This window comes from Pseudomonas sp. sp1636 (genome assembly GCF_030376615.1).
GTDB lineage: Bacteria > Pseudomonadota > Gammaproteobacteria > Pseudomonadales > Pseudomonadaceae > Aquipseudomonas.
This window is the reverse complement of the sequence record NZ_JARRAB010000003.1, coordinates 111,192-222,901: the sequence shown is the minus strand read 5'-3', so window position 1 is coordinate 222,901 and position 111,710 is coordinate 111,192. Positions and strand designations below refer to the sequence as shown.

Sequence of the window (111,710 nt, the reverse complement as noted above, 5' to 3'; positions counted from 1 at the left end):
GGCCCATGGGCTTGCCGTGTTTGAGCAGGCTCTTGGCCAGGCTCAGGCGCCACTCGGTCAGGTAGTCCAGCGGCGTCATGCCGACCGCCTCGCGGAAGTTCACCGCAAAGCGCGCGCGCGACATGCCGGCCCGTTGCGCCAGGCGTTGCAGAGTCCAGCCGGCCTCCGGTTGCTCGTGCATGGCATTGATCGCCTTGGCCAGGCGCGGCTCGGCCAGCCCGGCGAGAATTCCGGCCTGCAGCAGATTGGCATCCATGGCGTGGCGCATCAGCAGGATCAGCACGTACTCGACCAACCGATCGATAGCCGCCTGGCGCCCGCAATGATCGGCGAAGGCCTCGTCGAACAGCAGATTCAACACCGGTTCCAGGCTGGGGATCTGCGCCAGCGGCACCAGCATCTCGGCGGGCAGGGTGCGCAGCAACGGGTTGCCCAGGCCGCCGCCGAAGTCGAAGGTGGCGCACAGCACTTCGGCTCCCGCCGGCTCCTCGGCATGCAGGCGGTGGCTGCAAGGCCGGGGCAACAGCAGCAACGACGGCCGATCGATCTCGTAACTGCGCATCTGCGGCCCGGAGACCCGCAGGGTGCCGCGGCGCAACAGGTGCAGATAGCCGACGCTGCCGCCGTCGAACTGCTCGGAGAAGCCGCACAGCGGCCCGCTATGAAACACCTTGGCGCTCAGGGTGAAACGACTCAGCAAGGGGGAAAGCCGATCCATTCGATACCTCCTGCTAGATTTAAGAGACTATTCATCATCACCAATATCGCCTTCTCGGTCAAAGTGGATAGCACGCCACCACCACTCGAAGGACTCGCAATATGCCTCGCATCGCTCCCATTGACCTCCAGCACAGCGACGCCCATACCGCCGCCGCCCGCGAGGCGGGTCTGGATGACGGCCTGATCCTCGAAGTCGTGGCCCAGGTGGCGCTCAACGTACCGACCGACTTCAGCAACAACCTGGCGCACGCCGGCGTCGACTTCCCGCCGGTCAACCCCGCGCTGTAACGGCTCGGCGGCGCCTGCGAGGGCGCCGCCGTTTCTCGTCCCCACAGAGGAGCATCCTCATGAAGACCCTAGCATCCCTCGCCATCGCCCTCGCCAGCCTCAACGCCAACGCGGCGGATTTGGCCGAGCACACCTTCGGCACCTACGTGAATGACCAAGGCGAAATCAGTCTGCCCGCCGATGCCCGCAAGAGCTGGAGCCACCTCGGCTCCTGGGTGGTGACGGACGAAAAGGCGCCCGGTTATGGCTTCCATGACGTCTACAGCCAAGCCGAGGCAGTCGAGGCCTACCGCCAGACCGGGGAATTTCCGGACGGCGCCGTGTTGATCAAGGAAATCCGTAAGGTCGAGCACGGCATGCAGACCACCGGCCAAGCGCAGTGGGCCGGCGATACTGCGGTCTGGTTCGTGATGGTCAAGGATCGTCAGGGCCGCTTCCAGGGCAACCCGCACTGGGGCGAGGGCTGGGGCTGGGCGCTGTACGAAGCCAAGAACCCGACGCTGAATGTGTCGAAGAGCTTCGAGGAAACCTGCAAGGGCTGCCACGTCCCGGCCCAGCAGAACGACTGGGTGTTCACCCAGGGCTATCCGACGCTGCACAAGCCTTGAGAGGCGACGGAGTGCCGGGCAGCGCGCGGCGCTCCCCCACCACCGTTGATGGGCAAGCCTACCCGCACGCGCTCAGCTGAGTTAGCGTGCGCCCCTCGTGGCCGTCGTCAGATTCGTCGCCAACGGCACGCGCTGCGAGACGCTGGTCATGCGGGTGATTTCCACTTGCAGCTGATCCTTGCCCAGCAGGTAATCGACCAGTTTCTGCGAGAACGGCCAATAGTTCAGGTGCGCGGTCAGGGTCAGCGGCCCGACTGCATCGGCCGGCACCTGGAAGGAGAATTCGCGGACGATGTAGCCCTTGGGCAGGATGCGGTTATCCGAGAGGATTTGCGTGGCGTTCCAGACCTCGATGTCCAGTTCATTACCGTCCTTGTCGCCCAGGTGCACCTTGAAATTACGCGTGTCCTCCTCGGTCTTGCCGTCCTTCACCGCGCCCAGGCGATAGAGCTCGCGACCCGTGGCATCGCGCACCTGGAAGTCGATCCAGATCTCCCGCCCTTCCGGAAAGCCGGTCGGCAGCTTGTGCCCGGCGCCGACATTGGCCACCTTGAGCGCGACCGTGGCGTATTGCCCGGGCAGCATGTCGGCGGGCAGGGCCTGAAAATTAATTTCCGCCGCGCTCGCCAGCATGTCACGCGCACGCTGCGCGGCCTCGTGCTGACCGAGATGGCCGAGCACCGTGGCGTTGGCGCCGCTGAACCAGTGCGAGGCAACCCGCTCGCGCTCTGGCCCCATGCTCGCGGCCTTGCCGGCAAAGCCCGGCATATGGCAGTCCTGGCAGGTTTCATCGTTGAGGCTGTAGGGGCTCTCCAACCACTCGTCATAGGTGCGTTCGACCGCCACGCTGCTGAACGGGTGGGTGACGTTGTGGCAGGTGGCGCAAAAGTCCGAGCGGGTGTGCAGCGCCGAATACACGGTGTCGTGATAAGGCGAAACGGCATCCTTGCGCGGGCCGAACTTGGTCGACTTGCCGTGCGCGCGCGGGCTCATGACATAGGCGCCGTTATCCAGGCCGGTGCGCGCGCTGATGTTATGGCAGCTCTCGCAATCGACCCCCGGCATCGGATGATTCCTGGCGCTGTCTTCGACCGAAGAGCGATTGACCTGCGAGGTGATCTGCCCGGTGGTGAGGCCGATCGGCGAGTGGCAGCCGGTGCAGAAGTTGTCCACCTTGCCGTCGGTGGCCTCGCTGGCCATTTTCAGCAAGGCCCGGTAGATCGGTTCGTCCCAGGCCTGGGACATCATCGAAGTACGCCACTGCCGGTAGATCTCGACGTGGCAAGCACCGCACACCCGGGCATCGTCGAAGTCCTGCACATTCAACACCAGGTTGCCCGTGGTGTTGGCCCGATGCGGGAAGAACGGCAACGCCCCGCTGGCATCCATCAGCTCCGAGCGTGCCGGCTCCAGCCACTTGTCATTGCCTGAGCGGCCATTGCCCGACGGCTCGCCACCCAGGGTGACATCGACCGCGACCAGGGTGGCGAGCAGGGTCGCCGCCAACAACAAGAGCAACGAACAGTAAAACCCGCTGAGCGTGAAGCCGCCCTTGTCGTGCGGCGCTCGCTTGGCTAACGCCGGCCGCGCCTTTCCCGCCCTCTGCGTCAAGTTAGCCATCTCACCGCCTCCCTCATACTGCGCGACGTCACAGGGCCAGTCGCAACGCGCCTTCCAGATGATGCGACAGCACGCAGCCAAGCGCGCCCTCGACTCACTGGAGCAGGCTTTAACAAGGCGCAAATAGAAGCGAGGATGACTCAAGCGGATCACGCGCCATTGCCCTAGCGGCACACCAACCCGCCCCCGTTTCAAGCGCATGGGGCGCTCTTATTGCTTGAGCGTACTTAAGGTATTAGATGTGCCGCACAACAAAGTCAAAATTATGCCGACACAACCAGGAAGAGAAAATAGACTTGCAAGCAACTGATATATTTAATTTTTCTTATATAGCGACTAATCAGGTCAAGTTGATATAGCCAATCGAGCCTGCAACTCGTCGCATCGCCCGGTTCCGACACGCAACAACGCCTGCCGGATCGGCCAGGCAGCGCATCCACGGCCTCGATTGCCTATGCTGCAAGTGGGCCTGCCGCCTGCCGGAAGCCCACGCATGATGTCCACCGCGAGGTGATCGGCCCATGCCCAACCCCCCGATAGACCCGGCATTGACCGCCGCCCGCCTACTGGCCCTGCACCAACACGGCTACATGCTGCTGCCGGGGGTGCTCAGCGCCGCCCAGATCGCCGAGTTGCGCACGGCCATCGACCGACTCAAGCCGCAACACTGGGACTACTCCGGCCTGCTCGACCACTACAAATGCGTGTTCAACCGCGAGCCGCTGTGGCTCCCCTACCTCGACCAGCCGGGGGTGATCGAGCTGGCCGAGGCCGCCCTGGGTGCGGACTGCCATGTGGTCGGCCAGACCGCCTGGCGCTGTCACCCCGGCTTCGTTGGGGCCGGGCTGCACCTCGACTACCTGGTCATGGAACTGCCGCCGGCGCTGCTGGCCGACCCGGCCTTCGAGCTGCCGATGCAGATCTGCACGGCGCACTTCTACCTTGACGACATCGACCTGGATCTCTGCCCGACCCTGCTAATCCCCGGCAGCCACCGCGCCGGGCGCAAACCGCTGACGGGCGAAAGCCAGTGGCGGGGCCTGCCGGCGCAAGCGGTGCTGTGCCGCGCCGGCGATGTGCTGATGTTTCGCAGCGAGCTGTGGCATGCCGGCAGCAGCAACCGGACGGATCGCTCGCGCTACCTGCTGCAGGTGCACTACGGCCGACGCATGGTTGCGCAGAAATTCTCGCCCTATCTGACGTGGCGCTTCGCCCCCGCGGTGCTGGCCGCCTGTACCCCACGGCAACGCCGGCTGCTGGGCGAGCACGAGGAGGCGGAGTACGACTGAGCCGGGTCTGGCGGCCCGCCCCGCGCCAGTTGCCGGCCGCACGCCCGTCCGCCGCGGCGCCAGCGATTCTTGCCCGGCTCAGCCCACCTGGGGTTTACACAAGTTTTACATCGACCCTGGGTGATTTTTCACCGACAGGGCAGTCGAACTCCTTATCGGCACCTGCCGCCGTTTGCAAGGAGACCCGCCCATGATTGGTCGTATTCCTGTACTTGCCGTGCTCGTAGCCAGCCTGGCGCTGGCGGGCGAGGCATCGGCGCGAGGCTCGGAACGCAATGCCGTGATTGCCGGTGCGGTGGTCGGGGCCATGGTTGGCGGCGCCATCGCCGCCCACCGCCGCTATGAGCGCACGCCGCTGTATGTCGAAATCGGCGCCCCGCCTGCGCATGGCTACTACCGGCCCTATCCGCGCCATTACCAGCCGCCTGCGCTCTACTACCGGCCCTATCCGGTTGAGGTCAGGCCGTATTACCAGTACCGCCCGCGCCAGCAATTGCGCCACCACCGGTTTCACTACCGCAAGCACCAGCGGTATCACCGCGGTTATTACGCGCCACGCCGGTAGCGCCGCCGAGCCGCCCCGCCGATTGCGGGGCGGCTGCCGGCCTGCGTAGCGGGCCGCGGAGTAGCGCGCACCTTCGTCGGCTCAAAGCCACGGCAAAACCCTATATAATCTGCGGCCTTCCATACTCCCGCCCAAGGATCCGCCGTGAGCACTCTGCCAGCCTGCCCCAAATGCAATTCCGAATTCACCTACGAAGACGGCCAACTGCTGATCTGCCCGGAGTGCGCCCACGAGTGGTCCGCCGACGCCGCAGCCGAGGCCTCGGCAGACAGCGCTAAAGCGATCAAGGATTCGGTTGGCAACGTGCTGCAGGATGGCGACACCATCACCGTGATCAAGGATCTCAAGGTCAAAGGTTCGTCGCTGGTGGTCAAGGTCGGCACCAAGGTCAAAGGCATCCGCCTGTGCGACGGCGACCACGACATCGACTGCAAGATCGACGGTATCGGCGCCATGAAGCTCAAGTCCGAGTTCGTGCGCAAGGTCTGAGCGAACGAGCGTTCCCCCGGCCACGCGGGAACGCTCGCGCCGGATAGGCAACAGGCCCATCGGCGCAAACCCGCCCCACCCATGCGGCGCCCCCACAAAACCGAAAAAACCTCGTCCTAGCAGGCCCCTGGCCAGTTCGCCCAGCACTATCATGCGCGGCTTTTTGCCTCGAGCCGTCCATGCCGCGCCTGATCGCCCTGCTCTGCCTACTGTTCGCCGTATCCGGCCACGCCGCCGCCCCGCAAAACTTCGCCGCCGCCAAGAAAATCGCCTGGCAACTCTACGCCGAACGGCCGAGCACCTTCTATTGCGGCTGTGCCTACAGCGGCAAACGCATCGACCTGGCCAGTTGCGGCTATAAGGTGCGCAAGCAACCACGCCGTGCGCAGCGCCTGGAATGGGAGCATGTGGTGCCCGCCTGGGTGATCGGCCACCAGCGCCAATGCTGGCAACACGGCGGACGCCAGAACTGCAGCCGCAGCGATCCGCTGTTCAAGGCCGCCGAAGCCGACCTGCACAACCTGGTGCCGAGCATCGGCGAAGTGAATGGCGACCGCTCCAACTACGCCCTCGGCATGCTCAGCGAAAAACCCCGGCAGTACGGCGCCTGCCCCATGGTGGTCAACTTCCAGCAGAAAACCGCCATGCCGCCCGAGCAGGCCCGCGGCGCCGCGGCGCGCATCTACCTGTACATGGCCGACCACTACCAACTGCGCCTGTCCAAACTGGATCGGCGCACCTACGAAGCCTGGCACCGTCGCTACCCGGTCGAGGAATGGGAACGCTGGCGCAACCAGAAAGTCGGCTGCGTCATGGGCCACGGCAACCCCTATGTTGGTGCCGTCGACCAAGGCCGCTGCCCGCCGCTGCGGCGCGCCGGCGACACCCGCCGCACCAGCGGCTGACGCCAGAGGGGGGGAGTTTCTGCGGCAAATGTAATGGCTTTTGTAGGATGTGGCGGGCCGCGGAGATTGAGCGCCGCGATACCCATCGCGGCCGAGCACCGACGCGCCTGAGGTCAGGGCCGCAGTTGCTGCAGATAAACGGCCAGGGAGCTGATTTGTGCGTCGCTGAAGTCGGCAACGATCGACATCATCACCGAACCGGCGCGGCTCGGATCCTTGTCGCGGAAACGCCTCAGCGCCTTGCCCAGGTACTCGGCCGGCTGACCGGCCAGACGCGGCGTGTTGTCGCGGCCTTCGGCATTCACCCCGTGGCAACCGGTGCAAATGGTCTTGAACGTCACCTCGCCCTGCTGCAGCAACGCCGCATCGACCGGCTCGCCATGCGCCAGCAGCTTTTGCTGGCCGTAGTAGATGGCGATGTTGACCCGGTCATCCAGGGTCAGATTCGGCGCCAACTTGGACATGACGAAGTCCTTGCGCTCACCGCTGGCAAACTTCTCGAAGGCGCTGAACAGGTACAGCGGATTCTGCTCGGCCAGGTTGGGAATGTACGGGCGCTTGCTGTTGCCGTTCTCGCCGTGGCAATTGCCACAGAAGAGCATACGTTCCTGGCCGGCGGCATAGGCCTGCTCGCGCAACACCGGGTCGGCGCTGAGCCGGGTAAAGCGCTGCATGGCCTCATCGCTGGCCTGGGCCAGGCTGATCATGCAACTGAAAAACACAAGGGCGAGCACGCGCATGGCGAAAGTCCTTTTCCTGGTTGTCTTGCTAGGACGGGGGGTTCAGGCCGCGACTATAGGCGCAGCGAGCCGAGCGCACCCCGGCGCAGGTCAAGCAAATGGCAAATAGTGAAGCGTGAAGCGCAGCCTGGCGGCGTAGGCCCTATGCATGCAACGCCTGGGAGAGCAGGCCCCCCAGGCTCAGGGGCCGCACTCGAACGCTTTTGGTGCAACCACAGGCCAAAGCGGCGCCGCCCGCCCTTTACGGGTGCGCGAACGGGGTTCAGGCCGAGCGGGACAGCGGCAACGCCATCAGGTCATCCAGCAGCTTCAGGATATGCCGGCGGGTAATCACCCCGACCACCTTGCCGCCGGCATCGACCACCGGGTAACTCTTCGGCTTGTCGCCGAGCATTTGCTGCGCCAGCGTCAGCGCGTCCATATCGGGCGTCACACTGAGCACGTCGGTGCGCATGATGTCGCGCACCGTGGCCACCCGCTGGTTGTAATAGGCCACCTGAATCGCCACCTGCAGGCACTCCTGCTCGGAGATCCAGCCCAGCAGCCGGCCCTGCGCATCGGTGACCGGGCCGCCGAGAATGCGCCGGCGCAGCAACTTTCTGGCCGCCTCCACCACCGGCATATCGGCGCGGATGGTGGCGAAGTCCTGGGTCATGTAATCGGCAATGGCGACAGTGTTCATTGAGCGGATTCCCATAGTGCTAGCGAGTCGTGATCGACCGGGCGGACTCCCGGACACAGGGCTCTTAGCAAGTTCCAGGCCCTGTTCACCTCGCCCCCCTGCCAGCAGACGGCGAGCGCTTGCCTATGGCGCCGTGCCAGCATCCGCAGTATGTTCGGGGCACGCCTATTCAAGGATGTCCGCATGGCCAGCAAAGCCCACCCGCAGCGTCAGCAACAGCTCCTGGCGGTGCTGATCGACGCCGACAACGCCTCCGCCGCCATCGTCGAAGGCCTGTTCGAGGAAATCGCCAAATTCGGCGTCGCCAGCGTCAAGCGCATCTACGGCGACTGGACCCAACCCAACCTCGGCAGCTGGAAGAAGGTGCTGCTGGACTACTCGATCCAGCCGATCCAGCAGTTCGCCTACACCCGCGGCAAAAACGCCACCGACAGTGCGCTGATCATCGACGCCATGGATCTGCTCTACACCCGGCGCTTCGATGGCTTCTGCCTGGTCTCCAGCGACAGCGACTTCACCCGCCTGGCCGCGCGCCTGCGCGAGGAAGGCCTGACCGTGTACGGCTTCGGCGAAGAGAAAACGCCCAAACCCTTCGTCTCGGCCTGCGACAAGTTCATCTACACCGAAATCCTCCGTGCCGATGCCGTGGAAGCCCAGGCCGAACCGCTGAGCAATGGCGAGAAACCGCAGCCAAGCGGGAAAAACGAGCAACCCGACGAGCCGGCCAAGGCGCCTGACAAACCGAAAGTGCAGAAGGTACCGGTGGATTTCATCGCCAAGGTCATCGAAGACATCGACGATGAGGATGGCTGGGTAGGACTCGGAGCGCTCGGCTCGAACATCAGCAAGCTACGCCCGGCCTTCGATGCTCGGCTGTATGGGTTCAAGAAGCTCAGCGATTTGATCAAGGGCCATCCCAAACGCTTCGAGTTACAGGCCCGCGGGAGCAGTGCGACGGGGGGCGAGGCGTTGTATGTGCGGAATCGGAAGGTGGGGAAGTAACACGCGTACCGCATAACCCAACACAAACCACGGACATTAATACAGCAAGGAATTAGACATGGAATTCTTCGAAAAACTTAACAGTCTCTCAGCCAAGATTCGCCAACAGGCTGCAGCGATAAAAACGGAAGAAGCTACAAAAAATGCCTTTGTCATGCCATTCATCAACAGCGTACTCGGCTACGACGTATTTGATCCTCGGGAAGTAACCCCGGAGTTCGTCTGTGACGTAGGGACGAAGAAAGGTGAAAAAATTGACTACGCAATTCTAAAAGATGGCGAAGTTCAAATACTGATCGAATGCAAGAAGATTGGCGAACCACTGAATGTCAACCACGCATCCCAACTGTTTCGCTATTTCCATGTAACCAATGCTCGTATTTCCATCCTCACGAATGGCCAAGTCTACAAATTCTTTACTGACCTCGATGCCCCAAACAAAATGGATGAAAAGCCCTTTCTTGAACTGGACTTACTCGACATCGACGAACACGCCGTACCTGAACTATTAAAGCTCACTAAATCGGCTTTCGATGTTGATTCCATTGTCAACTCCGCGGGCGAGCTTAAGTATGTCAGCCAAATAAAAAAAGAAATCGCATCCCAATTCAGCAAGCCTGATGATGATTTTGTAAAATTCTTCGCGTCACGCGTTTATGAAGGAATGATCACGCAAAAAGTTCGTGAGCAATTTACTGAACTGACGCGAAAAGCTGTTGCTCAATTTTTGAGCGACCAAGTTAATGATCGCTTAAAGTCTGCGATGAGCGGTGCGCTACAGCCTAGCTACTCCGCTGCCGCACCGGTATCAAGCGAGGCCCAGGTAGAACAACTCGATGAGCCCGCAGACGACAAGGTAATGACCACGCTTGAAGAACTCGAGGGCTACCATATTGTAAAAGCGATTGTGCGTTCGGTTGTTGACGCGAAGCGGATTATTCAGCGTGACACTCAGAGTTACTTCGGTATTTTGCTGGATGACAATAACCGCAAACCGATTTGCCGCCTGCACTTCAATCGTATGCAAAAATACATTGGCATCTTTGACCAAGAGAAAAACGAGACACGCCATCCTATCAGCTCATTGGATGAAATCTACGACTTTTCCGATCAGTTGAAAACGACCACCGGATTTTACTCATAACTTTAATGTGACGCGAAACTACTTTCGCAGGATGGGTTGAGCATAGCGAAACCCATCAACTTCTCGACAAGTAGCTAGTGGCCTGATCGATTAATCCGTTTATCCATTGATCGTACCCACGCTCTGCGTGGGCACGCGGCACCGGACGCTCCGCGTCCTTGCTCGGCGAGAGGCAAAGCAAACCGTGACGCGGAGCGTCACAGGCGCTGTGCCCACGCTGGAGCGTGGGCACAATCAGTTCTTCTTTTGGTCACCCTGCGCAGAACGATCAGGCGACGCCAATCGCCCCTTCAGGAGGCCGCACGGAATCGTTGCGCAAGGGGTTGAGCGGCATGGATGCCGCGAGAGCCGCGATGGGCCAGGGATGGCCCTTCGCGGCGGGCCCCTGGAGCAATGATGGAGTGAGGGAACCCGCCGCAGGCGGGCCGGATGCAGGAGCAAGCGTTTTTGGTTACTTTTTGGGCGACTGCAAAAAGTGACTCGCCGTAAGGGCGAAACCATTAATCACACACAACGCAAAAGCGGCGGGTGCGTGCAAACCCCAAATAGGTAATCGATGCATTGATCGTACCCACGCTCTGCGTGGGCACGCAGCACCGGACGCTCCGCGTCCTTGCTCGGCGAGAGGCAACGCAAACCGTGACGCGGAGCGTCACAGGCGCTGTGCCCACGCTGGAGCGTGGGCACAATCAGTTCTTCTTTGGTCACCCTGCGCAGAACGATCAGGCGACGCCAATCGCCCCTTCAGGAGGCCGCACGGAATCGTTGCGCAAGGGGTTGAGCGGCATGGATGCCGCGAGAGCCGCGATGGGCCAGGGATGGCCCTTCGCGGCGGACTCCTGGAGCAATGATGGAGTGAGGGAACCCGCCGCAGGCGGGCCGGATGCAGGGGCAAGCGTTTTTGGTTACTTTTTGGGCGACTGCAAAAAGTGACTCGCCGTAAGGGCGAAACCATTAATCACACACAACGCAAAAGCGGCGGGTGCGTGCAAATCCCAAATAGCCAATCGATGCATGAGCGATTGATCGTACCCACGCTCTGCGTGGGCACGCAGCACCGGACGCTCCGCGTCCTTGCTCGGCGAGAGGCAACGCAAACCGTGACGCGGAGCGTCACAGGCGCTGTGCCCACGCTGGAGCGTGGGCACAATCAGTTCTTCTTTTGGTCACCCTGCGCAGAACGATCAGGCGACGCCAATCGCCCCTTCAGGAGGCCGCACGGAATCGTTGCGCAAGGGGTTGAGCGGCATGGATGCCGCGAGAGCCGCGATGGGCCAGGGATGGCCCTTCGCGGCGGGCCCCTGGAGCAATGATGGAGTGAGGGAACCCGCCGCAGGCGGGCCGGATGCAGGGGCAAGCGTTTTTGGTTACTTTTTGGGCGACTGCAAAAAGTGACTCGCCGTAAGGGCGAAACCATTAATCACACACAACGCAAAAGCGGCGGGTGCGTGCAAACCCCAAATAGGTAATCGATGCATTGATCGTACCCACGCTCTGCGTGGGCACGCAGCACCGGACGCTCCGCGCCCTTGCTCGGCGAGAGGCAAAGCAAACCGTGACGCGGAGCGTCACAGGCGCTGTGCTCACGCTGGAGCGTGGGCACAATCAAGATAGGCGCTTACTGCTAGCGACTCACTCAGCCGTTGCTGGGGAAGGCAAACTGCGCCGCTTCATGCGAGGCGCGTTGCGGCCAGCGCTGGGTGATGGCCTTGCGCTTGGTGTAGAAGCGCACGCCGTCCGGGCCGTAGGCGTGCAGGTCGCCGAACAGCGAGCGCTTCCAGCCGCCGAAGCTGTGGTAGGCCACCGGCACCGGCAGGGGCACGTTGACGCCGACCATGCCGACCTCGATCTCGTCGCAGAACAGCCGCGCCGACTCGCCGTCGCGGGTGAAGATGCAGGTGCCGTTGCCGTATTCGTGGTCGTTGATCAGCTGCATCGCCTGTTCCAGGCTGTCGACGCGGACGATGCACAGCACCGGGCCGAAGATTTCGTCGGTGTAGATGCTCATCTCCGGGCTGACCTTGTCGAACAGGGTGCCACCGAGGAAGAAGCCGGTCTCGTTGCCCGGCACGCTCAGACCGCGACCATCGACCACCAGCTCGGCACCGGCGGCGACGCCGGCATCGATATAGCCGGTGACGCGATCACGCGCGGCGGCGGTGACCAGCGGGCCCATGTCCAGGCCGGTGTTGGTGCCGGCGCCGATCTTCAGGCCTTGGATCTGCGGCACCAGCTTCTGCACCAGGGCATCGGCGATCTGCTCGCCGACGCACACGGCCACCGAGATGGCCATGCAGCGCTCGCCGCAGGAACCGTAGGCCGCCCCCATCAGCGCGTTGACGGTGTTGTCCAGGTCGGCGTCGGGCATCAGCACGGCGTGGTTCTTGGCACCGCCCAGGGCCTGCACGCGCTTGCCGCGTTTGGTGCCTTCGCTGTAGATGTATTCGGCGATCGAGGTCGAGCCGACGAAGCTCAGGGCCTTGACTTGCGGTGCCTCGATCAGCGCGTCGACCGCTTCCTTGTCGCCGTGCACCACGCTCATCACGCCCTTGGGCAGACCGGCTTCGAGCAGCAGCTCGGCGATCAGCAGGGTCGAGCTGGGGTCGCGCTCGGACGGCTTGAGGATGAAGCAGTTGCCGCAGACGATGGCCAGCGGGTACATCCACAGCGGCACCATGGCCGGGAAGTTGAACGGGGTGATGCCGGCGACCACGCCCAGGGGCTGGAAGTCGCTCCAGGCGTCGATGTTCGGGCCGACGTTGCGGCTGTACTCGCCCTTGAGGATTTCCGGGGCGGCACAGGCGAACTCGACGTTCTCGATGCCGCGCTTGAGTTCGCCGGCGGCGTCTTCCAGGGTCTTGCCGTGTTCCAGGCTGATCAGTTGGGCGATGCGCGCTTCGTTGGCTTCCAGCAGCTGCTTGAAGCGGAACATGATCTGCGCGCGCTTGGCCGCCGGGGTCTTGCGCCAGGCCGGATAGGCGGCCTGGGCGGCGTCGATGGCCTGCTGCACGGTGGCGCAGTCGGCCAGGGCGACCCGATGGATCACCTCGCCGGTGGACGGGTTGTAGACGTCGGCGGTGCGCTCGCTGCTGATGTGTTCGCCATTGATCAGGTGGGTGATGGTGGTCATGGGGTGCTCCGTTAATCGAGTTCTGTAGGGTGGATGACGCTGCGTTCATCCACCTGGCGGTCTTGTCTGTGGGTGGAGGAAGCGCCATCCACCCTAGGGCTCAATCGAGCTGGTTGAGGGTCTCGCCGACCGCGTCGAATACCCGGTCGAGGTCTTCCATCTTGGCGTTGAAGGTCGGCCCGAACTGCAGGGTGTCGCCGCCGAAGCGCACGTAGAAACCGGCCTGCCACAGGGCCATGCCGGCCTCGAACGGGCGGATCGTCGGGTCGCCGTCACGCGGCGCGATCTGGATCGCACCGGCCAGGCCGCAGTTGCGGATGTCGACGATGTGCTGGACGCCTTTGAGGCCATGCAGGGCGTCGGCGAACCGGGGGGCCAGCTCGGCGGACTGCTGGATCAGATTCTCGCGCTTGAGCAGCTCCAGCGAGGCCAGGCCGGCGGCGCAGGCCACCGGGTGGGCCGAGTAGGTGTAGCCGTGGGTGAACTCGACCATGTGCTCGGGCGACGGCTGCTGCATAAAGGTGTCGTAAATTTCTTTGGAGGCGATCACCGCGCCCAGGGGGATGGCGCCGTTGGTGATCTGCTTGGCGGCGTTGATGATGTCCGGGGTCACGCCGAAGTACTCGGCGCCGCTCCACTTGCCCATGCGGCCGAAGGCGGTGATCACCTCGTCGAAGATCAGCAGGATGTTGTGCTGGCTGCAGATCTCGCGCAGGCGCTGCAGGTAGCCCACCGGCGGCACTATCACGCCGGCCGAGCCGGACATCGGCTCGACTATCACCGCGGCGATGTTCGAGGCGTCGTGCAGCTCGATCAGCTTGAGCAGCTCGTTGGCCAGTTCGACGCCGCCGGTCGCGGCCATGCCCTGGGTGTAGGCCAGGTGCGGCTGCAGGGTGTGCGGCAGGTGGTCGACGTCCATCAGCTGGCCGTACATCTTGCGGTTGCCGCCGATGCCGCCGAGGCTGGTGCCGGCGATGTTGACGCCGTGATAACCGCGGGCGCGGCCGATGAACTTGGTCTTGGCCGGCTGGCCCTTGAGGCGCCAGTAGGCCTTGGCCATCTTCACCGCGGTGTCGGCGCACTCGGAGCCCGAGCCGGTGAAAAACACGTGGTTGAGCTCACCCGGCATCAGGTCGGCGATCTGCTCGGCCAACTGGAAGGATAGCGGGTGGCCGTATTGGAAGGCCGGCGAGTAGTCGAGGGTGCCCAGCTGCCTGGCCACCGCCTCCTGGATTTCCTTGCGGGTGTGGCCGGCGCCGCAGGTCCACAGGCCCGACAGGCTGTCGTAGACCTTGCGGCCCTGGTCGTCGGTCAGCCAGCTGCCTTCGGCGGCGACTATCAGGCGCGGGTCGCGCTGGAAGTTGCGGTTGGCGGAAAACGGCATCCAGTGGGCGTCCAGCTTGAGCTGGCTGGCCAGGGACGGGGTAGCGGTCTGCGGCATGTTCATCGGCGGCCTCGCACGGAAGGGCGGTGTTCGGATTAAGAGAAGCAGTTGCCAGCAAAGGTGCCACGGGCATACATTTAGTAAAACCACACTCTTCTTATCTTTAGTTAACTGGCTACTAAACAAATGAGCACACGCCGCCCCGAACCCCTGGCCCAGGTCAGCGACTTCGATATCCGCCTGCTCAAGCTGTTTCGCAGCGTGGTGGAGTGCGGCGGCTTTTCCGCCGCCGAGACCGTGCTGGGGATCGGCCGCTCGGCGATCAGCCAGCAGATGAGCGACCTGGAGCAGCGCCTCGGCCTGCGCCTGTGCCAGCGCGGCCGCGCCGGCTTCGCCCTGACCGAGGAAGGCCGCGAGGTGTACCAGTCGACCCAGCAGTTGCTGGCGGCGCTGGAGAGCTTTCGCACCGAGGTCAACGGCCTCCACCAGCACCTGCGCGGCGAGCTCAACATCGGCCTGACCGACAACCTGGTGACGGTGCCGCACATGCGCATCACCCATGCCCTGGCCCGGCTCAAGGAGCGCGGTCCGGAGGTGCGCATCCATATCCGCATGACCCCGCCCAGCGAGGTCGAGCAGGGCGTGCTCGACGGCCGCCTGCACATCGGCGTGGTGCCGCAGGCCGGGGCGCTGTCCGGGCTGGACTACCAGGCGCTGTACGACGAGCGCTCGCTGCTCTACTGCGCGGTCGGCCACCCGCTGTTCTATGTCGACGACCGGCAGCTCGAGGATCAGCGCCTGGATGCCCAGGACGCGGTGGCGCCGACCTTCCGCCTGCCGCCGGAGGTGCAGAGCCACTATCAGACGCTCAATTGCAGCGCCAGCGCCTCGGATCGCGAGGGCATGGCCTTCCTGATTCTCACCGGGCGCTATATCGGCTACCTGCCCGATCACTACGCCGCCGCCTGGGTGCAACAGGGCCGTCTGCGCGCCCTGAAACCCGGCAGCCGCTTCTACGACCTCAGCCTGGCGGCGGTGACCCGCAAGGGGCGGCGCCCGCACCTGGTGCTGGAGAGTTTTCTCGAGGCCCTGGCCAGCACCGCCTGACGGGCCGGCGCCGGGCCAATTGCGCCTCAGCGGGCCAAACGAGCGCCGTACCAGTGCCGCAGCGGCGCCCGCAGAACGTCGTAGGCCCAGTGATAGAGGTAGGTGTAAGGCAGGAAGAACAGCAGCAGACCTATGTCCATCAGCAGCGCGGCGAACCAGCCGATATCCAGCCACCAGGCCGCGAACGGCACGCAGAGCAGGATCAGCCCGCCCTCGAACAGCAGCGCGTGGACGATCCGCAGCGGCACGCTCTGGCGCACGCCCCAGCGCCGCCGCGCGCGGTCGAACGCCCGGTTGAACAGCACGTTCCAAGCCAGGGCGATCAGGCAGTTGGCCAGGGTGACCACCCCCATCAGCTGCCACTCGGCCTGCATCGCCCAGGCCAACAGCGGGGTGCTGAGCAGGATCGCCAGCACTTCGAAGCCCAGGGCCTGGAAGATTCGCTCGTTCAGGGTTTTCTCGGCGCTCATGACTGGCTTCTTTCCTGTTACTGACGGGGGGCGCTTGCCATATTCGCCGCAGCTTCGGATACTTCAAAGCTAGTTACCATCGATAAAAGCGATAGTTCATGCCCTCCTCCGATGCCTTGCAGGCCTTTGTCCAGGCGGCCACCTGCGGCTCCTTTTCCGCGGCGGCGCGGCGCCTGGGCAAGAGCCAGTCGACCATCAGCACGGCCATCGCCAACCTGGAAACCGACCTGGGCCTGCTGCTGTTCGATCGCCGCAGCCGCAAGCCCAGCCTGACCGAACAGGGCCGGGTGCTGCTGCGCCGGGCCGAGGAGGTGCTGGCGGCCAACAGCCTGCTGGCGCGCACCGCACAGGAACTGGCGCAGGGGCTGGAGTCGAAGCTGAGCATAGTGCTGTCCGATACCTACCAGTCCGAGCGCTTCGAGGAGGTGCTCGACGAGTTCCAGCAGCGCTACCCGGATCTGCAGTTCGAGTGCCTGATCGCCGAGTACGACGACCTGCTCGCCATCGTCCAGCAAGGCCGGGCGCAGATGGGCTTCGTCGAGTCGCAAGCGCTCTATCCCGCCGAAATCGGCGCCGCCGCGGTCGCCGAAGCCTCGGAAATGGCGCTGTTCGTCTGCGCCAGCCACCCACTCGCGCGCCTCGCCCACGTCAGCGAGGAGGCCCTGCAAGCGCACCGCCAACTGCGCCTGGGCACCGTCCTCAACAGCGCCGGCGCCACTGTGCGCGGGCGCTCCTGGTCGGCGCCGAGCTACCTGATGCTGCTGGAGATGGCCGAGCGCGGATTCGGCTGGGCGCCTATCCCGCGCAACCTGGTGAACCGCTTCGGCTCCGCCGCGCTGCACGAACTCCAGGTGCACGGCTGGCCCCGGCGGATAGTGGTCGACGCGGTCTGGTCGAGATTCCGCCCGCTGGGCCCGGCCGGCGGTTGGTTCCTGGAGAAGATGCTCGGCTAGCCCGCCGCACAGGCGGGGGCCTATGACCTAAGCTGGAGGCCAGCAGCGGCGGTTTTCTGCAACCCGCACTTGTCACCCCGGCGACAGTGGGTTATCAGTGCAAGCGTCCGAAAACCTGACCACTGCGGAACCGCCCCCATGACCGTCGAAGTCCCCGCGCACAGCGTCCATTCCAGCGACAAACCGGCTGGGCGCATTCGCCAGAAGAACGAAGAAGCGATCATCCAGGCCGCCGAGGAAGAATTCGCCCGGCACGGCTTCAAGGGCACCAGCATGAACACCATCGCCCAGAGCGTCGGCCTGCCCAAGGCCAACCTGCACTACTACTTCAACAACAAGCTGGGCCTGTACCTGGCGGTGCTCGGCAACATCCTCGAGCTGTGGGACAGCACCTTCAACAACCTGAGCGTCGACGACGATCCGGCCGAGGCGCTGAGTCGCTATATCCGCGCCAAACTGGAGTTCTCCCGCCGCTACCCCAAGGCTTCGCGGATCTTCGCCATGGAGGTGATCGGCGGCGGCGAATGCCTGTCGGCCTTCTTCAACCAGGACTACCAGAGCTGGTTCCGCGGCCGCGCCGCGGTGTTCGAAACCTGGATCGCCGCCGGCAAGATGGATCCGGTCGACCCGATGCACCTGATCTTCCTGCTGTGGGGCAGCACCCAGCACTACGCCGACTTCGCCTCGCAAATCTGCCGGCTCACCGGCCGTTCGCGTCTGACCAAGGAGGATTTCGCCACGGCCGGCGACAACCTGGTCGGCATCATCCTCAAGGGCTGCGGCCTGACGCCGCCGCCCCGCTGAACGCGACACAGCCATGCCCTTTAGCCTGCTCGGCCCTTGCACCTACCGCGAGGAAATCCGCAAGAGCCGCTTCCTCGCCCTGGCCGCGCCGGTGACCAGCGCGGCCGAGGCCCAGGCCTTTATCGCGCGCGCCAGCGAGTCCGGCGCCTCGCACAACTGCTGGGCCTGGAAAGTCGGCCAGCACTACCGCTTCAGCGACGACGGCGAACCGGGCGGCAGCGCCGGCCGGCCGATCCTCGCCGCCATCGAAGGCCAGGACTGCGACCAGGTCGCGGTGCTGGTGATCCGCTGGTACGGCGGCATCCAGCTCGGCACCGGCGGCCTGGCCCGCGCCTACGGCGGCAGCGCGAACAAGTGCCTGCAGGCCGCCGAGCGGGTCGAACTGGTGGCGCGCAGCCGCTGCGTCTGCCACTGCGGCTTCGCCGAGCTGGCGCTGCTCAAGGCGCGCCTGGGCGAGCTGGAGGCCTTGCTGGAACAGGAAACCTTCGACGCCGAAGGCGCCGAATTGCAGCTGGCCCTGCCCGAGGCACGCTTCGCCGACTTGCAGCAGTTGCTGGCCGGCATCAGCCGCGGGCGCATCATGTTGCGCCGCCTGTAGCGAGCAATCGCGCTCAAGAGCACTCCTGCCAACATGCGCGGCGCGGCGCGCCAGGTGCTGCACCTGCAACGCCTGCGCTACAGCGCCGAGCTGATCGCCGCCTAAGCACAGACCGCAGGATGCGGTTGAGCGGGCGATACCCATCGGGGGCGACGCTGACATTATGCCAAGGGTTAAACTGCCTACCGACTACGCCCGATTGAGAGAACCAACCATGTACGACTGGCTCAACGCCCTGCCCAAGGCCGAACTGCACCTGCACCTGGAAGGCTCGCTGGAACCCGAACTGCTGTTCGCCCTGGCCGAGCGCAACAAGATCGCCCTGCCCTGGCCGGATGTCGGGGCGCTGCGCGGCGCCTACGCCTTCAACAACCTGCAGGAATTCCTCGACCTGTATTACCGGGGCGCCGATGTGTTGCGCAGCGAGCAGGACTTCTACGATCTGACCTGGGCCTACCTGCTCAAGTGCCAGGCGCAGAACGTCATCCACACCGAGCCCTTCTTCGACCCGCAGACCCACACCGAGCGCGGCATTCCCTTCGAGGTGGTGCTGCGCGGGATCAAGCAGGCGCTGGTCGATGGCGAAAAACAGTTGGGCATCAGCCACGCTCTGATCCTCAGTTTCCTCCGCCATCTGTCCGAGGAGCAGGCCTTCGACACCCTGCAACAGGCCCTGCCGTTTCGCGATGCCTTCGTCGCCGTGGGCCTGGACAGCTCCGAGCTGGGCCACCCGCCGAGCAAGTTCCAGCGGGTGTTCGCCAAGGCGCGCAGCGAGGGTTTGCTGTGCGTCGCCCACGCCGGCGAGGAAGGCCCACCGGAGTACATCTGGCAGGCCCTGGATCTGCTCAAGGTGCAGCGTATCGACCACGGCGTGCGCGCCATCGAGGACGAGCGGCTGATGCAGCGGATCATCGACGAGCAGATCCCGCTGACGGTCTGCCCGCTGTCGAATATCAAGCTGCGGGTGTTCGCCGACATGCGCCAGCACAACATCCTCGAGATGCTCGAGCGCGGGGTCAAGGTCACGGTCAACTCGGACGACCCGGCCTACTTCGGCGGCTACGTCAGCGAGAACTTCGCCGCCCTGCACGAGGGCCTGGGCATGACCCAGGAGCAGGCCGGACGCCTGGCGCAGAACAGCCTGGAGGCGCGGCTGGCGTGAAGCCTTGCCGCAAGGCCGCTAGCTCAAGCAAAACTGCCACTGGGCTGACCAGGAGTCCGGGCGGACTCCTGGTTATGCGCCGGCGAGCGCTCAATACTAATGGGCGGGTGGCTGATTCTGCACCGCCACGTCCACCTCAACCGCACCGGCCTTCTCGAAGATCAGGGTCAGCGGAAAGCGCTCGCCGTCTTTGGCCTGCTGTTTCAGATTGAACAACATGACGTGGTAACCCATGGGCTCGAACCTGACTTCGCCAGCGGCAGGCACCGCAACGCTCTGCACCTGCTGCATCTTCATCAGCCCAGCGGCGTGCACATGCTCATGAATCTCGGCCTTACCGGCGTGCGGCGTACTGACGCTCAGTAGGCGATCTGCCTCGCTGCCCTGGTTATGCACTACAAAATAGGCGGCGGCACTCGGCGCCACCGGCGGCATTTCCCGCGACCAGGGGTGAGCGATGTGCAAATCGCCGGAACTGTATTCATGGGCACTGGCGAACAGGCTGGCGCCGAGCAGCGCGGCCGTCAGCAGGGCTTTCTTCATGCGCATGGTGTTTCTCCTTGGGATGATGAGTGGCGTATCGAAAGAGGCTAGGACGACCATGATTTAGCCCGCCTGCAAGTCGGGCGTCGAGCCTAAGCGGGAGAATAGCAACCAATCCAATGCCCAGATCAGCAGCAACGACGCGCCCACCAACGGAAAGGCAGCACCGAGCAGCAGCATGATGACGATCGCGGCTTTCCACCGCGGCAGGTCATGACGTAATGGCGGCACGCCGAAACGCCCGGCCGGGCGGCGCTTCCACCACAGCACCAGGCCGCTGACCGCACTGAGCAGCACCAGCAGGCAGACCGCCAGCATCACTAACTGGTTGGCCAAGCCGAACAGCTTGCCCTCATGCAGCACTACCCCGGTTTCCACGGTTTTCGCCACCACGCCATAGTCCTGCCAGCGCACATCGGCGAGCACCGCGCCGCTGTATTGGTCGAGGTGCAGGGTGGCGTCGTTACGCGGATCGTCGGCGAACAGCGCAACGCTGTACACCCCCTCTACGCCTTTCGGCAGGGTGATGCTGTAACCCGGCTGCACGCCGCGCGCGCTGGCGGTATCGACCACCCGCTGCAGGCCGATCTGCGCCGCCGGCACGCCGGCAGCGCTGGCAGCGCTGGCGGCCTGGCCGTTATGCGCGGCGTGCGGGTCGGACACCGGCAGCGGCGTGGTTTCCACCGCCCAGGCCACGGTCTGCCGGGTGCTGTTATTGAGGCTGCCGGCGAGTTGCGTCGATTTCGGCACGTCCTCCCACATGGCCGCCGGGAAATGGTTCCAGGCGCCGGCGAACTGCGCGCCCCAGAAGCCGGTCCAGGTCATCCCGGTGAGCAGCATGAACAGCAACAGCAGCGAACCCCAGAAGCCGCTGACCGCGTGCAGGTCGCGCCAGAACAGCCGGCCGCGACTGGCCAGACGCGGCCACACCACCCCGGCGCCGCCACTGCCGCGCGGCCACCAGAGGTACAGCCCGGACACCAGCAGAACGATGCCCCAGCCGGCGGCCAGTTCGACCAGGCGGTCGCCGAGCGTGCCAATCATCAGCTCGCCGTGCAGTGCGCGAGCAATCGCCTGCAGGTTGTTCTGCGCATCCTGACTGCCTAGCACCCGACCTCGGTAGGGGTCGACGAACAGGTTGAGGCCTTGTCCCTCGCTGTCGACGACGAACTGCGCGCTGCGCCCCTCGGCAACCGGCGGCAAATACTGCTGGAGCGTCGCCTGTGGATAGGCCTGCTGGATCACCGCCCATTGCTGGTCGGCGCTCAGGCGCTGCTCGGCCACCGGCACCTGCAGCAAGTCGGCATACATCAGCTGATCCAGCTGCGGCTTGAACAGGTAGATGATGCCGGTTAGCGACAGCAGGATCAGGAAGGGAATGACGAACAGCCCGGCGTAGAAATGCCAGCGCCAGGCCAGGTTGTAGAACGACGGGGGGGTCTGTTTCATGGTTCTACTCCTCTAGTTGCCACGGGATAATCGGGAGTGACGCGGCCTGTTAAAGCCGCCACTCCAGGCCGGCATACAGGGCACGGCCATCGCCGGGCAGGAACTGCGCGCTGTCCTGTCCCCGCGCATCGGCGATCACCCCGGTGGTGGCGATGTAACTCTTGTCCGACAGGTTGCGCCCCTCGACGAAGAAGCCCAGGCCCTCGCTCGGCCGGTAGCCGCCCTTCAGACCCCAGAGCGCGTAGCCCTCGGCGTACAGGCTCGCGGCCTGGTCGACGCTGTAGTGGCTCGGCACCCACTCGAAAGTCGGCCCGGCATACCAGCCGCCCTGCTGCCACAGCGCCTCGCCCTTGACGAACTGGCGCGGGACGCCGGCCAGGCGGTTGTCGCCGTAGACCGCGTCGTTGTCGAAGCGGAAGTCGTTGAGCAGGTACTGGCCGCGCAGCACGATCTGGCCCAGGGTCAGCGCGCCGCCCAGTTCGATGCCCTGATGGAGGGTGCGGTCGGCGTTGACGGTGCCCAGCGGATCGCCGTCGACGTCGTTGAGCGACAGCAGCTCGTCGCGGATTTCGCTGCGGTAAACCGCCAGATCCAGCTCGAGCTCGTCACGCGACCAGCGCATGCCGGCCTCCAGGGTGTTGGCCCGTTGCGCATCGTTCTTGCTCACCACCTGGCCGCCAGTCAGCTCGCTGAAGGTCGGCGGCTCGAAGCTCTGGCTGAGGTTGACGAACAGCTGCACGCCCTCGCTCAGGTCATGGCGCAGGCCGATGCGGCCGGCGCGGCCGACATAAGTCTCATTGAACGATTCGTCCTGGGCCAGACAGAAGCCCGGGACGAAGGAGTTGCAGCGCAGACGATCATCGACATCCCGTTCCTGATGCAGCCAGGCGCCGCCGCCGATCAGCGCCCAGCGTTCGGCCAGCGGTACTTCCAGCTCGGCGAAGGCATTCAGGCTGCGCGCGGTCTGGTGCAGCTCGTTGACCTTCTGCCCTTTATGTCCACTGACATTCCGGTAGCGCGAGTCCCAGTTGCGCCCCTGGTTGGCCTCGACGCCGCCGACCCAGCGCCAGCCCTCGGCGTTCTGCCACTTGTGCGCCAGGCGCAGGCCGTAGTCCTCGCTGTCGATGTTCAGCACCTGGAAGATCGGGTGGGACATCGACTTCTCGCTGTAGAAGCTCGACAGCTCCAGGCTATGCCCGCCGTTCAGTTGCAGGCTGGTGATATTGCCCAGGCGGTTGAGGGTGAAGTCGCGCCTGTTGTCGTTGCTCACACTGCCGGCGTTGGCCTGCCTGGGATCCTTACGCAACTGCGCCTTGCTCAGGTTGCCCGGCAGCTCGGAGTCGGTCTCCACGTGGGTCAGGTAAAAGCGCGTAGACAAGCGTTCGTTGAGGCGCCCGCCGAGGTTGGCGAAATAGCGCTGGTTGTCCTGCCGGGCATGGTCGCGGAAACCGTCCTGGCTGGAGTCGGCGATGCTGAGGAAACCGTCCCAGTCGCCGAAATCCTCGGCGAAGGCGCCGTACAGGCGCTGGTAACCGAAGCTGCCGCCCTCGACACGCAGATCCACCGGCGCCGCCGTCTTGCCGGTGGGGGTGACGAAGTTGATCGCCCCGCCGAGATTGGTCGCGCCATAGCGCCAGGCATTGGCGCCGCGCAGCACCTCGATGTGGTTGGCCGCCAGCGGCTCGATGGTCTGGAAGTCGAAACTGCCGTCGGCCAGGTTGACCGGCGCGCCGTCCTGCAGCAGCAGCAGGCCACGGCCATGAAAGGTGCGCTGCAGGCCCGAGCCGCGGATCGACAAGCGCGCCTCCTCGGCACCGAAACGTGGCTGGATGAAGACGCCAGTGGCCAGCCCCAGGGCATCCTGCAAGGTGCTGCTGCGCCCGGTCTTGTAGGTCTCGGCATCGACCACACTGGCGCCACCGGGAATATGGGCGAATTCGGCGCGCTTCTCTTCGATGCTTGGCGCAGTAGGGTCAGGCTGTTGCTTGCCGATTACGATGCTGTCCGCTAGCTGCACATTCTCGGCATGGGCCAGACCGATGCTCAGCGCCAACAGGCTGAACAGATATAGATGACGCATGGGTGCTTCCCCTTGAAACTCAGGTGCCGCCCGAGCAAACCGCACCACGCATAGCGCGGGGTCGGTCACAGGCAGGCGTTCGCTCGAAATATTGTTATGGCTTGGCCGCTGCACCCAATGGGCGCGCCGGCTCAGGACGGGGTCAAGCGAGCAGCGGGGAGGCGCGGGGATTGGCCGAGGGCCAGAGATAGCGGACAGGGCGGCCGGCGCGCAACGGCGCGGCGAGCGGCTGACGGCTGGCACCGAGCAGCCCGAGCAAGCCGAAGAAGGCCGCCAGGATCAGGGCACTGAAGGTGGAACACAGCGAGCAAGCGGAACCCGCGGCCAAGTTCAACGGGACGCTGGCGGAACCGGGCAAATCTATCCCGGCGCCAAAATTGCCATCGACGGAACAATACTGGCCGTCCAGGCCGCTGAGCTGCATACCGGCCATCTGACCGTGACCGATGCTGCAGGCGAGCGCACTGAACAGGACGCTGAAATACAGCATCCAGGCAAGCAGCGAACGGTCGGCACGGGTCAGTTTCATGGGGCGCGACTCTAACATCGGATTCAGGCGCTATCCGCGCCAGCCGGCTGCGGTCAATTGCCGCAGCATTGTCCGGCGGGAGTCTAGTTCTGCCAGGGTGCATGCGCCAGCAATTCGCCGCAGCGTAGCGGCACGAACTCGCCCAGCCAGTGCGCCAGCAACACCTTGAGCCGCCCGGCCGGCACTTCGAGCAACTGGTCGAAGCCTTGGCGCCGCAAGGCCGTCTGGCATTGATCGATAACCCGCAGCTGGGCCGCTGAGGCCTGGGCGAGCACTCCCGGCGCTTTTCCGGGCGCTGGGCGGGCATCGTTGCGCGGCCGCCCTTTCCCGCAAGCAAGCGGCCGACATCCGGCTAGACTGCCATTACGCTCCGGTATGTCCAGCCGTCCCTGGCTGTGGCGAACCCGTTACTTATCGGTGGTAAGGATGCGCTCCGATCTAATCGCCCCACTGCGCCTGGCCGGCGCCTATATCCTGTTCAGCAGCATTTGGATTCTCTCCAGCGACTACCTGCTGATGGCCATGGTCAACGACAGTGTATTGAGCAACCAACTGCAAACCGTCAAGGGCATGCTCTTCGTCCTGCTCAGCAGCCTACTGATTTTCTCCCTCAGTTACCGTGACCGCTGCGCCCAGGGCGAGCTGCTCAACGCCCTGACGCGCAACACCCGCTTGCTGCAACAGAGCCAGCGCAACGCCGCCCTGGGCAGCTGGGAACATGATGGCCGCTTCCACTGGAGCCCCGAGGCCCTGCAACTGCTCGGCCGCGACCCGGGCAGCGAATACAGCGACGCCGAGCAACTGCTCAGTTGGTTCTACCCGGCCGAGCGGTCGGCCCTACAACGTGCCCTGCAGGCCCTACTGGAACAGCACACACCGCTGGCGGTCAGTGCCCGCCTGCGGCAACCGCAGCGGCAGCCGGTGACCTGGCTGATGCTGCGTGGCGAGGCGGAAGACAGCGGCCAGATCCTCGGCACCGTGCAAGACATCAGCCACCAGAAGCACGACGAAATCGCCCTGCGCGAAAGCGAGCAGCGCTTCCGCCAACTGTTCGAGCAGATCCCGCACATTGCCGTGCAGGGCTACGATCGCACACGCCGGGTGATCTACTGGAACCAGGCCAGTACCCAACTCTATGGCTATAGCCTGCAGGAGGCCATGGGGCAGCGTCTGGAGGAGTTGATCATCCCGCCTGCCGCGCGCAATCAGGTCATCAGCGCAATCAACCGCTGGCTGCTCGGCGGCCCGTCGATTCCCGCAGCGGAACTGCAGTTGCAGCGTAAGGACGGCAGCAAGGTGTGGGTTTATTCCAGCCACTCGATACTGCGCAACAGCCGCGACCAGTTGGAGCTGTACTGCATCGACATCGACCTCAGCGAACAGAAGCAGATCAATCTCGAACTGCAAACCAGCGAGGCGCGTTACCGCGAACTGGTCGAGCAGCTGACTGACGTGATAGTGCTGACGGACGCCAGCGGGCACCTGGAGTTTCTCAATCCGGCCTGGGAGAAGCTCAGCGGCTACGCCTGCCACGAATGCCTCGGCCGCCCGCTGGCGCAGTTTCTCGACAGCGCCGACGCGGCGCGCTTCGACCAGCAGATCGCGGCCATCGACAGCGGCCAGCAGACCGGCCTGCGCGGCGAATTCCGCCTGCTCAGCCGCCAGGGCCAACTGCGCTGGATCGACATTCAGCTGGATCGCAGCCCGTCGGCCAAGCTGCTCAACGGCAGCCTGCATGACATCCATGAGCGCCACCAAGAGCAGCAACTGCAACACGCACGCAATGCGGTACTCGATGAACTGCTCGCCCGCCGGCCCCTGGCGCACATCCTCGACGGCATCTGCCGCCGCTTGCAGGATCTCAATCCGCGCATGCTGGTGTCGATCATGCTGCTGGACGAACAGCAGCGCCTGCATGTGGCCGCCGCCCCCAGCCTGCCCGAACCTTATCGACAGGTCATCGACGGCCGACAGGCGCAACTCGAACTCGGTTCATGCGGACACGCCGCGTGCAGCGGCGAACTGGTCATCGCCGAAAACCTCGAGACCCACCCCTACTGGCCGGCGCTGCGCACCCCGGCCCTGGCCGCCGGCCTACAAGCCTGCTGGTCGCTGCCGTTCAAGGACGCCGCCGCTCGGGTGCTCGGCACCTTCGGCATCTATTACGCCCAGCCGCAGCGGCCGAGCAAGGCCGACATAACCCTGGTCACCGAGTTCGCCCGGCTAGCCGGCCTGGCCGTGCAACAGCGCCAGCGCCAGCGATGATCGCCTGCCGAGCGCCTTGCCGGCAGCCTTCGGCTATTCCTCCGCTTCGCGGCGGGGCGATGCCGCAGAGCCGAGTGCAGCAGTTGTTCAACGGCGATATCCCCGTTAGGTATTGCATGCGGGGACAGTGCTTGTGTAGGAACGGCTTCAGCCGCGAGTAGATCCCCGCCGCGGACAGCGGGCAGCCCCCGCCACAAAACCCAAAAAACCCAACGCCGCCATCCTGGCGCAGGACGGCGGGTTATCGGGCATTACTCGCCGGGATCGGCCTCGGCAACCTGCTTGCCCTTGGCTTTGCCCAACTTGGCGGCCAGCGACTCCACCAGCAGGAAGAACATCGGGATCAGGAACACCGCCAGCACGGTCGCCGCGAGCATGCCGCCGAGCACCCCGGTGCCGATCGAGTGGCGGCTGGCCGAGCCGGCGCCGCTGCTGATGACCAGCGGCATGACGCCGAGGACGAAGGCCAGCGAGGTCATGACGATCGGCCGGAAACGCAGGCGCGAGGCCTCCAGCGCCGACTCGAAGATACTCATGCCCTGCTGCCGGCAGAGCATGGCGAACTCGATGATGAGGATGGCGTTCTTGGTCGCCAGACCGATCAGGGTGATCAGACCGACCTGGAAGTACACATCGTTCTCGATGCCGCGCAGCCACACCGCGAGGATCGCGCCGAACACCGCGAAGGGCACCGCGGTGATCACCGCCAGCGGCAGCGTCCAGCGTTCGTACTGGGCGGCGAGGATCAGGAACACCATGATCAGGCCGAAGATAAATGCCGTGCCGCCCGAGCCCGCAGTCGCCAGCTCCTGGTAGGCCGAGCCGGTCCAGCCGATGCTGTAGTCGCTGCCGAGCACCTCATCGGCGACTTCCTGCACCGCCGCCAGAGCCTGTCCGGAGCTGTAACCGGGCGCCGGGCCACCGAGGATCTTCGCCGCCGGGTAGACGTTGAAACGCGCGTAGCTGTCCGGGCCGAGGATGCGCTCGACCTTGACCAGGCTCGACAGCGACACCAGTTCGCCGCCGGCCGAACGCACGTAGACCTGGGCCAGGTCTTCCGGCTTGCGCCTGAACTCCGCCTCGGACTGCAGGCTGACCTGCCAGGTGCGCCCATACAGGCTGAAGTCGTTGACGTAATAGCTGCCGAAGGTCGCCTGCATGGCGGTGAACACATCGTTGACGGTCACGCCCAGGGCGCGTGCCTTGATGCGGTCGAGGTCGATGTAGTACTGCGGCACGTTGGCGCTGAAGGTGCTCTGCACCCCGGCCAGTTCCGGGCGCTGGTTGACCGCCTGGACAAAGGCCGCGACCTTGGCCGCCAGCTGTTCGGTGCTGCCGCCGCTGCGGTCCTGGATATAGCCCTCGAAACCGCCGGTGGTGCTCATGCCGGTGATCGGCGGCGGGTTGAAACTCAGCACCACGCCGTCCTTCTGCGCCGCGCCGATGGCCATGAATTCGCGGGTCAGGTTGCGCGCATCCAGCTCCGGCGTGGTGCGCTCGCTCCAATCCTTCAGCGGCACGAAGGACACCCCGGCGTTGCTGCGGTTGCCGAAGGTGAGGATGTCGAAGCCGGCGAAGGTGACCACGTCCTCCACCGCCGGGTGCGCCATCAACTGCCGGGTCACGTCGCTGGTGAGCGCCTCGGTGCGGGTCAGCGAGGCGGCCGGCGGCAGGAAGTAGGCGTTGAGAACATAGCCCTGGTCTTCGTCCGGCACCAAGGAACTGGGCACCTGGGCAAACAGCAGCAACATCGCCGCGATCATCGCGCCGAACAGCAGCAGGCCGACCAGCGAACGCTTGAGGAAGAAGCGCACGCCGCTGGTGTAGCCATCGGTCAGACGCTCGAACAGCCGATTGAACAGGCGAAACGGCGCCGCCGGCTGATGCTGTCCCGGCTTCAGCAACAGGGCGCACAGGGCCGGGCTCAGGGTCAGCGCGACCACGCTGGAGATCGCCACCGACACGGCGATGGTGATGGCGAACTGTTTGTACATCTCCCCGGCCAGGCCGCCGAGGAAGCCCACCGGCACGAACACCGCGATCAGCACCAGGCTGGTGGCGATGATCGGCCCGGTGACCTCCTCCATCGCCTTGATGGTGGCCTCGCGCGGGCCGAGCTTATCGACGCTCATCGAGCGTTCGACGTTCTCGATCACCACGATGGCGTCGTCCACCACGATGCCGATGGCCAGTACCAGGCCGAACAGGGTCAGCAGATTGATCGAGAAACCCAGCAGGTGCATGCCGGCGAAGGTGCCGACCAGCGACACCGGGATCGCCAGCAACGGAATCAGCGAGGCACGCCAGTTCTGCAGGAAGATGAACACCACCAGCACCACCAGCGCCAGGGCCTCGAAGAAGGTATGGATCACCTCCTCGATGGAGACCTTGACGAACTTGGTGGTGTCGTAGGGAATCTTGTAGCTGATGCCCTCGGGGAAGCGCTGCGACAGCCGCTCGAGGGTGCTCTGCACCGCGGCGGCGGTGTCCAGGGCGTTGGCGCCCGGCTGTAGGTAGATGCCGAAGGCGGCGTTCTGCTGGCCGTTGAGCGAGGTCATCAGCGAGTAATCCTGGGCGCCCAGTTCGATCCGCGCCACGTCCTTGAGCAGCAGGCTGGCGCCGGTCTGGTCGGTGCGCAGGATCACGCTCTCGAACTCCGCAGGATCGGTGAAGCGGCCCTGGGTGGTCACCGTGTAGGTGAAGTCCTGCGCCTGCTGCAGCGGCGGCTGGCCGAAGCTGCCGGCGGCGAACTGCGAGTTCTGCTCGCGGATCGCGGCGACCACATCGCTGGGCGTCAAGTCGTACTGCGCCAGCTTGTCCGGGCGCAGCCAGATGCGCATGGAGTAGTCCTTGGAGCCGAACTGGCGGGCATCGCCGACGCCGGGCAGGCGCTTGAGTTCGTCGATCACGTTGATCAGCGCGTAGTTGCTGATATACACCGGGTCGCGCGAGTCGTCCGGCGAGTACAGGGTGACCACCTGGAGAATGTCGGAGGACTTCTTCTCGACCTTGACCCCCAGCCGGCGCACCTCTTCCGGCAGCTTGGCCAGGGCCGACTGCACCCGGTTGTTGACGTCGATGGTGGCCTGATCCGGGTCGGTGCCGACCTCGAAATACACCGACAGGCTCATGGCGTTGCCGCCGGAGTTGGACTGCTGGTAGATCATCCCCTCGACGCCGTTGATCGACTGCTCCAGCGGCGCGGCCACGGTTTCGGCGATCACCTGGGCGCTGGCGCCGGAATAGCTGGCGCTGACCGACACCTGCGGCGGCAGGATCTGCGGGTACTGGGCAATCGGCAATGCACTCATGGCCATCAGGCCGGCGAGCATGATGACGATGGAGATGACCGCGGCGAAAATCGGCCGGTCGATAAAGAAGCGTGAGAGCACGGGATACGCTCCTTAGGACTGTTTGGCGGGTTGGACAGCGGCTTCGCTGCTTTTCACCGGCGTATCCGGACGCACCTTGGGCAGGCCCTCGACTATCACCCGGTCGCCTGCACTGACGCCGGACTCGATCACCCAGCGGCCCGCGGCGGTGTGCCCGGTGCTGACCTGGCGCACGCGCGCGATGCCCTGCTCGTCCACCACATAGACGAAGGTGCCGCGTGGCCCCTGGGCCACTGCCCGCTCCGGCAGGGTGATGGCATGCGGCAGGGTGATGCCCTTGACCAGCACCCGCACGAACTGCCCGGGCAACAGCGCTTGATCCGGATTCGGCACCAGGGCGCGCGCGCTGATGGTGCCGGTGCTGCGGTCGACCAGGCTGTCGGTAAAGTTCACCTTGCCCTCCAGCGGATAGCTGGAGCCGTCGCCGAACTTGATGGCGACGCTCATCTGGCCGTCCTCCGGCAAGACCAGGGCACCGCTCTGCAGGCCGCTGCGCATGCTTTCCACGTCGCGGTCGGGAGCGGCGAAGTTGACGTAGATCGGGTCGAGCTGGGTGATGTTGGTCAGCAGGCTGGCGTTCGGGTCGCCCGCCACCATCAGGCTGCCTTCGGAGACGGTTTCCTTGCTGGTGATGCCGGAGATCGGCGCCGTCACGGTGCAATAGTCGAGGTCGATCTGCTTGGCTTGCACCTCGGCTTCGGCCGCCTGGATGTTGGCCTTGCTCTGCTCGAAGTTGGAGATCGCGTTGTCCAGTTCGCTCTCGCTGGCGTAGCCCTTCTTCTGCAATTCGCGGGTACGCTTGAGGTCGCGCTCGGTCTGCCGGTAGCGTGCCTGCTCCTGGGCCAGCGCGCCCTTGGCACGGCCAAGGGCGGCCTGGTAGGTGCGCGGCTCGATACGGAACAGCACCTGGCCCTGCTTGACCTGACTACCCTCCAGGTAGGTGCGCTCCTGCAGGATGCCGCTGACCTGGGCGCGCACCTGCACCTCGCGAAAGCCTGCGGTACGCGCGGCATACTCCAGCTCCAGCGGCAGCGGCGCAGCCTTGACGGTTTCCACCAGCACTTCGGGGGCCGGCGGCGCATCGGCGGCCTGGACAATGGGCGCCAGGGCAGTCAAGGCGAGAAGCCCCAAAACGAGGGTGAAGCGTTGGGCAACGGGCATAGATGTCTCCATGACAATACAGGGCGCACAAGAGGGCGAGGATGCTAGTTAGATACGCGCCTGCATGTAAACAGGCCACAACGCGTAAAATCACTACTCTCTGTTTCCCAGATGAGTCTAGTCAGCTATCCCTCTGCCGCCATGCGCCGCACCACGTAACCCGCCTCTTTCTGGAGCAAGGCGTGCACCACTCCGGCCTGGAGACTCGCGCTCGCGCAGCCAGGCAGGCGTCGTTACGCCAGGCCAGCCCCATAACCGGCCTCGGCAATCGCGATGATCAGCTCATCGCTCGACAGGCTGCTGACCACTCGCGCCTCACCACCTTGCAACTTGACCTTGACCTCGGCAGCCGGGTCTCGCGCCTGCAAGGCCTCGGTAACCGTCTTCACGCAATGCTCGCAGGTCATGCCTTCGATCCTGAACGTGTGAACCTTTGATGCTTGCATCTGCAACCTCCTGATTGAATGTATGGCCCCTTTACGGGAGGCGCTCAGTTTCGGCCCTCCCCCCTGGGTAAGGTCAAGGCATAAAACAACGCTTGACCTTACCCAGGGGTCAAGGTTGATCCTGTACGGGAACCCCGCGGAGGCTCCTGCATGTCCAGCTTGACCACTTTCGACCTGCCCATCAGGGGCATGACCTGCGCCAGCTGCGCCGGGCGAGTCGAGCGCGCCTTGCGCAAAGTGCCCAACGTCGCCAGCGCCAACGTCAACCTGGCCAGCGAACTGGCGCGTATCGAGGCGCCAGCGGACAGCTTCGGGCAGTTGCTCGCCGCCGTTGCAGGCTCCGGCTATGAAGTGCCCAGCGAACGCCTGGAGCTGGCCATCGGCGGCATGACCTGCGCCAGTTGCGTCGGCCGCGTCGAGCGCGCCCTGGCGCAACTGCCAGGGGTGCTGACGGCCAGCGTCAACCTGGCCACCGAGCAAGCGCTGCTGCAAGTGACCGCGGGGCTCGACCCGCAAAGCCTGTTGCAAGCGGTCGCCAAAGCCGGCTACACGGCCAGCCTGGTGGACAGCGACACGCCCGCCAAGCCCCAGGCCGAACGGCATTTGCAGCGCGAGCGCTGGATCCTGGCGCTGGCCTTGCTGCTCACCGCGCCGCTGCTGATCCCGATGCTGGCGGAGCCGTTTGGCGGCCACTGGATGCTGCCGGCCTGGCTGCAATTCGCCCTGGCCACGCCGGTGCAGTTCGTCCTCGGCGCGCGTTTCTACCGCGCCGCCTGGCTGGCCCTGCGTGCCGCTGCCGGCAACATGGATCAACTGGTTGCCCTGGGCACCAGCGCCGCCTACGGCCTGAGCCTGTATCAATGGGCGATCGCCCCGAGCGGCGCGATGCCGCAGCTGTATTTCGAGGCCTCGGCGGTGATCATCAGCCTGATCCTGCTCGGCAAATACCTGGAAAGCCGCGCCAAGCGGCAGACCACCAGCGCCATCCGCGCCTTGCAGGCCCTGCGTCCGGAACAGGCGCTGCGCCTGCGCGATGGCGTCGAGCAGTGGGTGGCCCTGAGCGCCCTGGCCCTGGGCGATCGGGTGGTGGTCAAACCCGGCGAGCGCTTCCCGGTCGACGGCCAGGTACTGCAAGGCCAGAGCCATGCCGACGAGGCGCTGATCAGCGGCGAGAGCCTGCCGCAACCCAAGCAGCCGGGCGACAAGGTCACCGCCGGGGCGATCAACGGCGAAGGCCGTCTGCTGATCGAAGTCGGCGCCCTGGGTGCGGAAACCGTGCTGGCGCAGATCATCCGCCTGGTCGAGGACGCCCAGGCGGCCAAGGCACCGATCCAGAAACTAGTGGACAAGGTCAGCCAGGTGTTCGTGCCGACGGTGCTGCTGCTCGCCCTGGCCACCCTGCTGGTCTGGCTGCTGCTCGGTGCGCCCCTGCAAGTCGCCCTGCTCAACGCCGTGGCGGTGCTGGTGATCGCCTGCCCCTGCGCCCTCGGCCTGGCCACGCCCACGGCGATCATGGCCGGCACCGGGGTGGCCGCGCACCACGGCATCCTGATCAAGGACGCCGAAGCCCTGGAAGTGGCCCACGGGGTGACGGCGGTGGCGTTCGACAAGACCGGTACCCTGACCTCCGGCACGCCACGCATCGCCCACCTGAGCGCGCTCGATGGCGACACCGCCAGCCTGCTGCAACTGGCCGGCGCCCTGCAGCGCGGCAGCGAACACCCGCTGGCCAAGGCGGTGCTGGACGAATGCACTGCCCGCCAGTTGCCGTTGGCCGAGGTGGCCGACAGCCAGGCCCTGGCCGGGCGCGGGATTGCCGGACAGATCGGCGAACGCCAGCTGGCCCTGGGCAACAAACGCCTGCTCGAGGAGCGCTGGCTGCACAGCGAACCCCTGACGGCCGAGGCGCTGGCCTGGGAGGCCGAAGGCCGCACCCTGTCCTGGCTGATCGAACAGGCGCCCACGCCCCGGGTGCTGGGCCTGTTCGCCTTTGGCGACACCCTCAAAACCGGCGCCGCCGAGGCCATCGCCCAGCTCAAGGCGCAAGGCATCGGCAGCCACCTGATCAGCGGCGACAACCGCGGCAGCGTCACGGCCGTGGCCGGCGCCCTGGGCATCGATGCCGTGCACGCCGAAGTGCTGCCGGCGGACAAGGCGGCGATCATCGCCGAACTGCGGCAAACCGGGGTGGTGGCGATGGTCGGCGACGGCATCAACGATGCTCCGGCGCTGGCCGCCGCCGATGTCGGCATCGCCATGGGCAGCGGCACCGACGTGGCCATGCATGCCGCCGGCATCACCCTGATGCGCGGCGACCCGCGCCTGGTGCCGGCGGCGCTGGATATCAGCCGACGCACCTACAACAAGATTCGGCAGAACCTGTTCTGGGCCTTCGTCTACAACCTGGTCGGCATCCCCCTGGCCGCCGCCGGCCTGCTCAACCCGATGCTCGCCGGCGCCGCCATGGCCTTGTCCAGCCTCAGCGTGGTGAGCAATGCGCTGCTGCTGAAGACCTGGAAGCCGAAAGATCGCCAATAACCCTGTAGGAGCGGGCCATGCCCGCGATCACGATTTCACGGACAGATCGTAGGGATGGGTTAGCCGCCCAGGCGATGCCCGGCAAGATCGCGTTTTCTGCGCGGCGTAACCCATCATTGCGGCGTACCTGCTGACGCTCTGTTGGGTTACGCGGCGTCTCGCATCTGCGGCTTGCTCGGGAGTGCAGCCGCCGCTAACCCAACCTACGACCAACATCCTACGAACGACGTTTCGGAGACCGCCCATGAACATCGGCCAAGCCGCGCAGAAGACCGGCCTCAGCGCCAAGATGATCCGCTACTACGAGAGCATCGAGCTGCTGCCGGCCGCCGGACGTAGCGACAGCGGCTATCGCCAGTACGGCGCGCAAGACCTGCATCGCCTGAGCTTTATCAAGCGCGCGCGGGATCTGGGCTTTTCCCTGGCCGGGGTCAGCCAGTTACTGGCGCTGTGGCAGGATCGCCAGCGCGCCAGCGCCGACGTCAAGGCGCTGGCCGCCGGGCATGTCGCCGAGCTCAACCACAAGATCGCCGAGCTCAGTAGCCTGCGCGACACCCTGCAGGAGCTGATGCAACACTGCCAGGGCGACGACCGTCCCGACTGCCCGATCCTCAAGGATCTGGAAACCGGCGGCGGCCATTGAAAGACACCGCGCCCCCGTAGTCCGGATGCAATCCGGGGTGCTCTACAACGCGCGCTGCAGCGCCGCGCAATCCACCGCGAAGTGATCGGCCAGTTCCGGCCAGGGGTTCTCCGCCAGATTGACCAGCACGCTGCAGGCACCGGCGGCGCGGGCGCATTCCAGGTCGAAGCGGTAGTCGCCGACCATCACCAGCTCGCCCGGCGCCACCTGCCAGCGCTCGGCCAGGTGCAGCAAACCGCCGGGATGAGGTTTGGGCGGCGCCTCGTCGCGACCGAGGATGTCGGCGCTGGCGAAACAATCGCCCAGGCCGATCGCCTGCAGGGTCAGCAGCGCCAACTCATGGGCGTTGCGGGTGAGGATGCCGAGCCGGCAACCGCGCCCGTGCAGCGTGCGCACCAGTTCAATGGCCCCCTCGGCCGGCTCGGCGCCCAGCGCCAGCTCGCGCTCGTGCTCCAGCAGCCAGGCGTATTTGGCCGCCGCCACGTCCTCGGGCAAGGCCGCCAGGTGGTGGAGAATGTCGTCCGCCAGGGGGATGTCCAGCGAGCGCTTGATCGCCTCGAAATCATGCACCGCCAGAGTCAGGGTGCCGTCCATGTCGAACACCCAGTGGCGCGCCGTTTGCAGCCTCATTATTTCCAGTCCTCGCGGCTCACTTCCAATCCTCACGGATTCGGGTCAGGCCTTCCTGGGCGACCGAGGCGACCAGTTGGCCCTGACGATTAAAGATGCTGCCGCGGGCGAAGCCCCGGGCATTGCCGGCCCAGGGGCTGTCCATGGCATAGAGCAGCCAGTCGTCCATGCGCAGGTTGCCGTGGAACCACAGCGAATGGTCGAGGCTGGCGACCTGCATGAACTTTTGCCACACCGACACGCCATGGGGCAGCATCGAGGTGGTCAGCAGGTTGAAGTCGCTGGCATAGCCGAGCAGGTACTTGTGCAATTGCGGATCGTCCGGCAGCTCGCCGGCGGCGCGGAACCACACATACTTGACCGGCTCGCTCGGCTCGGGGGCGAAGGGGTTGGCGACCGTCACCGGGCGGATCTCGATCGGCTTGTCGCTCACCGCGCGCTCGCGCATGCGCTCGGGCAGCGAGTCGACGACCAGCCGGGCCAGCTCGGTTTCCGACTTCAAGCCTTCCGGCGCCGGCACATCCGGCATCGGGCTCTGATGCTGAAAGCCGTCCTCGTCGTACTGGAAGGAGGCGCTGCAGGTGAAGATCGGCTTGCCCTTCTGCACCGCCGTCACCCGCCGGGTGCTGAAGCTGCCGCCATCGCGCACCCGCTCGACCTGATAGACCACCGGCAATGCAACATCGCCGGGACGCAGAAAGTAGCCGTGCAGCGAGTGCACATGGCGATCGGCCTCGACCGTCTGGCTGGCCGCCGAGACGCACTGACCGAGCACCTGGCCGCCGAACAGCTGACGAAAGCCCAGATCCTGGCTGACGCCTCGAAAGAGGTTCTCTTCGATGGCCTCCAGACTCAACAGGGCGACCAATTCGTCCAGTACCTGACTCATGTAAATGTTCTCCAGTAGTCGCTAGATAAGCGGCAAGCGCAATTCGGGGTAGGCCGGCAGGGAACTGAGGCGTTCATCCCACACCGCCCGACCCAGGGTGAAATGGTAAAGACTTTGCCAGCGGCTGTCGGCAAGTCCGAGCAATTCATGTACCGAATCGTCGAAAAAACAGCCGATACCGGTAGCGGAAAGACCCGCCGCCTCGGCTTCCAGGTAGAGCAACTGGCCGATTTGCCCGCACTCCCAGTACAAGCGCGGATAGCGCCAGGCGCCGGCTGCCAGGGCCGTGTCGAAGCGGCTGAGCATGGCCAGGGCCACGCAGCCGGCGCTGGCGATGTCCTGCCCGCAGGAGAGAAACTCCGCCAGGCCGCGGGCATCGCCTTCGAGCAGGCGGTACAGCGGCAATTCGGCGTGTGCCCGCTGCCAGAGAAAATCCTCGCGCAGCCCGCGTTGCGCCTGGCCATCGACCCGCGCCAACCAGTACAGACCGGGCTCCAGGCCCTGCACCCGGTGGACGAACAGCAGCAGGTCGACCTGTGCCGCCTCCCCGGTCAGCGCCAAAGGCACCGGCGAATGGCTCGGCATGAGCCGCTGCAACCAGGCGAACAACAGCTCGGCGTGAATCCCGCTCTGGCCGTCCATGGCTTGCGCGCTGCGCCGGCGATGCAGGATCGGCCGCAGCGGCAGGCCGGGATTGTCCGCCGGCGCGCGACCGGCTTCGCTCAGCCAAGGCTGCGCAGGCAAGACCGGCGCGCGACACAACGCCTGCACCCGCGCCAACTCCGGCCAGGCGCGCTGCTGGCGCGACAGACGCTTGGGCGTGCCCTGCAGTTCCAGTGCGGCCAAGCCCTGCAACAGGCTGTCGGGCAGGGCGAACTCGCTGGCCTGGGCCGAACCGATCCACAGCAGGCAGTCGACGTGCTCGGCCTCGGCAAAACCCGCGCGATCCAGGCCGAACAGCGCATCCAGCCGCGCCTCGGCCACCCCGCGCAGCAGGCGCACCTGCCAGCCCAGTCCGCTGGCGGCAATCGCCAGCGCGGCCAGGGCATGGCCGAGGTCGTGCTGGCAGTAACGGTAGGCGCGCTCGCCGTACTTCCACGCCTCGCGCCAGGCAATGCTGGCCAGCGCCAGCAGGCAGCCGCCCGCCGGCAACGCCTGGGACAGTTGCACGGCCAGCGGCGCCGGCAGTTCGCCACGCACTTCCAGGGCATGGGCGTCGGCCGTGTAATGGGCGAGCAAGGCCTCGGCCTGCAGGCTGCCGGCCGGCAACAACAGATAAGCCTCGGTCGGGTGCAGGTTGCCCGACGACGGATTGACCCGCAGCGCCCAGCGGCTGCCGCCGGCCTCCTTCCAGGCCGACAGCGCCAGGCTGTCGTACAGCAGCTGCGACAGGCTGGCCCGATTCAGCGGCGCCGGTGCGCCCAGGGGCGCGGCGAACACCGCGTCGTAGTCGGGCGACTCCTGCAGCGGCCGCTGCCACAGCTCGATCAGGCGCGCGCCGCGGTAACGGCGAAAAGCAGCCGGCTGAGTCGCCCACTCCAACTGTCCCGGCCCGGGGGCGAAGCGTTGCGGCTGGTGCTTGCTCAGCTGGTGATAGGCGCGCACGGCGTCCAGTTCGGTCATCATGGCTCCGCTTGAGTCGGCCCAGGCAGCGTCGCCATACTCGGGCGCTGCATTAAAGAGTGCCATTGTATGCGCCTGCCGCCGGTCTATCACGACGACTACAGCCCACCCTTCCCGGCCGCTCATCGCTTCCCCATGGAGAAGTTCCGCCTGCTGCGCGATCACCTGGTGGCCAGCGGCCTGACCCGCGACGCCGAGTTGCCGCGCCCCGAGCCGTGCCCGCCGCCACGGCATCCTGCATCACAGCGCGGCCAGGGTCTGGGCCGAACGCGGGCTGGCTTGACCGGCCACGGACAGGGCTCCGGCCCATCAATGGCTATGCTTATCCCAGCGCCAAATCGGTGTCCCAGCCAGGGATCAGCCAGGCTGGCGAACCTGCTCGGCCAAGGAGATAGCTGCCATGCAACTGATCACGGTGAACATCGACAAGCCGCAAGAAAGCAACTTCATCTTCGGCCAGAGCCACTTTATCAAATCCGTCGAGGACATCCACGAAGCCCTGGTCGCGGCCGTGCCCGGGATCGAGTTCGGCCTGGCCTTCTGCGAGGCCTCCGGCCCTTGCCTGGTGCGTTGGTCGGGCACCGATGCCGCGATGATCGAACTGGCCCAGCGCAATGCCCAGGCCATTGGCGCCGGCCATTGCTTCATCATCTTCCTCGGCGCGGGCTTCTACCCACTGAACGTGCTGAACAGCGTCAAGCAGGTGGCCGAGGTCTGCCGGATCTTCTGCGCCACCGCCAATCCGACCGAAGTGGTGCTCGCCGAGACGCCGCAGGGCCGTGCCGTGCTCGGCGTAGTCGACGGTTGCTGCGCGCATGACCTGGAAACCGACGACGACATCCTCGCGCGCAAGGAACTGCTGCGCCAGATCGGCTACAAACTCTGAGCACGGATGAAAACGCGTTCAGCCGCTGCGGCAACGCTGCCCACTCAAGCCAAGTGAGGGCATTTTCTGTAGCCCAATGCAATCCGGGAAAGTCTGGCCCTGAAAAACCGCTCCGGGATTGCATCCAGGCTAATGCCGCGCAACTTGTAGGAGGCGCGCCCCCGCGGCGAATGCAGCCCGCAGGGCTGCCCAACTATCGCCTGGCGAGCACAGGTTAAAAACTCGCTCCGGGGTCGGAGCCTTGCACATAAACATAGGCTCTACGCGTTGGGCGCCTGCAATATGTTCGCAACCTCTGCCCCCAGTCAGCCCCCGCCGCCGCGCCGTCCGGCGCGCCCCGCCAGCACCTGGGTCGCGCCCTGGGTCCTCTTGGCAAACCAGAGCACCCGGCTCACGCCCCGGGTGATCGCCACATAGGCCAGGCGCAGGCTTTCATCCGCCATCGCCTGGTCATAGCTGTTGCGGAAGAATCCCGAGTAGGCATAGAGCGCATTGCGCAGCGGGTGCGGTTCGGCCGGAGCACCATCGTCGAGGATGATCGCCACTTCGGCCTGCAAACCCTTGGCGCTGTGGATGGTGCAGGCCTTGACCGGCAGTTTCTTGTCCAGCCGGGCCCGAATCGCCTGCAAGGGCTCGTTGCGCCGGCTCAACAGCAGCACCGCCGTGCGGTCGGCCATCTTGCGGCTGGCGACGTGCGCGCACTGGGCCTCGATGGTCTCCAGCAGCTCCGCCAGGCGCGCCTTGCTATCGAAACCCTGCACCAGCTTGACCCCGTGATCGCCCGGCTGCATGGCCTTGAACGCCTTGCTGGTTTTGGCTTGCTTGCAGGCCACGCCCGCGAGCAGCGCCTCGCCGTCGCGGATTACCGGCTCGATGGAGCGGTAGTTGGTGGCCAGCATCAGCAGCGCGCTGCTCTTCGCCTTACCCTTGCCCGGAAAGTGCCGGTCGAAATCCATGAACAGCTCCGGAGAGCTGCCGCGCCAGCCGTATATCGACTGCCAGTCGTCGCCGATGGCCATCAGACTGACCGCCGTGCCCTGACGCGCCAGAGCGCGATGGACGGCCTGCAGCCACTGCACGATCTGCGGCGAGATGTCCTGGAACTCATCGATCAGCAGGTGATTGAACGGCGCCAGCGCCTCGGTCGGGATTCCCGGCGCTGCTCCCAGACTGTCGCCGAGGGCTTGAAAGGCGCCGTCGAAAGTCATCAGGCCCTGCTCGCGCAGACAGCCCTCGAACGCCGCCCAGAACAGCACCAGGGCCTCGATAAAGCGGCGCTCGCGGGGCGAACAGAGCAACGCCGCAGGGTCGATCCGCGCAGGACGGATGCCGATGCTCTGGATAAAACCGGCCTGCACATAGAAGGCCTCGAACAGCGGCAACGCGGCGAACTCCCCCGCCAGCTTGAAGCCATCCAGCGGCGCCTTGACCACCCGGGGCCGCTTACCCTCGCCAGTGCCCGCCGCCGGCGCCGGCAAGCCCAGCAGGCTGTGCACGTGTTCACGAAAAACCGGCTCCTGGGCGTAGCAACTCTGATACGCCTGCTTGAGCAGGCGCTGCTGGGCCGGACGCAGGCGCGCGCCGGTCAGCGGGTTATCCAACTCGCGGGGCGCGCCGGGCGGGTCATCCAGCTGCTCGAACCAGCGCGGGTTGTTCAACGCCTGTTTGGCCAGCACGCCCATGGCCGAATGGAAAGTGCGCACGCACTGGCGGGCCTGGGCGGCGTCGAAGGGGTACTGCCAGAAGCGCAGCACCTTGAGCATTTGCTCGCGCAGCTCGGCGCAGGAGGCGTTAGTGAAGGAAATCACCGTCAGCCGACCCGGTTCGATGCCCAGATGACAGAGCATGAACACCACCCGCAGCACCAGGGTGGTGGACTTGCCCGACCCCGCCCCGGCGAAGATCCGCGTGAGCGGGTGGCGAGCGAGGATCATCGCCCATTGCTCGTCCGAAGGCGCACTGACCACCCCCGCCGCCACCGCCTGGCCGACGCGCTCGCGCATGGCCTCGACCTGCGCCGTCTCGACCGCCAGCAACGCCGGCCCGTAGATGGCGGCGCTCGCCGGCTGGCCCGGTTTGGCTCGGGGCCTGGCCGGCTTTTTCCCAGTACCCGCCTGGCTTTTACCTGCCGCAACGCTGGCTTTCTTAGCCCGAGCCCGAGTTTTTTGCTGCACCAACCCCGCCTCGCGCTCGGCGCGCAGGTAGGCGGTGGTGCGCGGAAAGTAACGCGCCAAAGCCCCGGAGAGGAGCAACCTATAGCGCTCGACGGCAGACAACATTCGACGATTCCCACCCAGGGCATGAGGTATATGCCTGAATGATAAGTGTTTTTCAGCGGGGACTGGCAAGCGGCCGGTCGCAGAAGCTGGTGAACAAGTAAACCTTGTTCACCCTACGCAGCGCCCAAGTGCACGTAGGCTGGAAAACCGCAGAGCGTTTTCCAGCAGATCTTATCCGGGCTACCTCGCTGGCGGCGATAAAGAGGTCGGCCTTCCGGGCACACTTGAGTGTAGTGATTTATCGGCATATTATCGCTTTTAGATAACTTAACTAATTTGGGTACAATATGGACGCCGTCCGCAATCCCTACTCCCCTGGCGCCGGCACTCGCCCACCCGAGCTTGCAGGCCGCGACGCACTGCGCGAACGGGTGCGCGTCTCGATTGAGCGAATTCGCATTGGCCGGCCCGCCAAGAGCCTAATCATGGTCGGATTGCGCGGCGTCGGTAAAACCGTGCTGCTGAACCAGATGCTGCGAGATGCTGAAGCGACCAACATTCACACCGTTTACGTTGAGGCGCCTGAATCTCGTTCCCTGCCAGCGATACTCGCTCCACAGCTACGCCTCGCCTTGTTACGGTTGAGCCGCATTGAAGCAGCCAAGGACGCAGCCATCACCGGCCTGCGCGCCCTGGCCGGTTTTGCCAACGCCTTGAAGGTGAAGTTTGGAGACATTGAGGTCGGTATTGACTACGAGCCCGAGCCTGGTCTGGCGGACAATGGCGATCTGGAAGGCGATCTTACTGCCCTGCTGACACAGCTCGGTGAAGTGGCAAAAGCTGCTGGCAGCGCCCTGGTAATCTTCGTGGACGAACTGCAATACGTCGCAGAAGAACAGCTTGCCGCGTTGATCACAGCGCTACACCGCGTTTCGCAACTGGCCTTGCCAGTTACCCTCGTCGGCGCTGGCCTACCTCAACTCCGAGGCCGGGCCGGGAATGCGAAGTCCTACGCGGAACGACTCTTCGACTATCCAGAGGTCGGCCCACTGGAGCCACCCCAGGCGCGTCTGGCCTTTGTAAAGCCAGCAGAGGACGAAGGTGTGACTGTAGACCCGGAAGCGGCAGATATGGTCGTTCAAGTTACGCTCGGCTACCCTTACTTCATTCAAGAGTGGGGCAGCAGCGCCTGGGATGCCGCGCAGAATGATCACATCACGCTGGCAGATGTACAGAACGCATCGGCGCACGCTATCGCCGCATTGGACGAGAGCTTTTTCCGGGTACGATTCGACCGAATGACCCTGGCGGAAAAAACCTACCTGCGCGCCATGGCCTCGCTTGGCGAAGGCCCCCATCGCTCGGGTGACATCGCTGCGAGCCTGGGCCGAACAAGCCAGTCTCTTGGGCCAATCCGCAGCGCCTTAATTGGCAAAGGCATGATCTGGAGTCCGACCCACGGCGACACTGCCTTTACAGTGCCGATGTTCGACCTGTACATGTGCAGGATCATGCCCGGTGACGACTGGAGGCCTACGCCGCCCACCGCCTAGTCCGACCGACAAGTGGCCGCCCCAGTCACGGCTTGAATGGCTATTGAAGCGCCCCTAGTTTCGCAGACATATCTGGCAGGCTTTTGGTTGTACGCTGTCTGCCGCTAACGTCCGTATGGATCGACAACTACCGGGCGCAAAATCCGAGCGAGCAACCGAACAGAAGTCGCCTGCCGCCTGCCGCCAGCCGGAAATGGCCAAACAATCCGCCCTCTGTTGCCGAACCCTGCACCGATCAAGAACCAAGCAGGCGGCTCAACGCGTCCACCTGCTGGTCGCCAGCACGCACCTCGCCAGACCTCGCGAACCTGAGCCGCTTTAGCCCGACACAGGGCCGAGGGGCGTCTGGCGCAGCATTTGCCGGTCGATCTGCTCGATGCGGTTAACCCCACAGAGCGCCATGGTCACCGCCAGTTCCTGTTTGAAGCCATGCAGCAGCTGTTCAACCGCGGGCTGGCCGCCGGCCGCCAGCGCCCAGGCCCAAGGCCGGCCGATCAGCACCCCCTGGGCGCCGAGTGCCAGAGCCTTGAACACATCGACGCCACTGCGCACGCCGCCATCGAGGAGAACCGGCAGGCGTCCACCCAGTGCCTGAACCACGCTTGGCAATTGCGCGACACTGGAGCTGACACCATCGAGCTGTCGGCCGCCGTGATTGGACAGCACCATGCCGTCGGCGCCACAGTCCAGCGCGAGCAAGGCATCATCCACTTCGAGAATGCCTTTGAGCAGCAGCTTGCCCGGCCATTGTTGGCGCAACCAGCGAATATCCGCCCAGGTCACACTCGGGTCGAACTGGGCATCGAGCCAGGCCTTGAAGCCATTGATATCCGCAGGGTTGGCCAGGCACTGGCTCAGGTTGGCGAAGTGGTGCGGTCGCCCCAGCAGCCCTACATCCATCAACCACGCGGGGCGCTGAAGCAACTGCCAGGTCTTGTAGCAGCGGCCACGCCAACCCGGGTCATGCATGCCGTTGCGCTGATCGCGTCGACGAATACCGGCCACCGCCAGATCGACCGTAAACAACAGGGTGCGGCAGCCTTGTGCCCAGGCGTTGCGCAGCACGTCCTGCACGATATTGCGATCGCGCAGCATGTACAGCTGGAACCAGCACGGCTGGGCGCTGGCGGCGTGTACTTCGGTCAGGCTGCAAATACCCACACTGGACAAGCTGAACGGCACGCCGCAACGGGCTGCCGCGCTCGCCGCCCGGGCTTCGCCGCGCCGAGCAAAGAGCCCGGCCATGCCCAGCGGGGCAAGGGCCAGCGGTAAGCTGGCCGGCTGGCCGATCAGCTCACCGGCGGTGTCGCACTGGCTGACATCGCGCAAGACGCGCTGGCGCAGCTGCAGCTGGCGGAAGTCGGCGCTATTGGCCGCCAGGGTTTGCTCCGCATTGGCGCCGCCATCGATGTAGTCGAAGAGAAACTGCGGCAGGCGCCGCCGAGCCAGCCGGCGGTAGTCGCAGCAACTGGCGGCAAATGCCCGCGCAAACAGGCTCACCGGCAGCTCAACCGGTCACCCGGCGCCACAGCGCCCTGCTGATCACGCGTAACTTGTCGCGCGGGGTGAAGCGCTGCAGGGTGGCCTTGACCACGCCCTCGGTGAAGCGGGTGCGCTTGCTGTAATCGATACGCACATCGACCAGCACCGGACGCCCCTGGCTGGCCAGGGCCAGGGCCTGGGCAATTCCGCTGGCGCATTGCGCATTGTTTTCGATGGAGACGAACTGTGCCCCGGTGGCCTCGGCCAGGGCGGCGATATTCAGCGCCGGCAACAGGGTGCAGGTCTTGCGGTTGTAGGGGATCTCCTGGGCCTGGGCGATCTGTGACAGCTCGCCGTCGTTGAACACGAACACCGGCACGCCAAGGCCCTGGGCGCTGGCGGTGAGCAGTTCGAGGCCGGTCATGCGCAACGCGCCATCGCCCACCACGCCGACGACCTGGCTATGGGGATTGGCCAGCTTGACACCGATGACCGCCGGAATGCAGTAACCCATGGCATTGAAGTCGCTTGGCGAAATAAAACCGCGCGGCCGCTGGATCGGCAGCAACTCGGCGAGCAGGAAGGTATGGTTGCCGTCATCGGCCACGACGAAAGCGTCATCGGCCAACTGCTCGCGCAACTGCTGGCAGAAATGCGCGGGGTTGACGCGGTTGCCACTGTCATGGCGCAACCACTGCTCGCGGTAGGCCGCCTTGTGGGCGCCGATCCGGGCCGGCAGGTCGCTGCTCGGCGGCAGGCTGCGCAAGGCTCGCACCTCTTCGAGCAGGGCGGGCAGCAGCACGGCGGCATCGCCCTCAATGGCCAGGGTCGCCGGATAGTTGGCATTGAACACCGCCGGATTGATATCCAGATGAATCAAGGTTGCCGGCACCGGCATGCTGTAGCTGCCGGTCGGGATTTCAGAGAAGCGCGTGCCCACGGCCAGCAGGCAGTCGCAGTGGGCAAAGGCGTTGTTTGCCGCCGGCACCGCATAGGCGCCAAAGCCCATGCCGGTGTGCAGCGGATGCTTGGCCGGAAAAGCGCTGAGGCCTTGCAGCGTGGTGCACACCGGCGCCGCCAGCAGCTCAGCGAGGGCCATCAACTCGGCCTGCGCACCCAGCGCGCCCCAGCCGAGGAACAGCCCCGGCTGGCGGGCCTCGACCAGCAGTTGGGCCGCCTGGCATATGGCTTGGCGATCGAGCTTTGCGCTGACCGGGGTTTTGACGAAAAGTGGCAACTCGTCCACCTCGCCGAGAAAGTTGCCGATGTTGTACGGCAACTCGACGAACACCGGGCCGGGTTCGCCACTGGTGGCAATGTGGTAGGCCTGGTACAGCGTGGGAATCACCTCGGCATGGCTCTCGATGCGAAAGCTGGCCTTGGTGATGGGTTTGAGCAGGCTGTGCTGGTCGATATCGTGCAATTGATAGCGCCGGCCATTGGCGCTGTGGATGCCGCCCGAGATCACCAGCATGGGAATCCCGTCCAGCCCGGCTTCACCAATGCCACTGGCGGCATGGGTGACGCCTGCGGCGGGCACTATGACCAGGGTGCCGATGCTGCTGCCGGTACGGCTGAAGGCATCGGCCATGAACGCGGCACCGCACTCGTGGGTGACCAGAACCGGCTGGATACCGGGCGCGGCATTGAGCTCGTCGTACAGCTCGGTGTTGTGCACGCCGGGGATGCCGAAGGTATGGGTGACACCCAGTTGTTCGAGGGCAAAGCGAGCCAGCGCGGCTCCGGATTTTTTCATGACTGGCTTCCTTTAAACAGGTTTCGGCGCATTGCCGCTGATGGCCCAGGCGGCGCGCCGGCCGTTGAAGATGCAGTTGGACAAGAAGGTGCCTTCCAGCGAGCGTATGCCGCTGCTGCCGCCGCCGCCGAAGCCTGCCGCCTCGCCGGCCGCATACAGGCCGGCCACGGGCTGGCCCTGGGCGTCGAGCACACGGCTGTGCAGATCGGTAAGCATGCCGCCCATGCTCTTGCGGCTGATCAGGCGGGTGCGGATCGCAAGCAAAGGGCCAGCCTTGGCCTCAAGGATGGCCTGGAAGCGGCAGGTACGCAGGCGGTCACTGCGCCATTGGCGCAACTGCTGGATGCGCCACAGTTGTTCGTCGTTGTGCAGCGCCGGGCCTCGGCGCACTTGAGCGTCGTATTGCTGCACGGCCTCGGCCAGCAGCGAGGGGTTCAGGCGGCCATCGCCAGCCAAGCCGCTCATCTGCGCCGCCAGGCTGGGCAGATCCTTGGCGGCGAGAACATCCGGGCACTGATCGATCATCCAGCGCACCAGCTGCCGATTGCCGGTGAGGGTCTGCCAGAGCAGGCGCAGCAACTTGCGGTCGCGAAACAGCGGATTGTAGGCCGCACCGGAAATGGCCATTTCCTTGATCGCAATGCGCCAGTTGAGCAGTTGCCAGGCATATTGGCCGGGAAGATGGCCCATGCGTTTGCACAGGTCATGGGTGTCGAACCCCGACACCATGGGCGCCGGGCCTGCGCGGCGGCCGCTGGCCTCCAGCCACAAGGCCGAGCGCGGCGGAATCAGGCTCAGACCATGTTGTGGATACTGGGGCTGCGGATGGGCAATGCCCGCGGCATAGTTCCACATCTGCCCGAGCCGGACGACCTGCCCCCCGACGCTCTGAACCTGTCGATGCAGGGCGCCATCGGCACGCGGATCGGTGCCGTTGAGCAGGTTCTCCGGACAGGGGCCGTAGAGGGGATCCCAGTGCTGGCGAACCTTGTGCAAATCGCCATTGATACCGCCACTGCAGAGCACGACATGCTCGGCTTGTACCTCGAACGCGCCATCGGCACTGCGCCCGTGGCAGCCGACAACCGCGCCATTGCGTTGCTCAAGGCCCAGCACCCGGTGCTCGAACAGCAGTTGCAACTGCGCCTGCCGCGGATGGTTCAACAAGCGCTTGGCCAGCGCCTGCACAATCCCCAGGCCACAGCCCCAGGCGACGTGGTAACGCGGCAGCGAATTGCCGTCGCCATGATTGCCGCGCTCGACCCACTGCACCGCAGAGAAGAAACCAATGCCATGCCGACGCAGCCAGTCATAGATGTCGGCGCGGTTGTGCTCGGCATAGGCTTGCGCCCAGCGCCGCCCCCACTGGTCTTCGCTGGCAAAGCAGGCCGCGCGCAGCCAGTCGTCGAACATCAGCTGTGGCGAATCGCGGACGCCGTTACGGCGCTGCTCGGGGGTGTCGCACAACAGCATGCCGCCGAAGGCATCGTTGGCCTGGCCACCGAGCTGCTCGCGCGGCGCGGCATCCAGGAGCAAGACGCTGGCGCCACGGTCGAGCAACTCCAGCGCCGTCGCGATGCCGGCAAGACCCGCACCGATAACCAAGGTTTCGCAGCAATGACGGCGCGCGTGCATGAAGGGCTCCCACAGACTTAAACGCATGGGGACAGACTATGAAAACCGAGACCATAATTCCTGACATTTAACGAACCGAAACTTGACATATTGCGAGTGGCGGGCTGCAGTGTTCTCAGCTCAAAGTACCTGGTGGCCCCCATGACCCAGATCGCCCGCAGCGCCGTTTTCATCGGTTTCGACAGCCTGTGCCGGCAACACGGCCTCAACCCCCACGACCTGCTGCGCCGTTGCGGGCTCGATCCGCTGGTGCTGCGCCGTCACGATCTGTATGTGCCCTATGGGCGCTTCGCTCAAGCGCTCAACCTGGCCGCCAGCGAAGGCTCCGCGCCGAACTTTGGCCTGCAGTTAAGCGCCTATCACGAATACCTGGTGCTCGGCCCCTTTGGCTTATTGCTGGCGCAGGCCGACAGCTTTGCCGAAGTGCTCAAGCTGACCCAGCAGTACGTGCACCTGCATGCCCAGGGCATCACCTTGCGGGTAACCGAGCACAGCGAGCAATTGCGCGTGGAGTATCAGCTGCAACTGGATGACCCCGTCGACCGCCGCCAGCTGATCGAGTTGGGCCTGGGCGTCGTGCAGCACTCCATGCAGCGCCTGTTCAAGGCCGACTGGCAACCGCAACAGTTGCTGGTTGGCCATGCCTGCCTCAGCGAGCCGGCGGTGTACCAACGGGTGTTTGCCTGCCCATTACTGTTCGAGCAGGCCAGCAGCACTTTTGTCCTGGCCGCCGATGCCCTGGAGCTAAAACCCCGGGAGCAGCGCGCCCAACTGAAGTCGCACTTGATTAACCAGTACGCCCATGATCGACCAGCGCCGGCGGACAGGGTCAGTCAGATTCGTGTGGTGCTGCAGTCCATCTTGTCCACCGGGGAAGTCACCCTGCCCGTGGTGGCCCGCCTGCTAGGCCTGCATCCACGCAGCCTGCAGCAGCATTTGCAGCTCAGCGGGGAAACGTTTCGCAGCATCCTGGAACAGGCACGCTATGCCGAGGCACAACAGCAGCTGCGCCTGTCCAACCAATCGATTACCGATTTGGCGCTAGGCCTGGGCTATGCCGATGAAACCGCCTTTTCCCGCGCATTCAAGCGCTGGAGCGGCATGCCGCCGAGAAAATGGCGGCAACAACACTCGCCCTTGCCTGCCCCGGACTGCAGTTAGCCGGCGGCTTGGGCTTGCCAGCCTTGGTTCTTGGCCGCAATGCAATCGCACGGTGTCATGGCCTGACTCGCAAAAGAACCAGGCTGCGCAACAACTTGCGCAACCTGGTCGGGGGTTGGCGTACTGCCTGCGGCGAGTCGCGCCCTGGGTTCAAAGGCTCAAGCAGGTTTTCCTGGCCTGATGACTACCACCGAACGGCGAGCACAAACGCTGATGCACCCGACTGAGGAAACCGACCTCGAAGACCCGTCGCTGCAGTCCGCCGGGCAGCACGTCGCGCTCGATGATCAGGTTGGCCCACAGCCAGCCGGTGTCGTCGTTGCTCAACCAGGCCTGGGCGCAGATCACACCCTTGTCGAAGGCCTGCTGGCAATCCCACGGCCACTCGATCGCCGCGCCGCTCTGGCCGTCATGGCTGGGCAGGTAGCTGATACAGGGCTTAGTCATCGCCAGCCCTCCCCTGTGCCAACGAACTGCGGTACAGCACCACCACATCGTTGAGCAGCTCGCGGGCGTTCTGGCAGAGCTCGTGCAACTCAGTTGCGGCGGGTGCAGCCACTCCCGAGCGAGCGAGAATGTTGAACAGCTTGTGCAGCATCGCCACCCGCAACTCGGCCGCCGCCTGAAAATGACAGGCAGTGGCAGTGCCGCAATCGAGCGGCTTGACGCGCTTCGGGAAGGGAATAACTGCAGGGTTGGATTTAGTCATGACGCACCTCCAGAACGGAGGCGGATGACAAACAGCAAAGCCCAAGGTGGAGCCCTTGGGTAAAAGGTGGGTAGCGCATTTTCCTTATGCTCCTCGAACTGATTAAGGAGCCGTCACCGCCGTTGCTACACGGTTTGGGTGGCGGACCGTACGGGGGTAGCAAACCGGCGTCCGAGGGAACCGGCCAGGCCGAAGCCTGCCCCGCACGGCCCACCATAGAAATGCGATAGCCAGACACAAAAAAAGCGCCGGCTATTCAGCTATGGCGCTACCGCGCCCCAGACAGTCAGGTTGCTACACCCGGCCACGGGATTGACCGTGACCGGCGCACTCTAGCCCGGCACAGAGCGATGGGCAAGCCCCATGGGGAATGGCAATCCGCGACAAAAGCACTTGTGGCGGCGCAGAACCTTCGGGTAGGTTCTGGCCATGCAATGAAGCACCCCGCAGGCTGGACGCCAGTTATCTTCCTTCCTGTTTGGCACTTACAAAATTTCAGTGGGCTTTCCGCCGATGGCTGGAAATGGCCTAGCGGTTACAGGGATCGAACCCATGATTTACGCCAACACATCGCCGAGAAATCGCGGCCTGCCCCTGAATATTCTATCGGCGGCAATGGTTCGGATCAGGCTGAGAGCGAAATGCCGCGACGCCATTTCGGATGTTATAAGTCAGAATCAGGCAGTTACCATCTGAATTTTCAAGGAAGACTCAACAATGGGAAATAACCAAGGGCCGGGGCCAATGCCTCAGGTATGCCGGCCTGGCATACCGAACGGGCAATCTAAAGCAGCCCCAATCATGCAACCCTACAACGGGGACTTCGACAAGCAGCCTCCCCGGCCGCTTGTCTTTGATGAACCAAAACCCAAGCCATCCGAAAAACCCTCCCCGGTCATGGGCTGCGTGTTCGCCAAGCCCTGCACATTGCCTGATGGTCAAATCGATTATCCGCGCACAGCTCCTGCCGAACTCATTAGCACTTACGGCAAAACCGCAGTCCTCGCCGCCAGCAGCGCCAATGCTGCTGGCGACTTTCCACTTAGCCGCCTGTCCGGCGAATCCGTCGCTGGGCTTACCACGCTATCCCTTCGTGGGCTGGCCGTCGCGGGGAGTACCGGAGGTGCAGTAAGCGGCACCGGCGCGGTAGGCGGTGCAACTGGAGCAGCTGTTACGGGCGGAGTAATTGCGGGAACGCTGGTGGGGCTTGTTGCGCTCTTCTGGCCAAGCCCTTTGGCCAATTCAGACCTTTACACCGCAGAACAGCTACGCAACATGAACAGCGCCCGCACAAGAGTGCGCTTTCGCATAGAGCAAGCCGCAGACGGCACCATCAAAGCGTATGGCTTTCATACCGCCGCCAAGACCGGCTGGGAAATGATTAACGTCGTTCAATTCAAAGCGCAAGGCAGCGAGCAAGTAGCCGACTTCGGCGACGGCATCACCCTAATTTGGACGCCTACAGTTGACCCGGCAGCGGCAAAAGGCATCCCGCCCTTGAAAGCGGGGCCACAAGTCCCGCCTATCTGGATTTACCCAGCAACGGATACGGCCGCGAAAGCGCTAGAAAACCCAATCTACCCGCCCGAATACAAAGACTTCATTTTGGTCTTCCCGGCTGACTCGGGGATACAGCCGCTGTATGTGGTCATGAGCCTAGCATTTGAACCGGCGGCTTATCATGGGAAAACAGACAACGCAGTTAAAAGCAAGGGGCCAGCAAATGGACAAGAAACTCTTGATAATTCTGTTCAAGTAAAACCAACCTCACCCAGGCGCGTCGGTATCGATCCTAAAACAAACGAAATCGTAGTCTTTGACCGGACAGGCGGAGATGTTTACCACGGCCATGTACGGCCTTGGGAAAAACTTCATCAGGACATGAAAAATGTGCTTATCAAAGCCGGAAAAACAGACAGCAAAGGGAATATTTTAGGAGTATCCAAATGAGCCTGTCATATCAAGATCCAACAATTAGTCACGATCACGCCATTCACCTTCTCTCGACAAATGATCCTGAATTAATAATATCCGCAATAATCTCCATCGGCCTTAACGAGACAGATTGGCAGTGGGCGCAAGACATATGCCTTCAACACTTAAAAAACAGCAATGAAAGCATTGTTTCCGCTTCAATTACTGCCCTAAGTCACATCGCTAGGCTGCACGAAAAATTAGATTTAGAAAAAGCCATCAATGCTCTTAAAGAAACCCAGGAAAAACATCCATCATTAGCAGGAAATGTCACTGACACCTTGGAAGATTTTGAAATATTTATTACCAACAGATAATTAAAGACTCATCGCTGGGCACCTCAGGCTGGCATGCACTGCCTTATAACAAGCGGTTCAAATCGTTCGCTTCGCTCACTGGGACAGGCCAAAGCCCGCAACTTAACCAAACGTTATATATTTATCAATTAAGGTGTCATCGAAATGTCTCACTCAGAAGCAAACTGCCTTTGTGGTGCTGTAAAAATTACAGCAGAGGAAATCAACCCTAAATTCACAGTGTGCCATTGCCAATCATGTAGAACTTGGGGCGGCGCACCATTCTTTGCGGTTAAGTGCGGCACGAAAGTTAAAATCGAAGGAAATGATAAAGTTAAAATGTATGAGTCATCATCTTGGGCATCTCGTGGGTTTTGTACAGAGTGCGGGACTCATTTGTTTTATAAATTCAAAGAAAGCGGCGAATATAATATGCCAGTAGGCATGTTTCCAAACGTGGAAGGACTGGAGATGGACATGCAGTACTTTAGCGACATGCGCCCTAGTTATTACTGCTTTTCAAATGAAACAAAAGAAATGACAACCGCCGAGATAATGGCTTATTTCGCAAATAAAATGTAAGCGTACATATAACGATCAACGGGGCCAGAGTCATTGATTTTTGCGCGCCAAGAGGGCTAGCCTTCTCCCTGTGACCCGAGGAGAACCCTCCATGGCCCGCTTGCCCCGTCTCTCTTTTCCCGGCTGCGCCCAGCACGTGATTCAGCGTGGCAATAATTGTCCTTTCTCAAGGAGTCGGGGCGATGATCGGTTAAAAGCCAAAATCGCAGCCAAGAAGGAGCGGCGGGCTGTTCCCTTGGGGCGGGGTGGGGACAGGGAATTTGCGGAGTAGCGGGAAGCTAATCATCAATGACACTGCCCCATTGATCAAGCCAGCCCCTTAGCTTAATCGTTAGACACAAGCGGAGTTCATAGCAATGAAAGTTGGAAATCCAATACCAATAATTCGTTCATTTGACGAAGTTAAAGCCAAGGAGTTCTATATAGAATTTCTTGAGTTCAAGGTGGACTGGGAGCATCGATTCGAAGATGGAGCACCCTTATACATGCAAATATCTAAAGACGATTGTGTTATCCATGTATCCGAGCATCATGGCGACAGCAGCCCAGGCTCTTCCCTTAGAATAGAGATCGACGAACTTGATTTTTTTCACAAGCACTTGAATGATAAGAAATACAAAAACGCTCGGCCTGGCATTACGGATCAACCTTGGGGTAGAGATATGCCAATTGCAGATCCGTTTGGCAATAAAATCATTTTCAGCGAGTTGAATAACGTTTAACAAACGTGTTGCACACGGTGCTAGACACTGTCCAAAACCGCACATGGATCGTAGGAATTGCAAATGACGCCAAAGATATTTATCACAATAGGAATAATTTTTTACGCAGTGGTTGTCCCGTTTTTTGAAATAAACAACACCCATGTTTTTAACCCGGCCTGGGAACCTCACGCACGCCTTCATGAGGCCTGGCAATTATCTACCAACACTGCAATTGGCATCTTTAGCCTCTGGTTAACATGGTCAAAAAATAACATTCGTCTTGCGGCATTAATGACAACGTTCGTTACAGGCGGGTTTCTTGTTTCTTACTGTCTTCGCGATTACTACGGCGGCTCCATGATTCTTTCCGACGGCAGTGAGAAAACCATACTCGGCCTAAACCTAGGCCTATTTGCCTATTCACTAGCAATATTCCTAGCAATAGCAGCAGTCACTATTCAAAAGCGTTCACTCTTGAAATACAGTCAAGCCTAACAACTGCACACTTGCATACGAACACTCAACCGTGTCTATGTGGTAGATCGTATCTTCCTATATGGCCCCTCCCCACAAGCAGTGAGTAACGCTTCCCAGCCCTGTCGTCAGTGCGGTTGCATTCGTATTTCCGACCTGTGCTGGGCGTTACCGCCCTGTAATTCGCGCAACGGGGGCCAAGCGTTCAATCGACCACGAAGATCACCCACATGGATGGGGGAGGTAGAGAAAATGCAGGGAGCACTTTCGAGAGCGGGCGCGGCCTCCTACTAAGGTTGCGGACAGACTTGAATCCATGGATAAACGGGTTAATCGATCAGGCCACTAACCCCTGTATTTTCAGATCGGCTCGACCACTGCAAACGCCCGTAAACGCTCAGCGCGGCTCAACGGCAATGATCCGTATGCCTAACCAACTGTAGATCAGTCCGCATTAAAACCTCTCCGATTCATAGCCAATAAATCTAGATATCGAAAGGCGAGAATAGCACGGGGGGCTAATCTCCCTTCCACGTGAAGCGGAGGTAGATACCTCGCTGCGCGGATCGTACTTAATCAGGAAAAGAAGGGACTTCTAAAATGGAAAGCTTCGCTATCGCAACATCTCAAACTAACTGGAACGGTGGGCAACGCATTACTCTCGAAGCAGGGGATACAGCGACCTGTACCACACTTCGTCCAGGCCAGCTCTATGGGATATTTATCTACAACTCTGCGGGAAGTGACAATAACGCTGCCGTGAATGTGGTTTGGAGCAATAGCCAGCCACCCGCCACGATCACTGTTCCCGGCACCACGGCCAATGCAGGCCTGGCATCGCTGGGCTTTGTCTCGGGTACTGATACTCAAACCATCTCGGTTTCACTGCCTAGCAACAGCGGCATCGCTCAAGTGGAAGTCTGGTTAGGCAGTGTCAGTATGCCGACCAACACCAAGGGCCTGTCCAACTCCAAGTTGAACGACAACGGCGAACAGTATCCGTTCAACAAGTACAGCCGTTACTACGCGGTACCTCCGTCGAAGTGGATGAACCTGACGATCACCAGTGCAATCACCCAATTCATCTCGTGCCAGTTCCGCGAGGACAAGGCCGTCGTGATCGTGGTGAATGAAACCTCGAACGGCCTGCTCTCCGGCCAAGTCACCGCCATGGGACCTACCGCCAAGGAAGCCGGGGCCGTCACCATCACCGCTACGCAGATCCAGAGTATCTCCAGCAATCTGCAAGGTGACGGTACCCAGTGGGTATGGATGGATGCCGATAGCCAGCAAAACTCTCAAAGCGCGAGCATTTCTTTGCAGTCGCTTTGATTTAATGGCTCGGCAATGAAAGAAGGCCCCACGATGTGGGGTCTTCTTTTATCGATGATTCGAATCCGGCGATTCATTATTGACAGCGTATGACCAAGCGCATGGCTGATGGCGAGCAATAACGCAATCGCGCAATTTAGCGGCAAGCTCATTTCAACCCAGAACGTGACCTGCTGGGTCGCTTGCAGCCCTTCCCTGCCACGGCCAGCGCCGCTCCATGCCTGACTCGGCACAGCGACCGTGCCGCGCCATCAGCCCGGCAACCAATCGGTCGCGATAATCCGGTCGCGGCCTGGCTGCCTGTTGGCCCTTTCTGCTTTTTTGCGCGCGCTGATGCTGGCCACGCACTGGTCGTCGTCGTTGAGGATCACGATGCATTCCAGGCACTGGATGCACTCGTCGTAGTCGATGCGGCCATCGCGTTCGATGGCGCCGATCTCGCAGTGGTTCTTGCAGTGCTGGCAGGGCTTGCCGCAGGCGTCGATGCGCTTGAGCCAGGCGAACAGGTGGAACTTGCCGAGCATGGCCAGGCCGGCGCCAAGCGGGCAGAGGTAACGGCAATAGAACTTGTGCACGAACAGGCCCAGGCCGAGCAGGATCACGGCGTAGAGCACGAACGGCCAGCTGCGCACGAAGAACAGGGTGATCGAGGTCTTGAAGGGTTCCACTTCGGCCAGGCGCTCGGCCAGGCTCAGGGAGTAGAAAGCCGTGAGCAGCAGGCCGAGCAGAATTGCATATTTGAGCTTTTGCAGGCGCAGGTGGCTGCGCTCGGAGACTTTCCATTGTTTGATCCGCAGGCCCTTGGCCACCCAGCCGAGCATTTCCTGCAGGGCGCCAAAGGGGCAGAGCCAGCCGCAGAACAGGCCACGGCCCCAGATGAACAGGCTGACGAAGGTGAAGCTCCAGAGGATGAAGATCAGCGGATCCATCAGGAAGATGCGGATATCGAAGTCGTCCCGCAGGGTCAGCAGCAGGGTGAAGACATTCACCACCGATAGCTGGGCCTGGGCGTAGAGCCCGATAAAGCCCAGGGTGAACAGCAGAAAACCGCCGCGCAACAGGTGAAAGCCGCGGCTGTGCGCGCTGATGCGCTGCTGGAAGATGAACACGCCGCTCAGCAGGATCAGCGCCCCGACCAGCAGGGCAATCTGCCACATGCGTTCCTGCCACATGCGCAGCCAGATCGGCACCGGTTTGACGGCGGCGACAGCCTCCTGGATATCGAACAGTTGCTCGTCGAGTTGAAACTCCCGGGTGAAGTGCGTGCTGCTTTCCACCAGATGATTGCGCCGCAGGCTGACGTTCAGTTGCAGGGCGGCGGGTTGCGCCGGGTTGAAGGCGGCGTGGGTCTTGATCCGAAAGATATGCGCGTCGACATTCGCCAGCGGCGTGGCGAGCATCTCCAGCACCTCGCCGTTATTGAAGTCCATGTCGTACAGTTCGATGGCCTGGCCGTGTTGCATCAGCACCAGGCGGCTGGGCGCCGTCGCCGGGGTGAAATCGGCCGGGACATGCCGATACAGGCCGCTGGACATCACCAGCAGCGCCTGCTCGCCGGGTTGCAATTCTTCATTGAGCTTGTGTAAACCGGCCTCGCCGAGCAGGTTGCGGCCCATGCTCGGGGCGTTGAGGTAGGCGAAATACAGTTCGCTGAAGGGCGCGCGTTCATCCGCCAGGTCGAGTTCGCCGTAGTCGCTCAGCGGATACCCCAGTTGCGCCTCGACTTCCTCGCGATCCAGCGTCCAGTGCTGGACATAGCCGTTGTCCAGCAGGCGCTGCCAGTCCATGGGCTGGTAGAGATCGCTTTTCGGCGTGGCCAGCGGGTCGCTGGCGAAGCCTTCGAGCAGTTGCCGGGCGACGCTCAGCGCCGCTTGCAGCACGGTTTCATTGAGAATCACCACCGACACCGTGGCCTTGCTGACGCCGTCGAACTGGGTGACCGATTCGCCATCGGCGCTGTCCGCGCGCCGGCCGCCGACGATGATCGGCCGGCTGATGGGCTGCTGCCGGTATTGCTCGACGAAGTCCAGCAGCGGCTGCACCCCCAGGCCATAGAGAAACACCGGCTCGTGGTGTTCGAGCACCCGCACCCCGGCCAGCACGCCCTGCAGATCCATGCCGATGAGCAGCCGTATGGGTTTGCCGGAGAAGCCCTGCAGGCTGGAGTAGTCGCTGGACTCGAAGGCGTAGCCGAGCAGTTCGTCGAGCTGGTAGACGCTGTAGACCGGCGGCGCCTCCTGCTTGGGCTCGATGCGCGTGGCTTTCGGGAACAGCTGCTGGATCTCGTCCTGCAACGCCTCGGCGGCCAGCGGCTGGCTGAGCAGCGCGCACGCCAGCAAGAGCACTCGCAAGCAGGCAAAGCGGCTGAAACAGGATGGCATGGCGACGCCTCGTCAGTTTTGTCCCTCTGCAGCCATGCTATCCAGCGCACCGCTGAGCGCCATGCGACTTGCCGGTAGGTAGAGCGCTACTTCAGTCGTAGAAAGGCCCGCGCCTCGGCGCTTCAGCTTCTTGCGTGGGATCAAGCGCTGCTTGCCGCAACCGGAGTAGTCTGGTCGCGACCGCCACAGCAACCCTCAGGGGGCGAACATGGCCAAGAAGTTTCCCTTACAGCCCAAACATCCCGAGCGTATTTGCTGGGGCTGCGACAGGTATTGTCCGGCAGGCTCGCTGGCCTGCGGCAATGGCGCCGACCGCACCATGCACCCGGCCGAGATGCTCGGCGAGGATTGGCACCTGATCGGCGACTGGGATATCGAGGCGCCAGAGGCAACGAAAAAGCCGGAAGACCAACCACGCTGACGCGTCAGCGGCATGTGGTGATGGGTACCGCTGCGCTCAACGCCAGCCTACGGCGTTCGGTTGCTGCACCGAAACCGTCAAACCTCCACGCGACTATCCACCGGCCTGCGGCATGCCGCGCAGACCGGCCTCGGGTAGAATGCGCCCTCTCCCGCCACGATTAGCCCATGCCATGACCGACTCGGCCCAGCACACCGCCCCTCGCGTCGCTATCATCGGCGGCGGCCCGTCCGGGCTGATGGCGGCCGAGGTGCTGGCGCTGGCCGGCGTCAGGGTCGAGCTGTATGACGCCATGCCTTCGGTCGGGCGCAAGTTCCTCCTGGCCGGGGTGGGCGGGATGAACATCACCCACTCCGAGGCCAAGGAGGCGTTTATCTCGCGCTACGGCGAGCGCCGCGAGGAGCTCGCCCGGCTGCTCGCCGAATTCGATGCCGACGCCTTGCGCGCCTGGATTCACGGCCTGGGCATCGCCACCTTCGTCGGCACCTCGGGGCGGGTCTTCCCTACCGACATGAAGGCCGCGCCGCTGCTGCGCGCCTGGCTCAAGCGCCTGCGCGAACTGGGCGTCACTATTCACACCCGCCAGCGCTGGCTGGGCTGGACGGCCGGCGGCGCCCTGCGCCTCGCCACTGCCACCGGCGAAACCGCCGTGCACGCCGATGCCACCCTGCTGGCCCTGGGCGGCGCCAGCTGGCCGCGGCTCGGTTCCGACGGCGCCTGGGTGCCGCTGCTGCAGGCGCACGGGGTCGCGATCGCGCCGCTGCAGGCGAGTAACTGCGGTTTCGAGGTGGCCGGCTGGAGCCCGTTGCTGCAGGGCAAGTTCGCCGGCGCGCCGCTGAAGAACGTCAGCCTGCGCCTGGATGACGAAGCGCCACGCCAGGGCGAGTTCGTCCTCACCGCGGGCGGCGTCGAAGGCAGCCTGATCTATGCCCTGTCGGCGCCGATCCGCGAGCGGATCAACCTCCAGGGTAGCGCCACCCTCCATCTCGACCTGCTGCCGCAGCGCCCGTTGGCCAAGCTGCAAGCCGCGCTGGCCAAGCCGCGCGGCTCGCACTCGCTGGCCAAGCACCTGCACCGCCAGGTCGGCATCGACGGAGTCAAGGCCGCGCTGCTGCGCGAACTGGCAACCGCCGACTGTTTCGCCGACCCGGCGCGCCTGGCCGCCGCGCTCAAGGCGCTGCCGCTGACCCTGGTCAGGCCGCGGCCGCTGGACGAGGCCATCAGCACGGCCGGCGGCGTGCCCTTCGAGGCGCTGGATCGGCGGCTGATGCTCAAGCAACTGGCCGGGGTGTTCTGCGCCGGCGAGATGCTCGACTGGGAGGCGCCGACCGGCGGCTACCTGCTCACCGCCTGCTTCGCCAGCGGCCGGACGGCGGGGCTGGGCATGCTGGAGTGGTTGCAAATCGAATGACGCCCTACGGGCGGCGATCCGTTCGGAGCGCAGCGACAGCCCGCCGGCTTTGCGCCGCGCCAGTGAACCACCGGTGCACTGCCTGCGGCGAGTGACACCCTACGGATCGCACGTTCCTCGTCGGCCCTACGCTTTTCTGCCGCCCTTGGCCGGTTTGCCGCCGAAGCTCGGCACCTTGCGCACGGCCTTGACCGCAGGCGCGGCGGCTTCGTCGCTTTCCAGCCAGCGGCCGAGGCTGGCGGATTTGCCGGCGCCGACCACTTTGGGCTTCTTGGCTTTCTTCGGTTTCTTCACCACCTGGCCGCCGGCCAGGGTCAGCGGCACCCTGTGGTCGGGGATGAAGTCCGCCTCGTCGACGCGTTGCAGGACCTGCTGGATCAGAGTCTCGATGGCCGACAGGTGCTGCACCTCGTCGGCACACACCAGCGACACCGCCTGGCCGGTGGCGCCAGCGCGACCGGTACGGCCGATACGGTGCACGTAGTCTTCGGCGACGATCGGCAGGTCGAAGTTGACCACCAGCGGCAGGTCGTCGATGTCCAGGCCGCGAGCCGCCACGTCGGTGGCCACCAGCACCTTGATCTCGCCATCCTTGAAGCGTTGCAGGGCGCGCTGGCGGGTCGCCTGGGGCTTGTCGCCGTGGATCGCGTCGGCGCTGATGCCGTGGCGCTGCAACTCGCCTTCCAGCTCGTCGACGCCCTTGCGGGTCTTGACGAACACCAGCGCCTGGCTCCAGCGCTTGCTCTGGTACAGGTGCAGGAACAGTTCGCTCTTGCGCTTCTTGTCCACCGGGATCAGCCACTGCTTGACCGACTTGGCCGCGGCGTTGCGCGGGCTGACCGAGATGCTCAGCGGCTCGTGCAGCATCTCGCCGGCCATGCCGCGGATGGCTTCGGAGAAGGTCGCGGAGAACAGCAGGGTCTGGCGTTTCTTCGGCAGCGCGGCGAATACGTCCTGCAGCTCGCGGGCGAAGCCCAGGTCGAGCATGCGGTCGGCCTCGTCGAGCACCAGCACCTGCAGCTGGTTGAACTTGACCGCGTTCTGCCGATACAGGTCGAGCAGCCGGCCGGGGGTGGCGACCAGCACGTCGAGGCCCTTGCGCAGCTTCATCATCTGCGGGTTGATGCTGACCCCGCCGTACACCGCGTAGCTGCGCAGCGGCAGGTCTTGCCCGTAGGTCAGAAAGCTCTGCTGCACCTGCTCGGCCAGCTCGCGGGTCGGCACCAGCACCAGGGCGCGCACCGAGTTGCTGGCCACCACCGGCCCTTCCATCATCAAGCGCTGCAACAGCGGCAGGGCGAAACCGGCGGTCTTGCCGGTGCCGGTCTGCGCCGCGGCCATCAGGTCGAGGCCTTTCAGGATCGCCGGGATGGCCTGGGCCTGCACCGGGGTGGGGGTGGCATAGCCGAGGCCGTCGAGGGTACGCAGCAGAGGGTCGATCAGGCCGAGGGAAGCGAAGGTCATAGAGGGCAACCAGAACAGGGAGACTAATAGGCGAATGCGCGCAGTTTACCCTGCCCGGAACCGGCCATCGCGTTTCTGTTGCGCGGGGACGCGATTGGCTTATGGGCCGGGGGACAGGTAGGGTGAGCGTCTATCATTCATGACTGAACGGAAATCAACGGATCATGCAAATGACATCGCGATACGGATTCGGCGCGCGCGTGGCGGCCTTGTTGGTCATGGCGGCGCTGCTCAGCGGCTGCGGCATCAACAACATCCCCAGCTACGACGAACAAGTCAAAGCCGCCTGGTCCCAGGTGGAGAACCAGTACCAGCGGCGTGCCGACCTGATTCCCAATCTGGTGGAAACCGTCAAAGGCTTCGCCCGGCAGGAGCAGGACACTCTGGTGGCGGTGGTCGAGGCGCGAGCCAAGGCCACCTCCATCCAGGTGGACGCCAGCACCCTGGATCAACCGGAAAAAATGCGCCAGTTCCAGCAGGCCCAGGAGCAACTCAGCGGCGCCTTGAGCCGTTTGATGGCGGTCTCCGAGCGTTACCCGGAGCTGAAGTCCAACCAGAATTTTCTGGCGTTGCAATCCCAGCTGGAAGGCACGGAAAACCGCATCGCGGTGGCCCGGCGCGATTTCATCGCCGCGGTCGAGCGCTACAACACCGAGATCCGCACCTTTCCCGGGCGCATCTGGCATAGCCTGATGTACAGCGACATGCCGCTGCGCGAGAACTTCGAAGCGACTGCGCCCGCGGCGGAAAAAGCGCCCGAAGTGAAATTCTGATGGCCGTCACGCTACGCCTGCCGCTGTTCCTGCTGCTGTGCGCCTGGGCCTGGCTGGCCCAGGCGCAAGAACCCGAATTTCCGCCACTCAGCGGGCGGGTGGTCGATCAGGCCGAACTGCTCGATGCGCCAACCGAAGCGCGCCTGAGCCAACTGCTGGCGGCGCATGAACAAGCCAGCGGCGAGCAACTGGTGGTGGTCACCCTGGCGAACCTGCAAGGGCTGGCCATCGAGGACTTCGGCTACCGGCTCGGCCGGCACTGGGGCATCGGCCAGAAAGGCGAGGACAACGGCGCCTTGCTGCTGGTCGCCCGCGACGAACGCAAACTGCGCATCGAGGTCGGTTATGGCCTCGAGGGTCGCCTGACCGATGCGCAATCCTCCGTAATCATCAATCAGGTGATCACGCCCGCCTTCAAGCGCGGCGATTACGCCAAGGGCATCGGCGATGGCGTGGCGGCCATCCTCCAGGTGCTCGGCGGCGAGCCCATGGCGGCCAGCACCGCGCCGCAGGAGGAACAGCCCAAGGCGCTGCCCTTCTTCGTCTTGCTGCTGATCGTCATGGGCCTGATCGGCGGTGGCCGTGGCGGCCGGCGCGGCCTGCTGCTCGGCGGGCTACTGGCTGCCGGGATGGGCCGTGGCGGTTCGCGCGGCGGTTTTGGCGGCGGTGGCGGGTTTGGCGGTGGTGGCGGCGGTTTCGGTGGCGGTGGCGCTTCCGGCGGCTGGTAATTCAATTCAACGAATAGAATTCAACGAGTAGACAGACCCCATGGCTTTATTGAGTGCAAGCGAACAACGGCAGGTCGCCCAGGCGATCAGCGCGGTCGAGCGCGAGACCGATGCCGAGCTGGTCACGGTGCTGGCGGCCCAGGCGGACGATTACACCTATATTCCGTTGCTCTGGGCCAGCCTGGTGGCGCTGCTGGTGCCTGGCGCGGCGAATTACTTTGGCGCCTGGCTGAGCGCCCAGGAATTGCTCCTGGTGCAGTGGCTGAGTTTTGCCGGCTTGAGCCTGCTGCTGCGCATCCCGTCGCTCACCACTCGGCTGATCCCGCGCGCCGTGCGCCACTGGCGCGCCTCCAACCTGGCGCGCCGGCAGTTTCTCGAACACAACCTGCACCACACCAGCGGGGCGACCGGCATGCTGATCTTCGTCTCGGCGGCCGAGCACTATGTGGAGATTCTGGTCGACCGCGGCATTTCCAGCCGCCTGCCCGACACCACCTGGCAGGCCATAGTCGCGGACTTCACCCAGCGGGTGAAACAGGGCCAGACCCTGGAAGGTTTTCTCGGTTGCATTCAGGCCTGCGGCGAACAGCTCAAGCAGCAGGTGCCGGCCACCCACGAACGCAACGAGCTGCCCAACCGCCTGGTGATCCTGCCCTGAGGGGGTGATCGCACCCGCCTGGAAGTCGTGGCCCAATGCAATCCGGGGAGCCGGCTTGATGGCCCCTACCGATGTCCCGGATTGCATCCGGGCTACGGGACGGCAAAGAGCATCGCGGCCATGACTCGCGCCTACGAGCTCTGCGGCCTGCGAGGCTTGCGCCTCGATATAGGATCGACAGAACTTTCCAATCGGCTAAAACCCGCGCAGCCGTTGCAGCGCCTGGGCCATCTTGGCCGCCGGAACCTTCTGCAAGCTGCACAACAACTCGTGGGAAACCTTGGCAAGGCCATGCCGTTCGCGCAGCAGCGCGGCCATGAAACAGGTCAGGTTGGCCGCCATTTCCGCATCGGCCAGGGCACGGTGCGCTTTACCCGTATCCGGCAGCTGTGCCCAGCGGTTCAGAGTGCCGAGCTTGTGGTTCGGCGCCTGCGGCAACAGGCGTCGCGCCAGCAGCAACGAGCAGGCGAACGGCTGCACCCGCTGGCGGCGGATCAGGGCCAGCTCGGCATCCCAGAACTTCTGGTCGAAGGCGGCGTTATGCGCCAGCAAGGGAATGTCGCCGACAAAATCCGCCACCTCGTTCATCACCTGCGCCGCCGGCGGGGCGCTGCGCAACATGGCGTTGCTGATCCCGGTGAGCTGCTCGATGAAAGGCGGCACCCAGGCGCCGCTGTTCATCAGGCTCTGGTAGCGCGCCACTATCTGCCCGCCTTCGACGATGACCACGCCGATCTCGGTGGCGCGCGCCTGCTGCGCCGGCGACATGCCAGTGGTTTCAAAATCGAGGACGGCTATCGGAGCTTCGAGCATTTATCAGGTTCTCAACGACTATCAATTTCGTAACAACAAGGCGCCTTCAATCGGCACATAACGGCTGGCCGCACGCACCAGCGATTGTGCCGTCAGCCCCGGCACGCCGTAGGCCACGGCCTCGACCCCGTAACTGCTGCGGATTTTCTCCAGCAGCAGATCGAAATCGCCATCGCCGGACGCCAGCACCACCTCGTCGACCTGCGGCGCGGTGTCCATGATGTCGATGGCGATGCCCACGTCCCAGTCGCCCTTGGCCGAGCCGTCGCTGCGCTGGATATAGGGTTTGAGCTTCACGCTAAAGCCGAGGTTGCGCAGGATCTGCTGGAACTGCTGCTGCTTGGCGTCGCCACGGTCGATGGCATAGGCATAGGCCTCGACGATCTGCCCGTGCTGGCTGATGTCGGCCCACAGCGCGGCGTAGTCGAAGTGGCAGCCATAGGCCTGGCGCACGGTGTAATAGAGGTTCTGTACATCGGCGAATACGGCGATTCTCTTCACCGGTAATCCTCTTGGGGGTAACAAACGCCGCCCAGTATGCCAGATACGCCGGGCACGCTTGCCCGCCTGCACAACCCATTCGCTGCGAATTTGGAGCGACTGCCGCGATCGGCTAGAGTGGCGGCCTGCTCACTCGACCGCGACCCCTGCCCATGAATGCGTTCCACGTCCTGCGCGATGCCTGGTATTTCTTCAGCCACAACCTGTCGGCGATCGCCCGCCTGTGTTTGCCGCTGGTGGTACTCGAAGCCTTGGTGCAACAACTGGTGACGGCCCAACTCGAAACCCAATCGGCGGCGGCTTACGGCATTCTGCTGGGCCTGCTGTTCTACCCGCTGTATACCGCGGCGCTGATCCTGTTTCTCGATGCGCGCAGCCGGGGCGAGGCGCCGGCCAGCCGCGACCTGCTCGCCGCCAGCCTGCGCCTGTGGCCGAGCTTTGCCCTGCTGGCGGGCCTGAGCACTCTGGCGATCATGCTCGGCGCCTCGCTGTTCGTCCTGCCGGGCCTGTGGATCATGATCAAGCTGGCATTCGCCGAATACCTGCTGGTGCTGCGCGGGCTGAGCCCGATGAAAGCGCTGCATGAGAGTTTCGAGCTGACCAGCGGTTATTTCTGGCAGGTTTTGACCTGCGTGTTGTGCGTCATGCTGCCGTTGTGGCTGCTCTCCTGGGCCAGCCAGCCGGCCGAGGGCGCGCAGGCCGATGTGCTGCTCAACCTGCTGCTCGACAGCGCCAACGGCTTTCTGCAACTGTTCGCCACCGTGGTGCTGTTTCGTCTGTTCATGCTGCGCGCTACGCTGCCGACAGAGGAATAAATCCGGACTAGGCTGTTAGGGTCTGTTGATGTCCAAGGAGGAGCAGCCAATGACCGACACCAACCCCAGCGGCCTGTCGCACGTATCGCTCGGCACCAACCAGTTCGACCAGGCCGTGGCCTTTTACGACCAGGTGCTGCCGACCCTTGGGTGCAAACGCATTCTGGCCCACCCCGGGGCGGTGGCCTATGGCCGTGAATACCCGGAGTTCTGGGTGCAGACGCCCATCGACGGCCAGCCGGCGAGCGTCGGCAATGGCACTCACTTCGGCTTCGCCGCCCAGGACAAGGCCGCCGTGCATGCCTTCTACGCAGCAGCCCTGGAAGCCGGCGCGATTGGCGAAGGCGAACCCGGCCCGCGCGGCGCATACGGCGAACCCTATTACGGCTGCTTTGTCCGCGACCTCGACGGACACAAGATCGAAGCGACGTACTGGGATCTGGAGCAGGTCTACGAGCTGTATATCGAGCCGCACGAACGCTGATCAGACAGGCCCGCCGCGTTGTGGCTTCATGCCGGACAGGCGCGGCAACAACACCCGCTCGAACAAGCGCGGGAAGAAGCGCGCCAGCAGCCGCGCCCGCCAGTCGACATTGGACAGGATCAACAAACGCTTGCGCTTGAGCGCCGCCAGGTAGATCGCCTCGGCGACATCCTGCGGCGAGGCGACCTTGCCCATCGCCAGCGGCGGCTGCGCAGCCACCGAGCCGTCGCCGACCAGGGCATTCTTGCGCAGATCGGTGGCGGTGAAGCCCGGGCACACCAGCATCACGCCGACCCCGCTGTCTTTCAGCTCGTAACGCAGGGTTTCGAACAGACCATGCAGGGCATGCTTGCTGGCGTTGTAGGCGCTGCGGTAAAGCAGCGGGGAGAACCCGGACAACGAACTGAGCACGATGATCTGCCCGCCGCGGGCGATCAGGCTGGGTAACGCCGCCTTGGTGCAATGCAGGGCACCGAAGTAATTGACCGCCATAACCCGCTGGAATACCGCCAGTTCGGTTTCGGCAAAGCTGCTGCGGTGGGTGATGCCGGCGTTGTTGACCAGCACGTCGATGCCGCCGAAACGTTCGACGGCCAGGGCGATGGCCCGCTGCACCGCCTCGGCATCGGCGACGTCGCAGACCAGCCCCAACGCCTCGGCGTTGTGATGGTCGGCCAGGTGTTGCACCAGGCTGTCCAGCGCCTGCTGCTGCAGATCCAGGATCACCAGGCGGGCGCCGGCCTGGGCCAAGCGCACCGCCAGGGCGCGGCCGATGCCGGCGCAGCCGCCGCTGATCAACACCACCTTGCGATCGAATACTTTACTGGCGAAGACCTTGCGATACATGGTTTGCCCCCCGGCTTTACTGGCTGCTGGTACTACAGCTGTTTATGGCTGCCGTCGCAACAGGGCGGCGTCCGGGTATGTTTGCAACCGCAAAAATACAGGGTGCCGCTCCGTTCGGCATGGTATTTCAACGGCGTGAAACCCATGCCTTTATGGCTGCCGTCGCAAAACGGCTGGTTCGCGCTACGCCCGCAACGGCACCAGAGATAGTCTTTTCCGGCCTGCACTTCAACCGCAAAGGGGCTCCGTTGGGCAATCAGCGGCTCGCTCATGTTAGCTCCTCGACTCACGGGGTGGATCGGCACCGACAAACTCGGCGACCCAACGCATCAGCCGACTGTTGCGCTGCAGCCTCCTCGGTTATTTCAGCATAGCCCAACCGCCTCCTGACCCTGCCGCGCGCCCTACGTGCCCCCGTGCGGCCTGCCGCAGTGCCTCGGCACTCCGGCAGCCTGGGCAGTGGCGATCGGTTAGCGCCGGCCTACTCGCCTGAGCGCAGATGCCACTGGACAAACCCGGCCATTCGCCGACATGCTCAACCATGTAATGGTTTTATAACAATAAGACGGCCAAGCGCCGCGGTCAGGTCAATGCCCAGAATCTTCTGCCTAGTTCTTCTCGCGGCCCTCTGGGCTGGCGCGAGCCCCGCTCACAGCGCCAGCGACGGGGCACGGCCGCCGGTTCAGGTCGGCTTTTATGAGTTCCCGCCCTATTCCTACACCGACAGCCAGGGCCGCCCGCAAGGGGCGATCCTGCACCTGACCAAGCGGCTGCTGAAGCACGCCGGTTACCAGGCCGTGCTGCGCACCTACCCGGGCGCGCGGCTGTATAACGGCCTGCGCGATGGCAGCGTACAGCTCTGGCCCGGTGCGCCCGGCAAACCTGAGCTGAGCGAGCACACCCTGGAAACCCGCACGCAGCTGGGGGAAATCGCCCTCAACCTGTATTTCCGCCGCGATACCCTGCTGCCGAGAATTCCCGAAGATCTGCAAGGACGCGGCATCATCATGATCAGCGGCTACAGCTATTGGCCGCAGACCAATGCCCTGCTCAACGACCCGGCCCTGGCGATCCGGCAGCAGCGTACCGGCACTCACAGCGCCGCCCTGGAAATGCTCCAGCACCGCCGCGGCGACTTTCTGCTGGATTACCAGGCTCCGGCGGAACAGGCCAGGCGCAGCCTGGGCATGGGCGAACTGCCCTATGTGCGGCTGCAGAGCATGCCCTTGAAGCTGATCGTCTCGCGTCACGCGCCCGCGGCCGAAGCCCTGCGCGATGCACTGGATCGCGCCTACCGGGAGCTCAGCGCGGCCGGCGAGGATCTGCGCCTACCCTGAGTGGAAGAACTCTCGCCTGCTGCACGAGGAGCACGGCCTGCTGCTTTTGTAGGCGCGGAGTTATCCGCGAAGCTGTTGTACTTCGAGCGGGCGGTGTCCGCTATCGCCGCGAGGTCGCGCCTCCTGCAACCAGGCACCGCGACAGCCTCCCCATTACCCGGGCTACTTGCGCGGCTTGGCCCGCGCGGTGGGTTCGGCGATCAGCGGGTCGTCCGGCCAATAATGCTTGGGGTAACGGCCCTTGAGATCCTTCTTGACCTCGCTGTAGGTGCTGCGCCAGAAGTTGCCCAGATCCTGGGTCACCTGCACCGGCCGCCGCGCCGGCGACAGCAGGTGCAGCTTGACCACTTGCCGGCCGCCGGCGATGCGCGGGGTCTCGGCCAGACCGAACAATTCCTGCAGGCGCACCGCCAGCACCGGCGGCTGCTCGCTGTAGTCCAGAGCGATGCGCGAGCCGGACGGCACCTGCAGGCTGCGCGGCGCCAACTCGTCGAGACGCTGCGGCAGCGGCCAGGGCAACAGCCCCTGGAGCATTCCGGCCAGCTCCAGATTGGCGAAGTGGCTGAGGCGCTTGATCTTGCCCAGGTAGGGTTGCAGCCAATCGTCCAGGCTGGCGAGCAGCGCCGCATCGCTGACATCCGGCCACTCGCTGGCCCCCTTGGCGGCCAGATCCAGCGCACGCAGCAAGGCCACCCGCGCCTGCCACTGGCGCAACTCGGGCGTCCAGGGCAGCAGCGCCAAGCCCTTGCGCCGCACCAAATCGAGCAAGGCACGGCTGCGCGCCGTCTCGTCCAGGCCGGTCAAGGGTTCGCGCTCGAGCACCAGTTCGCCGACCTTGCGCTGGCGTTCGGCGCGCAGCACGCCTTCGCGTTCGTCCCAGTCCAGCTCCTCATGCACGCTGACCTGCTCGGCCAGCACCGTCTCGAACAACTGCGGATCGAGATCGGCGGCCAGGTAGATGCGCTCCTCGCGCTGGCCCTGGCGGCTGCCGAGATCGGCCAGCACCAGCCATTCATGCTTCATCAAGGCATCGGCCTCGGCGAACAGCGCCGCGCGGCCATTGGCCAGACGGTACTCGGCGCCCCCCGCTCGGCGCTGCCGGGCCACCCGATCCGGGTAGGCGAATGCCAACAAGGCGCCGAGCCAGCGCGGATGCTCGGGGTCGCTCAGCGGGGCCGTCGCGGCCGTGCGCTGGAGATAGCCGTGGAACTGCCGGGCCAATTGACGCGCCCGCTGCACGCCGCCCTGGCTGCCACGCGCGGCCTTGCTCGCGCCGCCGAGCAGGGCCAGGCGGCTGTGCAGGTCGGCCCCCGCACCGCGCAAGATATCGCGCTCGCCGAGCAAGGCGGCCAGATCGCAGGCCAGCGCGGCCAGGCCCAGCGCCTGGCCGCGCAGCAGCAAGTGGGCGATACGCGGGTGCGCCGGCAATTCGGCCATGGCCTGGCCGTGGGCCGTGAGCACCCCGCGCTCATTCAACGCGCCCAGGCGGGTCAGCAGCTCCAGGGCCTGGGCATAAGCCGCAGGCGGTGGCGGGTCGAGCCAGACCAGTTCCGCCGGCGTCACGCCCCAGCGCGCCAATTGCAGGGCCAGTCCGGCCAGGTCGGCCTGGAGGATTTCCGCCGCGCCGTAGGCCGCGAGTTGCTCGTGCTGGTGTTGCGACCACAGGCGGTAGCACACCCCCGGCTGCAGACGCCCGGCGCGGCCGGCACGCTGGGTGGCACTGGCGCGGGAAATGCGCTGGGTGTCCAGCCGGGTCATGCCGCTGCCCGGATCGAAACGCGGCGCCCGCGCCAGGCCGGCGTCCACCACCACCCGCACGCCGTCGATGGTCAGGCTGGTCTCGGCGATATTGGTCGCCAGCACCACCTTGCGTTTGCCGGCGGGCGCCGGCTCGATGGCGGCGCGCTGGGCGCTCAGATCCAGCTCGCCATGCAGCGGGCAGAGGAGGATCTCGTCACGCCCGGCCAGGGCCTCGGCCAACTGCTGGTTGACCCGACGGATCTCCGCCTGCCCGGGGAGAAATACCAGCAGGCTGCCCGGCTCGTCGGCCAGCGCCTGCAACACCGTCTGCACCACCCTGGGCTCGAGCCACTCGCCAGGTTGAGAAGGCGCGCCCCAGCGCAGTTCCACCGGGAACATGCGCCCCTCGCTGCGCAACACCGGCGCCTCGCCGAGCAACCCAGCCAGCTTCTCGCCTTCCAGGGTCGCCGACATCAACAGCAGCTTGAGCGCCGGCTCGCCCGAGTCCTCGCCACGCCCCGCGCCTTGACGAAATAGCGCGCGGCCATTCAGGCACAGGGCCAGGGCCAGGTCGGCATCCAGGCTGCGCTCGTGGAATTCGTCGAAGATCACCAGACCGACCCCTTCCAGCGCCGGGTCGTCCTGCAGGCGGCGGGCGAGGATGCCCTCGGTGACCACCTCGATGCGGGTGCGCGGGCCGACCTTGCTGTCCAGACGGATGCGATAGCCGACGGTCTCGCCGACCGCCTCGCCCAGCTCGCTGGCCAGGCGCTCGGCGGCGGCGCGCGCGGCCAGGCGGCGCGGTTCGAGCATGATGATGCGCTGCCCGGCCAGCCAGGGTTGATCCAGCAGCGCCAGCGGCACGCGGGTGGTCTTGCCGGCGCCGGGCGGAGCCTCCAGCACCGCCTCGTGGCGGCTCGCCAGGGCTTGGCGCAGCGCCGGTAACAGAACGTCGATAGGCAGGGAATTCATGGACTCTCCAATCTGGCCGGCGATTATAGCGGCGAACCGCCCGCCCGCTCTGCCAGTTAGTCACGTCAATGCGCTGCGGCTTTGCATCGGCCGGCTTGCTATAGTTGCGCCACTTTTTATCCGGAGGTATTCGATGCGCACCCAATATCGCGTTATCGGCGGTGCTCTCACCGTCACTCTGCTCGCCCAACTGGCCGCCTGCGGCACGCTGTTCTTCCCCGATCGGCGCGGCCAGATCGAAGGCCGGATCGACCCGGTGGTCGCCGCGCTGAATGCCATCGGCATCCTGTTCTATGTGGTCCCCGGGCTGATCGCCTTCGGCATCGACTTCGCCACCGGCGCCATCTACCTGCCGGGCGGCAACACCGCCCAAATCGACCCGCAGGAACTGCACAAGGTGGTGGATGCCGAGGGCAAGATCGACAACGCCCGGCTCAAAGCCCTGATCGAGCAACACACCGGTCACCGCCTGCCGCTCGACGACCCACGGCTGATCCGCAGCAGCGCCAGTGCCGAGCAACTGGCGGCCTATGGCCTGCGCCCGGGCGCCTGAGCGCCCGCTAGCCCCGCATCAACCCTGGCCTAGTTCTCTAGGCCAGGCCTGACACCGAGAGCAAGATTCTGTGACCATACTGCCGCAACATGCCCGCCTGATGCGCCAGGCCACCTTTGCGGCATTGGCCGTGGCCTTGACCCTGGCACTGGCCAAAGCCATCGCCTGGTGGTTGAGCGGTTCGGTCAGCCTGTTGGCCGGCCTCACCGACTCGCTGCTGGACGGCGCCGCCTCCCTGCTCAACCTGATCGCCGTGCACTACGCCCTGCGCCCGGCGGACGAAGACCATCGCTACGGCCACGGCAAGGCCGAGGCCCTGGCCGGGCTCGGCCAGGCGTTGTTTATCGCGATCAGTGCGCTCTTGGTGGGCGCCCATGGCGTGGAGCGCCTGCTCAACCCGCAACCGCTCGGCGCGGCGACCCTGGGCGTCGCGGTGATGCTCCTGTCGTTGGCGCTGACCGGCGCCTTGCTGTTGTTCCAGGGCCATGTGGTGCGCCAGACCGGCTCCACCGCGATCCGCGCGGACTCGCTGCACTACCGTTCGGACTTACTGCTCAACGCCAGCATCCTGCTCGCCTTGCTGCTGGCCAGTTTCGGCTGGCCGCAACTGGATGCGTTGTTCGGTATCGGCATCGCCTTCTTCATTCTCTGGAGCGCCCTGAGCATCGCCCGCGAGGCCGCGGCCGTATTGATGGACAAAGAGCTGGCACCGGAACTCAGTGCCCGCATGCATCAGCTGGCCTGCAGCGTACCCGGCGTGCTCGGCGCCCATGACCTGCGCACGCGCATGTCCGGCACCCGCTGGTTCGTGCAACTGCATGTGGAGTTGCCCGGCGAGCTGAGCCTGCTCCAGGCTCATGCCCTGTGCGATCAGGTGGAAGCAACCATTCGCAGCGAATTTCCCCGCGCCGAAGTGCTGGTGCATGCCGACCCGCTCAGCGTGGTTCGCCCCTCGTAGGCCGTCTCTGCACGACGCCACAAGGCACGCCGCACCAACAAAAATGGGAGACCGAACGGCCTCCCATTTTTGTCTGTCCCTGATTGGCGATGATGGCGCCGCTTTCGTCGCCTGCCTGGTTGGGCAGTGCGGACCCGGGTGCCGTGGCGGCCTGGTAAGGCCGGCGGCGCCGGTTCGCCTGGTTGGGCGAGCCGGGTGGACGTGTCGTCCGGGCCGTGAAACTGAGGTAAAGATTACAGATAGCGGCGCAGCGAAAGATTGCGAATGTTGCCGATTAATGTACCGCTTGCGCAATTTTTAACTAACGGCGCATGATTAATCGCAACCAACAGACGAAAGCACAGCAAACATGACCAGACTTGATCGTTACGACCTGAATATTCTCGCCGAACTGCAGCGCGACGCCACCCTGTCCAACCAGGATCTGGCCGAGCGCATTGGCCTGTCGCCCTCGCCCTGTTCGCGACGGGTCAAACAGCTGGAGGACGACGGCTACATCCTCGGCCAGGTCGCCCTGCTCGATCGCAAGAAGCTCGGCCTGACCCTCACCGCCTACGTGTTGATCGGCATGGACAAACACACCCCCGAGCGGTTCGAGCACTTCCAGGAGATGATCCGCCAATGCCCGCAAGTGTTGGAATGCAGCCTGGTCACCGGCATGGATGCCGATTACCAGCTCAAGGTGGTGGTGCCGGACATGGATCATTACCAACAATTCCTCCTCGGCACCCTGACCCGCATCGACGGGGTCTCCAGCGTGCGTTCCAGCTTCGTCCTGCAACAGATCCTCTCCAGCACCCAGCTGCCGCTGCAGCACCTGCGCAACTGAGCGGTACTTACCGACGGTCGCTGACAAGCCCAAGGGCTGGCGTATAATCGCCGGCGTTTTGCCCTGCCCGGTAGAGGCAATCCGGAGGACGTCGGCGCACTGCCACGGCAACCCGATGCCAGTCAATTGAGGTCACGATGGATCCGCAAGTATTCGAAGAGTTGATGATGACCGTGCTGATCGGCGGCCTGGTGCTGTTCATGGCGTTTATCGTCTGGGATCTGGCGAAGAGATCCAAAGCCGGCCGTTTCGGCAGCATGATCCTGTTTCTCGCCCTGGGCCTGGGCGTGCTCGGATTTCTGATCAAGACCGTGGTGATCGCCGGCCTGGAAGGCGTCTGAGCCGTAGCTGGAGAACCGCCGCGCCGGCTGTCTCGCCGCAGACAGCGCAGCGCGGATCACCGACGCGGCACAAAGCCGGCGGGTTGTCACTGCGCTCCGAAGCGGCCGGCGTCCGGACTCGTCCTATGAACGGATCGCCGCGGCAAACAGCCGCCCCCCTACAACCGCGCCTCGACCTCTTTCCACTGCCCGGGTTGCAGGCCGTCCAGGCTCCACGGGCCGATGCGCACGCGCACCAGACGCAGGGTCGGCAGGCCTACCGCCGCGGTCATGCGCCTGACCTGGCGATTGCGCCCTTCACGGATCACCAGCTCCAGCCAGGCGGTCGGCACGCTCTTGCGAAAACGCACCGGCGGATCGCGCGGCCATAACTGCGGCTCATCCAGCAAACGCGCCTCGGCCGGCAGGGTCGGCCCGTCGTTCAGCTCGACGCCTTCGCACAGGCGCTGCAGTTGCTCGGCGCTCGGCTCGCCTTCCACCTGCACCCAATAGGTTTTCGCCAGCTTGTGCTTGGGATCGGCGATGCGCGCCTGCAGGCCACCGTCATTGGTCAGCAACAGCAAACCCTCGCTGTCGCGATCCAGGCGCCCGGCCGGGTAGACCCCGGGCACCGCGACGAAGTCCTTGAGGGTGGCGCGGCCCTGCTCATCGTTGAACTGGGCCAGGACATCGAAGGGCTTGTTCAGCAGTAACAAACGCGGCTCGACCGGCGGCGCCTTGGCCACCCGGCGGTGGGCAGGCTTGCCGGCGGAGCGGCCTGGGGAATGGGGGCGTGGCGGACGGGGCATGCGCAATTCGCTAACGGCAATCGGGGCCGCCAGTGTAACCGAGGCCGACGTTCGCCTATCAGCCGGGCTTATTCCGGTTTACACCTCGGGCAACCCGACCTGCGCCGGTTCGACGGTATTCAGCCCGCTGCTGGAATTCCTCCCGGCCACCGCCAGCGCAGCCTGTCCGGCTCACCCGTGGACTCGCCCGCGAATATGGCGAGCATGCTGGAATGCTGCGCCCGGCATCAGATCCTGCCGCAGGTCGAGCTCTTCCCCATGAGCCGGATCAACGACGCCATCGACCACCTGCACGCGGGCAAGGCGCGTTACCGGGTGGTGCTCGACGCCAGTCAGTAATTGTCGACTCCGCGGGAGGGTGCCCTGCGCACCAAGCTCCCACAGAACAAGGTGCGCAGGGCACACCCTACACCGCCCCAGCCTAGCGGAACGGCGGCTCGTCGAAACTGCGCAGCTTGCGTGAATGCAGCGCGTTGAGCTGGCTGCGCAACAGATCGAGGGCGGCGATGCCGATATGCAGGTGCTGGGTCACCGCCCGCTCGTAGAAGGCCCCCGCCGCGCCTGGCAGTTTGATTTCGCTGTGCAGCGGCTTGTCCGAGACGCACAACAGGGTGCCGTAGGGCACCCGCAGGCGATAGCCCTGGGCGGCGATGGTGCCGCTTTCCATGTCCACCGCCACGGCGCGCGCCAGGTTGATCAGCGGCCGCTCCTGAGCCCAGCGCAACTCCCAGTTGCGATCGTCATAAGTCAGTACGGTACCGGTGCGCAAACGCCGCTTGAGGGCATCGCCACGCTCGCCGGTGACTTGCGCGGCGGCCTCCTGCAAGGCCAGCTGCACTTCGGCCAGGGCCGGCAAGGGGATGTTGGGCGGCAGCACCCGGTCGAGAATGCCGTCGCGGCGCATATAGGCGTGGGCCAGGACGTAGTCGCCAATGGTTTGCGATTGGCGCAGGCCGCCGCAGTGACCGATCATCAGCCAGCAATGCGGGCGCAGCACGGCCAGGTGGTCGGTGATGTTTTTCGCGTTGGACGGACCCACGCCGATATTCACCAGGGTGATGCCATCGCCTGGGCTGGCGCCCTGCAGGTGGTAGGCCGGCATCTGGTAGCGGTGCCAGATCACGCTCTCGATGATCGCCTGCATCTCGCCTTCGGCCATGCCGCGTTCGATCACCACGTTGCCCGGCAGCACCATGCGCACGAAACGCGAGTCGCCCTGCAGCACATCCAGGCCATGGCGAATGAACTGGTCGACGTAACGGTGATAGTTGGTCAGCAGGATCCACGGCTGCACATGGCGCCAGTCGCTGCCGGTGTAATGCACCAGGCGGCGCAAGGAAAAATCCACCCGGGCGGCGTCGAACAGCGCCAGCGGCAATTGCTCCGCACCTTCCCAGTCGTACAGGCCATCGGCCGTGCCGTCGTTGGCGGCGGACAGGTCGGTGCTGGGAAACACCCGCGCCAGTTCGGCGGCGGTAATCCCCGCCCCGGCCAACTCATCGCCATGCTCGACCACATAGGGATAAGGAATATTCTGCTGGCTGATGCCCACTTCGACACGCACGCTAAAGTCGCGCATCAGCGGCTGCAGTTGCTCCAGCAGATAACTGCGGAAAGCCTCCGGGTGGGTGACGGTGATGCTGTAGGTACCGGGCACCTGAACCTTGGCATAAGCGCGCAACGTCGTGGGCACCTCGCTCTGGCCCGAGTAAACCAGGCGCAGCTCGGGGTAATGGAACTGGCGCAGTTGCTCGGCGTCAGGCTTGATGCCTTCCTTGACATAACGCTTGAGCGCCCGACTCAGGGCACTGGTGGCCTGCTGATGCAGGGCCGCCAGACGATCCACCGCCTCTTCGGCAGTATGGGCGACGACGAAGTCTTCTACGCTGGGGGTCACGGCAGCTATTCCTGGCTGAATACACGGGCCTATCTTGCCTTGATCGCCGCGCCTTGGCATAGCGCGACGTGGCTACTCCAGCAGTCTCTTGAGCTCCTCCGGCAGCGCCTGCCGGGTCAAGGCCCCGGCCCGCCTGGTGCCGGGATTACCGAGCGGGTACCAGCGGTCGCCCTTGAGAAACCGTGGCCTGCCCCCGATGGTCTTCATGCTTTAGCCCCGGTGAATATTGTCGTAATCATCGCCCTTGGGCGTGGCATGGATGTCTTTGGCCTCCTGCTGGCGGTAGTAGGTTTCGATACTCAGGCTGGGATCGGTCTTGGATTGAAGGATGCAGGGTTTCTCCTGCCAGTTGTAATCGCGGTTGCGCTTTATCATCTCCGCGCGGCCACGACGTTCCCAGGCCCGGTAAGGCATATCGCGCCAGCGGCGCGGGTCGCGTTTGCTCTGGCGGTCGTGCTCGGCGGTGGTGGGGTCGAGGCGGCGGAATTGTTCGAGGATCGGCAGTTCGGGTAAGGGTTGAGTCACGTCCATATAACGTTGCAGCGTATCCCAGAACGCCAGTGCTTCTTCCAGGCTCATGCCCAGTGATTGAATCTTGGCGCCGAGAAACACTTCGACCGAGGTGTAGCGATGGTGCAGCCAGATGGCGAAGCCGCTGTTGCCATGGGGGCCGGGACGGAATTCCAGGGTGGCGTCGAATTCGTAGAAGGGTGCGCTAAAGGGCTTCTGGAAACGCCGGCCAATGGTGAGCATGCCGGTCTGACGGTTAAAGCCGCTGCCATCGTGTTTGAATACACGCAAGTACAGGTCGAGCAGATAATCCCAGCCGACCAGGCCCATAAAGACGCTAAAGGCCATGCCGCCGCATAGCCAAAATTGATCCATACTATCGGTAGATATTGGGAAGGTCAGTAACGAAGCAGTTAATGCTACGGCAAAGCCTATCCCGACTTGAATCAAATAGTGCTTGTAACGAGGATTATCGGCCCACATATACCAAGAACTGAAGCCAATCATTATGAAGCCGGAAACATTAATACTCATGGCTAACAACAGAAAACCATTGAACCCATAGTCTTCAATCAGCCACTTAAGGAAGTTATCCCCTGCTATGCCTAGGGTGACGATCCATAAAATCCATGGAATATATAAAATTGAGGACCATTTAAGATACGGAATTAGGATCATCCATTTGTTGGTGTTATCAAAATTCCAGCGCTTTTGATTGATATATAAATCACTTTCTTTGTTGCCGTCTAAATAACCAGGCATATTGGGTTTTAGCTGCGCATCCACATCCTGCCAGGGCTCTAGGTTGGCGTAATGGCCCCAGCGCAATTGGGTGCGGGTTGGGCCGGTGCGATTGGCATCCTGCGGCCATTTGTACGGCGGCTGGGCGGGGATGGCCGTGCTGCGGTAAGCGGAGTTGGCATAGGGCGTTGTCGGCTCAACGGGGGCATTCATACTTTGGCAAAGTCCCTTTGGGTGATTAGCCAGTAGGGTACGTCATCGGTGTTGTCGCGGTCTGTGGGTGTACTCGCAGCGAACGGCTGCCAGTCACGTGACCTGGGCTGTGGCAGGGTGATGCGGTTATAACCGGGGAAGGGATCATCCGCGTAGCACATGGTTTCGCCCAAGTGGAACTGGCCGTAGACCTTAAGGCTGTATTCGATGGCCTGGAAATAACGCCGCGGGTCGCTCTCAGTGGGCACGGCGTAGTGCGCGGGCAAGACAAAGAGCAAACGGTTGCCGTCTAGCACTACCGCGCCAAGCTTTTCCTTGGGAATAAGCTCAGGGGGGCGGTAATTCCAGCCAGAGGAGCCGTTGCGCGTGCGCAACACTTCCTTGGCGAACAGGTTGAAGTCGACACCATTGCGGAACTGGCCCAGCAACGGAGTGCGCAGTTCCACCACCCAGTCTTGCGGTGCCAGGTAAACGCGCGCTTGGTTTTGCGCGGCCAGCAGGCGGGCATTGTCCGCCGCGCCGGCCTTGCCCTGCCAGAGCTGCAGGCGTTCGACATGGAAACGGGGCTCGCCCAGGGCGCCGAGCAGCTGTTGGTAGGCATGCAAGGAGTCGTTCATCTGCGGCAGACGTTGTTTAGTGCCGAAGGGGCCGTGCTTGATGGCCTGTTCCACCGCGCCATCGGCCAGCATAACCGTGCCAATAACACCGGCCACCAACAGCCCGATCCCCAGGCCGAGCAGCCAGGGACTGGCCAGCAGGCCAATGCTATAGAGCGCCCAGATACCCGAGCCGCTGGCGGCGATCATATTGGCCATGGCGACATCGTCGTCGCCGTCACGAAGGGCGCGCCCGGCATCCCACACAAACAAGCCAGCGGTAACAATGCCCATCGCGGCAAATGAGCCGATGCGCGAATGACTCAACAGGCTTTTACCAGTACGCTTTTTGAGATTCTCCGCCCAGAATCCTGTTGTCTGAATACCGCGTTGTTCCCAGAACACATGCCAAGAATTAGCCGTCCGCTTTGCATCAGTTAGCAGTTTAAGCGCAACGTTATTGGCAGCAAGTGCAAGATCTGCTGAGGCACCAACAAGGCCCACTGCAAATCGCCCTACCTCACCACTTTTATATAGCGACCTCGCCCCCACCGTATTCGCAAATAAGCTATACCCCGCACAAATAGTCGCCAGTATGGGTATCGACTTACTATTGGCGAGCGCCTTGGCCGTCTTCAGATGGGCAGCAGCAGTGCGCCATTGTTTGTAGTCGGCGACCAGTGGATCGTTGGCCTTCGCGGCCACCACCATCACCTGGCCGAGGTCTTTGCGGGCAAAGTTCAGGCGCTCGGCCAGCTTGCCGCTGCTGGTGGCGAGCACCTTGCCATTGTTCTTTTCCAGGCTGGCATACAGGTAGTTGTCACAGGTCAGGGTCGCACGCTCGGCGGCGATGATACCGAAGCTGAAGCCATCGCCATGCACACCAAGCACCACCATATTCTTGGCGAGGGCTTCACCTTGCGGCAGCAGTTTTAAGCCTTTGGCGCGGCTATGCAGTTTTTTCAGTACATCGAAGGTCGGTGCGAAGCTGCGGTGTAGTTGCACCTGGGTAACGCTGCTGCTCGCACTGATGCGCTTGACCGCCAGCGCGCTGGCCGTGGCGACATGGTTAAGCAGCTCGTCCAGCGCCAACATCAGGTTCTGGCCGATATAGGCCGTGTTGAGAAAGCTCAGCGCACTCAGGCCCAAGCGCTCCGGCTTGACGGCAAGACCGCCGGCCGCCAGGGCCTGCAGGCGTTTGGCCGTTTCCGGCAGCTCGCCCTGGGCATTGGCCAATAGGCCTTTGGTCAACGCGTGGGTGGCCTCGATCAGTTGGCGGCTGAGTTTGTCCACGCCGGCGCTGACTTTCATGTCTTGTGCTTCGATGCAGCGCGGGTCGCAGCCCTTGGGCGAGCGGTTAAGCACTTCCAGCAGCTCGACTAGCTGGGCATAGGGCTCCAACAGACGTTCGTCGTGGCTATGGTAAAAGTCGTTCCACACCGCAGGCAGCCGTTCGACCAGCTTGAGCATGCGTTCCTGCTGGCGATAGAGCTGTTCGCGGGCCTGCTCGCGCTCGGCATGCAAGGTGGCTTTCTTCAGCGCGGCTATGTCGATATGACCTTTGAACTCTTGCAGCGGGCCGCCTGCTGGCATGGCCTCCTGATAAAGCACCTCGGCATAACGGCCAAAGGGCTGGTGCGGAACCAAGGCATTGAGGGTTTGCAACAGCTCAGCGCATAACCGTGACTGGGCTACCGCATGGCGCAAGGCGAAGATGGGGTCATCGAGCATCACCCCGACCAATTGCGGATGGCCGCGCAACTGGTATTCGCTGAGCAAGTCTGTGTTTGCCGGCAATGTGGGCAGAGGCTCGGGAGGTGCACTCTTGATAAAGCCGGCCAGTTCCTTTTGCCGTTGTTCGAGCTGCTTGACCAAAGATGTAGCGGGCAACTCGGTGAGACCGGTATTGAATAGCAATGGGTCTTCGAGCAAGGTTTCAAGGTGCAGTTCGCGGGCGCACATGCCTTTGCTGATGCGGGTGATCGGGATGACCGGCATCGCCTGGGTGGCTTTCCATTGCTCGGGCCCTACGACGGCGGCGGCCCAGGCAGGTGCTATGTTCTGGCAACGCTGCTTGATACGCCCGGAGCTGGCCTCCAGCCATTGAATGTATTCCCAGATCCAGGGCAACTCGCTATAAGCCATAGCGAGTTGATCCCCAACAAAGCGCCCTTGCAGCAGCATCGGGACTAGAAGCAGATGCTGCTGGACGCCAACGGGCTCGCGCTCATCCGCGTTTTCACCTGCCTCAGCTGCTTTACGCCAGTGTGCGACATCTACCTCGAATAGCTGGCCCTGACCGTCGCTTTCCAACTCGCGCCACAGTTTGCCTTGGCGGAATATATAAAGCCGGCCGGGACGCAGCAGTCCGCCTTTAGGTGCCTCGTCGAATTTGTCGTAACCCGGCAACCGCGCCATGGGCACCACCGCGAGAAAGGTATTTTGCTGAACCTCCGGTTCTTCTTCGTGGCTGCGCATATCCGCTTCGACGGGAATCTGCAGCATCCCGCCATCGCTGCGCTCGATATTCAGTGCCAGCCGCGCGCGACGTGCGTTGTCATATTCCGCACGTTTGCGGGTGCCCTGCTCGATAGGCTGATCCTTTAGCTCGCTCATGCGTCACCTTCCGGGTCGAGCAGTTGTACCTGGCCACCCAGGGCGGGATCGCCCCATACATCGATAATCAGATTTTGCGGCCCTTGCTCGGCTTGGCTCGCCAATGGCAACAGCGGATTGACGTTGGCTTGGCCGGTCTTTTCACCGACTGGTGCGGTATCGGCGGGTTTGGGAATAACCGGCAACAGCGGCGCCGCCCCCGAACCACTGCCCGGCCCTCCGCCGGAGTTGAATTTGATAATCGGGCCGACCAGGGTGATGCCGCCGGCGTCGAGTTTGATAAAGCTGCCGGCGGCCTTGAAGGTCAGTTCGCTGCCGGCTTCGAGCACGACTTTCTGCCCGCTGGACAGATGGATTTCCTGACCGGCATTGATAAATTGGCCGGTGCCGATCTTGATGTGCTGGTTCTGCCCCACGGTGAGGTGGTCGCTGGCTTTGATTTCGCTCTTGCGATCAAGGTGGGTGGTGCGGTGTTCTTCGGCTTTGAATTCGCTGTAGCTGTTGGCTTCGACGCTGTCGTGGCGCTGGTGGCCGATGCGGATTTTCTGGTCGTGCTCGATGTTTTCGTCCCAGTTGCGCTCGGCGTGCAGGTAGATCTGCTCGGCGCCCTTTTTGTCTTCGATGCGCAGCTCGTTGTAGCCGCCAGCGCCGGGGCTGCTGAGAGTCTTGAACACAGTGCGGGTCTTGTTCGCCGGCAGGTCGTAAGGGACGACGTGTTCCTTGTGGTGCAGGCAGCCGGTGACCAGCGGCTGGTCGGGGTCGCCTTCGAGAAAGGTGATCAGCACTTCCATGCCGATACGCGGGATGGCGATGGCGCCGTAGCGGTCGCCGGCCCAGCTGCTGGACACGCGCAGCCAGCAACTAGTCTGGTCGTCGGCGTGGCCTTCGCGATCCCAGAAAAATTGCACCTTGATCCGGCCGTATTGATCGCAGTGGATTTCTTCGCCGGCCGGCCCGGTGACCACGGCGCTCTGGCTGCCGAGAATGCGTGGTTTGGGGTGGTTCAGCGGCGGGCGATAGGGCACCGTCCAGGGCGTGGCGCTGAAGCGGTTGCGGTAGCCCTGTTGGAAGCCGCCATCGGCTGCGCCGTGCTCGGCCACCGACTCTTCCAGCACCTGCGGTTGTTTGCCTTGGTGGTGCAGCTCGGTGAGCAGCCAGAGGTCGTTCCAACTGGCGCGCGGATGCTCGGCCAAGGCGAGGAAGTGGCCGCTCACCAGCAGCGCCTGGTCGCTCTCGCCCTGGGCCAGTTCGAAATCGTGGCGGTGGCGCTCCAGGGCGCGTTGGCTGAGGTGCTTGCCGCGCTCGCGCTCGACGAAGCGGCCGGGGTAGTCGTAATCCTCGAGGTCGGGCACAAACGCGCTTTTCGCGTCTGCCTCCATCAGCAGCCGTGGCTTTTCGAAGTCGTAGTCGCGGCGGGTCACCCGGCTGCTGCGGGTTTCCACGCGCACGCCGAAGCGTTTGATCACCGGATCGTCGGCGACCAGGCCACTGTCTTGTTGATAGGCTGTGGGGGCGAGCTTGGTGAACGGCGTCTGGTCGTCGCCGAAGACCAGCACATGCCCGTCAGTGCTGTGCTGAAAATGGTAGTGGATACCCTCCTCCTCGCACAGACGCTGGACGAAGTGCAGGTCGCTTTCGTCGTACTGCACGCAGTACTCGCGCTCGGGGTAAATCGAGCCGAGTTGAAATTGGTAGGCGTTGGCCTGGATACCGTGCTCCTCTAACACTTGGCCGATGATCTGCGCCACCGTCAGGTGCTGGAAGATCCGTTGGTTGCTGCGGTGCGCCAGGTAGGCCAGCTGCGGGCGCAGGCTGATGTGATAGCGGATCAGGCGCTGGCCGGATTCGCCCTGGGCGACGCGGTAGATGTGCCCGTGGATACCGTTGCCGGCCTGGGACAAAGCCAGAAAAGCGGCTTGGTGCAGCAGGCTTTCCAGGTCGAGGTCGGGCCGATCGCTGACCAGTTCCAGCTCGAATTCGAAGGGCTGGCTGATCGCCTCGCGGCCGCTGAATTCGAGGATCTGCAGGTCGTGACTGACGCCTTCGATACTCAGGCTGAAATGGGTCTGGTTGGCAGGGGCGAACATTGGTTGTTCCTCTTCTTTCGTTCCATGAGTCGAAGCGGCTTGGCGCGCAGTCGTTTTACCCCAGAAGCGGCCGGGCGAACGTGCGCATTCGACTTTTTGCTATTGCCATCGCACTGAAACGCAGCGGCCAGGACGATGCCTGGCCGCTGCGGTGGAGCGAGAACTCAGCCGATGTTTAGGCGGAGATCGGGGTGCGCCAGTCGTCGGAGCCGGAAGTACCGGAGACTTCGTGGGTCCAGACGATTTTGCGGTAGGTGAAGTAGACGTCTTCCAGATGGGTGAAGTGCGACATGCCTGGGTCTTGGCAGTTCGGCATGCGCGACTGCACGTCGACGATCACCGCATCTTCCAGTTCGATGGTGAAGTAGTGCTCTTGAGTACCGGTGGAGGAAGTGCGGTACCACTCCAGGCGGCACTTGTTCAGACGCTCGCCGGAGGTCAGCGAGTTGAAGATCAGCGGCGAGGATTTATCGAACACCTTGGTGATCATCAGCGGCTTGTGCACGCGCTGGCCAGTCGGCTGACCGGACTGCGGGTCACGCGGGATGATCACCTGGTGGCTGAAGGCTTGCACCAAGATCTGGTCTTCATGACCTTCCTGGAAGATGTTACCGACCGAATCTTCGGTGAAGGTGCCGGCGGTGATCAGGCCTTGTTTGGTGCCTTCGAGGGACAGATACGCGGGTGTTGGCATGAGTGCTTTCCTTGCCTTGGGTCAGGGATCTGAGATGATCCGGGAGTCCAGTAGAAAGCCATTATCGTGCCAATTTTATAAACAATAATAAAACCATCAAATTAGAGTGACCACAAGATACGTAATAGTCACCGTGTGCGCTAAGTCACTGAAAAGTGCGCAACTTCTTGCGCAGCACTGTGCAAGAAGTTGCGCACCCTCCTATAGACCTTTAGCCGCGTAACCTGCAGAGAAGTATCCACAGGCTTACCCACATTTTAGTGCGCAACAAGTTGCACACTGCAATTCAACAAAATGGAAAATGGTTCGGCGCAGAATCTACCATTCACACCAGCTGCGGCGTGCTGCGCGCCAGCAGCGCGGCGACGTCGGTGCCGCGCGGCAGGGTGCCGTAGGTTCTTGCGCCCTCGCCCAGGCGGCTGGCGATAAAGGCATCGCTTACCTTGGCATTGCCGGCTTCCAGCAGCAGCTTGGCTTGCAGGGCCAGGGCCACGTCTTCGGTCAGTTGGCGGGCGCGGTACTGGAAGTCGGCGCTGTCGCGGAAATCCGCCTGGAGTTTGTCGATATGCTGCTTGAGCCGGGCATCGCCATGGCCGTCGCCCAGCTCGGCGAACAATGCATCGAGCACGCCCGGTTCCTTCGACAGCGCGCGCAGCACGTCCAGGCACTGCACGTTACCGGAGCCTTCCCAGGTCGAGTTGACCGGCGCCTCGCGGTACAGCCTTGGGAGGATGCTGTCTTCGACGTAGCCGGCGCCGCCCATGCATTCGGCGGCCTCGTTGACCATCGCCGGCGCGCGCTTGCAGATCCAGTACTTGCCGACCGCGGTGACCAGACGGGCGAACTTGACCTGCTGCTCGTCCTGCGGGTGATCCAGCGCCTGGCCCAGGCGCATACTCAGGGCCAGCGCGGCTTCGCTCTCCAGAGCCAGGTCGGCCAATACGTTCTGCATCAGCGGCTGTTCGCTGAGCACCCGGCCACCGACCTGACGATGGGCGCAGTGATGGGCGGCCTGAGTCAGGGCCTGGCGCATCAGGGCGCTGGAGCCGATCATGCAATCGAAGCGGGTCAGCGCGACCATTTCGATGATGGTCGGCACGCCGCGCCCCTCCTCGCCGACCATCCAGGCCAGCGCGCCGCGGTACTCGACTTCACTGGAGGCATTCGACCAGTTGCCCAGTTTGTTTTTCAGGCGCTGGATATACAGCTCGTTGCGGCTGCCGTCGGGGCGGTGGCGTGGCAGCAGGAAGCAGCTCAAGCCTTTGTCGGTGTAGGCCAGCGTCAGGAAGGCGTCGCACATGGGCGCCGAGCAGAACCATTTGTGCCCGACCAGTTCATAGGCCTGGCCGGGGCCGCCGGCGCCGACCGGATAGGCGCGTGTGGTGTTGGCGCGCACGTCGGTGCCGCCCTGCTTCTCGGTCATGGCCATGCCGATGGTGGCGCCGCTCTTCTGCTCGATCGGCAGGTTGCGCGGGTCGTACTGGGTGGAGAGAATCTTCGGCAGCCACTGCTCGGCGATATCCGTCTGCAGTTTCAGCGCCGGCACGCTGGCGAAGGTCATGGTCAGCGGGCAACCGCTACCGGCTTCGGCCTGGCTGTGCAGGTAGCTCATGGCGGCGCGGGCGACCTGGGCACCGGAGCGCGGGTCGCTCCAGGGCAGTGAAGGGATACCGTGCTCGATGGCCGCGCTCATCAACTGGTGGTAGGCCGGGTGGTACTCGACCAGGTCGATGCGCTGGCCATAACGGTCGTGGCTCTTGAACAGCGGCTTGTTCTCGTTGGCGAGAAAGCCCGCGACCATCAGCTCGCCGCCGGCCAGGGCGCCATAGGTGTCGATCCGCGCCTCGGCCCAACCGCCACCGAAACGCTTGTTCCATTCCTGCAAGGGCAGGTCGACGCGGTACAGATTGACCCCGTCCAGCGGCGGCACCTGGTTGAACACTTCATGGGTTTCGGCTTGCTGACTGGCATTCATGCTTGAGGCTCCTCGGCGCCAACGGCGCGTAGACAGAAAGTGACCAGACCCTGACTGACTTCACTCAGGCTCAGGATGGGGCAACCCGCTTCCCGGGCGGCACGGGCGGGGGGCGACAGGGGGCCGACCAGGGCTTCGCCGATGGCGCCGACCAGGCAGGCCGCAGTCAGGCTGGAATGCTGGACGCGGAACACACCTGCAACGCGGCCTTCCTCCAGCAGTTCGGCGAACAACTCGGCATAGGCCTCGCGGTAGAGCAAACGTTGCTCGTCGACCTGCGGCTCGACCGGCTCGGCGATCAAGGCAAAGGCCAGGCGCCGGCTGTGCCAGGCGCGGGCGGCGAACTGCTGCAAGCCGGCGACCAGGCGTTCGGCCGGCCGGCCCGCGCCGCGCAAGGTCTGAACCAGCGCATCGAGCTCACATTGACTGGCGCTAGCGAAGACTTCGGCGGCCAATTCGCCCTTGCTGTGAAAGTGCCGGTACAGGCTGCCGGTGGCGATGCCCACGTCCTCGGCCAACGCCTGCATGGTCAGGGCGGCGAAACCGCCATCGGCGACGCGCGCCAGGGCGCTGGCGAGGATACGCTCGCGCAGCGCTTGATCGCGGTCGATACGCAAGGCAGTGGGGCGATAAGCCATAGTCTGAATCCAGATTCACGATTGCTTTAGTGAACCAGCATTCAGATTTTGCCGACAGCGGGATTCAGGGCAGAACAGCCGCTGAAAACGCCAAGCGGCGACGACCGGCAGGCCGTATCACGGCATCAGCCTGCGCGACACAACACCCAATCGCGCAACAGGCCGCGCAATGCCTCGAACTTCACCGGTTTGGCCAGATAGTCGCTCATGCCTGCTGCCAGGCAGCGCTCGCGGTCGCCACTGTGGCTGTGGGCGGTGATCGCCAGCACCGGCAGCTCGGCGCAGTCCGGCAAGTTGCGCAACACCCGGCAGGTGGCGAAACCATCCATCACCGGCATCTGGCAATCCAGCAGAACCGCATCAACCGGCTCGCGCCGCAGCACCTCGAGCGCCTCGGCACCGTTGTCGGCGGTATGCACGCGGTAACCCAGCTTGAGTAGCATGCCGCGGATCACCAACTGATTGATCGCGTTGTCCTCGACCACCAGTACCGTGCACTGCTCGGGACTGCGCGCGACCTGGGCAGGCTCCCGCTGCAGCGGTGCAGGTGGCGCGGCCACCGGCAGCGGCAAGGTCAGCGGCACGTCCAAGCGGAAACAGCTGCCCTGGCCGGGCTGCGACTCATGGCTGAGGCTGCCGCCTTGCAGGCCGACCAACTGCCGACAGATCGCCAGACCGATGCCCAGGCCACCGTATTCGCGAGTCATCGAGCCGTCTATCTGCTGGAAGCGCTGATACAGCGCCGTCTCCTGCGGCACACTGAACCCCACCCCGCTGTCGATCACCTCGAAGCTCAGCGGCAGGCTATCGGCCACCGTATTGCCGCGACCGACCCGCAGGCGGATCTCGCCCTGGCTGGTGAACTTGATCGCGTTGTCGAGCAGATAACCGAGGCTCTGCGCCAGCTTGCCGGCATCGCCGTCGAGGGTATCGGGCAGGCTTTCGTCCAGTTCCAGCACGAAACGCAACCCCTTGCCCTCGGCGTGCGGCGCGTACTGCGCGCGCAAACCGTCGAGCAGCCCGCGCAGGCTGAACGGCTCGCGCCGCGGATAGAGTTTGCCGGCCTGCAGCTCGCTGAGGACGAGGATGTCGTTGACCATGCGCATCATGTCCCGCGCCGAACTGGCGGCGGTCTTCTGGTACTGCGCCAGCTCGGCGTCCAGACTCCGCGTCTGCATCAACTCCAGCGAGCCGATCACTCCGTTCATCGGCGTGCGCAGCTCGTGGGTGACGGTGGCGAGGAACTCGTCCTTCAGGCGGTTGCTGTTGGCCAGTTCCTGGTTCAGCACCTCCAGCTTGCGTCCGCCATCCTGGAGAATCCGCGTGCGTTCCTCCTTCATCGCATTGATCCGGTCGGCCAGGGCCAACGAGAGCAGGCCGACCTCCAGGGCCGAACCGATCTGGCTGGCATACATGGTCAGGAAGATATTCGGCAGGTAGCCCAGCACCATCAACGAGTTGATCGCCCCGCCGGCGAGAAAGGCCGTCCAGGCGATGATGAAGTAACGCGCCACGCGCATGCCGCGCAGCCAGGCAATGATCCCGGCGGCGAAGATCACCACGGTAAACAGCAGCGCCAGGTAAGTGGCCAGGCGCAACGACAGCGCATAGCTGGCGGTCAGCGCCAGGATCATCACCCCGGCACCAGAGAGCATCATCAGCAATAGCGTGCGGTCGACCCAGGGACTGTGCTCGCCGGTATGCAGGAAACTGCGGGCGAACTGACTGCCGAACAACGCCGCCGCACCAATCAGGAAGGGCGTCGCGGCATTCGCCCACCAGGGGTTGTCGGGCCAGAAATACTCGATGCCGGCACCGTTGACCGACACCTGATAGAAACCGAACGAGGCGATATAGAGGATGTAGTAGAGGTAGCTGGCATCCCTGACGCTGAGAAAGATAAACAGGTTGTAGACCAGCATCACCAGCAGTATGCCGTAGATGATGCCGAGCACGTAGATACGCGCGGGCTGTTCTTCCAGATAGGCCGTGGGCGCCCAGAGGCTCAGCGGCGCCTGGATCGAGCCCTGGCTTTGCAGGCGCAAATAGACGTGCTGCGGTTGGTGCGGCTGCAGGTCGAGGGCGAACAGGTAGTTGTTGTGTTTAATCTGCCGGCTGGCAAAGGGCAATGAGTCGCCGGTACGCTGGGCCAGCCTGAACTTGCCCCCGGCGTCCTCTAGATACAAATCCAGTTTATCCAGCGGCGGATAGGCCAATTCCAGCAACCAGGGCTGCGCCCCCTCGAGACGCTGCGGCCGATACTCCAGATCCAGACGCAACCAGAATACCGAACGCGAATAACCGGCGTTCAGCACCGGCTTGTCATGCTGGCGAAAACTCGCCTGCAGTGCCGCCGAGGCGACCTCGTCGATGGTCGCATCGCCGCGCACATCCTCGAACACCTGCATGGCCTGGCCAAGCGGCAGCATGCGGGTATGCTCATCGAACACCACGGCAGAAGCGCATAGCGGCCAGACCGCGAACAGAAGGATCAAGAGGTAGCGCATGCGGCCCCACGAAGGCAAAGTCGGACAATGGGGGGCGCCAAAGAGCCCTTCCTCTCCTGACTGGCACCGCCTCGCCTACCCGGTTATTTGAATAATCATCACTCTAGCACAGGCCTTACGGGGAGAATGCTCGCCAGCGCAAACATCACGGGCAGCATCTGCAGCGCTCTGGAATAAGCCTCAGGGCCAACAGGGCCGCCATCTTCGAACGCCTTGCGAAAACTGCCGGCACGATCGGGGTCGTACCCTGGAAGCGGAACCGGCTGACTTGATCGCAACGGATTGCCCTCGGTTCAATCGGGGCCGTTTAATGCTAAGCTCGCGCACCATGAAAACGCCTACTTCCCGCCCCGTAGTGCTCTGCTTGTCCGGCCACGACCCAAGTGGCGGTGCCGGCCTGCAAGCCGATATCGAAGCCCTGCTCGCGCAAGGCTGCCACGCCGCCCCGACAGTCACCGCGCTGACCGTGCAGGATACGGTCAACGTCTCCGGCTTCCGCGTACTCGATCGCGACTGGGTGCTGGCCCAGGCCAATGCGGTGATCGCCGACCTGCCGATAGAGGCCGTCAAGCTGGGCATGCTCGGCTCGGTGGAAATGGTCGAGACGGTATTGCAGATCATGCACCAGCTGCCGGGCATCCCGCTGGTCTGCGACCCGGTGTTGCGCGCTGGCGGCGGCGGCGCCCTGGGCCAGGATGAAGTCGGCTACGCCATGCGCGAACGCCTGTTTGCCGTCGCCACCATCGCCACGCCGAACCTGCCGGAAGCGCGCATCCTCGCCGAACTGCCGGACGGCACGCCGGATCAGTGCGCGGAAAAACTGCTGCCCCATGTCCAGCACCTGCTGATCACCGGTGGCCATGGCGACGAGCAGCAGGTGCACAACCGCCTGTATTGCCGGGACGGCAGTCGCCATACCTTTACCTGTCAGCGCCTGCCCGGCAGCTACCACGGCTCCGGCTGCACCCTGGCCAGCGCCCTGGCCGGCCGCCTGGCCCTGGGCCAGGAACTGGTCAGCGCCGTGCAGTTCGCCCTCGACTACACCTGGCGCACCCTGCGCGATGCCGAACAACCCGGCCACGGCCAATTTATCCCGCGGCGCCTGCCGCTGGATGCTTATTAATAGAAAGCAGCTGATGGAGCGCTTCCAATGAAACTGCGCGGCCTGTACGCCATCACCGACAGCCAACTGCTGGCCGGCGACAAGCTGCTGCCTTACGCCGAAGCGGCACTGAAAGGCGGCGCCACCCTGCTGCAATACCGCGACAAGTCCAGCGACCAGGCGCTCCGCCTGCGCCAGGCCGAAGCCCTGCGCGAACTGTGCCAGCGCTATGGCGCCGCCCTGATCATCAACGATGACGCCGAACTGGCCGCGCGCCTCGGCGTCGGCCTGCACCTGGGCCAGACGGATGGCTCGCTGTCCGCCGCCCGCGCCCTGCTCGGGCGCCAGGCGATTATCGGCGGCACCTGCCATGCGCAGCTGGAACTGGCCGAAGCGGCCGCCAGAGAAGGCGCCAGCTACGCCGCCTTCGGTCGCTTCTTCGATTCCGCCACCAAGCCCGGCGCCCCCGGCGCCTCGCTCGAGTTGCTGGACGCGGCGAAAAGTCGCATCGACCTGCCCATCGTCGCCATCGGCGGCGTGACCCTGGACAATGCCGCCCTGCTGATCGCCCGTGGCGCCAGCATGGTGGCGGTGATCCACGCGCTGTTCGGCGCCGATTCGGCCGCCGAAGTCGAGCGCCGCGCCCGCGCCTTCAGCCAGCTTTTTTAAGACAGCAAGGACGCATTATGGCCAATCATTACGCCTTGATTGACTTGGAAAACATCCAGCCAGCATCTCTACAGCGATTGAAAAAAGAAGGCTACCGGATCAAGGTTTTTGTTGGTGCAACTCAAAGCAAAATTGCCATTGGGCTGGCAGTAGAGCTGCAGTCATTTGGAAGTGATGCGGAATACATACAAATAGAGGCCAGCGGTAAGAACGCACTCGACTTCCATATCGCTTTCTATATGGGCCGCATATCAGCCAGCGATCCCGAAAGTCGTTTTGTCGTGCTATCAAAAGACACCGGCTACGATCCTCTGCTTAAGCACATGCGAGGATGTGGAATTCCGGCTAATCGCAGCGGTGTCGCGGCAGCAACGAAAGCGCCCACCGCCACACCCGTTGTGGCAACAGAAAATCAGAAGAAATCTCCACTACAGATGTCCCTGGCGGAGCGTGTAGAACATGTTCGTCAGCACCTAAATCGAGCAGGGAAGGCCAAGCCTGCAAAACTCAAGACACTGGATTCAGCAATAAAATCTCTTTTCCAGAAGAAACTGGACGACTCCGCAGTTACCGCACTGATTAATGAGCTAATCAGGCAAGGCCTTGTAATCGAGAATCAAGGATCGGTTTCCTACAAGCTAACCAAATCAAAGTAAGGTCATACCATGTCCCGTTCCGAAACCCTCTTCGCCAGTGCCCAGAAACACATCCCCGGCGGCGTCAACTCGCCAGTGCGCGCCTTCAAGAGCGTCGGCGGCACCCCGCTGTTTTTCAAGCATGCGGCCGGCGCCTATGTCACCGACGAAGATGACCAGCGCTACGTGGACTACGTCGGCTCCTGGGGCCCGATGATTCTCGGCCACAGCCACCCGGACGTGCTCGACGCGGTGCGCCGCCAACTGGAACACGGCCTGTCCTATGGCGCGCCAACCGCCATGGAAACCGAGATGGCCGACCTGGTCTGCGCCCTGGTGCCGTCCATGGAGATGGTGCGCATGGTCAGCTCCGGCACCGAGGCGACCATGAGCGCGATCCGCCTGGCCCGCGGCTTCACCGGCCGCGACAGCATCATCAAGTTCGAGGGCTGCTACCACGGCCACTCCGACAGCCTGCTGGTCAAGGCCGGCTCCGGCCTGCTGACCCAGGGCGTACCAAGCTCGGCCGGGGTGCCGGCGGACTTCGCCAAACACACCCTGACCCTGCCGTTCAACGACATTGCCGCGGTCGAAAAAATGCTCGGCGAAGTCGGCCAGAACGTGGCGTGCATCATCGTCGAGCCGGTGGCCGGCAACATGAACTGCGTGCCCCCGGCGCCGGGCTTCCTGCAAGGCCTGCGCGAGCAATGCGACAAACATGGCGTGGTGCTGATTTTCGACGAAGTGATGACCGGCTTCCGCGTCGCCCTGGGCGGTGCCCAGGCGCATTACGCCGTCACCCCGGACATGACCACCTTCGGCAAGATCATCGGCGGCGGCATGCCGGTTGGCTGCTTCGGCGGCAAGCGCGCGATCATGCAGTGCATCGCCCCGCTCGGCCCGGTCTACCAGGCCGGCACCCTGTCCGGCAACCCGCTGGCCATGGCGGCTGGCCTGACCACCCTCAAACTGATCCAGCGCCCGGGTTTCCACACGGAGCTGAGCGATTACACCAGTCGCATGCTGCAAGGCCTGCAAGAGCGCGCCGATGCCGCCGGCATTCCGTTCGCCACCACCCAGGCGGGCGGCATGTTCGGCCTGTATTTCAGCGAGCGCGAGGCCATCGTCACCTTCGACGACGTGATGGCCAGCGACGCCGAACGGTTCAAGCGCTTCTTCCATCTGATGCTGGATGGCGGCGTCTATCTGGCACCGAGCGCCTTCGAGGCCGGCTTCACCTCCATCGCCCATGGCGAAGTGGAACTGAAGATCACCCTGGACGCCGCCGAGCGCGCCTTCGCCGAGCTGAAAAAAATCTGATGCAATACAGCAGCGTCCTGTCCGCCGGCATCCTGGCGCTGGCCTGCCTGGCCTGCGCCGTGGTCATCGGCAAAGCCCGCCAGCGCTATGGCGAAGCCGACCAGCCGGCGTTGTTCTGTGCCCAGCTCGGCTTTCTCCTGCCGGCCGCAGCGGCCACGGTCGGCGTCATGCGTTACGCCGTCGACCCGAGCTGGCAGGCCGCGCACCTGTGGCTGAGCCAGGCCAGCAGCTTCCTCGGCCTGCCGCTGCTGGGCCTGGCCGCGCTGACCCTGGGCCGCGGCTGGGCCTGCAGTCGAGCGAACTGGGGCCGCGTGCTGCTGGGGCTGTGCGCCTTCTTCGAGCTGTTCCGGCAGATGAACCTGCTCGACGACTATCGCCTGTTGCTCAATCTGGCGACCCTGTTGCTGATTGCCTATGCCGGCGCCATCCAGTGGCCCAGGCGCACCCCGCTATGCGCCGCGACGGCCGTTGCCGGCCTGCTTTTACTGGCCAGATGGGCGGTCGGCAACGACGGTTTGATCGGCCCGTTGCGCCACATCGATGCGTCCCAGGCCTTGCTAACGCCGGCGTACCCTCTGCTAGCCTGGCTACTACTGACCCTGCCGGGCAATACCGAAGATTGCGTCAACGGAGAAAACCCCGTAAAGACTTTGTAAGAACGCTACCGCTTATTTCATAATGCAACCGCCGACGTGCCTTGTCGGCCGGGAACTACGCCCGCACCGCTCCCTGAGGTACACGAATCTCCATGACTTGCACCGGCCGCACCCTATCTCTGGGCTGCCTGCTGCTTCTTCTGCCGCTGCTCGCGTTCGCCGGCGGCAACACCCTGTTGATCCCCGCAACGGGCAGTTGCTCGCTGAATACCGCGCCCGAAGACCTGGCCGAAGCCCTGACCGCCTGCCAACAAGCGGCGCACAACGGCGACCCGCAAGCCGAATACGAACTGGGCGAATTCTATTACGATGGCAAGCGCGCGCCGCGCGACCTGGCGCAAGCGCTCGGCTGGTTCGAGCAGGCCTCGCTGCAAGGCCACCCCCAGGCCCAATACCGCCTGGGCATGATGTTCTTCCGTGGCGAAGGCGTACCGGCGAACAACGTGCAAGCTTTTATAGTGCTGAAGATGGCGGCGGTGAATGGCTCGGACGAAGCCATGGACAGCGCCGATCTGGTTTCGGAGCGCATGCAGCGCGAAGAACTGGAAATCGCCGCCCAGGTACTCGGCGAAATATTCCGCAACTACCTGCTCGAACTACAGGCCGCCGACGGCCAATCGCCGTTCGCCCCGCTGCCATAGCGAGCTGCGGCTGCACGCGCAGCCGTACCCGCATGCAACCCGCACCAGCCTGTACCTGCCGCTAACCTACTTGTCCGGCATGGGCATGGGGAACGGCATGATATTGCCGCCGCCCCGGGCCTCGCTGATCTTCGGCGTGCCCAGGCGCTCGACTTCATCGATGCGAATGATCGCGTGCATCGGCAAGAAGCTGCGCACCACACCGTCGAACTGGGCCTTGAGTTTCTCTTCGCTGGGATCGACCACCACCTGGGTACGCTCACCGAAGACGAACTCCTCCACCTCCAGAAAGCCCCACAGATCGCTCTGAAAGATCTGCTTGGCGTACATTTCGTACACCTGCCCCTGGTTGAGGAAAATCACCTTGTAGATGGGTTCGCGTTTGCTCATGGATGCAAGTCTAGACTGAAGGGGAAATAAGAGGGCGCAAATCATAGCACAGCCACCGGGCAGGCAATGCTAGGAAGCCAGCCGCTTGGCCACTATAATGCGCGGTTCTTCGAATCAGCTTTCGAGTACGCATGACCAAGAAGCTTTATATCGAAACCCACGGTTGCCAGATGAACGAGTACGACAGCTCGCGCATGGTCGACCTGCTGGGTGAACATCAAGCCCTGGAAGTCACCGCACGCGCGGAAGACGCCGACGTGATCCTGCTCAACACCTGCTCCATTCGCGAAAGAGCCCAGGACAAGGTGTTCTCCCAGCTCGGCCGCTGGCGCGAGCTGAAACTGAGCAACCCGGATCTGGTGATCGGCGTTGGCGGCTGCGTGGCCAGCCAGGAAGGCGCGGCGATCCGCGATCGCGCGCCCTATGTCGACGTGGTCTTCGGCCCGCAGACCCTGCACCGCCTGCCGGAAATGATCGACGCCGCGCGCAGCACCAAGATCGCCCAGGTGGACATCAGCTTCCCGGAAATCGAGAAATTCGACCGCCTGCCCGAACCGCGGGTCGACGGCCCCAGCGCCTATGTCTCGGTGATGGAAGGCTGCAGCAAGTACTGCACCTTCTGCGTGGTGCCCTACACCCGCGGCGAGGAAGTCAGCCGACCGCTGGCCGACGTCCTCAGCGAGGTGCTGCACCTGGCCGAAAACGGCGTGCGCGAAATCACCCTGCTCGGCCAGAACGTCAACGGCTACCGCGGCGAAACCCTGGACGGCCAGCTCGCCGACTTCGCCGAACTGCTCTACGCGGTGGCCGCCATCGACGGCATCGAGCGCATTCGCTACACCACCAGCCACCCGCTGGAATTCTCCGACGCCCTGATCCAGGCCCACGCCGAGATTCCCGAGCTGGTGAAATACCTGCACCTGCCGGTGCAATCGGGCTCCGACCGCATCCTCGCGGCCATGAAGCGGGGCCACACCGCCCTGGAATACAAGTCGCGCATCCGCAAACTGCGCGCCGCGGTGCCGGACATTCTGATCAGTACGGACTTCATCATCGGCTTCCCCGGCGAAACCGAGAAGGACTTCGAACAGACCATGAAGCTGGTCGAGGATGTCGGCTTCGACTTCGGTTATTCCTTCGTTTACAGCGCGCGCCCCGGCACCCCGGCGGCGGATCTGGCCGACGACACCCCGGAAGAGCTGAAAAAGCAGCGCCTGGCGATCCTGCAACAACGCATCAGCCAACAAGGCGCCGAAAACAGTCGGCGCATGGTCGGCACGGTGCAGCGCATTCTGGTCAGCGATTATTCGAAAAAAGACCCCGGCATGCTCCAGGGCCGCACCGAGAGCAATCGCGTGGTCAACTTCCGCACCGATAACCCACGCCTGATCGGCCAGTTCGTCGATGTGCATATCGACGATGCCCTGCCCAATTCGCTGCGCGGCAGCCTGCTCGGCGAGTGAATAGCCCCGGGTGCGCCGCACGCACCCGACGCAGGGCTGCCACGATCTCAGGCACAATCCGAATCCACCGCAGGCGATGCTAAAGTCGCAGCAGTCCGAGCTTTCCCGCGCGCACCGCTAGCGGTATTCTTCGCCTCACTACCCCAGCCGACTGGCGGCCACCAAACGACCTTGAACACACCCATAGAACCCCATCGTTTTATCCTCGAGCCCTATGAAGCGCGCCGCTTTGCCAGCCTCTGCGGGCAATTCGACGAGCACCTGCGCCTGATCGAGGCGCGCCTGGCCATCGAGATCCGCAACCGCGGCAACCAGTTCGAATTGATCGGCGCGCCGGAGCAGACCAACTCCGCCGAACAATTGCTGCGCCGCCTCTACCGCGAAACCAAAAGCACGGAACTGTCACCGGACATGGTGCACCTGTTCCTGCAGGAGTCCGGCATCGAGGAACTGGCCAATCCCAGCGCCGGAACCGGCATCGCCCTGCGCACCCGCAAAGGCATGATTCGTCCGCGCGGGGCCAACCAGCAACGCTACGTCAAAGCCATACTCGAGCACGACATCAACTTCGGCGTCGGCCCGGCCGGCACCGGCAAGACCTACCTGGCGGTGGCCTGCGCCGTGGATGCCCTGGAACGCGAACAGATCCGACGCATCCTGCTGGTACGCCCAGCCGTGGAGGCCGGCGAAAAACTCGGCTTCCTGCCCGGCGACCTGGCGCAGAAGATCGACCCCTACCTGCGCCCGCTGTATGACGCGCTCTACGAGATGCTCGGCTTCGAACAAGTGGCCAAGCTGATCGAGAAGCAGGTGATCGAGGTCGCACCGCTGGCCTATATGCGCGGGCGCACCCTGAACAACAGCTTCATCATCCTCGACGAGAGCCAAAACACCACCCTGGAACAGATGAAGATGTTCCTCACCCGCATCGGCTTCGGCTCCACCGCGGTGATTACCGGCGACATCACCCAGGTCGACCTGCCGCGCGGCACCAAGAGCGGCCTGACCCACGTGATCGATGTGTTGCGCGACGTGCCGGGCATCAGTTTCACCCACTTCAAACCCAAGGACGTGGTGCGCCACCCCCTGGTACAGCGCATCGTCGAGGCCTACGAGCGTTACGACAACCGGGTTCACGGCAAGCTGATCGACGAGCAGGACAGCGGCCATGCTTGAACTGGATCTGCAAGTCGCCACCCAGGCCTCAGCCGCCGACTTACCCAGCGAGGCGCAGTTTCGCAGCTGGTGCGAACTCGCCCTGCGCCAGCGCAGCGCCGATTCCGAGCTGACCATCCGCCTGGTCGACGAAGCCGAAGGGCGCGAGCTCAATCACACCTGGCGGCACAAGGATTACGCCACCAACGTGCTGTCCTTCCCCGCTGACGTGCCCGATGAAATGCTCGACATCCCCCTGCTCGGCGACCTGGTGATCTGCGTGCCGGTGGTCGCGCGCGAGGCGCTCGAACAAGCAAAACTCCGGGAGGCGCACTGGGCGCATCTGGTGATTCATGGCTGCCTGCACCTGCTCGGCTACGACCACATCGACGATGCCGAAGCCGAGGAAATGGAAGCGCTAGAACGCACACTGCTCGCCGAACTGGGTCACCCCGACCCCTACGCCGACGACCAATAACCGCCCACCAGCAAGGATCCCGAGTAACTCCCCATGAGCGAAGACCGATCGAGCAACGAGCCAAAGTCCTGGTTGAACAAATTGACCCAGGCTTTTGCTCATGAGCCGAAAAACCGCCAGGAACTGTTGGAAGTACTGCGCGAAGCACACCAGAACAAATTGCTCGACAGCGAGGCGCTGGCCATAGTCGAAGGCGCCATCCAGGTGGCCGACCTGCAAGTTCGCGACATCATGGTGCCACGTTCGCAGATGATCAGCATCAGGGCCAACCAGACGCCCAAAGAATTCCTGCCCTCGATCATCGAAGCCGCGCACTCGCGCTATCCGGTGGTGGGCGAGAGCCTGGATGACGTGATCGGCATCCTCCTGGCCAAGGATCTGTTGCCGCTGGTGCTGCTGGACGAGCAGCCGAGCTTCAACATCAAGGATGTGCTGCGCCCGGCAACCTTCGTCCCCGAGTCCAAGCGCCTCAACGTGCTGTTGCGCGAGTTCCGCGCCAACCATAATCACATGGCCGTGGTGATCGACGAATACGGCGGCGTCGCCGGCCTGGTGACCATCGAGGACGTGCTCGAACAGATCGTTGGCGACATCGAGGACGAACACGATGTCGAGGAAGACAGCTACGTCAAACCGCTGCCCAGCGGCGATTTCCTGGTCAAGGCGTTGACCCCGATCGACAGCTTCAACGAATCCTTCGACACCCAGTTTTCCGACGACGAGTTCGACACCGTCGGCGGCCTGGTAATGAGCGCCTTCGGCCACCTGCCCAAGCGCAACGAAGTGACCGAGATCGGCGAGTTCCGCTTCCGCGTACTCAACGCCGACAGCCGCCGTATCCACCTGCTGCGCCTGACCCCACTGGTGCGCTGAAGCGCGGCCTGACCGCGGAGATGAGGGAGGAGACGCCGGGGAGCAGGCGGCCTCCTACCCAATCCCTCATCCCCCCGACAAACCTTCCCCCCTTCCGCATTCCGCTCTACCCTTGCGCCACCCCCAATCCAAGGATCTGCATGCAATGCACTGGATAACTCGTCCCGGCTGGCCCGGCAACCTGATCGCCCTACTGGCCGGGGCCATCACCCCGCTGGCGCTCGCCCCCTTCGACCTGTGGCCGCTGGCACTGCTCTCGATTGCCCTGTTTTATCTCGGCCTGCGCGACCTGAACCCACGCCAGGCGGCGTGGCGCGGCTGGTACTACGGCTTCGGCCTGTTCGCCGCCGGAACCAGCTGGGTCTACGTCAGCATCCACGACTACGGCGCCGCCTCGCCGGCCCTGGCCGCCTTCCTCACCCTTGGCTTCGTCGCCGGCCTGGGCCTGCTGCTAGCCCTGGCCGCCTGGCTCTGGGCACGCTGGCTACGCCGCAGCGAAGCGCCACTGGCCGACGCCCTGGCCTTCGCCGCCCTGTGGCTGGCCCAGGAAGCCTTCCGTAGCTGGTTCCTCACCGGTTTCCCCTGGCTCTACGCCGGCTACAGCCAACTCGACGGCCCATTGGCCGGGCTCGCCCCCGTCGGCGGGGTATGGCTGCTGTCCTTCGTCCTGGCCTTGAGCGCGGCACTGCTGGTCAACCTGGCGCAACTGCGCGCGCGCGCAGCCTTTCTCGCCACCGCCCTGGTGCTGCTGATCGCGCCCTGGATCGCCGGCACCGCCCTCAAAGGCCACGCCTGGACCGCCCCGGCCGGCGCACCGCTCAGGGTCGCCGCCATGCAAGGCAATGTGGAGCAGAATCTGAAGTGGGATCCGGCCCAGCTCAACGCCCAACTGGCGCTGTACCGCGACCTGAGCTTCAGCGCCCAACCGGTGGATCTGATCGTCTGGCCGGAGACCGCGGTGCCGCTGCTCAAGGAGCAGGCCGCCGGCTACCTCAGCGTTATGGCGCGCTTCGCCAACGACCGCCAGGCCGCACTGCTCACCGGCGTACCGATCCGCCAGGCCAACGAGCGTGGCGAGCTGCGCTACTACAACGCCGTCAGCGTGCTCGGCCAGGGCAGCGGCGACTACCTCAAGCAGAAACTGGTGCCCTTCGGCGAATACGTGCCGCTGCAGGAACTGCTGCGCGGGCTGATCGCCTTCTTCAACCTGCCGATGTCGGACTTCGCCCGTGGCGCGGCCGAGCAGCCGCTGCTGCAGGCCAAAGGCTACAAGATCGCCACCTTCATCTGCTACGAAGTGGTCTACCCGGAGTTTGCCGCCGGGCTCGCCGCGCAGAGCGAACTGTTGCTGACGGTGAGCAACGACGCCTGGTTCGGCAGTTCGATCGGCCCGCTGCAGCACCTGCAGATGGCCCAGATGCGCGCCCTCGAAGCCGGACGCTGGATGATCCGCGCGACCAACAACGGCATGACCGCACTGATCGACCCCTTCGGCAGGATCAGCGAGCAACTGCCCCAGTTCGAACAGGGCGTGCTCTATGGCGAGGTGGTGCCCATGCAACAACTGACGCCTTATCTGCATTGGCGCGGCTGGCCGCTGCTGATCCTCTGCGCCCTGCTATTGGCCTGGGCGTTGCTGGCCGGGCGCATGGCCAGAACGCTGTAGGAGACAGCGGCAGGCTTGATCGTAGCCATGCTCCGCGTGGGCACAGTCAAGCCCGTGGACAAGGCCTGCCCTACGCAGCCCGGATAAGCCTTGGCGCAATCCGGGGTCGCGGCGACCCCGGATTGCGCTGCGCTTATCCGGGCTACCGACTGAGCTTTACGGCTGGCCGTAGGCCAACGGATAGAGCAGCAGCCCCAACGCCTCATTGAGCAACAGGCTGCTCTGCCACAACGCCTTGCTTTCCGGCAACCAGCCACCTGCCGGGCGGCCATGGGCTACGCCGAGAAACCCCACCGGCGCGCTCAACACCTGAAAGCCCGCCTGCTCGAAACACCAGCGCGCCCTGGGCATGTGCCAGGCCTGGGTGACCAGCAGCACCCGCCTGACCCCGTCCTCGTGCAGCAACCCGGCGCTGAGGGTCGCGTTTTCCCAAGTCGTGCGACTCGCCTCCTCCTGCCAGCGCACCGGCATGCCGTAATCACGCGCCAGCACCTGCGCCATCAAGGCCGCCTCGCTGGGCGGCTGACCATAATGCAGGCCGCCACTGGTCGCCAGCGGCACGCCCGAGGCCTTGGCCAGGCGCGCGGCGTAGCGCAAGCGCTCCAGCGCCATCGAGCTGGGTTGATCGCCAGACCAGGCCGGATCACCCTGTTCGCGCCCAGCGCCGAGCACGACAATCGCATCGGCCTGCTGCGCCAGATCGGCCCAGCGCGCCTCGGCCAGCGCGGGCTCACGCTCCAGCAGGCGCGCCGACCATTGCACCGCGACCGGCAGACTCATCAACCACAACCCGCCGAACGCCAAGCCGAAACAGCCGGCAGCCAACCGCGGGAAACGCTTGCGCAGCCACCAGGCGGCCAGCAACACGAGCAGTAACACACCCGGCGGCATCAGCAGTTGTTTGACGATGTAGCGAATCGGCATTGGGCACCTCCCTAGCGCCCAGTAGCCTAACGGGGATCGCGCGCCCGGAACAGCTGCGAGCCACAGGAAACGCAGGCCTGTATACCCAGCCCCGGCCGCCAATTGGCCACCACCCCACAGAGCGCGCAACAGAGCTGCACGCGATGCTTGAGCAGCGGCTTCACCTTGCCGAATGGTTTGCCCAGCGGTTTCAGCGCCGCGCGGTTGGCCCTGGCCACGCGCACGGGCCAACGTTCGATCAGCGTCAACTCCTCGGCAGCGGCATGCCAGCCACGCAACCAGTTCAGGTCATGATCCATATACGCACGAATCAACTCCACCTCGGCCGCAGTCAGGCCACGCAACTCCAACTCATCGGGCGCCTTGGCAGACAGGCGAGTCATACTATCGGCCTCATCCAGCGCCACGGCCAGACGCTGCAACAACCGTTCGTACAAACCGCCCGAGGCCTCCGCTCGTCGCAACTCACCCATCCAATCACCTCATGCCGGACTCATTCATCCGGCTTATATAACAAGCTTAGCGGCAGGCCTTGAACCAGCCCGACGCTGCGACCAACGGCGATGCGCCAGCCTTGGCGCCTGCCCCGCCGTGCAATCAGGGTTTCCCTCAGTTGCGAGGGGTCATGTATGCTACGGCGTTTCCCGAAGCCCCCATCCCCCAGCGCCAGTAGCCATGCACGAACAGTATCAGCCACGCGAAATCGAAGCCGCCGCGCAATCCCACTGGGACTCGCAAAAATCCTTTGTAGTGAGCGAACAGCCAGGCAAGGACACCTTCTATTGCCTGTCGATGTTCCCCTACCCCAGTGGCAAGTTGCACATGGGCCATGTGCGCAACTACACCATTGGCGACGTGATTGCCCGCTACCAGCGCATGCTCGGCAAGAACGTGCTGCAGCCGATGGGCTGGGACGCTTTCGGCATGCCGGCGGAAAACGCCGCGATGAAGAACAAGGTCGCGCCGGCCAAGTGGACCTACGAGAACATCGAGTACATGAAGACCCAGCTGAAAAGCCTGGGCCTGGCCGTCGATTGGTCGCGCGAAGTCACCACCTGCAAGCCGGACTACTACCGCTGGGAGCAATGGCTGTTCACCCGCCTGTTCGAGAAAGGCGTGATCTACCGCAAGAACGGCACGGTCAACTGGGATCCGGTGGATCAGACCGTGCTGGCCAACGAGCAGGTCATCGACGGTCGCGGCTGGCGCTCCGGCGCGGTCATCGAAAAACGCGAAATCCCCATGTACTACTTCAAGATCACCGCCTACGCGGAAGAGCTCTTGAGCAGTCTGGACGACCTGGATGGCTGGCCGGAACAGGTCAAGACCATGCAGCGCAACTGGATCGGCAAATCGCGCGGCATGGAAGTCAGCTTCCCCTATGACCTCGCCAGCATCGGCGAGAGCGGCGCGCTGAAAGTCTTCACCACCCGCCCCGACACCCTGATGGGCGCCACCTACGTGGCGGTCGCCGCCGAGCACCACCTGGCGACGCTTGCCGCGCAGAACAACGCCGAACTGCAGGCGTTTATCCACGAATGCAAAAGCGGCAGCGTCGCCGAAGCCGACGTCGCCACCCAGGAAAAGAAAGGCCTGCCCACCGGCCTGTTCGTCGAGCATCCGCTGACCGGCGAGAAGCTGCCGGTGTGGGTCGCCAACTATGTGCTGATCCACTACGGCGACGGCGCGGTGATGGCGGTGCCGGCCCACGACGAGCGCGACTTCGAATTCGCCCACAAGTACGACCTGCCGATCCAGCCGGTGATCCGCACCAGCGCCGGCGACGAGACGCCCGCGCCCTGGCAGGACGCTTACGGCGAGCACGGCAGCCTGATCAACTCCGGCGACTTCGACGACCTGGATTTCCCCGGTGCCTTCGACGCCATCGAAGTCGCCCTGCAGAAGAAAAGCCTCGGCCAATCGCGCACCCAGTTCCGCCTGCGCGACTGGGGCATCAGCCGTCAGCGCTACTGGGGCTGCCCGATCCCGATCATTCATTGCGACAGCTGCGGCGACGTGCCGGTGCCGGAAGAGCAACTGCCGGTGGTGCTGCCCGAAGACGTGGTACCGGACGGCGCCGGTTCGCCGCTGGCGCGCATGGCCGAGTTCTACGCGTGCAGCTGCCCGCGATGCGGCGCACCAGCCAAGCGTGAAACCGACACCATGGACACCTTCGTCGAGTCGTCCTGGTACTTCGCCCGCTACGCCTCGCCGCAGTACAGCAAAGGCATGGTCGACCCGGCTGCCGCCGACCACTGGCTGCCGGTGGATCAGTACATCGGCGGTATCGAACACGCCATCCTGCACCTGCTCTACGCGCGCTTCTTCCACAAGCTGATGCGCGACGAAGGCCTGCTCAACTCCGACGAGCCGTTCAAGAATCTGCTGACCCAGGGCATGGTGATCGCCGACACCTATTACCGCACCCTGGATAATGGCGGCAAAGACTGGTTCAACCCGGCCGATGTGGAAATCGAACGCGACGCCAAGGGCAAGGTCATCGCCGCCAAACTGAAGAGCGACGGCCTGGCCGTGGAAATCGGCGGCACCGAGAAGATGTCCAAGTCGAAGAACAACGGCGTCGACCCGCAAGCGATGATCGATGCCTACGGCGCCGACACCTGCCGCCTGTTCATGATGTTCGCCTCGCCGCCGGACATGAGCCTGGAATGGTCGGACTCCGGCGTCGAAGGCGCCAGCCGCTTCCTGCGGCGCGTCTGGCGCCTGGCCCAGACCCATGTCAGCGCCGGCTTGCCGGGCGCGCTCGACAAAGCGGCACTGAACGACAGCCAGAAAGAGATCCGCCGCGCCATTCACCTGGCGATCAGGCAAGCCAGCCAGGACATTGGCCAGCATCACAAATTCAACACCGCCATCGCCCAGGTGATGACCCTGATGAATGTGCTGGAAAAGGCTGCCCAAGACACCGCCCAGGATCGCGCCCTGCTCCAGGAAGGCCTGGAAAGCGTGGCCCTGCTGCTGGCACCGATCACCCCGCACATCAGCCACCGACTGTGGCTCGAACTCGGCCATCGAGGCGCGATCATCGACGCCCAGTGGCCGGCGGTGGATGACGCGGCACTGGTACAAGACAGCCTGACCCTGGTGATCCAGGTCAACGGCAAGTTGCGCGGGCACATCGAAATGCCCGCCGCGGCCTCCCGCGAGGAAATCGAAGCGGCGGCGCGGGCCAACGAAAACGTACTGCGCTTCACCGAAGGCTTGAGCATCCGCAAAGTGATTGTGGTGCCGGGCAAGCTGGTCAATATAGTCGCCAACTGACAAAGCTCGACGCGGCCGCCAAGCGGCGCGTCGAGCGGTTCGCCAAGGGGATAGCAAAGATGATGAAACGGAATCTGTTGGTAATCGGCCTCGCCGCGCTGCTCGGCGCCTGCGGCTTCCAGCTGCGCGGCACCGGCGGCGTCGAGTTCGCCCTCAAGGAGCTCGACGTCAGCGCGCGCAACGCCTACGGCGATACGCTCAAGCAGGTGCGCGAAGTGCTGCAAGACAACGGCGTGCGCGTCCACCCGGGCGCCGCCTATCGCCTGGTGCTGAGCAACGAGCAGGAAAGCCAGCGCACCGCCAGCTACACCAGCTCGGCACGCAGCGCCGAATACGAACTGACCACGACCCTCGATTACGAGATTCGCGGCGCCCAGAACCTGCTGCTGACCAGCAACCAGCTGGAAGTGCAGAACGTCTACGCCCAGGACGGTAACAACCTGGTCGGCTCCGATCAGGAAGCGGCCCAGCTGCGCAGCGAAATGCGCCGCGAACTGATCCAACAACTGGTCCAGCGTCTGCGCCTGGTCACATCGGCCCAGCTCGACCAGCTGCAACAGACCGCCACCGCCAAGGCCAAGGCCGAAGCCGATGCCCTGGAGGCCGCCCGCCAGCGTGAAGCCGCGCAACCGCAGCAGTCGCCCGTGCAACTGCCGACACCCAGCCAATAGACCTGTCGGGGTCGCCGCCGCGGCCCCGCCTGTTAGCGCCTGATGAAACTCAACCCCGCACAACTCGGCAAACACCTCCAGGGCAACCTGGCGGCGGTGTATGTGGTCAGTGGCGACGAACCGCTGCTGTGCCAGGAGGCCTGCGACGCGATTCGTGCCGCCACCCGCCAGCAGGCGTTCAGCGAACGCCAGGTATTCAACGCCGACGCCAGTTTCGATTGGGGCACCCTGCTGCAGGCCGGCGCCAGCCTCTCGCTGTTCGCCGACAAGCGCCTGCTGGAACTGCGCCTGCCCTCCGGCAAGCCGGGCGACAAGGGCGCGGCCGCCCTGCTCGAATACCTGGCGCGTCCAGCGGAAGACACCGTGCTGCTGATCAGCCTGCCGAAACTCGACGGCAGCGCACAGAAGACCAAGTGGGCCAAGGCCCTGATCGACGGCCCGCAGTGTCAGTTCGTGCAGATCTGGCCGGTGGATGCTCAGCAGTTGCCGCAATGGATTCGCCAGCGCCTGGCCCAGGCCGGCCTGAGTGCCAGCCAGGAAGCCGTGGAAATGATCGCCGTGCGGGTGGAAGGCAACCTGCTGGCCGCCGCCCAGGAAATCGAGAAGCTCAAGCTGCTCGCCGCAGGCGGGCAGATCGAGGCCAGCACGGTGCACGCCGCGGTGGCCGACAGCGCGCGCTTCGACGTGTTCGGCCTGATCGATGCCGCGCTCAACGGCGAGGCCGCGCATGCCTTGCGCATCCTCGAAGGGCTGCGCGGCGAAGGGGTCGAGCCGCCGGTGGTTCTCTGGGCGCTGGCCCGCGAGATCCGCCTGCTCGCCACCATCGCCCAGCAATACGCCCAGGGCATGCCGCTGGACAAGGCCTTCAGCTCGGCGCGCCCGCCGGTCTGGGACAAGCGCCGCCCCCTGGTCAGCAAAGCCCTGCAACGCCTTTCGGCCACACGCTGGGCCGCGCTGCTGCAGGACGCTCAGCGCATCGACGCGCAGATCAAGGGCCAAGCCGCGGGCGACCCCTGGAGCGGCTTGCGCCTGTTGACCCTGGCCCTGTGCGGGCAACGCCTGGATCTGGCCAGCGAGCCTGCCTGGTAACCGCCCGGCATAAGCCCGAATGCGGGTCGGTAAGCCCAACTTGCCGACTGGACATTTTTTAACCAGCGGATCATCATTCACGCACCCGCGCGTCGCGGGCCGCCAATGAGGATGGAGCATGGCCAAAAACCGCAAAGCACGGCCGAACAAGGCCAAATCCCTGATCGCCCAGCCGCTGTTCCGCTGTCGTCAGGAAAAGCCCGGCAAAGGCAAAGGCAGTTACCGCCGCGAAGCCTCCCAGCAAAACTGGGAGGCTTCAGTCCTTCTGGTCGCCTGAAACCCCGCTGCGGCCCGCCTGGAGCCCCAACCGTGCTAAGGTAACGGCCTGCAAAAACGCCTTGAGACCGCCATGCCCAACCTGCTACTTCGCAGCCTGAGCCACATCACCTCGGCTTGCCTCCTTCTGCTCTTGACCGCCTGTGCCGAAGCGCCTGCGCAATCGCTGGCAACCGTAGCCGACCACCCAAGCAGCACCCCGATCAAACAGCCCATAGCCGCCCGCGCAAAGCTCAGCTTCGCCGACTGGCGCGCCCTGCTGCGCAGCGATGCGATTGCCGCCGGTATCGACCCCGAGCTGTTCGATCGCGCCTTCGCCGGCGTCAGCCCCAACCCCGACGTACTGCTCGCCGACAGCAGCCAACCGGAATTTACCCGGCCGGTGTGGGAGTATCTCGATGGCGCGGTCTCGCCCCTGCGCATCAGCCGCGGGCAAAGCCTGCTGTTGCAACACGGCAACACCCTCGCACGCATCGAACAACGCTACGGCGTGGATCGCGAAACCCTGGTGGCGGTGTGGGGCCTGGAGAGTAACTTCGGCAGCAATATCGGCAATCACAACGTGATCCGCTCGCTCGCCACCCTGGCCTACGAAGGCCGCCGCCAAGTGTTCTGGCGCAGCCAGCTGCTCGCCGTGCTGCAGATTCTCCAGCACGGCGACATCACCCCGGAGCGCCTGCTCGGCTCCTGGGCCGGCGCCATGGGTCAGACCCAGTTCATGCCCACCACCTACAACGAACATGCCGTGGATTTCGACGGCGACGGCCGCCGCGACCTCTGGGGTTCCTCGGCTGACGCCCTGGCTTCGGCAGCCCATTACCTGCAAGCCTCGGGCTGGCAGCAAGGCCAGCCCTGGGGCTTCGAGGTACGCCTGCCGCAGACGTTCGACTACAGCCTGGCCGACCCGGAACTGCGCCGCAGCCTGGCCGAGTGGGTCGCCCTGGGCGTCGCACCGCTCAATCCGCCCGCCCAGGACGTAGCCGCCGCAACCGGCGCGACCCTGCTGCTGCCGGCCGGCCATCGCGGCCCCGCCTTCCTGCTGCTGAGCAATTTCCGCAGCATCCTCAAGTACAACAACTCGACCGCTTACGCCCTGGCTATCGGCCTGCTGTCCGACGGCCTGCGCGGCGGCGCTGGCATACGTGCCGCCTGGCCCCGCGAGGAGCGCCAACTGGGCCGCAGCGAGCGCATCGAGTTGCAGCAATTGCTCGCGCAGAACGGCCTCGAGCCAGGGCCGGCCGATGGCATCATTGGCGCCAACACACGCAAGGCCGTGCGCGCCTTTCAGTTACACCTGGGTTGGCCCGCCGACGGCTACCCGACCCAGGAACTGCTGGTGCGGCTGCGTACGCCGCTCTGAGGGCATGGCCGGGACATAGGTCAATTGCAACATTAAAGCCCAGCGCGCTCGACGGACTGAACGGTCAGCTCCTGTGCTAAACTGCGCGGCGGCCACAAGCCGCCTCGTCCACGGAGCCTCTAGCGGAGCCCAGATTGCCGATGTCCGATACCTCCCAACCCAAAACCGTTGCCAGCGGCGAAAAATTCCGCACCACTCAGGGCATCGCCGCGATCAAGGACGGGCAGAAGCACCGTGCCTCAAGCGAACCCCAGGTGTACGAACCCAAGCCCAAGTGGCTGCGGGTCAAGGCACCCGGCGGCAGCCGCTTCGAAGCGGTCAAGCGCAATGTCGGCGAACACCGCCTGAGCACCGTGTGCGAGGAATCGCACTGCCCGAACATGGGCGAATGCTGGTCCAACGGCACCGCCACCATCATGCTGATGGGCTCGGTATGCACCCGTGCTTGCCGCTTCTGCGCCGTGGACACCGGCAACCCCAACGGTTGGCTGGATCAGGAAGAGCCACAGAACACCGCCAAGTCGGTGGAGCTGATGGCGCTGCGCTATATCGTGCTGACCTCGGTGGATCGCGACGATCTGGACGACGGCGGTGCCGCACACTACGCCGCCTGTGTGCGCGCCATCAAGGAGCGCACCCCGCAGGTGGTGGTGGAGGCCCTGACCCCGGACTTCGACGGCGACCCGCTGGCCATCGAGCGCGTGGTGGACTCGGGTCTTGAGGTCTTCGCGCAGAACGTCGAGACGGTCAAGCGCCTGACCCATGAAGTGCGCGACCCCCGCGCCGGCTACGAGAAGACCCTGCGCGTGCTGGAGCACGCCAAGCGCCATCGCCCGGACATCCTGACCAAGACCAGCCTGATGCTGGGCCTGGGCGAAAGCGACGCAGAAGTCCTGGAAACCATGGATGACCTACGCGCCATCGGCGTGGACATTCTCGCCCTCGGGCAATACCTGCAGCCGACCCGCAACCACCTGTCGGTCAAGCGCTGGGTCAGCCCGGAAGAGTTCAATCGCTTGCGCGATATCGGCCTGGAGAAGGGCTTTATGGAAGTGGCCGCCGGCCCGCTGGTACGCTCCAGCTACCGCGCCGACCGGGTGTTCGAGAAAAACAACCTGGGCCTGGCCGCCCAAGTACCGGTGCCGGGCCAGACGGTCGACAGCAGCCTGATCCCGACCCTCAATCTGAAGTGATAGGGCCGTGTAACGCCTACCCCTAGGTTTTAACTGCTAGGGGCAGGCGCCTGGTTTATCCCCACCTACCTACCCCGCGGCCGGTCAGCCTATTGCGCCCGTCAGGGTCTTCTGCTGCGCGTAGTCGAGGTGCTTGACCAGCTGCTCCCGCAGCCGGGCACTGACCTCGGAGAGTTCTAGCGGCTCGTCGACCAGGTCGGCCAACTGGGTCATGGCCATACCGGCATAGCCGCAGGGGTTGATTCGGCGAAACGGCTGCAGATCCATGTCCACATTCAACGCCAGGCCATGAAAGCAGCGGCCATTGCGGATACGCAAGCCGAGCGAAGCGATCTTCGCCCCATCCACGTAAACCCCGGGCGCATCGGCCTTGGCATTGGCGGTCACGCCATAGCTGGCCAGGGTGGCGATCAGGCTGCGCTCGATGCGGCTGACCAGCTCGCGCACGCCCATCCCCGAGCGACGCACATCCAGCAGCAGATAAGCCACCAGTTGGCCGGGGCCGTGATAGGTCACCTGGCCGCCACGGTCGACCTGCACCACCGGGATATCGCCGGGTAACAGCAGGTGCTCGGGTTTGCCCGCCTGCCCCTGGGTAAACACCGGCGGATGCTGCAACAGCCAGATTTCATCCGCCGTAGCGGCATCGCGCCGGCTGGTGAAGCGCTGCATGGCCTGCCAGGTCGGCTCGTAGTCGACCAGGCCGAGCTCGCGAACCCCCAGGCTCATCACAACACCATGTGCACGCGACCAGTGGCGCGCAGATCGAGGTTAAGCGCTTGCAACTGCTCCACCCCGGTGGCGGTGATCAGCGCCTGCACCGAGAGGAAACGGCCGTTGCGGCTGTCGCGCACCACCAACGAGGTCGCGTCGAAATCCGGCGCGTGGCGCTGGATCACGGCGATCACCAGTTCGGTGAAGCCTTCGCCAGCATCGCCGATCACCTTGACCGGGTAGCGCTCGCAGGGGAACTCGATTTTTGGGGCTTGAACGTCAGTATCGGTCATGGCATCAGCAGGCTTGTGGCCTGTCCAGAACAGGACGCCCGGGTAGAGGCGTCGGGGTGAGTCAGTTGAACAACCCGAAGAAGAACAGCCGAATGCTATCCCACAGACGGCGGAATAGGCCACCTTCCTCGACGGTTTCCAGGGCCACCAGATCGACGCTATGGATCACCTCATCGGCCAATTTGACTTCGACCTTGCCGATCACATCGCCCTGCTGGATAGGGGCGACCAGTTGCGGATTGAGGGTCATGCCGGCTTGCAGCTTGTCCAGCTGGCCTTTCGCCATGGTCAGGGTCAGGTCGTCAGCCAGGCCGGCCTTGAGCTGACGAGTGGCGCCTTTCCAGACCTGGGCCTGGGCCAGTTCGGCACCTTTCTGATAGAAGGTGCGGGTCTCGAAGAAGCGGAAGCCGTAGGTCAGCAGCTTCTGGGTTTCGGCGGCGCGGGCTTGCTCGCTATTGGTGCCAAACACCACCGAGATCAAGCGCATGCCATCCCGTACGGCGGAAGACACCAGGCAATAGCCGGCCTCGTCGGTGTGCCCGGTTTTCAAACCGTCGACGGTTTTGTCGCGCCACAGCAGCAGGTTGCGGTTGGGCTGCTTGATGCCGTTCCAGAGGAATTCCTTCTGTGCATAGATGGCGTAGTGCTGCGGATCTTCGTAGATGATTGCGCGTGCCAGCTTGGCCATGTCTTTGGCCGAGGAGAAATGTTCGGGATCCGGCCAGCCGGTGGCGTTGCGAAACTGGCTATTGCTCATGCCCAGGCGCTGGGCATTGCTGTTCATCATGTCGGCGAAGGCTTCTTCGCTACCGGCGATATGCTCGGCAATCGCTACGCTGGCATCGTTGCCGGACTGGATGATGATGCCATGCAGCAGGTCGTCGACCGAGACTTCCTTGCCGACCTCGACAAACATCTTCGAGCCGCCCATGCGCCAGGCTTTCTCGCTGATACGCACCATGTCGGTCTGCTTGATCTGACCGCGGTTGATGTCCAGGGTCGCCAGGTAGGCGGTCATCAACTTGGTCAGGCTGGCTGGCGGCAGACGTTCGTCGGCATTCTCCTCGACCAGAACGTTGCCGCTGGCGGCATCCATCAGCACATAGGATTTAGCCGCCAGCTGCGGCGGCGCCGGAATCGCCATCGGGCTGGCCCAGACGGCCGGTGCGCTGAGCAGCAGGAGTGACAAGCAAACGCGTTGGGCAAAGCTGGTGATATTCATCCGTCTCTCTAGATTGCTAATGGTCGAACAGGCCCGAAAGGGCAAATCAGGTGATGTGGGTAGCCGCAGTATGTTGCGCATCCAGTCGTGTACTTAGTCCGGAACCGCGTGGATAAGTGCCGTCTCAATCCGCCTTGACCAGCCTGGGCTGACCGAGGTTGGCCAGGCGCACGCTGAGTTGCAATTGCTCAGCCTCGCCCTGGCTGCCCACCGGGCCCAGGCGCACCCGATGCAGGATCTGCTGGTTGCGCACCACTGAGCTGATGAACACCGGCGCAGCCACCGTATCGCTCAACTTGGCCTTGAGCAACTCCGCAGCGTCCGGATTGGCGAAGGCTCCCACCTGGAGAAACAGGCCAGAGGCTGCGCCTGAAACGTTTTTTTTTGCGTCTATCTGCACCGGCAGCACGGCCGCGGCATGCTGCTGCGCCGGCGGCGAGTACTGTTCGAGCGGCGGCGCCAGCGGCTGGGCGACAGTCTTGACCCGAGCCGCGGGCTGCGCGGCCAGCACCAGCGGCACCGGGCGCCCCTGCTGAGCCCACCACTCGTGGGGATCGATGCCCTCGACCTTGACCCGCGCGGTACCGCTCTCGGCGTAGCCGAGTTTCTTCGCGGCGGCGAAGGACAGGTCGATGATCCGATCCGAATAGAACGGGCCGCGGTCGTTGACCCGCAGGATCGCCGTCTTGCCGTTTTCCAGGTTGGTCACCCGCACGTAGCTGGGCAGCGGCAGGGTCTTGTGCGCGGCGGTCATGCCGTACAGGTCGTAGGTTTCGCCGTTGGCGGTGGCCTGACCGTGGAACTTGGTGCCGTACCAGGACGCCGGACCAATCGCCTGATAACGGCGCGCGTCAGGAATCGGGTAGTACTGCTTGCCGAACACCACGTAGGGGCTGGCCTTGACCGGGCCGTAGTGCGGCATCGGCACGGCGTCCGGGATCCGCGAGACGTCGACGTCCCACCAGGGCGCGCCGTCCTTGTGCGGGCGGCTGAAGTCGCCCGGGCCGCTAAGCGGCGCACCCGGCTTGAGCGGCGCCTGCGGGTGCGGCACACGGCTGGACGTGCAACTCGCCAGCAACAGGGCGAGGGCCGCACAGGCGGCAAACTGGAACGGCAGGCCCGACATTAATTGGCCCCTCGTGCGTCGACCAGCAATTCGGCCAACTGATTGACCGCCATGGCGTACATCACGCTGCGGTTATAGCGGGTGATGACGAAGAAGTTCGGCAAGCCCAGCCAGTATTCGTCGCCCTGCGCGCCTTCGAGGCGGAAGGCGGTGACCGGCATCTCGCCGTCCAGCGCAGCGCTGCTCGACCAGCCGAGGCGGCGCAATTGGTCGACGTTCAGCTGCGGATCGAGGCCGGCGCTCAGGCCCTGCTCGACCTGCTCGCCGGCGACCGTGGCGCGGCTTGCCACCGGCTCGCCGGGCAGCCAGCCGTGGCGCTTGAAGTAGCTGGCCACGCTGCCGATGGCATCCACCGGATTGGTCCAGATATTGATATGGCCGTCGCCGTCGAAGTCCACCGCATAGGCGCGGAAACTGCTCGGCATGAACTGCGGCAAGCCCATGGCTCCGGCGTAGGAACCCTTGAGGGTCAGCGGATCGACCTGTTCCTCGCGCGAGAGCATGAGGAACTCGCGCAACTCCTTGCGGAAGAACGGTGCGCGCGGCGGATAATCGAAGGCCAGGGTCGAGAGCGCGTCCATCACCCGGTAGCTGCCGGTGTTGCCACCGTAGAA

At 64.0% G+C, this 111,710-nt stretch carries 103 protein-coding genes and 2 pseudogenes (2 of these 105 cut by a window edge); 57 read left to right on the top strand and 48 right to left on the bottom strand.

From position 1 onward, the window contains the following. On the bottom strand, positions 1 to 718 hold the 5' portion of the coding sequence (locus P8H27_RS04550; RefSeq protein ID WP_289635462.1) for an AraC family transcriptional regulator. Its footprint begins 110 nt before the window's first position; the window shows 718 of its 828 coding nt (coding positions 1–718); its start codon is at positions 716 to 718; its stop codon lies off the left edge, out of view. Positions 719 to 819: 101 nt separating this feature from the next. On the opposite strand from P8H27_RS04550, the gene P8H27_RS04545 reads away from it, so the two are divergent. Together P8H27_RS04545 and P8H27_RS04540 are read left to right on the top strand one after the other, a co-directional pair. Beyond that, a complete protein-coding gene (locus P8H27_RS04545; protein ID WP_289635461.1) occupies positions 820 to 1,008 on the top strand; it encodes a hypothetical protein in 189 nt (62 codons plus the stop codon). 59 nt (positions 1,009 to 1,067) lie between these two features. Further along, positions 1,068 to 1,616, top strand: a complete 549-nt coding sequence (locus tag P8H27_RS04540) for a cytochrome P460 family protein (protein ID WP_289635460.1) — start codon at positions 1,068 to 1,070, stop codon at positions 1,614 to 1,616. 81 nt (positions 1,617 to 1,697) lie between these two features. On the opposite strand, the gene P8H27_RS04535 is transcribed toward P8H27_RS04540, so the two are convergent. Further along, positions 1,698 to 3,236: a cytochrome c3 family protein gene (locus P8H27_RS04535; RefSeq protein ID WP_289635459.1), complete on the bottom strand. Its 1,539-nt coding sequence runs from the start codon at positions 3,234 to 3,236 to the stop codon at positions 1,698 to 1,700. 521 nt (positions 3,237 to 3,757) lie between these two features. On the opposite strand from P8H27_RS04535, the gene P8H27_RS04530 reads away from it, so the two are divergent. The 4 genes from P8H27_RS04530 to P8H27_RS04515 all read left to right on the top strand — a co-directional run bounded on the left by P8H27_RS04530 (position 3,758) and on the right by P8H27_RS04515 (position 6,484). After that, positions 3,758 to 4,525, top strand: coding sequence for a phytanoyl-CoA dioxygenase family protein (locus P8H27_RS04530; RefSeq protein WP_289635458.1), 768 nt, complete (start codon positions 3,758 to 3,760; stop codon positions 4,523 to 4,525). Between the two features lie 190 nt (positions 4,526 to 4,715). Continuing rightward, positions 4,716 to 5,090 carry a hypothetical protein gene (locus tag P8H27_RS04525; RefSeq protein WP_289635457.1) on the top strand — a complete coding sequence of 125 codons (375 nt, stop codon included), beginning with the start codon at positions 4,716 to 4,718 and terminating at the stop codon, positions 5,088 to 5,090. Between the two features lie 144 nt (positions 5,091 to 5,234). After that, complete coding sequence (locus tag P8H27_RS04520; protein ID WP_289635456.1) at positions 5,235 to 5,579, top strand: zinc ribbon domain-containing protein YjdM; 345 nt, start codon at positions 5,235 to 5,237, stop codon at positions 5,577 to 5,579. Between the two features lie 179 nt (positions 5,580 to 5,758). After that, positions 5,759 to 6,484 carry an endonuclease gene (locus P8H27_RS04515; protein WP_289635455.1) on the top strand — a complete coding sequence of 242 codons (726 nt, stop codon included), beginning with the start codon at positions 5,759 to 5,761 and terminating at the stop codon, positions 6,482 to 6,484. A 113-nt stretch (positions 6,485 to 6,597) separates the two neighbouring features. Here the strand turns inward: P8H27_RS04515 and P8H27_RS04510 are convergent, their stop codons facing one another. Further along, positions 6,598 to 7,224 carry a c-type cytochrome gene (locus P8H27_RS04510; RefSeq protein WP_289635454.1) on the bottom strand — a complete coding sequence of 209 codons (627 nt, stop codon included), beginning with the start codon at positions 7,222 to 7,224 and terminating at the stop codon, positions 6,598 to 6,600. Between the two features lie 262 nt (positions 7,225 to 7,486). Further along, on the bottom strand, positions 7,487 to 7,906 hold the full coding sequence (locus P8H27_RS04505; RefSeq protein ID WP_289635453.1) for a CBS domain-containing protein: 420 nt from the start codon (positions 7,904 to 7,906) through the stop codon (positions 7,487 to 7,489). Between the two features lie 183 nt (positions 7,907 to 8,089). On the opposite strand from P8H27_RS04505, the gene P8H27_RS04500 reads away from it, so the two are divergent. Next, positions 8,090 to 8,908, top strand: a complete 819-nt coding sequence (locus P8H27_RS04500) for an NYN domain-containing protein (RefSeq protein WP_289635452.1) — start codon at positions 8,090 to 8,092, stop codon at positions 8,906 to 8,908. 58 nt (positions 8,909 to 8,966) lie between these two features. Further along, positions 8,967 to 10,052 carry a type I restriction endonuclease gene (locus tag P8H27_RS04495; RefSeq protein WP_289635451.1) on the top strand — a complete coding sequence of 362 codons (1,086 nt, stop codon included), beginning with the start codon at positions 8,967 to 8,969 and terminating at the stop codon, positions 10,050 to 10,052. A gap of 1,636 nt (positions 10,053 to 11,688) precedes the next feature. Here P8H27_RS04495 and P8H27_RS04490 read toward each other — a convergent pair. Both P8H27_RS04490 and P8H27_RS04485 read right to left on the bottom strand, forming a co-directional pair. Next, a complete protein-coding gene (locus P8H27_RS04490) occupies positions 11,689 to 13,182 on the bottom strand; it encodes a CoA-acylating methylmalonate-semialdehyde dehydrogenase (RefSeq protein ID WP_289635450.1) in 1,494 nt (497 codons plus the stop codon). A 100-nt stretch (positions 13,183 to 13,282) separates the two neighbouring features. After that, positions 13,283 to 14,629, bottom strand: a complete 1,347-nt coding sequence (locus tag P8H27_RS04485) for an aspartate aminotransferase family protein (RefSeq protein WP_289635449.1) — start codon at positions 14,627 to 14,629, stop codon at positions 13,283 to 13,285. Positions 14,630 to 14,752: 123 nt separating this feature from the next. Between P8H27_RS04485 and P8H27_RS04480 the strand changes: the two genes are divergently transcribed. Continuing rightward, on the top strand, positions 14,753 to 15,673 hold the full coding sequence (locus P8H27_RS04480) for a LysR family transcriptional regulator (protein WP_289635448.1): 921 nt from the start codon (positions 14,753 to 14,755) through the stop codon (positions 15,671 to 15,673). Between the two features lie 26 nt (positions 15,674 to 15,699). Here the strand turns inward: P8H27_RS04480 and P8H27_RS04475 are convergent, their stop codons facing one another. Beyond that, the gene (locus P8H27_RS04475; protein ID WP_289635447.1) at positions 15,700 to 16,143 is read right to left on the bottom strand and encodes a multidrug/biocide efflux PACE transporter; all 444 of its coding nucleotides are present in this window, start codon (positions 16,141 to 16,143) and stop codon (positions 15,700 to 15,702) included. 98 nt (positions 16,144 to 16,241) lie between these two features. Between P8H27_RS04475 and P8H27_RS04470 the strand changes: the two genes are divergently transcribed. The 4 genes from P8H27_RS04470 to P8H27_RS04455 all read left to right on the top strand — a co-directional run bounded on the left by P8H27_RS04470 (position 16,242) and on the right by P8H27_RS04455 (position 19,660). Next, the gene (locus P8H27_RS04470) at positions 16,242 to 17,096 is read left to right on the top strand and encodes a LysR family transcriptional regulator (protein WP_289635446.1); all 855 of its coding nucleotides are present in this window, start codon (positions 16,242 to 16,244) and stop codon (positions 17,094 to 17,096) included. A gap of 138 nt (positions 17,097 to 17,234) precedes the next feature. Continuing rightward, the gene (locus P8H27_RS04465) at positions 17,235 to 17,900 is read left to right on the top strand and encodes a TetR/AcrR family transcriptional regulator (protein WP_289635445.1); all 666 of its coding nucleotides are present in this window, start codon (positions 17,235 to 17,237) and stop codon (positions 17,898 to 17,900) included. A 13-nt stretch (positions 17,901 to 17,913) separates the two neighbouring features. Then, entirely contained in the window at positions 17,914 to 18,498 is a 585-nt protein-coding gene (locus tag P8H27_RS04460; protein WP_289635444.1) for a YigZ family protein, read from the top strand. Positions 18,499 to 18,712: 214 nt separating this feature from the next. Then, positions 18,713 to 19,660 carry an adenosine deaminase gene (locus tag P8H27_RS04455; RefSeq protein ID WP_289635443.1) on the top strand — a complete coding sequence of 316 codons (948 nt, stop codon included), beginning with the start codon at positions 18,713 to 18,715 and terminating at the stop codon, positions 19,658 to 19,660. Positions 19,661 to 19,756: 96 nt separating this feature from the next. Here P8H27_RS04455 and P8H27_RS04450 read toward each other — a convergent pair whose 3' ends face one another. The 5 genes from P8H27_RS04450 to P8H27_RS04430 all read right to left on the bottom strand — a co-directional run bounded on the left by P8H27_RS04450 (position 19,757) and on the right by P8H27_RS04430 (position 24,536). Further along, a complete protein-coding gene (locus P8H27_RS04450) occupies positions 19,757 to 20,209 on the bottom strand; it encodes a copper chaperone PCu(A)C (RefSeq protein WP_289635442.1) in 453 nt (150 codons plus the stop codon). A 57-nt stretch (positions 20,210 to 20,266) separates the two neighbouring features. Beyond that, positions 20,267 to 21,652 carry a PepSY domain-containing protein gene (locus P8H27_RS04445; protein WP_289635441.1) on the bottom strand — a complete coding sequence of 462 codons (1,386 nt, stop codon included), beginning with the start codon at positions 21,650 to 21,652 and terminating at the stop codon, positions 20,267 to 20,269. 49 nt (positions 21,653 to 21,701) lie between these two features. After that, complete coding sequence (locus P8H27_RS04440; RefSeq protein WP_289635440.1) at positions 21,702 to 23,732, bottom strand: TonB-dependent receptor; 2,031 nt, start codon at positions 23,730 to 23,732, stop codon at positions 21,702 to 21,704. Positions 23,733 to 23,874: 142 nt separating this feature from the next. Further along, positions 23,875 to 24,261: a DUF2946 domain-containing protein gene (locus P8H27_RS04435; RefSeq protein ID WP_289635439.1), complete on the bottom strand. Its 387-nt coding sequence runs from the start codon at positions 24,259 to 24,261 to the stop codon at positions 23,875 to 23,877. Between the two features lie 83 nt (positions 24,262 to 24,344). Beyond that, a complete protein-coding gene (locus P8H27_RS04430; RefSeq protein ID WP_289635438.1) occupies positions 24,345 to 24,536 on the bottom strand; it encodes a hypothetical protein in 192 nt (63 codons plus the stop codon). 151 nt (positions 24,537 to 24,687) lie between these two features. Here P8H27_RS04430 and P8H27_RS04425 point away from each other — a divergent pair, with 151 nt between their 5' ends. Continuing rightward, the gene (locus tag P8H27_RS04425) at positions 24,688 to 26,526 is read left to right on the top strand and encodes a bifunctional diguanylate cyclase/phosphodiesterase (RefSeq protein ID WP_289635437.1); all 1,839 of its coding nucleotides are present in this window, start codon (positions 24,688 to 24,690) and stop codon (positions 26,524 to 26,526) included. A gap of 251 nt (positions 26,527 to 26,777) precedes the next feature. Here P8H27_RS04425 and P8H27_RS04420 read toward each other — a convergent pair whose 3' ends face one another. The 3 genes from P8H27_RS04420 to P8H27_RS04410 all read right to left on the bottom strand — a co-directional run bounded on the left by P8H27_RS04420 (position 26,778) and on the right by P8H27_RS04410 (position 31,525). Continuing rightward, positions 26,778 to 29,918, bottom strand: a complete 3,141-nt coding sequence (locus P8H27_RS04420) for an efflux RND transporter permease subunit (protein ID WP_289635436.1) — start codon at positions 29,916 to 29,918, stop codon at positions 26,778 to 26,780. Positions 29,919 to 29,930: 12 nt separating this feature from the next. Beyond that, a complete protein-coding gene (locus P8H27_RS04415; protein ID WP_289635435.1) occupies positions 29,931 to 31,079 on the bottom strand; it encodes an efflux RND transporter periplasmic adaptor subunit in 1,149 nt (382 codons plus the stop codon). Positions 31,080 to 31,312: 233 nt separating this feature from the next. After that, a complete protein-coding gene (locus tag P8H27_RS04410) occupies positions 31,313 to 31,525 on the bottom strand; it encodes a heavy-metal-associated domain-containing protein (protein ID WP_289635434.1) in 213 nt (70 codons plus the stop codon). 150 nt (positions 31,526 to 31,675) lie between these two features. On the opposite strand from P8H27_RS04410, the gene P8H27_RS04405 reads away from it, so the two are divergent. Both P8H27_RS04405 and cueR read left to right on the top strand, forming a co-directional pair. Next, entirely contained in the window at positions 31,676 to 34,063 is a 2,388-nt protein-coding gene (locus P8H27_RS04405; protein ID WP_289635433.1) for a heavy metal translocating P-type ATPase, read from the top strand. 244 nt (positions 34,064 to 34,307) lie between these two features. Beyond that, a complete protein-coding gene (gene cueR, locus P8H27_RS04400) occupies positions 34,308 to 34,706 on the top strand; it encodes a Cu(I)-responsive transcriptional regulator (protein ID WP_289635432.1) in 399 nt (132 codons plus the stop codon). Positions 34,707 to 34,748: 42 nt separating this feature from the next. Here cueR and P8H27_RS04395 read toward each other — a convergent pair whose 3' ends face one another. The 3 genes from P8H27_RS04395 to P8H27_RS04385 are packed head-to-tail and all read right to left on the bottom strand — an operon-like array spanning position 34,749 to position 37,848. Then, complete coding sequence (locus P8H27_RS04395; RefSeq protein WP_289635431.1) at positions 34,749 to 35,336, bottom strand: HAD family hydrolase; 588 nt, start codon at positions 35,334 to 35,336, stop codon at positions 34,749 to 34,751. A gap of 19 nt (positions 35,337 to 35,355) precedes the next feature. After that, complete coding sequence (gene tesB, locus P8H27_RS04390; RefSeq protein WP_289635430.1) at positions 35,356 to 36,225, bottom strand: acyl-CoA thioesterase II; 870 nt, start codon at positions 36,223 to 36,225, stop codon at positions 35,356 to 35,358. Positions 36,226 to 36,246: 21 nt separating this feature from the next. Next, the gene (locus P8H27_RS04385) at positions 36,247 to 37,848 is read right to left on the bottom strand and encodes a SagB/ThcOx family dehydrogenase (RefSeq protein WP_289635429.1); all 1,602 of its coding nucleotides are present in this window, start codon (positions 37,846 to 37,848) and stop codon (positions 36,247 to 36,249) included. 69 nt (positions 37,849 to 37,917) lie between these two features. Between P8H27_RS04385 and P8H27_RS04380 the strand changes: the two are divergent. Both P8H27_RS04380 and P8H27_RS04375 read left to right on the top strand, forming a co-directional pair. Further along, a pseudogene (locus P8H27_RS04380) lies at positions 37,918 to 38,073 on the top strand (histone deacetylase); the annotation flags it as partial. A 175-nt stretch (positions 38,074 to 38,248) separates the two neighbouring features. Further along, on the top strand, positions 38,249 to 38,734 hold the full coding sequence (locus P8H27_RS04375; protein WP_289635428.1) for an adenosine-specific kinase: 486 nt from the start codon (positions 38,249 to 38,251) through the stop codon (positions 38,732 to 38,734). Between the two features lie 305 nt (positions 38,735 to 39,039). On the opposite strand, the gene P8H27_RS04370 is transcribed toward P8H27_RS04375, so the two are convergent. Beyond that, a complete protein-coding gene (locus P8H27_RS04370) occupies positions 39,040 to 41,013 on the bottom strand; it encodes a DEAD/DEAH box helicase (RefSeq protein ID WP_289635427.1) in 1,974 nt (657 codons plus the stop codon). Between the two features lie 287 nt (positions 41,014 to 41,300). Between P8H27_RS04370 and P8H27_RS04365 the strand changes: the two genes are divergently transcribed. Continuing rightward, positions 41,301 to 42,506, top strand: a complete 1,206-nt coding sequence (locus tag P8H27_RS04365; RefSeq protein WP_289635426.1) for an ATP-binding protein — start codon at positions 41,301 to 41,303, stop codon at positions 42,504 to 42,506. Between the two features lie 318 nt (positions 42,507 to 42,824). Here P8H27_RS04365 and P8H27_RS04360 read toward each other — a convergent pair whose 3' ends face one another. Genes P8H27_RS04360 through P8H27_RS04350 form a run of 3 tightly spaced genes read right to left on the bottom strand, consistent with a single transcriptional unit; the run spans position 42,825 to position 47,379 of the window. Next, a complete protein-coding gene (locus tag P8H27_RS04360) occupies positions 42,825 to 44,006 on the bottom strand; it encodes an L-lactate dehydrogenase (protein ID WP_289635425.1) in 1,182 nt (393 codons plus the stop codon). A gap of 7 nt (positions 44,007 to 44,013) precedes the next feature. Beyond that, on the bottom strand, positions 44,014 to 45,744 hold the full coding sequence (locus P8H27_RS04355; RefSeq protein WP_289635424.1) for a thiamine pyrophosphate-binding protein: 1,731 nt from the start codon (positions 45,742 to 45,744) through the stop codon (positions 44,014 to 44,016). A gap of 12 nt (positions 45,745 to 45,756) precedes the next feature. Further along, positions 45,757 to 47,379: an FAD-dependent oxidoreductase gene (locus tag P8H27_RS04350; RefSeq protein ID WP_289635423.1), complete on the bottom strand. Its 1,623-nt coding sequence runs from the start codon at positions 47,377 to 47,379 to the stop codon at positions 45,757 to 45,759. A 141-nt stretch (positions 47,380 to 47,520) separates the two neighbouring features. Here P8H27_RS04350 and P8H27_RS04345 point away from each other — a divergent pair, with 141 nt between their 5' ends. Further along, entirely contained in the window at positions 47,521 to 48,540 is a 1,020-nt protein-coding gene (locus P8H27_RS04345; RefSeq protein WP_289635422.1) for an AraC family transcriptional regulator, read from the top strand. 150 nt (positions 48,541 to 48,690) lie between these two features. Here the strand turns inward: P8H27_RS04345 and P8H27_RS04340 are convergent, their stop codons facing one another. After that, positions 48,691 to 48,987 (bottom strand): LasR-specific antiactivator QslA, encoded by a 297-nt coding sequence (locus P8H27_RS04340; protein WP_289635421.1) that lies wholly within the window; start codon positions 48,985 to 48,987, stop codon positions 48,691 to 48,693. Continuing rightward, positions 48,980 to 49,249, bottom strand: coding sequence for a hypothetical protein (locus P8H27_RS04335; RefSeq protein WP_289635420.1), 270 nt, complete (start codon positions 49,247 to 49,249; stop codon positions 48,980 to 48,982). The genes P8H27_RS04340 and P8H27_RS04335 overlap by 8 nt, the downstream gene beginning before the upstream one ends. 350 nt (positions 49,250 to 49,599) lie before the next feature. Between P8H27_RS04335 and P8H27_RS04330 the strand changes: the two genes are divergently transcribed. From P8H27_RS04330 to P8H27_RS04300, 7 genes are all read left to right on the top strand, one after another. Next, the gene (locus P8H27_RS04330) at positions 49,600 to 49,977 is read left to right on the top strand and encodes a hypothetical protein (protein WP_289635419.1); all 378 of its coding nucleotides are present in this window, start codon (positions 49,600 to 49,602) and stop codon (positions 49,975 to 49,977) included. Between the two features lie 73 nt (positions 49,978 to 50,050). Next, the gene (locus tag P8H27_RS04325) at positions 50,051 to 51,199 is read left to right on the top strand and encodes an S-type pyocin domain-containing protein (RefSeq protein WP_289635418.1); all 1,149 of its coding nucleotides are present in this window, start codon (positions 50,051 to 50,053) and stop codon (positions 51,197 to 51,199) included. Continuing rightward, positions 51,196 to 51,540 carry a hypothetical protein gene (locus tag P8H27_RS04320; protein ID WP_289635417.1) on the top strand — a complete coding sequence of 115 codons (345 nt, stop codon included), beginning with the start codon at positions 51,196 to 51,198 and terminating at the stop codon, positions 51,538 to 51,540. The genes P8H27_RS04325 and P8H27_RS04320 overlap by 4 nt, the downstream gene beginning before the upstream one ends. A 144-nt stretch (positions 51,541 to 51,684) precedes the next feature. Continuing rightward, entirely contained in the window at positions 51,685 to 52,101 is a 417-nt protein-coding gene (locus tag P8H27_RS04315) for a GFA family protein (protein WP_289635416.1), read from the top strand. Positions 52,102 to 52,457: 356 nt separating this feature from the next. Next, positions 52,458 to 52,823 (top strand): glyoxalase superfamily protein, encoded by a 366-nt coding sequence (locus P8H27_RS04310; RefSeq protein WP_289635415.1) that lies wholly within the window; start codon positions 52,458 to 52,460, stop codon positions 52,821 to 52,823. Between the two features lie 63 nt (positions 52,824 to 52,886). Then, positions 52,887 to 53,300, top strand: a complete 414-nt coding sequence (locus tag P8H27_RS04305; RefSeq protein WP_289635414.1) for a hypothetical protein — start codon at positions 52,887 to 52,889, stop codon at positions 53,298 to 53,300. A 579-nt stretch (positions 53,301 to 53,879) separates the two neighbouring features. Further along, the gene (locus P8H27_RS04300; protein ID WP_289635413.1) at positions 53,880 to 54,611 is read left to right on the top strand and encodes a hypothetical protein; all 732 of its coding nucleotides are present in this window, start codon (positions 53,880 to 53,882) and stop codon (positions 54,609 to 54,611) included. A gap of 251 nt (positions 54,612 to 54,862) precedes the next feature. On the opposite strand, the gene P8H27_RS04295 is transcribed toward P8H27_RS04300, so the two are convergent. Further along, a complete protein-coding gene (locus tag P8H27_RS04295; protein ID WP_289635412.1) occupies positions 54,863 to 56,992 on the bottom strand; it encodes a NosR/NirI family protein in 2,130 nt (709 codons plus the stop codon). Positions 56,993 to 57,200: 208 nt separating this feature from the next. On the opposite strand from P8H27_RS04295, the gene P8H27_RS04290 reads away from it, so the two are divergent. Beyond that, positions 57,201 to 57,413 (top strand): DUF3079 domain-containing protein, encoded by a 213-nt coding sequence (locus P8H27_RS04290; RefSeq protein ID WP_289635411.1) that lies wholly within the window; start codon positions 57,201 to 57,203, stop codon positions 57,411 to 57,413. A 172-nt stretch (positions 57,414 to 57,585) separates the two neighbouring features. After that, positions 57,586 to 58,824 (top strand): TIGR03862 family flavoprotein, encoded by a 1,239-nt coding sequence (locus tag P8H27_RS04285; RefSeq protein ID WP_289635410.1) that lies wholly within the window; start codon positions 57,586 to 57,588, stop codon positions 58,822 to 58,824. Positions 58,825 to 58,950: 126 nt separating this feature from the next. On the opposite strand, the gene P8H27_RS04280 is transcribed toward P8H27_RS04285, so the two are convergent. Continuing rightward, positions 58,951 to 60,288 (bottom strand): DEAD/DEAH box helicase, encoded by a 1,338-nt coding sequence (locus P8H27_RS04280; RefSeq protein ID WP_289635409.1) that lies wholly within the window; start codon positions 60,286 to 60,288, stop codon positions 58,951 to 58,953. A gap of 170 nt (positions 60,289 to 60,458) precedes the next feature. On the opposite strand from P8H27_RS04280, the gene P8H27_RS04275 reads away from it, so the two are divergent. The 3 genes from P8H27_RS04275 to P8H27_RS04265 are packed head-to-tail and all read left to right on the top strand — an operon-like array spanning position 60,459 to position 62,447. Further along, a complete protein-coding gene (locus P8H27_RS04275; protein ID WP_289635408.1) occupies positions 60,459 to 61,061 on the top strand; it encodes a LemA family protein in 603 nt (200 codons plus the stop codon). After that, entirely contained in the window at positions 61,061 to 61,789 is a 729-nt protein-coding gene (locus tag P8H27_RS04270) for a YgcG family protein (protein ID WP_289635407.1), read from the top strand. Before P8H27_RS04275 ends, P8H27_RS04270 begins: the two co-directional genes overlap by 1 nt. A 40-nt stretch (positions 61,790 to 61,829) precedes the next feature. Further along, complete coding sequence (locus P8H27_RS04265; RefSeq protein ID WP_289635406.1) at positions 61,830 to 62,447, top strand: TPM domain-containing protein; 618 nt, start codon at positions 61,830 to 61,832, stop codon at positions 62,445 to 62,447. A gap of 195 nt (positions 62,448 to 62,642) precedes the next feature. Here the strand turns inward: P8H27_RS04265 and P8H27_RS04260 are convergent, their stop codons facing one another. Beyond that, positions 62,643 to 63,260 carry a PolC-type DNA polymerase III gene (locus P8H27_RS04260; RefSeq protein ID WP_289635405.1) on the bottom strand — a complete coding sequence of 206 codons (618 nt, stop codon included), beginning with the start codon at positions 63,258 to 63,260 and terminating at the stop codon, positions 62,643 to 62,645. A gap of 21 nt (positions 63,261 to 63,281) precedes the next feature. Next, positions 63,282 to 63,761 carry an NYN domain-containing protein gene (locus tag P8H27_RS04255; RefSeq protein WP_289635404.1) on the bottom strand — a complete coding sequence of 160 codons (480 nt, stop codon included), beginning with the start codon at positions 63,759 to 63,761 and terminating at the stop codon, positions 63,282 to 63,284. A 152-nt stretch (positions 63,762 to 63,913) separates the two neighbouring features. On the opposite strand from P8H27_RS04255, the gene P8H27_RS04250 reads away from it, so the two are divergent. After that, positions 63,914 to 64,576: a YciC family protein gene (locus tag P8H27_RS04250; RefSeq protein WP_289635403.1), complete on the top strand. Its 663-nt coding sequence runs from the start codon at positions 63,914 to 63,916 to the stop codon at positions 64,574 to 64,576. A gap of 49 nt (positions 64,577 to 64,625) precedes the next feature. Further along, positions 64,626 to 65,060 (top strand): VOC family protein, encoded by a 435-nt coding sequence (locus tag P8H27_RS04245; RefSeq protein WP_289635402.1) that lies wholly within the window; start codon positions 64,626 to 64,628, stop codon positions 65,058 to 65,060. On the opposite strand, the gene P8H27_RS04240 is transcribed toward P8H27_RS04245, so the two are convergent. Further along, the gene (locus P8H27_RS04240; protein WP_289635401.1) at positions 65,061 to 65,906 is read right to left on the bottom strand and encodes an SDR family oxidoreductase; all 846 of its coding nucleotides are present in this window, start codon (positions 65,904 to 65,906) and stop codon (positions 65,061 to 65,063) included. A 32-nt stretch (positions 65,907 to 65,938) separates the two neighbouring features. Then, the gene (locus tag P8H27_RS04235; RefSeq protein WP_289635400.1) at positions 65,939 to 66,178 is read right to left on the bottom strand and encodes a CDGSH iron-sulfur domain-containing protein; all 240 of its coding nucleotides are present in this window, start codon (positions 66,176 to 66,178) and stop codon (positions 65,939 to 65,941) included. A 318-nt stretch (positions 66,179 to 66,496) separates the two neighbouring features. Here P8H27_RS04235 and P8H27_RS04230 point away from each other — a divergent pair, with 318 nt between their 5' ends. After that, positions 66,497 to 67,243, top strand: a complete 747-nt coding sequence (locus P8H27_RS04230) for an ABC transporter substrate-binding protein (protein WP_289635399.1) — start codon at positions 66,497 to 66,499, stop codon at positions 67,241 to 67,243. Positions 67,244 to 67,405: 162 nt separating this feature from the next. On the opposite strand, the gene hrpB is transcribed toward P8H27_RS04230, so the two are convergent. Then, entirely contained in the window at positions 67,406 to 69,955 is a 2,550-nt protein-coding gene (hrpB, locus tag P8H27_RS04225) for an ATP-dependent helicase HrpB (RefSeq protein ID WP_289635398.1), read from the bottom strand. 133 nt (positions 69,956 to 70,088) lie between these two features. Between hrpB and P8H27_RS04220 the strand changes: the two genes are divergently transcribed. The 4 genes from P8H27_RS04220 to P8H27_RS04205 all read left to right on the top strand — a co-directional run bounded on the left by P8H27_RS04220 (position 70,089) and on the right by P8H27_RS04205 (position 72,636). Beyond that, on the top strand, positions 70,089 to 70,508 hold the full coding sequence (locus P8H27_RS04220; RefSeq protein WP_289635397.1) for a polyribonucleotide nucleotidyltransferase: 420 nt from the start codon (positions 70,089 to 70,091) through the stop codon (positions 70,506 to 70,508). 100 nt (positions 70,509 to 70,608) lie between these two features. Then, entirely contained in the window at positions 70,609 to 71,466 is an 858-nt protein-coding gene (locus P8H27_RS04215) for a cation diffusion facilitator family transporter (RefSeq protein ID WP_289635598.1), read from the top strand. A gap of 349 nt (positions 71,467 to 71,815) precedes the next feature. Continuing rightward, positions 71,816 to 72,295: an Lrp/AsnC family transcriptional regulator gene (locus P8H27_RS04210; protein ID WP_289635396.1), complete on the top strand. Its 480-nt coding sequence runs from the start codon at positions 71,816 to 71,818 to the stop codon at positions 72,293 to 72,295. A gap of 137 nt (positions 72,296 to 72,432) precedes the next feature. Continuing rightward, positions 72,433 to 72,636, top strand: coding sequence for a DUF2788 domain-containing protein (locus P8H27_RS04205; RefSeq protein ID WP_289635395.1), 204 nt, complete (start codon positions 72,433 to 72,435; stop codon positions 72,634 to 72,636). A 158-nt stretch (positions 72,637 to 72,794) separates the two neighbouring features. On the opposite strand, the gene P8H27_RS04200 is transcribed toward P8H27_RS04205, so the two are convergent. After that, positions 72,795 to 73,361, bottom strand: coding sequence for a pseudouridine synthase (locus tag P8H27_RS04200; protein WP_289635597.1), 567 nt, complete (start codon positions 73,359 to 73,361; stop codon positions 72,795 to 72,797). 213 nt (positions 73,362 to 73,574) lie between these two features. Between P8H27_RS04200 and P8H27_RS04195 the strand changes: the two are divergent. After that, a pseudogene (locus P8H27_RS04195) lies at positions 73,575 to 73,763 on the top strand (alcohol dehydrogenase); the annotation flags it as partial. Between the two features lie 82 nt (positions 73,764 to 73,845). On the opposite strand, the gene amn reads toward P8H27_RS04195, so the two are convergent. The 8 genes from amn to P8H27_RS04155 all read right to left on the bottom strand — a co-directional run bounded on the left by amn (position 73,846) and on the right by P8H27_RS04155 (position 87,898). Then, positions 73,846 to 75,321, bottom strand: coding sequence for an AMP nucleosidase (gene amn / locus P8H27_RS04190; protein ID WP_289635394.1), 1,476 nt, complete (start codon positions 75,319 to 75,321; stop codon positions 73,846 to 73,848). Between the two features lie 210 nt (positions 75,322 to 75,531). Continuing rightward, the gene (locus P8H27_RS04185; protein WP_289635393.1) at positions 75,532 to 76,785 is read right to left on the bottom strand and encodes a hypothetical protein; all 1,254 of its coding nucleotides are present in this window, start codon (positions 76,783 to 76,785) and stop codon (positions 75,532 to 75,534) included. Continuing rightward, positions 76,782 to 79,997: a hypothetical protein gene (locus tag P8H27_RS04180; RefSeq protein WP_289635392.1), complete on the bottom strand. Its 3,216-nt coding sequence runs from the start codon at positions 79,995 to 79,997 to the stop codon at positions 76,782 to 76,784. Before P8H27_RS04180 ends, P8H27_RS04185 begins: the two co-directional genes overlap by 4 nt. Continuing rightward, the gene (gene tssI, locus P8H27_RS04175) at positions 79,994 to 82,084 is read right to left on the bottom strand and encodes a type VI secretion system tip protein TssI/VgrG (RefSeq protein ID WP_289635391.1); all 2,091 of its coding nucleotides are present in this window, start codon (positions 82,082 to 82,084) and stop codon (positions 79,994 to 79,996) included. The genes P8H27_RS04180 and tssI overlap by 4 nt, the downstream gene beginning before the upstream one ends. A 175-nt stretch (positions 82,085 to 82,259) precedes the next feature. Continuing rightward, positions 82,260 to 82,778: an Hcp family type VI secretion system effector gene (locus P8H27_RS04170; RefSeq protein ID WP_271347589.1), complete on the bottom strand. Its 519-nt coding sequence runs from the start codon at positions 82,776 to 82,778 to the stop codon at positions 82,260 to 82,262. Positions 82,779 to 83,103: 325 nt separating this feature from the next. Next, complete coding sequence (locus P8H27_RS04165; RefSeq protein ID WP_289635390.1) at positions 83,104 to 84,753, bottom strand: acyl-CoA dehydrogenase family protein; 1,650 nt, start codon at positions 84,751 to 84,753, stop codon at positions 83,104 to 83,106. Continuing rightward, positions 84,750 to 85,391: a TetR/AcrR family transcriptional regulator gene (locus P8H27_RS04160; protein WP_289635389.1), complete on the bottom strand. Its 642-nt coding sequence runs from the start codon at positions 85,389 to 85,391 to the stop codon at positions 84,750 to 84,752. The genes P8H27_RS04165 and P8H27_RS04160 overlap by 4 nt, the downstream gene beginning before the upstream one ends. 125 nt (positions 85,392 to 85,516) lie before the next feature. Next, complete coding sequence (locus P8H27_RS04155; protein ID WP_289635388.1) at positions 85,517 to 87,898, bottom strand: hybrid sensor histidine kinase/response regulator; 2,382 nt, start codon at positions 87,896 to 87,898, stop codon at positions 85,517 to 85,519. A gap of 328 nt (positions 87,899 to 88,226) precedes the next feature. On the opposite strand from P8H27_RS04155, the gene P8H27_RS04150 reads away from it, so the two are divergent. From P8H27_RS04150 to P8H27_RS04125, 6 genes are all read left to right on the top strand, one after another. Next, positions 88,227 to 89,021 carry a hydroxymethylpyrimidine/phosphomethylpyrimidine kinase gene (locus P8H27_RS04150; RefSeq protein WP_289635387.1) on the top strand — a complete coding sequence of 265 codons (795 nt, stop codon included), beginning with the start codon at positions 88,227 to 88,229 and terminating at the stop codon, positions 89,019 to 89,021. Between the two features lie 27 nt (positions 89,022 to 89,048). After that, on the top strand, positions 89,049 to 89,669 hold the full coding sequence (thiE, locus tag P8H27_RS04145) for a thiamine phosphate synthase (protein ID WP_289635386.1): 621 nt from the start codon (positions 89,049 to 89,051) through the stop codon (positions 89,667 to 89,669). A gap of 17 nt (positions 89,670 to 89,686) precedes the next feature. Then, positions 89,687 to 90,325 (top strand): PIN domain-containing protein, encoded by a 639-nt coding sequence (locus P8H27_RS04140; RefSeq protein ID WP_289635385.1) that lies wholly within the window; start codon positions 89,687 to 89,689, stop codon positions 90,323 to 90,325. A 9-nt stretch (positions 90,326 to 90,334) separates the two neighbouring features. Then, positions 90,335 to 91,624: a glutamate-1-semialdehyde 2,1-aminomutase gene (gene hemL / locus P8H27_RS04135; RefSeq protein WP_289635384.1), complete on the top strand. Its 1,290-nt coding sequence runs from the start codon at positions 90,335 to 90,337 to the stop codon at positions 91,622 to 91,624. Further along, positions 91,624 to 92,280: a hypothetical protein gene (locus P8H27_RS04130; protein WP_289635383.1), complete on the top strand. Its 657-nt coding sequence runs from the start codon at positions 91,624 to 91,626 to the stop codon at positions 92,278 to 92,280. The genes hemL and P8H27_RS04130 overlap by 1 nt, the downstream gene beginning before the upstream one ends. Before the next feature lie 92 nt (positions 92,281 to 92,372). After that, entirely contained in the window at positions 92,373 to 92,921 is a 549-nt protein-coding gene (locus tag P8H27_RS04125; RefSeq protein WP_289635382.1) for a tetratricopeptide repeat protein, read from the top strand. Positions 92,922 to 92,987: 66 nt separating this feature from the next. On the opposite strand, the gene P8H27_RS04120 is transcribed toward P8H27_RS04125, so the two are convergent. Continuing rightward, positions 92,988 to 93,311: a DUF1820 family protein gene (locus tag P8H27_RS04120; protein WP_289635381.1), complete on the bottom strand. Its 324-nt coding sequence runs from the start codon at positions 93,309 to 93,311 to the stop codon at positions 92,988 to 92,990. 131 nt (positions 93,312 to 93,442) lie between these two features. On the opposite strand from P8H27_RS04120, the gene miaB reads away from it, so the two are divergent. From miaB to lnt, 5 genes are all read left to right on the top strand, one after another. Next, entirely contained in the window at positions 93,443 to 94,774 is a 1,332-nt protein-coding gene (gene miaB / locus P8H27_RS04115; protein WP_289635380.1) for a tRNA (N6-isopentenyl adenosine(37)-C2)-methylthiotransferase MiaB, read from the top strand. A 171-nt stretch (positions 94,775 to 94,945) separates the two neighbouring features. Beyond that, positions 94,946 to 95,950, top strand: coding sequence for a PhoH family protein (locus P8H27_RS04110; protein ID WP_289635379.1), 1,005 nt, complete (start codon positions 94,946 to 94,948; stop codon positions 95,948 to 95,950). Next, on the top strand, positions 95,943 to 96,407 hold the full coding sequence (gene ybeY / locus P8H27_RS04105; RefSeq protein ID WP_289635378.1) for an rRNA maturation RNase YbeY: 465 nt from the start codon (positions 95,943 to 95,945) through the stop codon (positions 96,405 to 96,407). The genes P8H27_RS04110 and ybeY overlap by 8 nt, the downstream gene beginning before the upstream one ends. A gap of 33 nt (positions 96,408 to 96,440) precedes the next feature. Further along, positions 96,441 to 97,280, top strand: coding sequence for an HlyC/CorC family transporter (locus P8H27_RS04100; RefSeq protein WP_289635377.1), 840 nt, complete (start codon positions 96,441 to 96,443; stop codon positions 97,278 to 97,280). A 145-nt stretch (positions 97,281 to 97,425) separates the two neighbouring features. Further along, on the top strand, positions 97,426 to 98,946 hold the full coding sequence (lnt, locus tag P8H27_RS04095) for an apolipoprotein N-acyltransferase (protein WP_289635376.1): 1,521 nt from the start codon (positions 97,426 to 97,428) through the stop codon (positions 98,944 to 98,946). Positions 98,947 to 99,102: 156 nt separating this feature from the next. Here the strand turns inward: lnt and P8H27_RS04090 are convergent, their stop codons facing one another. Beyond that, on the bottom strand, positions 99,103 to 99,870 hold the full coding sequence (locus P8H27_RS04090; RefSeq protein ID WP_289635375.1) for a YdcF family protein: 768 nt from the start codon (positions 99,868 to 99,870) through the stop codon (positions 99,103 to 99,105). 26 nt (positions 99,871 to 99,896) lie between these two features. After that, positions 99,897 to 100,343, bottom strand: a complete 447-nt coding sequence (locus P8H27_RS04085; RefSeq protein WP_289635374.1) for a hypothetical protein — start codon at positions 100,341 to 100,343, stop codon at positions 99,897 to 99,899. A 202-nt stretch (positions 100,344 to 100,545) separates the two neighbouring features. On the opposite strand from P8H27_RS04085, the gene leuS reads away from it, so the two are divergent. The 6 genes from leuS to lipA all read left to right on the top strand — a co-directional run bounded on the left by leuS (position 100,546) and on the right by lipA (position 107,741). Then, positions 100,546 to 103,152: a leucine--tRNA ligase gene (leuS, locus tag P8H27_RS04080; protein WP_289635373.1), complete on the top strand. Its 2,607-nt coding sequence runs from the start codon at positions 100,546 to 100,548 to the stop codon at positions 103,150 to 103,152. Between the two features lie 59 nt (positions 103,153 to 103,211). Then, entirely contained in the window at positions 103,212 to 103,823 is a 612-nt protein-coding gene (gene lptE, locus P8H27_RS04075; RefSeq protein WP_289635372.1) for an LPS assembly lipoprotein LptE, read from the top strand. A 42-nt stretch (positions 103,824 to 103,865) separates the two neighbouring features. Further along, positions 103,866 to 104,912, top strand: coding sequence for a DNA polymerase III subunit delta (gene holA, locus P8H27_RS04070; RefSeq protein WP_289635371.1), 1,047 nt, complete (start codon positions 103,866 to 103,868; stop codon positions 104,910 to 104,912). A 118-nt stretch (positions 104,913 to 105,030) separates the two neighbouring features. Next, positions 105,031 to 105,189, top strand: a complete 159-nt coding sequence (arfA, locus tag P8H27_RS04065) for an alternative ribosome rescue factor ArfA (protein ID WP_289635370.1) — start codon at positions 105,031 to 105,033, stop codon at positions 105,187 to 105,189. A gap of 72 nt (positions 105,190 to 105,261) precedes the next feature. Then, positions 105,262 to 106,548: a lytic murein transglycosylase gene (locus P8H27_RS04060; protein ID WP_289635369.1), complete on the top strand. Its 1,287-nt coding sequence runs from the start codon at positions 105,262 to 105,264 to the stop codon at positions 106,546 to 106,548. 140 nt (positions 106,549 to 106,688) lie between these two features. Beyond that, complete coding sequence (lipA, locus tag P8H27_RS04055) at positions 106,689 to 107,741, top strand: lipoyl synthase (RefSeq protein WP_289635368.1); 1,053 nt, start codon at positions 106,689 to 106,691, stop codon at positions 107,739 to 107,741. Between the two features lie 84 nt (positions 107,742 to 107,825). On the opposite strand, the gene lipB is transcribed toward lipA, so the two are convergent. The 5 genes from lipB to mltB form a co-directional block, all read right to left on the bottom strand. Continuing rightward, positions 107,826 to 108,470: a lipoyl(octanoyl) transferase LipB gene (gene lipB / locus P8H27_RS04050; protein WP_289635367.1), complete on the bottom strand. Its 645-nt coding sequence runs from the start codon at positions 108,468 to 108,470 to the stop codon at positions 107,826 to 107,828. Continuing rightward, entirely contained in the window at positions 108,470 to 108,748 is a 279-nt protein-coding gene (locus P8H27_RS04045) for a DUF493 domain-containing protein (RefSeq protein ID WP_289635366.1), read from the bottom strand. The genes lipB and P8H27_RS04045 overlap by 1 nt, the downstream gene beginning before the upstream one ends. A 61-nt stretch (positions 108,749 to 108,809) precedes the next feature. Further along, on the bottom strand, positions 108,810 to 109,970 hold the full coding sequence (locus P8H27_RS04040; protein ID WP_289635365.1) for a D-alanyl-D-alanine carboxypeptidase family protein: 1,161 nt from the start codon (positions 109,968 to 109,970) through the stop codon (positions 108,810 to 108,812). 124 nt (positions 109,971 to 110,094) lie between these two features. Next, the gene (locus tag P8H27_RS04035) at positions 110,095 to 111,096 is read right to left on the bottom strand and encodes a septal ring lytic transglycosylase RlpA family protein (protein ID WP_289635364.1); all 1,002 of its coding nucleotides are present in this window, start codon (positions 111,094 to 111,096) and stop codon (positions 110,095 to 110,097) included. Beyond that, positions 111,096 to 111,710: the 3' portion of a lytic murein transglycosylase B gene (mltB, locus tag P8H27_RS04030; protein WP_289635363.1), read on the bottom strand. It continues 396 nt past the right edge of the window; only the last 615 of its 1,011 coding nucleotides appear in the window; its start codon lies beyond the right edge, outside the window — the gene reads right to left on this strand; it ends in the stop codon at positions 111,096 to 111,098. The genes P8H27_RS04035 and mltB overlap by 1 nt, the downstream gene beginning before the upstream one ends.

Excerpts from the sequence above, each read along its gene's own strand:
- P8H27_RS04275 (WP_289635408.1), top strand. The coding sequence starts at position 60,459 with ATGACATCGCGATACGGATTCGGCGCGCGCGTGGCGGCCTTGTTGGTC.
- P8H27_RS04465 (WP_289635445.1), top strand. The coding sequence starts at position 17,235 with ATGACCGTCGAAGTCCCCGCGCACAGCGTCCATTCCAGCGACAAACCG.
- P8H27_RS04450 (WP_289635442.1), bottom strand. The coding sequence starts at position 20,209 with ATGCGCATGAAGAAAGCCCTGCTGACGGCCGCGCTGCTCGGCGCCAGC.
- P8H27_RS04120 (WP_289635381.1), bottom strand. The coding sequence starts at position 93,311 with ATGAGCAAACGCGAACCCATCTACAAGGTGATTTTCCTCAACCAGGGG.
- P8H27_RS04235 (WP_289635400.1), bottom strand. The coding sequence starts at position 66,178 with ATGAGCGAGCCGCTGATTGCCCAACGGAGCCCCTTTGCGGTTGAAGTG.
- P8H27_RS04435 (WP_289635439.1), bottom strand. The coding sequence starts at position 24,261 with ATGAAACTGACCCGTGCCGACCGTTCGCTGCTTGCCTGGATGCTGTAT.
- P8H27_RS04100 (WP_289635377.1), top strand. The coding sequence starts at position 96,441 with ATGAGCGAAGACCGATCGAGCAACGAGCCAAAGTCCTGGTTGAACAAA.
- P8H27_RS04315 (WP_289635416.1), top strand. The coding sequence starts at position 51,685 with ATGTCTCACTCAGAAGCAAACTGCCTTTGTGGTGCTGTAAAAATTACA.
- P8H27_RS04535 (WP_289635459.1), bottom strand. The coding sequence starts at position 3,236 with ATGGCTAACTTGACGCAGAGGGCGGGAAAGGCGCGGCCGGCGTTAGCC.
- P8H27_RS04125 (WP_289635382.1), top strand. The coding sequence starts at position 92,373 with ATGACTTGCACCGGCCGCACCCTATCTCTGGGCTGCCTGCTGCTTCTT.
- P8H27_RS04320 (WP_289635417.1), top strand. The coding sequence starts at position 51,196 with ATGAGCCTGTCATATCAAGATCCAACAATTAGTCACGATCACGCCATT.
- P8H27_RS04165 (WP_289635390.1), bottom strand. The coding sequence starts at position 84,753 with ATGAATGCCAGTCAGCAAGCCGAAACCCATGAAGTGTTCAACCAGGTG.
- P8H27_RS04480 (WP_289635448.1), top strand. The coding sequence starts at position 14,753 with ATGAGCACACGCCGCCCCGAACCCCTGGCCCAGGTCAGCGACTTCGAT.
- P8H27_RS04250 (WP_289635403.1), top strand. The coding sequence starts at position 63,914 with ATGAATGCGTTCCACGTCCTGCGCGATGCCTGGTATTTCTTCAGCCAC.
- P8H27_RS04345 (WP_289635422.1), top strand. The coding sequence starts at position 47,521 with ATGACCCAGATCGCCCGCAGCGCCGTTTTCATCGGTTTCGACAGCCTG.
- P8H27_RS04040 (WP_289635365.1), bottom strand. The coding sequence starts at position 109,970 with ATGAATATCACCAGCTTTGCCCAACGCGTTTGCTTGTCACTCCTGCTG.
- P8H27_RS04410 (WP_289635434.1), bottom strand. The coding sequence starts at position 31,525 with ATGCAAGCATCAAAGGTTCACACGTTCAGGATCGAAGGCATGACCTGC.
- P8H27_RS04455 (WP_289635443.1), top strand. The coding sequence starts at position 18,713 with ATGTACGACTGGCTCAACGCCCTGCCCAAGGCCGAACTGCACCTGCAC.
- P8H27_RS04215 (WP_289635598.1), top strand. The coding sequence starts at position 70,609 with ATGCGCCAGGCCACCTTTGCGGCATTGGCCGTGGCCTTGACCCTGGCA.
- arfA (WP_289635370.1), top strand. The coding sequence starts at position 105,031 with ATGGCCAAAAACCGCAAAGCACGGCCGAACAAGGCCAAATCCCTGATC.
- P8H27_RS04530 (WP_289635458.1), top strand. The coding sequence starts at position 3,758 with ATGCCCAACCCCCCGATAGACCCGGCATTGACCGCCGCCCGCCTACTG.
- P8H27_RS04150 (WP_289635387.1), top strand. The coding sequence starts at position 88,227 with ATGAAAACGCCTACTTCCCGCCCCGTAGTGCTCTGCTTGTCCGGCCAC.
- P8H27_RS04260 (WP_289635405.1), bottom strand. The coding sequence starts at position 63,260 with ATGCTCGAAGCTCCGATAGCCGTCCTCGATTTTGAAACCACTGGCATG.
- P8H27_RS04365 (WP_289635426.1), top strand. The coding sequence starts at position 41,301 with ATGGACGCCGTCCGCAATCCCTACTCCCCTGGCGCCGGCACTCGCCCA.
- P8H27_RS04285 (WP_289635410.1), top strand. The coding sequence starts at position 57,586 with ATGACCGACTCGGCCCAGCACACCGCCCCTCGCGTCGCTATCATCGGC.
- P8H27_RS04305 (WP_289635414.1), top strand. The coding sequence starts at position 52,887 with ATGACGCCAAAGATATTTATCACAATAGGAATAATTTTTTACGCAGTG.
- P8H27_RS04155 (WP_289635388.1), bottom strand. The coding sequence starts at position 87,898 with ATGCGCTACCTCTTGATCCTTCTGTTCGCGGTCTGGCCGCTATGCGCT.
- hrpB (WP_289635398.1), bottom strand. The coding sequence starts at position 69,955 with ATGAATTCCCTGCCTATCGACGTTCTGTTACCGGCGCTGCGCCAAGCC.
- P8H27_RS04045 (WP_289635366.1), bottom strand. The coding sequence starts at position 108,748 with ATGACCGATACTGACGTTCAAGCCCCAAAAATCGAGTTCCCCTGCGAG.
- P8H27_RS04090 (WP_289635375.1), bottom strand. The coding sequence starts at position 99,870 with ATGCCGATTCGCTACATCGTCAAACAACTGCTGATGCCGCCGGGTGTG.
- P8H27_RS04370 (WP_289635427.1), bottom strand. The coding sequence starts at position 41,013 with ATGTTGTCTGCCGTCGAGCGCTATAGGTTGCTCCTCTCCGGGGCTTTG.
- P8H27_RS04180 (WP_289635392.1), bottom strand. The coding sequence starts at position 79,997 with ATGAGCGAGCTAAAGGATCAGCCTATCGAGCAGGGCACCCGCAAACGT.
- P8H27_RS04300 (WP_289635413.1), top strand. The coding sequence starts at position 53,880 with ATGGAAAGCTTCGCTATCGCAACATCTCAAACTAACTGGAACGGTGGG.
- P8H27_RS04330 (WP_289635419.1), top strand. The coding sequence starts at position 49,600 with ATGGGCAAGCCCCATGGGGAATGGCAATCCGCGACAAAAGCACTTGTG.
- P8H27_RS04375 (WP_289635428.1), top strand. The coding sequence starts at position 38,249 with ATGCAACTGATCACGGTGAACATCGACAAGCCGCAAGAAAGCAACTTC.
- lptE (WP_289635372.1), top strand. The coding sequence starts at position 103,212 with ATGATGAAACGGAATCTGTTGGTAATCGGCCTCGCCGCGCTGCTCGGC.
- P8H27_RS04280 (WP_289635409.1), bottom strand. The coding sequence starts at position 60,288 with ATGACCTTCGCTTCCCTCGGCCTGATCGACCCTCTGCTGCGTACCCTC.
- hemL (WP_289635384.1), top strand. The coding sequence starts at position 90,335 with ATGTCCCGTTCCGAAACCCTCTTCGCCAGTGCCCAGAAACACATCCCC.
- P8H27_RS04505 (WP_289635453.1), bottom strand. The coding sequence starts at position 7,906 with ATGAACACTGTCGCCATTGCCGATTACATGACCCAGGACTTCGCCACC.
- P8H27_RS04185 (WP_289635393.1), bottom strand. The coding sequence starts at position 76,785 with ATGAATGCCCCCGTTGAGCCGACAACGCCCTATGCCAACTCCGCTTAC.
- P8H27_RS04060 (WP_289635369.1), top strand. The coding sequence starts at position 105,262 with ATGCCCAACCTGCTACTTCGCAGCCTGAGCCACATCACCTCGGCTTGC.
- P8H27_RS04355 (WP_289635424.1), bottom strand. The coding sequence starts at position 45,744 with ATGAAAAAATCCGGAGCCGCGCTGGCTCGCTTTGCCCTCGAACAACTG.
- P8H27_RS04170 (WP_271347589.1), bottom strand. The coding sequence starts at position 82,778 with ATGCCAACACCCGCGTATCTGTCCCTCGAAGGCACCAAACAAGGCCTG.
- P8H27_RS04160 (WP_289635389.1), bottom strand. The coding sequence starts at position 85,391 with ATGGCTTATCGCCCCACTGCCTTGCGTATCGACCGCGATCAAGCGCTG.
- P8H27_RS04470 (WP_289635446.1), top strand. The coding sequence starts at position 16,242 with ATGCCCTCCTCCGATGCCTTGCAGGCCTTTGTCCAGGCGGCCACCTGC.
- P8H27_RS04205 (WP_289635395.1), top strand. The coding sequence starts at position 72,433 with ATGGATCCGCAAGTATTCGAAGAGTTGATGATGACCGTGCTGATCGGC.
- thiE (WP_289635386.1), top strand. The coding sequence starts at position 89,049 with ATGAAACTGCGCGGCCTGTACGCCATCACCGACAGCCAACTGCTGGCC.
- P8H27_RS04515 (WP_289635455.1), top strand. The coding sequence starts at position 5,759 with ATGCCGCGCCTGATCGCCCTGCTCTGCCTACTGTTCGCCGTATCCGGC.
- P8H27_RS04500 (WP_289635452.1), top strand. The coding sequence starts at position 8,090 with ATGGCCAGCAAAGCCCACCCGCAGCGTCAGCAACAGCTCCTGGCGGTG.
- P8H27_RS04310 (WP_289635415.1), top strand. The coding sequence starts at position 52,458 with ATGAAAGTTGGAAATCCAATACCAATAATTCGTTCATTTGACGAAGTT.
- P8H27_RS04490 (WP_289635450.1), bottom strand. The coding sequence starts at position 13,182 with ATGACCACCATCACCCACCTGATCAATGGCGAACACATCAGCAGCGAG.
- P8H27_RS04545 (WP_289635461.1), top strand. The coding sequence starts at position 820 with ATGCCTCGCATCGCTCCCATTGACCTCCAGCACAGCGACGCCCATACC.
- P8H27_RS04140 (WP_289635385.1), top strand. The coding sequence starts at position 89,687 with ATGGCCAATCATTACGCCTTGATTGACTTGGAAAACATCCAGCCAGCA.
- P8H27_RS04495 (WP_289635451.1), top strand. The coding sequence starts at position 8,967 with ATGGAATTCTTCGAAAAACTTAACAGTCTCTCAGCCAAGATTCGCCAA.
- holA (WP_289635371.1), top strand. The coding sequence starts at position 103,866 with ATGAAACTCAACCCCGCACAACTCGGCAAACACCTCCAGGGCAACCTG.
- P8H27_RS04230 (WP_289635399.1), top strand. The coding sequence starts at position 66,497 with ATGCCCAGAATCTTCTGCCTAGTTCTTCTCGCGGCCCTCTGGGCTGGC.
- P8H27_RS04335 (WP_289635420.1), bottom strand. The coding sequence starts at position 49,249 with ATGACTAAATCCAACCCTGCAGTTATTCCCTTCCCGAAGCGCGTCAAG.
- P8H27_RS04295 (WP_289635412.1), bottom strand. The coding sequence starts at position 56,992 with ATGCCATCCTGTTTCAGCCGCTTTGCCTGCTTGCGAGTGCTCTTGCTG.
- P8H27_RS04475 (WP_289635447.1), bottom strand. The coding sequence starts at position 16,143 with ATGAGCGCCGAGAAAACCCTGAACGAGCGAATCTTCCAGGCCCTGGGC.
- P8H27_RS04415 (WP_289635435.1), bottom strand. The coding sequence starts at position 31,079 with ATGCCCGTTGCCCAACGCTTCACCCTCGTTTTGGGGCTTCTCGCCTTG.
- cueR (WP_289635432.1), top strand. The coding sequence starts at position 34,308 with ATGAACATCGGCCAAGCCGCGCAGAAGACCGGCCTCAGCGCCAAGATG.
- P8H27_RS04385 (WP_289635429.1), bottom strand. The coding sequence starts at position 37,848 with ATGACCGAACTGGACGCCGTGCGCGCCTATCACCAGCTGAGCAAGCAC.
- P8H27_RS04085 (WP_289635374.1), bottom strand. The coding sequence starts at position 100,343 with ATGGGTGAGTTGCGACGAGCGGAGGCCTCGGGCGGTTTGTACGAACGG.
- P8H27_RS04220 (WP_289635397.1), top strand. The coding sequence starts at position 70,089 with ATGCGCACCCAATATCGCGTTATCGGCGGTGCTCTCACCGTCACTCTG.
- P8H27_RS04240 (WP_289635401.1), bottom strand. The coding sequence starts at position 65,906 with ATGTATCGCAAGGTCTTCGCCAGTAAAGTATTCGATCGCAAGGTGGTG.
- P8H27_RS04325 (WP_289635418.1), top strand. The coding sequence starts at position 50,051 with ATGCAACCCTACAACGGGGACTTCGACAAGCAGCCTCCCCGGCCGCTT.
- P8H27_RS04395 (WP_289635431.1), bottom strand. The coding sequence starts at position 35,336 with ATGAGGCTGCAAACGGCGCGCCACTGGGTGTTCGACATGGACGGCACC.
- lipA (WP_289635368.1), top strand. The coding sequence starts at position 106,689 with ATGTCCGATACCTCCCAACCCAAAACCGTTGCCAGCGGCGAAAAATTC.
- P8H27_RS04525 (WP_289635457.1), top strand. The coding sequence starts at position 4,716 with ATGATTGGTCGTATTCCTGTACTTGCCGTGCTCGTAGCCAGCCTGGCG.
- P8H27_RS04265 (WP_289635406.1), top strand. The coding sequence starts at position 61,830 with ATGGCTTTATTGAGTGCAAGCGAACAACGGCAGGTCGCCCAGGCGATC.
- P8H27_RS04130 (WP_289635383.1), top strand. The coding sequence starts at position 91,624 with ATGCAATACAGCAGCGTCCTGTCCGCCGGCATCCTGGCGCTGGCCTGC.
- leuS (WP_289635373.1), top strand. The coding sequence starts at position 100,546 with ATGCACGAACAGTATCAGCCACGCGAAATCGAAGCCGCCGCGCAATCC.
- P8H27_RS04405 (WP_289635433.1), top strand. The coding sequence starts at position 31,676 with ATGTCCAGCTTGACCACTTTCGACCTGCCCATCAGGGGCATGACCTGC.
- P8H27_RS04485 (WP_289635449.1), bottom strand. The coding sequence starts at position 14,629 with ATGAACATGCCGCAGACCGCTACCCCGTCCCTGGCCAGCCAGCTCAAG.
- tssI (WP_289635391.1), bottom strand. The coding sequence starts at position 82,084 with ATGTTCGCCCCTGCCAACCAGACCCATTTCAGCCTGAGTATCGAAGGC.
- P8H27_RS04290 (WP_289635411.1), top strand. The coding sequence starts at position 57,201 with ATGGCCAAGAAGTTTCCCTTACAGCCCAAACATCCCGAGCGTATTTGC.
- P8H27_RS04425 (WP_289635437.1), top strand. The coding sequence starts at position 24,688 with ATGCGCTCCGATCTAATCGCCCCACTGCGCCTGGCCGGCGCCTATATC.
- P8H27_RS04540 (WP_289635460.1), top strand. The coding sequence starts at position 1,068 with ATGAAGACCCTAGCATCCCTCGCCATCGCCCTCGCCAGCCTCAACGCC.
- P8H27_RS04340 (WP_289635421.1), bottom strand. The coding sequence starts at position 48,987 with ATGACTAAGCCCTGTATCAGCTACCTGCCCAGCCATGACGGCCAGAGC.
- P8H27_RS04350 (WP_289635423.1), bottom strand. The coding sequence starts at position 47,379 with ATGCACGCGCGCCGTCATTGCTGCGAAACCTTGGTTATCGGTGCGGGT.
- lipB (WP_289635367.1), bottom strand. The coding sequence starts at position 108,470 with ATGAGCCTGGGGGTTCGCGAGCTCGGCCTGGTCGACTACGAGCCGACC.
- P8H27_RS04510 (WP_289635454.1), bottom strand. The coding sequence starts at position 7,224 with ATGCGCGTGCTCGCCCTTGTGTTTTTCAGTTGCATGATCAGCCTGGCC.
- P8H27_RS04035 (WP_289635364.1), bottom strand. The coding sequence starts at position 111,096 with ATGTCGGGCCTGCCGTTCCAGTTTGCCGCCTGTGCGGCCCTCGCCCTG.
- ybeY (WP_289635378.1), top strand. The coding sequence starts at position 95,943 with ATGCTTGAACTGGATCTGCAAGTCGCCACCCAGGCCTCAGCCGCCGAC.
- P8H27_RS04445 (WP_289635441.1), bottom strand. The coding sequence starts at position 21,652 with ATGAAACAGACCCCCCCGTCGTTCTACAACCTGGCCTGGCGCTGGCAT.
- P8H27_RS04270 (WP_289635407.1), top strand. The coding sequence starts at position 61,061 with ATGGCCGTCACGCTACGCCTGCCGCTGTTCCTGCTGCTGTGCGCCTGG.
- P8H27_RS04440 (WP_289635440.1), bottom strand. The coding sequence starts at position 23,732 with ATGCGTCATCTATATCTGTTCAGCCTGTTGGCGCTGAGCATCGGTCTG.
- lnt (WP_289635376.1), top strand. The coding sequence starts at position 97,426 with ATGCACTGGATAACTCGTCCCGGCTGGCCCGGCAACCTGATCGCCCTA.
- miaB (WP_289635380.1), top strand. The coding sequence starts at position 93,443 with ATGACCAAGAAGCTTTATATCGAAACCCACGGTTGCCAGATGAACGAG.
- tesB (WP_289635430.1), bottom strand. The coding sequence starts at position 36,225 with ATGAGTCAGGTACTGGACGAATTGGTCGCCCTGTTGAGTCTGGAGGCC.
- P8H27_RS04210 (WP_289635396.1), top strand. The coding sequence starts at position 71,816 with ATGACCAGACTTGATCGTTACGACCTGAATATTCTCGCCGAACTGCAG.
- P8H27_RS04245 (WP_289635402.1), top strand. The coding sequence starts at position 64,626 with ATGACCGACACCAACCCCAGCGGCCTGTCGCACGTATCGCTCGGCACC.
- P8H27_RS04460 (WP_289635444.1), top strand. The coding sequence starts at position 17,914 with ATGCCCTTTAGCCTGCTCGGCCCTTGCACCTACCGCGAGGAAATCCGC.